Origin of the sequence: Streptomyces sp. V3I8 (assembly GCF_030817535.1) — a bacterium.
In the GTDB taxonomy this organism is placed as follows: domain Bacteria; phylum Actinomycetota; class Actinomycetes; order Streptomycetales; family Streptomycetaceae; genus Streptomyces.
Genome location: NZ_JAUSZL010000002.1, coordinates 3,548,698 through 3,662,099, shown reverse-complemented (window position 1 = coordinate 3,662,099; position 113,402 = coordinate 3,548,698). Strand labels below are relative to the sequence as shown.

Annotated in this window: 97 protein-coding genes, 2 tRNA genes, 4 pseudogenes and 1 riboswitch (2 of these 104 only partly in view); of the genes and pseudogenes, 64 read left to right on the top strand and 39 right to left on the bottom strand. The window is 71.9% G+C overall.

The features are described from left to right. The 10 genes from rsmI to QFZ75_RS15930 all read left to right on the top strand — a co-directional run. Positions 1-748, top strand: partial view of a 16S rRNA (cytidine(1402)-2'-O)-methyltransferase gene (rsmI, locus tag QFZ75_RS15975; protein WP_307537576.1) — the 3' portion only. 107 nt of this gene lie to the left of the window's left edge; 748 of the gene's 855 nt are visible here — the last part of the coding sequence; the start codon falls outside the window, past its left edge; the stop codon is at positions 746-748. A gap of 341 nt (positions 749-1,089) precedes the next feature. After that, positions 1,090-1,575 (top strand): hypothetical protein, encoded by a 486-nt coding sequence (locus QFZ75_RS15970; RefSeq protein WP_307537574.1) that lies wholly within the window; start codon positions 1,090-1,092, stop codon positions 1,573-1,575. A 110-nt stretch (positions 1,576-1,685) separates the two neighbouring features. After that, positions 1,686-2,555: a TatD family hydrolase gene (locus QFZ75_RS15965; RefSeq protein ID WP_307537572.1), complete on the top strand. Its 870-nt coding sequence runs from the start codon at positions 1,686-1,688 to the stop codon at positions 2,553-2,555. A 132-nt stretch (positions 2,556-2,687) separates the two neighbouring features. Beyond that, positions 2,688-4,124, top strand: coding sequence for a resuscitation-promoting factor (locus tag QFZ75_RS15960; protein ID WP_307537571.1), 1,437 nt, complete (start codon positions 2,688-2,690; stop codon positions 4,122-4,124). Between the two features lie 230 nt (positions 4,125-4,354). Continuing rightward, a complete protein-coding gene (gene rsmA, locus QFZ75_RS15955) occupies positions 4,355-5,215 on the top strand; it encodes a 16S rRNA (adenine(1518)-N(6)/adenine(1519)-N(6))-dimethyltransferase RsmA (RefSeq protein ID WP_307537569.1) in 861 nt (286 codons plus the stop codon). Beyond that, positions 5,212-6,141, top strand: a complete 930-nt coding sequence (locus QFZ75_RS15950) for a 4-(cytidine 5'-diphospho)-2-C-methyl-D-erythritol kinase (RefSeq protein WP_307537567.1) — start codon at positions 5,212-5,214, stop codon at positions 6,139-6,141. Before rsmA ends, QFZ75_RS15950 begins: the two co-directional genes overlap by 4 nt. Before the next feature lie 166 nt (positions 6,142-6,307). After that, positions 6,308-8,122, top strand: coding sequence for an ABC-F family ATP-binding cassette domain-containing protein (locus tag QFZ75_RS15945; protein WP_307537565.1), 1,815 nt, complete (start codon positions 6,308-6,310; stop codon positions 8,120-8,122). Between the two features lie 213 nt (positions 8,123-8,335). Continuing rightward, entirely contained in the window at positions 8,336-10,210 is a 1,875-nt protein-coding gene (locus tag QFZ75_RS15940; protein ID WP_307537564.1) for a PQQ-binding-like beta-propeller repeat protein, read from the top strand. Positions 10,211-10,349: 139 nt separating this feature from the next. Continuing rightward, positions 10,350-12,224, top strand: coding sequence for a PQQ-binding-like beta-propeller repeat protein (locus QFZ75_RS15935; RefSeq protein ID WP_307537563.1), 1,875 nt, complete (start codon positions 10,350-10,352; stop codon positions 12,222-12,224). A 282-nt stretch (positions 12,225-12,506) separates the two neighbouring features. Beyond that, complete coding sequence (locus QFZ75_RS15930) at positions 12,507-13,232, top strand: response regulator transcription factor (protein ID WP_307537562.1); 726 nt, start codon at positions 12,507-12,509, stop codon at positions 13,230-13,232. Between the two features lie 58 nt (positions 13,233-13,290). Here the strand turns inward: QFZ75_RS15930 and QFZ75_RS15925 are convergent, their stop codons facing one another. Both QFZ75_RS15925 and QFZ75_RS15920 read right to left on the bottom strand, forming a co-directional pair. Next, on the bottom strand, positions 13,291-13,644 hold the full coding sequence (locus QFZ75_RS15925; protein ID WP_307537560.1) for a hypothetical protein: 354 nt from the start codon (positions 13,642-13,644) through the stop codon (positions 13,291-13,293). A gap of 31 nt (positions 13,645-13,675) precedes the next feature. Beyond that, positions 13,676-15,379 carry a sodium:solute symporter family protein gene (locus tag QFZ75_RS15920; protein WP_307537559.1) on the bottom strand — a complete coding sequence of 568 codons (1,704 nt, stop codon included), beginning with the start codon at positions 15,377-15,379 and terminating at the stop codon, positions 13,676-13,678. A gap of 123 nt (positions 15,380-15,502) precedes the next feature. On the opposite strand from QFZ75_RS15920, the gene galT reads away from it, so the two are divergent. From galT to galK, 3 genes are read left to right on the top strand one after another with little or no spacing between them, the layout of a single operon-like run. Continuing rightward, positions 15,503-16,564 (top strand): galactose-1-phosphate uridylyltransferase, encoded by a 1,062-nt coding sequence (gene galT, locus QFZ75_RS15915; protein WP_307537557.1) that lies wholly within the window; start codon positions 15,503-15,505, stop codon positions 16,562-16,564. Continuing rightward, positions 16,561-17,547: a UDP-glucose 4-epimerase GalE gene (galE, locus tag QFZ75_RS15910; protein ID WP_307537556.1), complete on the top strand. Its 987-nt coding sequence runs from the start codon at positions 16,561-16,563 to the stop codon at positions 17,545-17,547. The genes galT and galE overlap by 4 nt, the downstream gene beginning before the upstream one ends. Continuing rightward, positions 17,547-18,710: a galactokinase gene (galK, locus tag QFZ75_RS15905; protein WP_307537555.1), complete on the top strand. Its 1,164-nt coding sequence runs from the start codon at positions 17,547-17,549 to the stop codon at positions 18,708-18,710. The genes galE and galK overlap by 1 nt, the downstream gene beginning before the upstream one ends. Before the next feature lie 153 nt (positions 18,711-18,863). Here the strand turns inward: galK and QFZ75_RS15900 are convergent, their stop codons facing one another. After that, a complete protein-coding gene (locus QFZ75_RS15900) occupies positions 18,864-19,436 on the bottom strand; it encodes a TetR/AcrR family transcriptional regulator (RefSeq protein WP_307537553.1) in 573 nt (190 codons plus the stop codon). A 164-nt stretch (positions 19,437-19,600) separates the two neighbouring features. Here QFZ75_RS15900 and QFZ75_RS15895 point away from each other — a divergent pair, with 164 nt between their 5' ends. Together QFZ75_RS15895 and QFZ75_RS15890 are read left to right on the top strand one after the other, a co-directional pair. Next, positions 19,601-20,338: an SDR family oxidoreductase gene (locus tag QFZ75_RS15895; RefSeq protein ID WP_307537551.1), complete on the top strand. Its 738-nt coding sequence runs from the start codon at positions 19,601-19,603 to the stop codon at positions 20,336-20,338. A 78-nt stretch (positions 20,339-20,416) separates the two neighbouring features. After that, the gene (locus QFZ75_RS15890; RefSeq protein ID WP_307537550.1) at positions 20,417-21,319 is read left to right on the top strand and encodes a GNAT family N-acetyltransferase; all 903 of its coding nucleotides are present in this window, start codon (positions 20,417-20,419) and stop codon (positions 21,317-21,319) included. 68 nt (positions 21,320-21,387) lie between these two features. On the opposite strand, the gene QFZ75_RS15885 is transcribed toward QFZ75_RS15890, so the two are convergent. Then, positions 21,388-21,843, bottom strand: coding sequence for an N-acetyltransferase (locus QFZ75_RS15885; RefSeq protein WP_307544523.1), 456 nt, complete (start codon positions 21,841-21,843; stop codon positions 21,388-21,390). A gap of 258 nt (positions 21,844-22,101) precedes the next feature. Here QFZ75_RS15885 and QFZ75_RS15880 point away from each other — a divergent pair, with 258 nt between their 5' ends. After that, a complete protein-coding gene (locus QFZ75_RS15880; RefSeq protein ID WP_307537548.1) occupies positions 22,102-22,869 on the top strand; it encodes a response regulator transcription factor in 768 nt (255 codons plus the stop codon). On the opposite strand, the gene QFZ75_RS15875 is transcribed toward QFZ75_RS15880, so the two are convergent. After that, the gene (locus QFZ75_RS15875; protein ID WP_307537546.1) at positions 22,828-23,325 is read right to left on the bottom strand and encodes a MarR family winged helix-turn-helix transcriptional regulator; all 498 of its coding nucleotides are present in this window, start codon (positions 23,323-23,325) and stop codon (positions 22,828-22,830) included. The two genes, QFZ75_RS15880 and QFZ75_RS15875, sit on opposite strands and share 42 nt — an antisense overlap. Before the next feature lie 131 nt (positions 23,326-23,456). Between QFZ75_RS15875 and QFZ75_RS15870 the strand changes: the two genes are divergently transcribed. Together QFZ75_RS15870 and QFZ75_RS15865 are read left to right on the top strand one after the other, a co-directional pair. Further along, positions 23,457-24,275 (top strand): trans-aconitate 2-methyltransferase, encoded by an 819-nt coding sequence (locus tag QFZ75_RS15870; RefSeq protein ID WP_307537544.1) that lies wholly within the window; start codon positions 23,457-23,459, stop codon positions 24,273-24,275. A 38-nt stretch (positions 24,276-24,313) separates the two neighbouring features. Beyond that, positions 24,314-24,550 (top strand): annotated as a pseudogene (locus QFZ75_RS15865) (glyoxalase); the annotation flags it as partial. 21 nt (positions 24,551-24,571) lie between these two features. Here QFZ75_RS15865 and QFZ75_RS15860 read toward each other — a convergent pair. Then, the gene (locus tag QFZ75_RS15860) at positions 24,572-25,102 is read right to left on the bottom strand and encodes a CGNR zinc finger domain-containing protein (RefSeq protein ID WP_307537543.1); all 531 of its coding nucleotides are present in this window, start codon (positions 25,100-25,102) and stop codon (positions 24,572-24,574) included. Positions 25,103-25,214: 112 nt separating this feature from the next. On the opposite strand from QFZ75_RS15860, the gene QFZ75_RS15855 reads away from it, so the two are divergent. Beyond that, the gene (locus QFZ75_RS15855; RefSeq protein ID WP_307537541.1) at positions 25,215-26,096 is read left to right on the top strand and encodes an alpha/beta fold hydrolase; all 882 of its coding nucleotides are present in this window, start codon (positions 25,215-25,217) and stop codon (positions 26,094-26,096) included. A 33-nt stretch (positions 26,097-26,129) separates the two neighbouring features. On the opposite strand, the gene QFZ75_RS15850 is transcribed toward QFZ75_RS15855, so the two are convergent. Together QFZ75_RS15850 and QFZ75_RS15845 are read right to left on the bottom strand one after the other, a co-directional pair. Next, on the bottom strand, positions 26,130-26,801 hold the full coding sequence (locus tag QFZ75_RS15850) for a TetR/AcrR family transcriptional regulator (RefSeq protein WP_307537539.1): 672 nt from the start codon (positions 26,799-26,801) through the stop codon (positions 26,130-26,132). Then, complete coding sequence (locus QFZ75_RS15845; protein WP_307537537.1) at positions 26,798-27,811, bottom strand: fatty acid desaturase; 1,014 nt, start codon at positions 27,809-27,811, stop codon at positions 26,798-26,800. The genes QFZ75_RS15850 and QFZ75_RS15845 overlap by 4 nt, the downstream gene beginning before the upstream one ends. A gap of 297 nt (positions 27,812-28,108) precedes the next feature. On the opposite strand from QFZ75_RS15845, the gene ppc reads away from it, so the two are divergent. Beyond that, a complete protein-coding gene (gene ppc / locus QFZ75_RS15840; RefSeq protein ID WP_307537535.1) occupies positions 28,109-30,841 on the top strand; it encodes a phosphoenolpyruvate carboxylase in 2,733 nt (910 codons plus the stop codon). Between the two features lie 64 nt (positions 30,842-30,905). Here the strand turns inward: ppc and QFZ75_RS15835 are convergent, their stop codons facing one another. The 7 genes from QFZ75_RS15835 to QFZ75_RS15805 form a co-directional block, all read right to left on the bottom strand. Beyond that, positions 30,906-31,403, bottom strand: coding sequence for a hypothetical protein (locus tag QFZ75_RS15835; RefSeq protein ID WP_307537534.1), 498 nt, complete (start codon positions 31,401-31,403; stop codon positions 30,906-30,908). Between the two features lie 75 nt (positions 31,404-31,478). Further along, on the bottom strand, positions 31,479-32,090 hold the full coding sequence (gene pth / locus QFZ75_RS15830; RefSeq protein ID WP_307537532.1) for an aminoacyl-tRNA hydrolase: 612 nt from the start codon (positions 32,088-32,090) through the stop codon (positions 31,479-31,481). 93 nt (positions 32,091-32,183) lie between these two features. Beyond that, the gene (locus QFZ75_RS15825) at positions 32,184-32,765 is read right to left on the bottom strand and encodes a 50S ribosomal protein L25/general stress protein Ctc (RefSeq protein ID WP_307537530.1); all 582 of its coding nucleotides are present in this window, start codon (positions 32,763-32,765) and stop codon (positions 32,184-32,186) included. 194 nt (positions 32,766-32,959) lie between these two features. After that, the gene (locus tag QFZ75_RS15820; protein WP_307537528.1) at positions 32,960-33,931 is read right to left on the bottom strand and encodes a ribose-phosphate diphosphokinase; all 972 of its coding nucleotides are present in this window, start codon (positions 33,929-33,931) and stop codon (positions 32,960-32,962) included. A gap of 141 nt (positions 33,932-34,072) precedes the next feature. Then, positions 34,073-35,557 (bottom strand): bifunctional UDP-N-acetylglucosamine diphosphorylase/glucosamine-1-phosphate N-acetyltransferase GlmU, encoded by a 1,485-nt coding sequence (gene glmU, locus QFZ75_RS15815; protein ID WP_307537526.1) that lies wholly within the window; start codon positions 35,555-35,557, stop codon positions 34,073-34,075. A 111-nt stretch (positions 35,558-35,668) separates the two neighbouring features. Further along, positions 35,669-35,739: transfer RNA gene (locus QFZ75_RS15810), tRNA-Gln, on the bottom strand. Positions 35,740-35,750: 11 nt separating this feature from the next. Continuing rightward, complete coding sequence (locus QFZ75_RS15805) at positions 35,751-36,626, bottom strand: helix-turn-helix domain-containing protein (RefSeq protein ID WP_307537523.1); 876 nt, start codon at positions 36,624-36,626, stop codon at positions 35,751-35,753. A 167-nt stretch (positions 36,627-36,793) separates the two neighbouring features. On the opposite strand from QFZ75_RS15805, the gene QFZ75_RS15800 reads away from it, so the two are divergent. Continuing rightward, positions 36,794-38,137 (top strand): sensor histidine kinase, encoded by a 1,344-nt coding sequence (locus QFZ75_RS15800; protein ID WP_307537522.1) that lies wholly within the window; start codon positions 36,794-36,796, stop codon positions 38,135-38,137. Positions 38,138-38,253: 116 nt separating this feature from the next. Here QFZ75_RS15800 and QFZ75_RS15795 read toward each other — a convergent pair whose 3' ends face one another. Together QFZ75_RS15795 and QFZ75_RS15790 are read right to left on the bottom strand one after the other, a co-directional pair. Then, positions 38,254-38,757, bottom strand: coding sequence for an SUKH-3 domain-containing protein (locus QFZ75_RS15795; protein ID WP_307537521.1), 504 nt, complete (start codon positions 38,755-38,757; stop codon positions 38,254-38,256). Positions 38,758-38,854: 97 nt separating this feature from the next. Then, positions 38,855-39,358: a YwqJ-related putative deaminase gene (locus QFZ75_RS15790; protein WP_307537519.1), complete on the bottom strand. Its 504-nt coding sequence runs from the start codon at positions 39,356-39,358 to the stop codon at positions 38,855-38,857. Between the two features lie 248 nt (positions 39,359-39,606). Here QFZ75_RS15790 and QFZ75_RS15785 point away from each other — a divergent pair, with 248 nt between their 5' ends. The 3 genes from QFZ75_RS15785 to QFZ75_RS15775 all read left to right on the top strand — a co-directional run bounded on the left by QFZ75_RS15785 (position 39,607) and on the right by QFZ75_RS15775 (position 44,484). After that, positions 39,607-40,602, top strand: a complete 996-nt coding sequence (locus tag QFZ75_RS15785; protein WP_307537516.1) for an SMI1/KNR4 family protein — start codon at positions 39,607-39,609, stop codon at positions 40,600-40,602. Between the two features lie 7 nt (positions 40,603-40,609). Beyond that, complete coding sequence (locus QFZ75_RS15780; protein ID WP_307537514.1) at positions 40,610-43,414, top strand: SUKH-4 family immunity protein; 2,805 nt, start codon at positions 40,610-40,612, stop codon at positions 43,412-43,414. 182 nt (positions 43,415-43,596) lie between these two features. Further along, positions 43,597-44,484, top strand: coding sequence for a DivIVA domain-containing protein (locus QFZ75_RS15775; protein ID WP_307537512.1), 888 nt, complete (start codon positions 43,597-43,599; stop codon positions 44,482-44,484). Here the strand turns inward: QFZ75_RS15775 and QFZ75_RS15770 are convergent. The 3 genes and pseudogenes from QFZ75_RS15770 to QFZ75_RS15760 all read right to left on the bottom strand — a co-directional run. Continuing rightward, positions 44,450-44,784 (bottom strand): annotated as a pseudogene (locus tag QFZ75_RS15770) (hypothetical protein); the annotation flags it as partial. The gene QFZ75_RS15775 and the pseudogene QFZ75_RS15770 overlap by 35 nt on opposite strands. Further along, positions 44,776-45,021, bottom strand: a pseudogene (locus tag QFZ75_RS15765) (DUF485 domain-containing protein); the annotation flags it as partial. The pseudogenes QFZ75_RS15765 and QFZ75_RS15770, both read right to left, overlap by 9 nt. A gap of 214 nt (positions 45,022-45,235) precedes the next feature. Continuing rightward, positions 45,236-46,804: an MFS transporter gene (locus QFZ75_RS15760; protein WP_373465881.1), complete on the bottom strand. Its 1,569-nt coding sequence runs from the start codon at positions 46,802-46,804 to the stop codon at positions 45,236-45,238. A 396-nt stretch (positions 46,805-47,200) separates the two neighbouring features. Here QFZ75_RS15760 and QFZ75_RS15755 point away from each other — a divergent pair, with 396 nt between their 5' ends. From QFZ75_RS15755 to QFZ75_RS15735, 5 genes are all read left to right on the top strand, one after another. Further along, positions 47,201-47,989, top strand: coding sequence for an ABC transporter ATP-binding protein (locus QFZ75_RS15755; protein WP_307537508.1), 789 nt, complete (start codon positions 47,201-47,203; stop codon positions 47,987-47,989). After that, complete coding sequence (locus QFZ75_RS15750; protein WP_307537506.1) at positions 47,986-50,559, top strand: ABC transporter permease; 2,574 nt, start codon at positions 47,986-47,988, stop codon at positions 50,557-50,559. The genes QFZ75_RS15755 and QFZ75_RS15750 overlap by 4 nt, the downstream gene beginning before the upstream one ends. Positions 50,560-50,860: 301 nt before the next feature. Next, positions 50,861-54,409 carry a transcription-repair coupling factor gene (mfd, locus tag QFZ75_RS15745; protein ID WP_307537504.1) on the top strand — a complete coding sequence of 1,183 codons (3,549 nt, stop codon included), beginning with the start codon at positions 50,861-50,863 and terminating at the stop codon, positions 54,407-54,409. A gap of 447 nt (positions 54,410-54,856) precedes the next feature. Continuing rightward, on the top strand, positions 54,857-55,573 hold the full coding sequence (locus tag QFZ75_RS15740) for an HNH endonuclease family protein (RefSeq protein ID WP_307544520.1): 717 nt from the start codon (positions 54,857-54,859) through the stop codon (positions 55,571-55,573). 58 nt (positions 55,574-55,631) lie between these two features. Further along, entirely contained in the window at positions 55,632-56,375 is a 744-nt protein-coding gene (locus QFZ75_RS15735) for an N-acetyltransferase (RefSeq protein WP_307537502.1), read from the top strand. Between the two features lie 24 nt (positions 56,376-56,399). Here the strand turns inward: QFZ75_RS15735 and QFZ75_RS15730 are convergent, their stop codons facing one another. Continuing rightward, positions 56,400-57,140, bottom strand: a complete 741-nt coding sequence (locus tag QFZ75_RS15730) for a hypothetical protein (protein ID WP_307544517.1) — start codon at positions 57,138-57,140, stop codon at positions 56,400-56,402. A gap of 195 nt (positions 57,141-57,335) precedes the next feature. On the opposite strand from QFZ75_RS15730, the gene QFZ75_RS15725 reads away from it, so the two are divergent. The 5 genes and pseudogenes from QFZ75_RS15725 (at position 57,336) to QFZ75_RS15705 (ending at position 63,477) form a co-directional block, all read left to right on the top strand. Next, the gene (locus QFZ75_RS15725; protein ID WP_307537501.1) at positions 57,336-59,402 is read left to right on the top strand and encodes an N-6 DNA methylase; all 2,067 of its coding nucleotides are present in this window, start codon (positions 57,336-57,338) and stop codon (positions 59,400-59,402) included. 143 nt (positions 59,403-59,545) lie between these two features. Next, the gene (locus QFZ75_RS15720) at positions 59,546-60,160 is read left to right on the top strand and encodes a hypothetical protein (RefSeq protein WP_307537500.1); all 615 of its coding nucleotides are present in this window, start codon (positions 59,546-59,548) and stop codon (positions 60,158-60,160) included. A 41-nt stretch (positions 60,161-60,201) separates the two neighbouring features. Further along, complete coding sequence (locus tag QFZ75_RS15715) at positions 60,202-61,683, top strand: serine/threonine-protein kinase (RefSeq protein ID WP_307544515.1); 1,482 nt, start codon at positions 60,202-60,204, stop codon at positions 61,681-61,683. A gap of 139 nt (positions 61,684-61,822) precedes the next feature. Beyond that, positions 61,823-62,471, top strand: a pseudogene (locus QFZ75_RS15710) (SurA N-terminal domain-containing protein). A gap of 7 nt (positions 62,472-62,478) precedes the next feature. Beyond that, complete coding sequence (locus QFZ75_RS15705; RefSeq protein WP_373465880.1) at positions 62,479-63,477, top strand: nucleoside triphosphate pyrophosphohydrolase; 999 nt, start codon at positions 62,479-62,481, stop codon at positions 63,475-63,477. Positions 63,478-63,567: 90 nt separating this feature from the next. Here QFZ75_RS15705 and QFZ75_RS15700 read toward each other — a convergent pair whose 3' ends face one another. Continuing rightward, the gene (locus QFZ75_RS15700; RefSeq protein ID WP_307537496.1) at positions 63,568-64,809 is read right to left on the bottom strand and encodes a globin domain-containing protein; all 1,242 of its coding nucleotides are present in this window, start codon (positions 64,807-64,809) and stop codon (positions 63,568-63,570) included. A 193-nt stretch (positions 64,810-65,002) separates the two neighbouring features. On the opposite strand from QFZ75_RS15700, the gene QFZ75_RS15695 reads away from it, so the two are divergent. The 9 genes from QFZ75_RS15695 (at position 65,003) to QFZ75_RS15655 (ending at position 76,000) form a co-directional block, all read left to right on the top strand. Then, a complete protein-coding gene (locus QFZ75_RS15695) occupies positions 65,003-66,289 on the top strand; it encodes a cytochrome P450 (protein ID WP_307537494.1) in 1,287 nt (428 codons plus the stop codon). A 208-nt stretch (positions 66,290-66,497) separates the two neighbouring features. Then, positions 66,498-67,418, top strand: coding sequence for a transglycosylase family protein (locus QFZ75_RS15690; protein WP_307537491.1), 921 nt, complete (start codon positions 66,498-66,500; stop codon positions 67,416-67,418). Positions 67,419-67,619: 201 nt separating this feature from the next. After that, positions 67,620-67,789: riboswitch (cyclic di-AMP (ydaO/yuaA leader) on the top strand. A gap of 4 nt (positions 67,790-67,793) precedes the next feature. Further along, entirely contained in the window at positions 67,794-68,519 is a 726-nt protein-coding gene (locus QFZ75_RS15685) for a transglycosylase family protein (RefSeq protein WP_307537488.1), read from the top strand. Between the two features lie 497 nt (positions 68,520-69,016). Further along, complete coding sequence (gene eno, locus QFZ75_RS15680; protein WP_307537486.1) at positions 69,017-70,303, top strand: phosphopyruvate hydratase; 1,287 nt, start codon at positions 69,017-69,019, stop codon at positions 70,301-70,303. A 118-nt stretch (positions 70,304-70,421) separates the two neighbouring features. Beyond that, entirely contained in the window at positions 70,422-70,898 is a 477-nt protein-coding gene (locus QFZ75_RS15675) for a septum formation initiator family protein (protein ID WP_307537484.1), read from the top strand. A 155-nt stretch (positions 70,899-71,053) separates the two neighbouring features. Further along, positions 71,054-71,572: a DUF501 domain-containing protein gene (locus QFZ75_RS15670; RefSeq protein ID WP_307537482.1), complete on the top strand. Its 519-nt coding sequence runs from the start codon at positions 71,054-71,056 to the stop codon at positions 71,570-71,572. Between the two features lie 85 nt (positions 71,573-71,657). Continuing rightward, entirely contained in the window at positions 71,658-72,599 is a 942-nt protein-coding gene (locus tag QFZ75_RS15665) for a Ppx/GppA phosphatase family protein (RefSeq protein WP_307537480.1), read from the top strand. 448 nt (positions 72,600-73,047) lie between these two features. Beyond that, positions 73,048-74,433: an NAD(P)/FAD-dependent oxidoreductase gene (locus QFZ75_RS15660; RefSeq protein WP_307537479.1), complete on the top strand. Its 1,386-nt coding sequence runs from the start codon at positions 73,048-73,050 to the stop codon at positions 74,431-74,433. A 268-nt stretch (positions 74,434-74,701) separates the two neighbouring features. Further along, positions 74,702-76,000 (top strand): cyclopropane-fatty-acyl-phospholipid synthase family protein, encoded by a 1,299-nt coding sequence (locus QFZ75_RS15655; RefSeq protein WP_307537477.1) that lies wholly within the window; start codon positions 74,702-74,704, stop codon positions 75,998-76,000. A 69-nt stretch (positions 76,001-76,069) separates the two neighbouring features. Here QFZ75_RS15655 and QFZ75_RS15650 read toward each other — a convergent pair whose 3' ends face one another. Both QFZ75_RS15650 and QFZ75_RS15645 read right to left on the bottom strand, forming a co-directional pair. Continuing rightward, on the bottom strand, positions 76,070-78,598 hold the full coding sequence (locus QFZ75_RS15650) for an ABC transporter permease (RefSeq protein ID WP_307537475.1): 2,529 nt from the start codon (positions 78,596-78,598) through the stop codon (positions 76,070-76,072). 236 nt (positions 78,599-78,834) lie between these two features. Beyond that, a complete protein-coding gene (locus tag QFZ75_RS15645) occupies positions 78,835-79,605 on the bottom strand; it encodes an ABC transporter ATP-binding protein (RefSeq protein WP_307537473.1) in 771 nt (256 codons plus the stop codon). 417 nt (positions 79,606-80,022) lie between these two features. Here QFZ75_RS15645 and QFZ75_RS15640 point away from each other — a divergent pair. The 3 genes from QFZ75_RS15640 (at position 80,023) to QFZ75_RS15630 (ending at position 82,563) form a co-directional block, all read left to right on the top strand. Next, a tRNA-Leu gene (locus QFZ75_RS15640) sits at positions 80,023-80,106 on the top strand. 168 nt (positions 80,107-80,274) lie between these two features. Beyond that, on the top strand, positions 80,275-81,450 hold the full coding sequence (locus tag QFZ75_RS15635; RefSeq protein WP_307537471.1) for a 4-hydroxybenzoate 3-monooxygenase: 1,176 nt from the start codon (positions 80,275-80,277) through the stop codon (positions 81,448-81,450). Positions 81,451-81,648: 198 nt separating this feature from the next. Next, positions 81,649-82,563, top strand: a complete 915-nt coding sequence (locus tag QFZ75_RS15630) for a Bax inhibitor-1/YccA family protein (protein WP_307537469.1) — start codon at positions 81,649-81,651, stop codon at positions 82,561-82,563. 119 nt (positions 82,564-82,682) lie between these two features. Here the strand turns inward: QFZ75_RS15630 and QFZ75_RS15625 are convergent, their stop codons facing one another. Further along, positions 82,683-82,913, bottom strand: a complete 231-nt coding sequence (locus QFZ75_RS15625) for a DUF4287 domain-containing protein (RefSeq protein WP_307537467.1) — start codon at positions 82,911-82,913, stop codon at positions 82,683-82,685. A 104-nt stretch (positions 82,914-83,017) separates the two neighbouring features. On the opposite strand from QFZ75_RS15625, the gene QFZ75_RS15620 reads away from it, so the two are divergent. After that, positions 83,018-83,329 (top strand): hypothetical protein, encoded by a 312-nt coding sequence (locus QFZ75_RS15620; protein ID WP_307537465.1) that lies wholly within the window; start codon positions 83,018-83,020, stop codon positions 83,327-83,329. Between the two features lie 27 nt (positions 83,330-83,356). Here QFZ75_RS15620 and QFZ75_RS15615 read toward each other — a convergent pair whose 3' ends face one another. The 3 genes from QFZ75_RS15615 to QFZ75_RS15605 all read right to left on the bottom strand — a co-directional run bounded on the left by QFZ75_RS15615 (position 83,357) and on the right by QFZ75_RS15605 (position 86,860). Next, a complete protein-coding gene (locus QFZ75_RS15615; RefSeq protein ID WP_307537463.1) occupies positions 83,357-84,145 on the bottom strand; it encodes a hypothetical protein in 789 nt (262 codons plus the stop codon). A gap of 284 nt (positions 84,146-84,429) precedes the next feature. Further along, positions 84,430-85,650 carry an acetyl-CoA C-acetyltransferase gene (locus QFZ75_RS15610; protein ID WP_307537461.1) on the bottom strand — a complete coding sequence of 407 codons (1,221 nt, stop codon included), beginning with the start codon at positions 85,648-85,650 and terminating at the stop codon, positions 84,430-84,432. Between the two features lie 196 nt (positions 85,651-85,846). Further along, a complete protein-coding gene (locus QFZ75_RS15605) occupies positions 85,847-86,860 on the bottom strand; it encodes an SGNH/GDSL hydrolase family protein (protein ID WP_307537460.1) in 1,014 nt (337 codons plus the stop codon). A gap of 147 nt (positions 86,861-87,007) precedes the next feature. Here QFZ75_RS15605 and QFZ75_RS15600 point away from each other — a divergent pair, with 147 nt between their 5' ends. Beyond that, positions 87,008-88,399 (top strand): cystathionine beta-synthase, encoded by a 1,392-nt coding sequence (locus QFZ75_RS15600; protein ID WP_307537459.1) that lies wholly within the window; start codon positions 87,008-87,010, stop codon positions 88,397-88,399. Positions 88,400-88,826: 427 nt separating this feature from the next. Here the strand turns inward: QFZ75_RS15600 and QFZ75_RS15595 are convergent, their stop codons facing one another. Continuing rightward, positions 88,827-89,252 carry a hypothetical protein gene (locus tag QFZ75_RS15595; RefSeq protein ID WP_307544513.1) on the bottom strand — a complete coding sequence of 142 codons (426 nt, stop codon included), beginning with the start codon at positions 89,250-89,252 and terminating at the stop codon, positions 88,827-88,829. A gap of 197 nt (positions 89,253-89,449) precedes the next feature. Here QFZ75_RS15595 and QFZ75_RS15590 point away from each other — a divergent pair, with 197 nt between their 5' ends. The 3 genes from QFZ75_RS15590 to QFZ75_RS15580 all read left to right on the top strand — a co-directional run bounded on the left by QFZ75_RS15590 (position 89,450) and on the right by QFZ75_RS15580 (position 92,635). After that, a complete protein-coding gene (locus QFZ75_RS15590) occupies positions 89,450-90,997 on the top strand; it encodes an aromatic amino acid ammonia-lyase (RefSeq protein ID WP_307537457.1) in 1,548 nt (515 codons plus the stop codon). Between the two features lie 44 nt (positions 90,998-91,041). Next, the gene (locus QFZ75_RS15585; protein WP_373466045.1) at positions 91,042-91,956 is read left to right on the top strand and encodes a MurR/RpiR family transcriptional regulator; all 915 of its coding nucleotides are present in this window, start codon (positions 91,042-91,044) and stop codon (positions 91,954-91,956) included. A 94-nt stretch (positions 91,957-92,050) separates the two neighbouring features. Then, positions 92,051-92,635, top strand: coding sequence for a hypothetical protein (locus QFZ75_RS15580; protein ID WP_307537453.1), 585 nt, complete (start codon positions 92,051-92,053; stop codon positions 92,633-92,635). A 30-nt stretch (positions 92,636-92,665) separates the two neighbouring features. On the opposite strand, the gene QFZ75_RS15575 is transcribed toward QFZ75_RS15580, so the two are convergent. The 5 genes from QFZ75_RS15575 to QFZ75_RS15555 form a co-directional block, all read right to left on the bottom strand. Then, positions 92,666-93,040, bottom strand: a complete 375-nt coding sequence (locus tag QFZ75_RS15575) for a hypothetical protein (RefSeq protein WP_307537451.1) — start codon at positions 93,038-93,040, stop codon at positions 92,666-92,668. Between the two features lie 35 nt (positions 93,041-93,075). After that, positions 93,076-93,558 (bottom strand): roadblock/LC7 domain-containing protein, encoded by a 483-nt coding sequence (locus QFZ75_RS15570; protein WP_307537449.1) that lies wholly within the window; start codon positions 93,556-93,558, stop codon positions 93,076-93,078. 38 nt (positions 93,559-93,596) lie between these two features. Beyond that, positions 93,597-94,394: a transcriptional regulator gene (locus QFZ75_RS15565; RefSeq protein ID WP_307544511.1), complete on the bottom strand. Its 798-nt coding sequence runs from the start codon at positions 94,392-94,394 to the stop codon at positions 93,597-93,599. Between the two features lie 101 nt (positions 94,395-94,495). Beyond that, positions 94,496-94,894, bottom strand: a complete 399-nt coding sequence (locus QFZ75_RS15560) for a hypothetical protein (protein ID WP_307537447.1) — start codon at positions 94,892-94,894, stop codon at positions 94,496-94,498. 200 nt (positions 94,895-95,094) lie between these two features. Next, positions 95,095-96,459, bottom strand: a complete 1,365-nt coding sequence (locus QFZ75_RS15555) for a diaminopimelate decarboxylase (RefSeq protein WP_307537445.1) — start codon at positions 96,457-96,459, stop codon at positions 95,095-95,097. A 151-nt stretch (positions 96,460-96,610) separates the two neighbouring features. Here QFZ75_RS15555 and hutU point away from each other — a divergent pair, with 151 nt between their 5' ends. The 4 genes from hutU to hutI all read left to right on the top strand — a co-directional run bounded on the left by hutU (position 96,611) and on the right by hutI (position 102,412). Beyond that, complete coding sequence (gene hutU / locus QFZ75_RS15550; protein WP_307537443.1) at positions 96,611-98,284, top strand: urocanate hydratase; 1,674 nt, start codon at positions 96,611-96,613, stop codon at positions 98,282-98,284. Between the two features lie 263 nt (positions 98,285-98,547). Beyond that, complete coding sequence (locus tag QFZ75_RS15545; RefSeq protein WP_307537441.1) at positions 98,548-99,765, top strand: allantoate amidohydrolase; 1,218 nt, start codon at positions 98,548-98,550, stop codon at positions 99,763-99,765. Then, a complete protein-coding gene (locus QFZ75_RS15540; RefSeq protein WP_307537439.1) occupies positions 99,762-101,123 on the top strand; it encodes a formimidoylglutamate deiminase in 1,362 nt (453 codons plus the stop codon). The genes QFZ75_RS15545 and QFZ75_RS15540 overlap by 4 nt, the downstream gene beginning before the upstream one ends. A gap of 65 nt (positions 101,124-101,188) precedes the next feature. Then, positions 101,189-102,412 (top strand): imidazolonepropionase, encoded by a 1,224-nt coding sequence (gene hutI, locus QFZ75_RS15535; RefSeq protein ID WP_307537437.1) that lies wholly within the window; start codon positions 101,189-101,191, stop codon positions 102,410-102,412. 42 nt (positions 102,413-102,454) lie between these two features. On the opposite strand, the gene QFZ75_RS15530 is transcribed toward hutI, so the two are convergent. Further along, positions 102,455-102,856, bottom strand: coding sequence for an Imm7 family immunity protein (locus tag QFZ75_RS15530; protein ID WP_307537435.1), 402 nt, complete (start codon positions 102,854-102,856; stop codon positions 102,455-102,457). A 130-nt stretch (positions 102,857-102,986) separates the two neighbouring features. On the opposite strand from QFZ75_RS15530, the gene QFZ75_RS15525 reads away from it, so the two are divergent. Then, a complete protein-coding gene (locus QFZ75_RS15525) occupies positions 102,987-103,367 on the top strand; it encodes an AQJ64_40280 family protein (RefSeq protein WP_307537433.1) in 381 nt (126 codons plus the stop codon). 149 nt (positions 103,368-103,516) lie between these two features. Then, complete coding sequence (locus QFZ75_RS15520) at positions 103,517-103,921, top strand: squamosa promoter-binding protein 15 (RefSeq protein WP_307537431.1); 405 nt, start codon at positions 103,517-103,519, stop codon at positions 103,919-103,921. Here QFZ75_RS15520 and QFZ75_RS15515 read toward each other — a convergent pair. Further along, positions 103,916-104,152, bottom strand: a complete 237-nt coding sequence (locus tag QFZ75_RS15515; protein WP_307537430.1) for a DUF397 domain-containing protein — start codon at positions 104,150-104,152, stop codon at positions 103,916-103,918. The two genes, QFZ75_RS15520 and QFZ75_RS15515, sit on opposite strands and share 6 nt — an antisense overlap. An 8-nt stretch (positions 104,153-104,160) precedes the next feature. Then, a complete protein-coding gene (locus QFZ75_RS15510) occupies positions 104,161-105,012 on the bottom strand; it encodes a helix-turn-helix transcriptional regulator (RefSeq protein ID WP_307537428.1) in 852 nt (283 codons plus the stop codon). A gap of 205 nt (positions 105,013-105,217) precedes the next feature. Here QFZ75_RS15510 and QFZ75_RS15505 point away from each other — a divergent pair, with 205 nt between their 5' ends. Both QFZ75_RS15505 and QFZ75_RS15500 read left to right on the top strand, forming a co-directional pair. After that, positions 105,218-105,649, top strand: coding sequence for an ATP-binding protein (locus QFZ75_RS15505; RefSeq protein ID WP_307537426.1), 432 nt, complete (start codon positions 105,218-105,220; stop codon positions 105,647-105,649). Between the two features lie 35 nt (positions 105,650-105,684). Then, positions 105,685-105,933: a hypothetical protein gene (locus QFZ75_RS15500; protein WP_307537424.1), complete on the top strand. Its 249-nt coding sequence runs from the start codon at positions 105,685-105,687 to the stop codon at positions 105,931-105,933. 86 nt (positions 105,934-106,019) lie between these two features. On the opposite strand, the gene QFZ75_RS15495 is transcribed toward QFZ75_RS15500, so the two are convergent. Continuing rightward, complete coding sequence (locus QFZ75_RS15495) at positions 106,020-106,934, bottom strand: RNA polymerase sigma factor SigF (protein ID WP_307537422.1); 915 nt, start codon at positions 106,932-106,934, stop codon at positions 106,020-106,022. A 238-nt stretch (positions 106,935-107,172) separates the two neighbouring features. Between QFZ75_RS15495 and QFZ75_RS15490 the strand changes: the two genes are divergently transcribed. The 4 genes from QFZ75_RS15490 to QFZ75_RS15475 all read left to right on the top strand — a co-directional run bounded on the left by QFZ75_RS15490 (position 107,173) and on the right by QFZ75_RS15475 (position 110,861). Beyond that, the gene (locus tag QFZ75_RS15490) at positions 107,173-107,652 is read left to right on the top strand and encodes an STAS domain-containing protein (protein ID WP_307537420.1); all 480 of its coding nucleotides are present in this window, start codon (positions 107,173-107,175) and stop codon (positions 107,650-107,652) included. 278 nt (positions 107,653-107,930) lie between these two features. Next, positions 107,931-108,434, top strand: coding sequence for an ATP-binding protein (locus tag QFZ75_RS15485; protein ID WP_307537418.1), 504 nt, complete (start codon positions 107,931-107,933; stop codon positions 108,432-108,434). 339 nt (positions 108,435-108,773) lie between these two features. After that, positions 108,774-109,463, top strand: a complete 690-nt coding sequence (locus QFZ75_RS15480; RefSeq protein WP_307537416.1) for an LPXTG cell wall anchor domain-containing protein — start codon at positions 108,774-108,776, stop codon at positions 109,461-109,463. A gap of 144 nt (positions 109,464-109,607) precedes the next feature. Beyond that, a complete protein-coding gene (locus QFZ75_RS15475) occupies positions 109,608-110,861 on the top strand; it encodes a hypothetical protein (RefSeq protein WP_307544509.1) in 1,254 nt (417 codons plus the stop codon). Between the two features lie 147 nt (positions 110,862-111,008). Here QFZ75_RS15475 and QFZ75_RS15470 read toward each other — a convergent pair whose 3' ends face one another. Beyond that, entirely contained in the window at positions 111,009-112,505 is a 1,497-nt protein-coding gene (locus tag QFZ75_RS15470; protein WP_307537414.1) for an oligopeptide:H+ symporter, read from the bottom strand. 537 nt (positions 112,506-113,042) lie between these two features. Between QFZ75_RS15470 and QFZ75_RS15465 the strand changes: the two genes are divergently transcribed. Continuing rightward, on the top strand, positions 113,043-113,402 hold the 5' portion of the coding sequence (locus tag QFZ75_RS15465; protein WP_307537412.1) for a response regulator transcription factor. The gene runs 318 nt beyond the window's last position; only the first 360 of its 678 coding nucleotides appear in the window; it begins with the start codon at positions 113,043-113,045; its stop codon lies beyond the right edge, outside the window.

The following is a 113,402-nucleotide window of genomic DNA, read 5'->3' as shown; positions in this document are numbered from 1 at the left end:
CACCCGGCGGCTGCGGCGGCTGACCCAGGGACTGGACGTGCAGCCCTCCGGAAGGGTCGTCTCGTACTTCGAGGGCAACGAGTCGGCGCGTACGCCCGAGCTGGTCGAGGCGCTGGCCGGCGGCGCGCGCGTGCTGCTCGTGACGGACGCCGGGATGCCGTCCGTGTCCGACCCCGGCTACCGGCTGGTCGCCGCCGCCGTGGAGCGGGGCATCAAGGTCACGGCCGTCCCGGGCCCGTCCGCCGTGCTCACCGCGCTCGCCCTGTCGGGGCTGCCCGTCGACCGGTTCTGCTTCGAGGGGTTCCTGCCGCGCAAGGCGGGCGAACGGCTGTCGAAGCTGCGGGAGGTCGCGGCCGAGCGGCGCACGCTCGTGTACTTCGAGGCCCCGCACCGGCTCGACGACACGCTCGCCGCGATGGCCGAGGTGTTCGGCGCCGGGCGGCGGGCCGCCGTCTGCCGCGAACTGACGAAGACGTACGAGGAGGTCAGGCGCGGGCCCCTCGGGGAGCTGGCGGTCTGGGCCGCCGAGGGCGTGCGCGGGGAGATCACCGTCGTCGTGGAGGGCGCCCCGGAGGTCACCGAGTCGCTCGGCGCCGACGAGCTGGTGCGCAGGGTGCGGGTGCGCGAGGAGGCGGGGGAGCGGCGCAAGGAGGCGATCGCCGCGGTCGCCGCCGACGCGGGACTGCCCAAGCGGGAGGTCTTCGACGCGGTCGTCGCGGCCAAGAACGCCACGCGCGCGGCCCCCTGAGCCGCCACCCGCGGCACTCCTGAGTCGCCATCCGCGCGGCCCTCGACCGAGGACCGGCAACCCGCGCAATCCCAGGGCGAACCCCCGGCACGCGCCCGGAATCCTTGGGCCGGCCCCCGGCACACACAGGGAGCGCATGCTTTCACAGGGGGGCGCATGGGCCCATGCGCGGGCAAAATACGCGCGTCCAAGGCAAAGCCGGGACCGGGTATCGGGGGCCGTCCGACAAGGAACGGCCAAGACGGTTCCAACACTCGACAGGTCCGGTGCGCTCGCGCCCGCGGAGGCGTCCACTGGAACAGGACGCACCCGTCCTCGTCCAGCGGACAAGAGGAGCTGGCATGAGTGAGATCACAGGGCAGAGCCGTCGGACCGGGCAGATCCCCGGCGGACCCGAACCCCGGACCGCGGCGGCCGACACGGTCCACGAGTCGTATTCCTTCGCCTGCATGCGCTGCGGGCACGGCTGGGAGCAGTCGTACGAGATCGAGCACCACTTCGACGCCGAGGGGACGCAGTTCGTGACGTACGTGGCCGACGGCCTGGTCGTGCCGTCGCCGCTGAGCCGGCCGAGCTGCGTGAACTGCGACGGCAACCTCCTGCGCATCATGCGCGCGGGCCAGGTGTCCTCGGCGCAGAACCCGATGCGCCGCACGCTGTCCGTACCGCCGATGAAACGCGCCGCGGCCATCGCGGCGCCGGACGCGGCGCCCGACGCGGCGCAGTCGCCCGAGACGGCCCTGCGGCCGGACGCGGCGCCCAGGGTTCACCACCACTGGCACCTGTCCGACCTGCTGCACCCGTTCCAGCACCGTAAGGCGGTGTGAGCCCCGGGGCCGGGCCCGCCCCGCCCCCGGGCCCCGCCCCGCCCCCGCCTCCGGACCCGCCTCCCCCGGGCCCGACCCGGCCCGCCCCGGCGCCTTCGTAGGATCGGGGTATGCCTTCCAACGCCGAAGCCCCGCCGCTGCCGGACCCCCTGAGGGTGCCGGTGGCCGACTCGCACACCCACCTGGACATGCAGACCGGCACGGTCGAGGAGGCCCTCGCCAAGGCCGCGTCGGTCGGCGTGACGACGGTCGTGCAGGTGGGCTGCGACCTGGCGGGCTCGCGCTGGGCCGCCGAGACGGCCGCCGCGCACGACGCCGTCCACGCGACCGTCGCCCTCCACCCGAACGAGGCCCCGCGCATCGTGCACGGGGACCCCGACAACTGGTCCCGGCAGGGGGCCCGGCAGGGCGGTGGCGACGGCGCGCTGGACGAGGCGCTGGCCGGGATCGACCGGCTCGCCGCGCTCGCGCAGGTCAAGGGCGTCGGTGAGACCGGGCTCGACACCTTCCGCACGGGCCCCGGCGGCAAGGAGGCGCAGGAGCGGTCCTTCCGCGCCCACATCGAGATCGCCAAACGGCACGGCAAGACGCTGGTCATCCACGACCGGGACGCCCACGCGGACGTGCTGCGCATCCTGAAGGAGGAGGGCGCGCCCGAGCGGACCGTCTTCCACTGCTACTCCGGGGACGCGGAGATGGCGGAGGTCTGCGCCCGTGCCGGCTACTACATGTCGTTCGCGGGCAACATGACCTTCAAGAACGCGCAGCCGTTGCGCGACGCCCTCGCCGTGGCGCCGCTCGAACTCGTCCTCGTCGAGACCGACGCGCCTTTCCTGACGCCGGTGCCGTACCGCGGACGGCCCAACGCCCCGTATCTCATTCCGGTCACGGTCCGGGCCATGGCCGCCGTGCGGGGCCTGGACGAGGACGCGCTGGCGACGGCGCTCTCGGCGAACACCGCCCGCGCGTTCGATTACTGACGCGTGACGGACAGCGCGCTCCCGGGGCCCGACCGGGGGTGCGTGGCGACACAGCGTGGCCGTGCCGCTTTGGAGAGTGACGGACGCTCCGCTAGGTTCTGCCCGTCCACCGGTCTCCTGGAGCGTGTCGTCGTGAGCAGTTCGCAGTACGAGACGTATGGGCAGTACGAGACGTATGGCCCGACCCACCCGTTCCCGGAGTCGTACGCGTACGCGTACGGCCCCCCGGACACGTACCTGCCCGCGTACGAGACTCCCTGCCTGCCCGCGTACGAAACCGCGTACGCGTACGAAACCGCGTACGAAACGACCTACGAGGCCTCGTACGAGTACGCCGACGCGCCCTGGACGTCCGACGCGGCGACGCTCCCGCGGCAGGCCGCGCCCTCCGCGCCCCCCGCGCCGACCGCCGAGATGCCGTCCCCCGGCGGGCGGGCCGAGACGCGACGGGCCGCGCGGCGGCGCAGGAGCGCGGAGCGGCCCGATGTGCGCAAATTGCTGCCGCAGGCGCTGGTCGTGGCGTTCCTCGCGGGCGGCACCACGGCGTTCGTCGCCGACGACAAGGCGGTCGAGCTGACCGTCGACGGCAAGCCGCGCACCCTGCACACCTTCGCGGACGACGTACGTGAACTGCTCGCCGACGAGGGGGTCCGGGTCGGCGCCCACGACGTGGTGGCCCCCGCTCCCGGTACCGCTCTGGCCAACGGCGAGGAGGTCGCCGTGCGGTACGGGCGGCCCGTGCGGCTCACCCTCGACGGGCGGCGCAGCACCGTGTGGACGACGGCGCGGACCGTGGCGGAGGCGCTGCGGGAGTTCGGGGTGCGGGCGCAGGGGGCGTACGTGTCGGTGCCGGTCGGCCGGTCCATCGGGCGGGCGGGGCTCGCGCTCGACGTCCGGACCGAGCGGGCCGTGACGGTCATGGCGGACGGACGGGCACGGACGGTCCGCACGAACGCGGCGACCGTCCGCGAGAGCCTGGCGGAGGCCGGGATCACCCTGCACGGGCAGGACACCACGTCCGTGCCGGCCGAGAGCTTCCCGCGCGACGGGCAGACGGTGACGGTCCTGCGCATCACCGGGACGAGGGAGGTCCGGGAGGAGTCGATCGCCTTCGAGGTGCGGCGGACGCCGGATCCCGAACTGTTCCGGGGCACCGAGGTCGTGGAGCAGGCCGGGCAGCCGGGGCTGCGGCGCGTCACGTACGCCCTGCGGACCGTCAACGGCGTCCGGCAGAAGCCGCGGCTGCTGCGGAGCGAGACGGTGCACGAGCCGCGTACGCAGGTGGTGAAGGTGGGCACGAAGCCGCTGCCGATGTCCGTGCAGGGGGCGGACCACCTGAACTGGCAGGGGCTCGCCCACTGCGAGTCAGGGGGGCGGCCGGGGGCGGTCGATCCTTCCGGGACGTACGGGGGGCTGTACCAGTTCGACACGCGGACGTGGCAGAGCCTCGGCGGGGCGGGGCGGCCGCAGGAGGCGTCCGCGGCGGAGCAGACGTTCCGGGCGAAGAAGCTGTATGTGCGGCGGGGGGCGAGTCCCTGGCCGCACTGCGGGAGCCGGCTCCAGGGGTAGGCCCCCTGCGGGGGCTTCGGCTTCGGCATCGGTTTCGGCATCGGCATCGGCTTCGGCTCCGGCTTCGGCCGCGAGTCCGGTGGGGGCCGGTCGCGCAGTTCCCCGCGCCCCTGAAGAGCGGGGCTGCGTCCCTGCCCCCTGCCCCCTGCGCCCCGAGGAGCGGGGCTGCGCCCCTGCCCCCCGCGCCCCCGAGGAGCGGGGCTGTGGCCGGTCACCCGTACCCTTGGGGCGTGACCAGCCCCGCCTCCGACGCCCTTCTGGGCCCCGCCGACATCCGCGAACTCGCGGCAGCCCTCGGCGTACGGCCCACCAAGCAGCGCGGTCAGAACTTCGTCATCGACGCCAACACCGTGCGGCGCATCGTCCGGACCGCAGGCGTCCGCCCCGAGGACGTGGTCGTCGAGGTCGGACCGGGCCTCGGGTCCCTGACCCTGGGCCTGCTGGAGGCGGCCGACCACGTCGTCGCCGTCGAGATCGACGACGCCCTCGCGGGCGCGCTGCCCGCGACGGTCGCCGCCCGGATGCCGGACCGCGCCGAGCGCTTCTCGCTCGTCCACGAGGACGCCATGCGGGTGACCGAACTGCCGGGCCCCGCCCCGACGGCCCTCGTCGCGAACCTCCCGTACAACGTCGCCGTCCCGGTGCTGCTGCACATGCTCGAGACCTTCCCCACCATCGAGCGCACGCTCGTCATGGTGCAGGCGGAGGTCGCCGACCGGCTCGCCGCGCCGCCCGGCTCGAAGGTCTACGGCGTGCCCTCCGTGAAGGCGAACTGGCACGCCGAGGTCAAGCGGGCCGGATCGATCGGCCGCAACGTCTTCTGGCCCGCGCCGAACGTGGACAGCGGCCTCGTCTCGCTGGTCCGCCGCGCGGAGCCGGTGCGTACGACCGCCTCCCAGCGCGAGGTGTTCGCGGTCGTGGACGCCGCCTTCGCGCAGCGCCGCAAGACCCTGCGGGCCGCGCTGGCCGGCTGGGCCGGTTCGGCGCCGGCCGCCGAGACCGCCCTGGTCGCCGCGGGCGTCTCGCCGCAGGCGCGCGGCGAGTCCCTGACGGTGGAGGAATTCGCACGGATCGCGGAGAACAAGCAGTGAGCGGGACGGCGGGCGGGACGGCCGGTGGGACCGCGGGCGTGACGGTACGGGTTCCCGCCAAGGTCAACGTCCAGCTGGCGGTGGGCGGTGCGCGGCCCGACGGGTTCCACGACCTCGCCAACGTGTTCCTCGCGGTCGGACTGTACGACGAGGTGACGGTGACCCCCGCCGACGCCCTCCGGGTGACGTGCGAGGGCCCCGACGCGGCCCAGGTTCCCCTGGACCGTACGAACCTGGCGGCCAGGGCCGTGGAGAAGCTCGCCGAGCGGTACGGGCGGGCCGCCGACGTGCACATCCACATCACCAAGGACATCCCCGTGGCCGGGGGCATGGCGGGCGGCTCCGCCGACGGGGCGGGCGCGCTGGTCGCCTGTGACGCGCTCTGGGGCACGGGTGCCCCGCGGGACGAACTCCTGGAGATCTGCGCCGAGCTGGGCAGCGACGTGCCGTTCAGCCTGGTGGGCGGGGCGGCGCTCGGGACCGGGCGGGGGGAGAAACTCCGGGTCCTGCCGGTCGGGGGGAGCTTCCACTGGGTGTTCGCCGTCGCCGACGGCGGGTTGTCGACGCCGGCGGTGTACGGGGAGTTCGACCGGCTCAACGCGGGGAAGCGGGTGCCGGAACCGGTGGCTTCGCCCGTGCTGCTCGACGCGTTGGCGTCGGGTGACGTCCCGGCGCTGGCCGCGGCGCTCTCCAACGACCTCCAGGCCGCCGCGTTGTCGTTGCGGCCCTCGCTCGCCGCGACGCTGGCCGCCGGGGCCGACGCCGGGGCACTGGCCCCGCTGGTCTCCGGGTCCGGGCCGACCACGGCGTTCCTCGTGCGGGACGCGGCGGCCGCCGTGCGGGTCGCCGACGCGCTGCTGGCGTCCGGGACCTGTCGCGCCGCGCGCGTGGCGGCCGGGCCGGTGCCCGGGGCTGTCGTGCTGTGACGGTCGTGTGCCGGGTGCGGGTGAGCGGGGGCCGGTCGCGCCGTTCGCCGCGCCCCTGAAAGATCACGGCCGTTCCCCCGCCTCCGGGTGCCCGGGCCGCCCGGAAGGATCATTCCTGCGGGCGGCTACCCTGGAAGGTCGATCGATCCCCCTTGTCAGGAGTGCGATGGCCGTCAATCTGGTCAATGTCGAGGCAGTCAGCAAGGTGTACGGAACCCGTGCGCTGCTCGACGGAGTCTCCCTCGGCGTGTCCGAAGGGGACCGGATCGGGGTGGTCGGCCGCAACGGTGACGGCAAGACCACACTGATCCGGATGCTCGCCAAGCTGGAGGAGGCCGACACCGGGCGCGTCACGCACTCCGGCGGGCTGCACGTCGGGGTGCTCACCCAGCACGACTCCCTCGACCCCGCGGCCACCGTCCGGCACGAGGTCATCCGGGACATGGCCGACCACGAGTGGGCCGGCAACGCCAAGGTCAGGGACGTACTGACGGGCCTGTTCGGCGGGCTCGACCTGCCCGGCTTCCCGCAGGGCCTCGACACGGTGATCGGGCCGCTGTCCGGCGGTGAGCGGCGGCGCATCGCGCTGGCCAAACTGCTCATCGAGGAGCAGGACCTGATCGTCCTCGACGAGCCCACCAACCACCTGGACGTGGAAGGCATCGCCTGGCTCGCCCGGCACCTGCGTGAGCGCCGCTCGGCCCTCGTCTGCGTCACCCACGACCGGTGGTTCCTCGACCAGGTCTGCACCCGCATGTGGGACGTGCAGAAGGGTGCCGTGTACGAGTACGAGGGCGGCTACACCGACTACGTCTTCGCGCGCGCCGAGCGGGAGCGCATCGCCGCGACCGAGGAGGTCAAGCGGCAGAACCTGGTCCGCAAGGAGCTGGCCTGGCTGCGCCGCGGCGCCCCCGCCCGTACGTCCAAGCCGCGGTTCCGCGTCGAGGCCGCCAACGAGCTGATCGCGGACGTGCCGCCGCCCCGGGACAGCAGCGAACTGATGAAGTTCGCCTCGTCCCGGCTCGGCAGGACCGTCTTCGACCTGGAGGACGTCACCGTGCAGGCCGGGCCGAAGGTGCTCCTCAAGCACCTGACCTGGCAGCTCGGGCCGGGCGACCGGATCGGTCTGGTCGGGGTGAACGGCGCCGGCAAGACCTCCCTCCTGCGGGCCATGGCGGAGGCCGCCCGCTCCGAGGGCGAGAAGCAGCCCGCCGCGGGCCGGGTCGTCACCGGCCGGACCGTCAAGCTCGCCTACCTCTCCCAGGAGGTCGCCGAACTCGACCCGGACCTGCGGGTGCTGCAGGCCGTCCAGGCGGTCCGCGACCGCGTCGACCTCGGCAAGGGCCGCGAGATGACCGCCGGCCAGCTCTGCGAGACCTTCGGCTTCAACAAGGAGAAGCAGTGGACGCCCGTCGGCGACCTCTCCGGCGGTGAGCGGCGGCGGCTGCAGATCCTGCGGCTCCTGATGGACGAGCCGAACGTCCTCTTCCTCGACGAGCCGACGAACGACCTCGACATCGAGACCCTCACGCAACTCGAGGACCTCCTCGACGGCTGGCCGGGCTCCATGATCGTGATCTCCCACGACCGGTTCTTCATCGAGCGGACCACCGACCGGGTGTTCGCGCTCCTCGGCGACGCGACCCTGCGGATGCTGCCGCGCGGCATCGACGAGTACCTGGAGCGGCGGCACGCGATGGAGGAGGCCGCCGCGGCCTCGGCTCCGTCCTCGGTGACCGAAAAGAGCGCCTCCTCCGCCGCCGGCTCCGCCAAGGACAGCCGCGTCGCGAAGAAGGAACTGCAGAAGATCGAACGGCAGCTGGACAAGCTCTCCGAGAAGGAGGGCAAGCTGCACACGCAGATCGCCGATAACGCCACGGACTTCGGAAAAGTGGCGAAACTGGACAGTGAGCTGCGTGAACTGGCCACCGAGCGCGAGGAGTTGGAAATGCGCTGGCTGGAGCTCGCCGACGACGCGTGAACGGCGCGTGAAGAGACGTAACGAGGGCATCACGGGCCGGTTCTCCCTTGGGAACAAGGAGAGATCCGGCCCGGTGTTCGAGCGCTCCCGGGTGATAGAAAGAGCCGTCTGGGAACAGTCTCAGGCCTTCCGGCCACCACGGTGAGTGCACCGCCCGCAGCGGTGCGTACTGCAGGGCATGGCTAAAAATCAGTGAAGAGGGGGGACGCGCTGATGACTCAGCCGCCCGAGGGACCGTCGCAGCAGGACGGGTCCGGAGCGCCGCAGGACAAGCCGCCGCAGCAGCAGGGCGGCTTCGGCCCTGCGCAGGACCCGCGCGGAGCCACGCCCCCGCCGCCCGCCCAGCCGCCGGCGGCCCCGCCGCCCCCGCACGGCGCACCGCAGACCCCGCCGCCCCCGCAGGGCGTTCCGGGCACCCCGCCGCCGCCCGCCCCCGGTTACGGCTACCCGCAGCAGCAGCCCGGTCCGTACGGGCAGCCGCAGCAGCCCGGTCCCTACGGTGGGCCGGGTCCGTACGCCCAGCAGCCGGGACCGTACGCCCAGCCCGGTCCGTACGGGCAGCAGCAGCCGGGCCCCTACGGGCCGCAGCCCGGATACGGGTATCCGACGCAGCCGCAGTTCCCGGGCGGCCCCGGCACCCCGCCGGGCGGTGGCCCGCGCGGCCCCTTCAGGAACAAGCCCCTGGTGATCACCGGTGCGGCGCTGGCCGCGGTGCTCGTCATCGTCGGCACCATGTGGGCCGTGTCCGGCGGTGACGACGGGGGCCAGAAGAAGCCCGTCGCCGACGGCAGTCAGGACCCCAGGCCCTCCGGTTCCGACGCCCCGGTCAACCCCGGTGACGGCGAGGGCGACGGCGACGCCGGCACCGACGACCTCAACGCGGGCCGCCAGGCGGGCGAGGCGAAGGTGCTCTGGTACAAGGAGGCGCCCGACGCGCCCGGTTCCGGCGCCGACGCCCCCGGTATGTGGATCACGGACGAGGTCGCCGTGAAGGCCGCCTACAAGCAGGTCCTCGCCTACGACGTCGAGGACGGGAAGGTCAGCTGGCCCGCGCTCACCTTCCCGCAGCCGATCTGCGCCGCGTCGCAGCAGAAGACGTCCGACGACAAGGTCTTCGTGGCGTACAAGGAAGGCGCCAAGAGCGGCGCCGAGTGCAACCAGATCGTCGAGATCGACCTCGCCACCGGCAAGAAGGGCTGGACGAAGGAGATCCCGAAGGGCGACCTGTTCGACAGCTCCCTCTCCCTGAGCCTGAACGTCGTCGGGGACACGCTGCTGGCCGGCCGTTCCATGTCCGGCGTCGGCTACGACACGGGCAGCGGCGACAAGCTCTTCGACGTGAAGAAGTACGGCGACTCCTGCTTCCCTTCGGCGTTCGCGGGCGGTGCCAAGCTGCTCTCCGTCTCGGGCTGCGGCGCAGGCGGCGACAACGAGCACGACGAGGTGCAGGAGCTCGACCCGGCGACCGGCAAGGCCCGGTGGACGAAGAAGATCCCCAAGGGCTGGCGCGTGGAGCGCGCGTACTCCGTCGACCCCGTCGTCCTCTACCTCACCAACGCGGACAAGAAGCAGTGGAACGTCACCACGCTGAAGAACGACGGCACGGCCCGTTCGCAGCTCGACGTCGACGAGTCGTTCGCGCCGGACTGCGGCTGGGCGATCCTCACGCGTGACCTGCTGGGCTGCGAGGGCGTGGCCGCCGACGCCAACACCCTCTACCTGCCGACCGAGGCGAAGAGCGGCGCCAACGAGGTCGTCGCCGTCAGCCTGGAGACCGGCAAGGAGAAGTGGCGTGTCAAGTCCCCGTCGGACACGTCGATGATGCCGCTCAAGATGGACGGCACGGACCTCGTCGCGTACGTGAAGCCCTCGTACGACTCGGGCGGCCGGGTCGTCTCGGTCCCGACCGCCGGCGGCTCGCACACGCCGAAGACGCTGCTGCGGAACCCGCAGGGCGCGGCGCAGGTGGAGAACGGTTTCTTCTCGAAGGCCGTCGACTACGTGGACGGGCGCTTCTACCTCTCCACCACCCGGCTGACCGGCAACGACCAGTCCAAGGAGAAGCTGATGCTGGCCTACGGCAAGTGACCCGGCCGGTCCGGCTCCCTACCGCTCCGGTCCGGCTCCTTCCCGCCGCGGCACCGGCCGGCGCCGCAGCCGGTCCCCGCGGCCGCCCCGCACACGTCCGTCCGACCTCCGTCCCCTTCGCACCCGAGGTACTCACGTCATGAGCCAGCCGCCGCCCCCGCCGCCCAACCAGCCGCCCCAGGGCGGCGGTTTCGGCCCGCCGCAGGACCCGCCGCCCGGCGGTTTCGGCCCGCCCACGCCGCCCGCCGGCCCGCCCGCCGGACCCCCGCAGCAGCCGCAGCCGCAGCAGCAGCCGGGCTACGGCTACCCGCAGGCCCCCCAGACCCCGCCCCCGGCCGGACAGCCCGCCGCGCCGCAGGGCCCCCCGCCGCAGGGCCCGCCGCAGCAGCCGTACGGGTACCCGCAGGCTCCCGGCGCCCCCCAGGGGGCCCCGCAGCCGCCGACCGTGCCCGGGTACGGCTATCCGGGCCAGCAGCCGCCGCAGGGCTACGGCTACCCGGGGCAGCAGGCTCCGTACGGCTATCCGCAGCCGCACACCATGCCGATGCAGCCGCAGGCCCCGCAGGGCGGGCGCAGGACGAACAGCCAGGTGGCGATCATCGTCGCGGCCGTGGCGGCCATCGCGCTGATCGTCGGCGCCGGCGTCCTGTACGCGAACTCCTCCGGCAAGGACGACGGCAAGGACACCTCCGCGGGCTCCGGCGGCACCGGGGGCAAGGACGGCAAGGACGGCGGAGGCGACGCCGGCACGGGCGGCGGCTCGGAGAAGGTGCCGTCCAGCACCAGCGCGAAGGTCCTCTTCCAGCTGCCCGCGCCCGAGGTCCCCAAGAAGGAGGTCTGGAGCGTGGAGGGCTCCTGGCTGACGGACGAGGTGTACGCGAAGGCGGGCGTCCGCAAGATCGTCGGGTACGACCCGGACACCGGCAAGAAGTCCTGGACCCTGCCGCTGAAGGGCCTGACCTGCGCCGGTTCGCCGGAGGTCACCAAGGACGGGGTCGCCGTGGTGGTCGCGGAGGAGGCCGCGCGCACCAAGGCCGACCCGTACCAGCAGTGCACCGAGGTCACCGCGTTCGACGTGAACACGGGCAAGGCGCTGTGGACGAAGTCGGTCGCCCCGGGCGGCGGTGAGAAGGCCGCCTTCAAGGAGGTCAGCATCACCGGCACCACGGTCGCGGCGGGCTCCGGCCTCGACGGCGGCGCGGCCTTCGACATCAGCGACGGCAAGGTCCTGTGGCAGCCGAAGGTCGGCACCTGCGAGGACGTCGGCTATGCGGGCGGCGAGCAGCTCGTCGCGGTCCGCAAGTGCGGCGACTACGGCAACGAGAAGTACGAGGTCCAGCTGCTCGACCCGAAGTCGGGCACCGTCAAGTGGAGCTACAAGCTCCCCTCGGGCATCGACAACGCCAAGGTCATCTCCACCAAGCCGGTCGTCTTCGGCGTGGACTCCGGGGAGATCACCGCGTCCGGCGCGACCGACGTCTTCTCGCTGGACGAGAGCGGCAAGCTGCGTACGAAGATCACGCTCGAGGACGGCAAGTACGAGCACGACTGCGGTGTGAACAAGGTCCACGACTGCGCGGCGATCGCGGTCGGCAACGACAAGCTGTACGTGCCCACCAAGCAGCACGAGGGCGCCGAGCAGTACAGCCGGGTCAACGAGATCGTGTCCTTCTCGCTGGCCTCGGGCAAGTCCACGAGCGACCGTGCCGACGCCGGCGACGGCTACGAGATCTGGCCGGTCCGGATGGACGGCACCAACATCATCGCGTACAAGAACGGCCCCTACGACAAGGGTTCGCAGGTCGTCTCCATCGACGGGGGGACCTTCAAGGAGACCAAGCTCCTGGAGACCCCGGCCACCGACCAGGTCCGCAGCGCGATCAGCGGGATGGTCCCCAAGTCGTCGGAGATGCTGTACGGCGCCGGCCGGCTCTTCATGGCCGAGGACCTGATCAGCGCGCCCTACTCGAAGGACGAGAAGGACTACACGGCGATCGGCTTCGGCGCCCGGTAGCCGAGGCCCGGGCGGTCCGCCCGGAACGGCCCGCCCCCGGGTGGTACGACGGTCAAACGTTCGTCCGTCGATCACGGCTCCGTCCCTGCTCAGGGGCGGAGCCGTTCCCATACCCCCCATCGCGCGCGAATGCGAGGAATTTCGGAGATCCGGGGCACTTCTCTCCGGTAGGGGGAGCGCAACGTCGAACAAGCGTGTAGCTTCCGGGGATGGAAAGCCGGGGGGCTCCTGTCCATGGGGTACCAGTGGTGATCCTGGGGGAGGGACTGGGGGTTGGGCTCGATGGGAGTGCGGCTCATGGTGGTCGACGACCACCGACTGCTCGCCGAGGCGCTGGCCTCGGCCCTGAAGCTGCGCGGACACCGCGTGCTGGCCGCGGCCGCGCCGGCCGCGGGGGCCGCGGAGCTGGTGATCACGAGGGCGCCGGAGGTGTGTCTGATCGGTACGGCCACGCCTGCCGAACCGGGCATCTTCGACCCGGTGGTGAAGATCAAGCGGGAGCGGCCGCAGGTCGCGGTGCTGGTCCTCGGGCCGGTGCCCAATCCGCGCGGGATCGCCGCCGCGTTCGCCGCCGGCGCCTCCGGTTACGTACGGCACGACGAGCGGATAGAGGGCGTCGAGCGGGCCATCATGAAGGCGCGCGCCGGGGAGGCCGCGGTCGCGCCGCAGCTGCTCCAGGGCGCTTTCAGCGAGCTCCTCAATCCGGCGGCGCAGCCCGACGACGAGGGGCAGCGGCTGCTCCAGATGCTGACACCGCGGGAGGTCGAGGTGCTGGTGCGGGTGGCCGACGGCGAGGACACCCGGCTCATCGCGGCCGGCATGGGCATAGCGCCGAGCACCGCCCGTACGCATGTGCAGCGGGTCCTGATGAAGCTGGGCGTGGGCTCCCGCCTGGAGGCCGCCGCGCTGGCGGCCCGCACGGGCCTGCTCGACCGGGCGGGCCCGGTGCCCCCGCACCCGGCGCCGGGTGCGGGGCAGGAGATCCGGGGCCTGTCCGACCGGCCCTAGGACCGGTCTGCCGGGACGCCCCGTCTCCCGGGCGCCCCGGTCGCCGGGCGCGCCCCGGCTATCCGGTGCGTCCCGGCTGTTCCGCCGGGTCGTCGGCCGGTGTCGGGGGTGCCACCGGGCGCAGCCACAGCCAGGCCAGGAAGAACAGGCCGAGGAGCAGCATGCTCAGGCCCGTCCAGAGGTTGATGTTGACGCCCTCCGCCTTGTCGATGTCGGCGTCGGACGCGGTGATCCCGGCGATCGTCACGATGATCCCGTAGACCACGAAGAGACCGCCGATGATGCGGCGGATGTCGAAGAGCCGGGCCGCGGTGGCCGACCTGCTCTGCAGTTCGGTGACCTCGCGGCGGACGTCGCGCTCGGAGTTCCCGGCGCGTTCGGGGTGCTCGGGGTGTTCGGGGGTGGTGGACATGGGTGGTCGGTCCTCCGGTCGTCGGACGTCGTCAGAAGGAGAAGGGGATGTAGCAGGCGGCGGCCAGGACGACGGCCCCCCACCCGAGCAGGGCCGGCCTGCGGTACCAGGCGTCGTCGCCCGCGCCGGCCGGCTCCTCCATGCCGGGCGAGCTGGTGCCGTACACCAGCCCCCGCAGCTCCGCCTCCGGCTTCGGCGCGGTGAACAGCGAGACGGCGACCATGACCACCGCGCCGGCCACGAACCCGGCGATCGCCGAGACGAAGTTGGCGCCCTGGTCGGAGGGGATGCCGATGACGCCCTGCTTGTAGAGGACGAAGTAGTTGACCATCGCGGCCGTTGTGCCGGCCAGCAGGCCCCAGAAGCCGGACTTCATGGACGCGCGCTTCCAGAACATGCCGACGATGAAGACGACGAACATCGGCACGTTGAAGAAGGAGAACAGCGTCTGGAGGTAGCTCATGATGTTCGAGAAGGAGGAGGCCAGGAACGCCGTGCCGATCGAGGCGAGCACGCCGACCGCCGTGATGAGACGGCCGAAGCGCACGTAGTACGCGTCCTCCTCGTCCCGCTTCACGTACTTTCCCCAGATGTCGTTGGTGAAGACGGTGTTGAAGGACGAGATGTTGGCCGCCATGCCCGCCATGAACGCCGCCAGCAGACCGGTCACCGCGATGCCGAGGACGCCGTTGGGGAGCAGGTCCTCCATCAGGTACGGGATCGCGTCGTTGTACTGCAGGTCGGAGCCGGACGTCCCGATCTTCGGTACGAGCACGGCCGCGACGAGCCCTGGGATCATCACCAGGAAGACGATGAAGATCTTCGGGAACGCGGCGATGAGCGGGGTGCGCTGGGCCGCCGAGAGGTTCTTCGCGGACAGGGCGCGCTGCACCTCGGCGAAGTTCGTCGTCCAGTAGCCGAACGAGAGCACGAAGCCGAGACCCAGGACGATGGTGAGCCAGTTGGCGCCCAGCGGGTTGTCGCTGCCGATGCCGGTGCCGCCCCACGCGGTGGTGAAGTCACCGCCGTGGCTCGCGGTCAGCGAGTCGGTCAGGCCGTCCCAGCCGCCGACCTTCTTCAGGCCCAGCACCGTGAGCGGGATGAGCGCGGCCAGGATGACGAAGAACTGCAGCACCTCGTTGTAGATCGCGGACGACAGGCCGCCGAGGGTGATGTAGCCGAGCACGAAGGCGCCCGCGACGACGATCGACACCCATTCCGGCCAGCCGAGCAGCGCCTCGACGACGATGGCGAGCGCGTAGAGGTTCACGCCGGCGATGAGGACCGCGGCGAAGGCGAACAGCACCGAGCTGAGCAGGTGCGCGCCCCTGTCGAAGCGCAGCAGCAGGAACTCGGGGACGGACCTGACCTTCGAACCGTAGTAGAAGGGCATCATCACCAGGCCCAGGAAGACCATGGCGGGGATGGCGCCGATCCAGTACCAGTGCACGGTGTAGACGCCGTACTGGGCGCTGTTGGCGGCCATGCCGAGGATCTCGGTGGCGCCGAGGTTGGCGGCGACGAAGGCGAGCCCCGTCACCCAGGCGGGCAGCGAGCGCCCGGAGAGGAAGAAGTCGAGGCTGGTTCTCACCGAGCGCCGGGCGGCGAAGCCGATGCCGAGCACGACGACGAAGTAGATCGCCAGGATCGTGTAGTCCAGCCAGTTCGTCGGGAGCCGCAGCTCCGCGGCCAGGTGTACGGGTGACGCGGAGGCGGCATATGTGGGGGTCTGCATACTGCACTCACTTCATCTTGGTGTTCTTTGTTTGGTTGTGATGCTGACGAACATGGGGATTTGTGGTTCGATGTGTTTGGTTCTGTTTATTGGTTTGATCGGGTTAGGGATGGGGAGTCCGGCGTGAAGAAGACCTCGACCCGGCTGGCCGACGGTCGTGAGCTCATCTACTACGACTCGCGCGACGACACGGTGCGCGACGCGGTGGACCGGCGTCCGCTCGACCGCACGGTCACCACTTCGGAGGTACGGCGTGACGCGCTGCTCGGTGACGCGGTGGCCGTCGCCTCGCACCGCCAGGGCCGCACGTACCACCCGCCGGCCGGTGAATGCCCGCTGTGCCCCTCCGAGGGCGACCGGCTCAGCGAGATCCCGGACTCCTCGTACGACGTCGCCGTGTTCGAGAACCGCTTCCCGTCGCTCGCCGGGGACTCCGGACGCTGCGAGGTCGTCTGCTTCACCTCGGACCACGACGCGTCCTTCGCCGACCTGACGGAGGAGCAGGCGGGCCTGGTCCTGGAGGCGTGGACCGACCGCACGGCCGAGCTGTCGCATCTCCCCTCCGTGGAGCAGGTCTTCTGTTTCGAGAACCGGGGCGCCGAGATCGGTGTGACGCTCGGACACCCGCACGGGCAGATCTACGCCTACCCCTTCACGACGCCTCGAACAGCCCTGATGCTCCGTTCGCTGGCGGCGCACAAGGAGGCCACCGGCGGGGAGAACCTCTTCGACGCCGTACTGGCGAAGGAGCTGGCCGGCGAGCGGGTCGTCCTGGAGACCGAGCACTGGGTGGCCTTCGTGCCGTACTCGGCGCACTGGCCGTACGAGGTGCACCTGTACCCGCGCCGCCGCGTGCCCGACCTGCTGGGTCTGGACGAGGGCGCGCGCACAGAGTTCCCCCAGGTCTATCTGGAACTGTTGAGGCGCTTCGACCGGATCTTCGGCGAGGGTGAACCCGCGACGCCGTACATCTCGGCCTGGCACCAGGCGCCGTTCGGCACGCTGGAGGAGTTCGACGGCGTGGTGCGCGAGGACTTCGCGCTCCACCTCGAGCTTTTCACCATCCGCCGTACGTCCGGCAAGCTGAAGTTCCTCGCGGGTTCCGAGTCCGGCATGAACGTGTTCATCAACGACGTGCCGCCGGAGACCGCGGCCCAGCGACTGCGAGAGGTAGCGAGTTCATGAGTGGGAAGTACCTGGTCACAGGCGGCGCGGGCTATGTGGGCAGCGTCGTCGCCCAGCACCTGCTGGAGGCCGGTCACGAGGTGACGGTCCTCGACAACCTCTCCACCGGCTTCCGCGAGGGCGTCCCGGCGGGGGCCGCCTTCGTCGAGGGCGACATCCGCGACGCGGCCAAGTGGCTCGACGCCTCGTACGACGCCGTACTGCACTTCGCCGCGTTCTCGCAGGTCGGCGAGTCGGTCGTGAAGCCCGAGAAGTACTGGGACAACAACGTCGGCGGCACGATGGCGCTGCTCGGCGCGATGCGCGATGCGGGCGTCCGCACACTGGTCTTCTCCTCCACCGCGGCGACGTACGGCGAGCCGGAGACGACCCCGATCACCGAGTCCGCGCCGACGCTCCCGACGAACCCGTACGGCGCCTCCAAGCTGGCCGTCGACCACATGATCACCGGTGAGGCGGCCGCGCACGGGCTGGCCGCCGTCTCGCTGCGCTACTTCAACGTGGCGGGCGCGTACGGCACCAGCGGCGAGCGGCACGACCCCGAGTCGCACCTCATCCCGCTCGTCCTGCAGGTCGCCCAGGGCCGCCGCGAGGCCGTCTCGGTCTACGGCGACGACTATCCGACGCCGGACGGCACCTGCGTCCGCGACTACATCCACGTGGCCGACCTCGCCGAGGCGCACCTGCTGGCGGTCGCCGCCGCGCGGCCCGGCGAGCACCTGATCTGCAACCTCGGCAACGGCAACGGCTTCTCGGTCCGCGAGGTCATCGAGACCGTCCGGCAGGTGACCGGGCACCCGATCCCCGAGGTCGCGGCCCCGCGCCGGGCCGGCGACCCGGCGGTCCTCGTCGCCTCGGCCGCCACGGCCCGCGAACGGCTCGGCTGGAACCCGTCCCGCGCGGACCTCGCGGGAATCGTCGCGGACGCGTGGGAGTTCGCGCAGAACGCCGCGCAGGACATCGCGAAGGCGGAGGGGAACTAGTGGGGGCGGAACAAGCGGCCGAGCAGGTCCGGGGCGGCTTCGAGCGGCTGTACGGGACGGCTCCCGAGGGGATCTGGGCGGCGCCCGGCCGGGTCAACCTGATCGGTGAGTACACCGACTTCAACGAGGGCTTCGTCATGCCGCTCGCACTGCCGCACACGGCGGTGGCGGCGGTCTCGCGGCGCGACGACGGCGTCCTGCGCCTGCACTCCGCCGACATCGAGGGCCCGGTCGTCGAGCTGCACGTCGACGGCCTCGCGCCGCTGACGAACACCAGCTGGGCGGCGTACCCCGCCGGGGTCGTCTGGGTCCTGCGCGAGGCCGGGCACGCCGTCACCGGCGCGGACATCCACCTCGCCTCGACGGTCCCGACGGGCGCCGGCCTGTCCTCCTCGGCGGCGCTGGAGGTGGTGACGGCGCTCGCCCTGAACGACCTGTACGAACTGGGCCTCACGGGGCCCGAGCTGGCCCGGATCGCCCAGCGCGCGGAGAACGACTTCGTGGGCGTGCCCTGCGGGGTCATGGACCAGACGGCGTCCGCCTGCTGCACCGAGGGCCACGCCCTCCACCTCGACTGCCGCGACCTGTCCGTCCGGCAGGTGCCCTTCGACCTGCCGGCCCAGGGGCTGCAGCTCCTCGTCGTCGACAGCCGGGTCAAGCACGCGCTGGGCGACGGGGCGTACGCGGAGCGGCGCGAGGGCTGCGAGGAGGGCGCCCGGCAGCTGGGCGTGCCCTTCCTGCGCGACCTCGCGTACGAGGATCTCGACGCCGACCTCGCCCGGCTCCCGGACGAGCGGGTGCGGCGGTACGTACGGCACGTGGTGTCGGACGACCATCGCGTCGAGCAGGTCATCGCGCTCCTCGACGCGGGCGACATCCGGGGGATCGGCCCCGTCCTGACGGACGGCCACGCCTCCCTCCGCGACGACCTGCGGATCTCCTGCCCGGAGCTGGACCTCGCCGTCGCCACGTCCGTCCGGGCGGGTGCGCTGGGCGCGCGGATGACGGGTGGCGGGTTCGGGGGCTCGGCCGTCGTCCTGGTCGAGGCCGCCGACGCCGACACGGTCACCAAGGCGGTGACCGAGGCGTTCGCGGCGGCCGGGTACACCGCGCCACGGGTGTTCCCGGCGGTGCCGTCGCAGGGCGCGCGCCGCCTGAGCTGACGCGCTTTCGCCTCACCGGGCCTCCCTCTCGCCGGGCCTCCCTCGCCGCTGGTCGGGGGAGGCCCGTGCCGTCTGCCCGGCGGACCCCGCACCGGCGGCTGCGTGACGGCCGTGGGCCGCGTCACCGCGCGCGGCGGGCCCCTGCGCGTGGCCTCAGGGGCGGACGGTGAGGCCGTCCAGGGTGAGGTCGAGCAGGCGTTCCGCCTGCTGCCGGTGTTCGGCGCCCGCCGAGGTCAGGGCGATGCCTTCGAGGGCGGCGCCGATGTCGGCGGGGCGGATGTCGGTACGGATCGTCCCGGCCGCCACGCACGCGTCCATGAGCGACGCGATGGCGGCCCAGATCATTTCCCGGCTGTGGCCGTAGGGGTTGCCTCCCGTCGCGGCGATGGCGCGCAGGGCGTCGATCATGCCGTACTTGGTGGTGACGTAGTCCAGGAAGAGGCGCGTCCACGCGCGCAGGGCCTCGTCCGGCGGCTTGCGTGCGAGCAGGGCGGGGGCGGCGTCGCAGAGCTGGGCCACCTCGTTGCGGTAGACCGCCTCGACCAGGACCTCCCGGGTGGGGAAGTTGCGGTACAGGGTCGCGCTGCCCACGCCCGCCTCCTTGGCGATGCGCTCCATCTGCGCGTCCAGCCCCTCCGTCGTGAACACGCGCGCGGCGGCCGTGAGGATCTTCTCCCTGTTGCGCCGTGCGTCGGCCCGCAGCGGGCGGTGCATCTCGTCTGTCATCGGTACCCGTCGTCCCCTCTCGAAAGCCGCTCGGAAGTCTCCCGGAGGTGTCTCGAATTGCCAAACGGGGCCGTCCCCACTTAGGCTCGAATAAATGGGGGCGCCTCCACTTAGACTGTAGGCCAATGCGCCGACCGGCGCACGCCCCCGGAAGGAAGCCGATCATGTCGAAGATCCAGGGCAAGGTCGTCGCGATCACCGGGGCCAGCAGCGGCATCGGCGAAGCGACCGCGGTCCACCTCGCCGAAAAGGGCGCCCGGCTCGTGCTCGGCGCCCGCAGGGAGGACCGGCTGAACGCGGTCGTGGACGCCATCACGGCCAAGGGCGGCACCGCCACCGGTGTCGTCGTCGATGTCAGGCACCGCGAGGACCTCCAGCGTCTGACGGACGCGGCCGTCGACCGGTACGGCCGGCTCGACGTCCTCGTCTCCAACGCGGGCACGATGGCCATCTCCCCGTTCGACGACCTGCGCCAGGACGACTGGGACGCCATGGTCTCCACCCACGTCACCGGCCTGCTCAACGGCATCGGGGCGGCCCTCCCGGTCTTCCGCCGGCAGCGTTCCGGCCAGTTCGTCAACGTCGCCTCCACCGCGGCCTACGTCGTCAAGAGCCCCCAGGCCGTCTACGCGGCCACCAAGACGGCGGTGAAGGTCCTCTCCGAGGGCCTGCGCCAGGAATCGGGACCCGACCTGCGCGTGACCCTCGTCTCGCCCGGCTTCACCGACACCGAGGGCGTGGGCAAGGGAGCCAGTCCCGAGGCCGCGGCCACGCTGGTCCGGCTGCGTGACGAGATCGCCATGCCGCCCTCCGCCGTCGCCTCCGCGATCGGCTACGCGATCGGACAGCCCGACGGCGTCGACATCAGCGAGATCGTCGTCCGGCCCACCGTGCAAGCCTGACCGGAGGTGGTCGCGGCAGGTGGCCGAAAGGCGCCGAGCACGTACTCCCCGGGCCGAGGGCGTCCGGGATCATGAAGCATGCTCCCCGATGACTGGCACCTCACCCAAGACGTCGACGACTTCCTCGCCCGGGCCGGGGACTTCCTGCGCTCGCGCCCCGCCCTGCACAACATGTCGCTGACGGACATCGAGAGACTGCGGATACGCGGGGCGGCCGAACCGGACGCCGAGGCCCCCGTCCTCGGCCGGCTGGGGCCGGAAGACGAAATCAGCGCGATCTTCTATCTCACTGCGCGCGGGCGCCTGGGCCTCACGCCCCTCCCCGCCGGGCGGACCGACGCCCTCGCCGCCCACCTGGCCGGTCTCGGGCATACGCCCTCCACCGTCATCGCGGACCACGACACCGCCGGCGCCTTCGCCCGGTCGTGGCAGCGGGCCACGGGCGCGGCGCCGGTGCCTTTCTGGCGCACGCATCTCTACCGGCTCGGCACGCTCACCCCACCGAGGCCGCTACCGGAGGGCCGGGGGCGCCGCACGGGCGGGCAGGACCGCGAACACGTCGTGCGCTGGTGCCGCGAGTTCTGCGTCGACGTCGGGGAGCAGGCCTCCATCGACCTGATCGACGCCGGTTCCTGGGACGAATCGCGTTTCGGTGACCGGCACTTCACGTTCTGGCAGACCCCGGACGGCACGCCCGTCTCGATGGCGGCCGCGACCTCGGTCATCGGCGGCGTGGTCCGGGTGGACCCCGTCTACACCCCGGCCGGTCTCCGGGGCCGCGGCTACGCGGGCGCCGTGACGGTCGAGACGAGCCGGACGGCGCTGGCGGCGGGCGCGACGGACGTCGTCCTGTTCACGGACCCGGACAACCCCACCAGCAACGCCCTCTACCAGCGCCTCGGGTACGTCCGCGTCGCCGACTTCGCCGGGTACCGGTTCTCCCCGGGCGCACCACGGGCCGGCCGGCCCTCCGGCCGGTGACACCCGGTCCTGCCCGCCGCCGGCGCGGCGGGCGAGCGGTCCCGGGCCCCGTCCCGTGACCGCGGGCCTCAGCCCAGGCGCTTCGTCAGCGTGTACTCCGTGATCCCCGGCGGGTAGCCCGGGATCACGCACACCACCTCGTAGCCCTGCTTGCGGTAGAAGTCGGGTGCCTGGAAGTCCCACGTCTCCAGGCGCGAGGCACGGCAGCCGCGGGACGACACGGCCAGGCGCTCCGCCCGGGACAGCAGACGCGAGCCCAGGCCCGCGCCGCGGTGGCGCTCGTCGACCCACAGGTAGGTGACGTGCAGCCAGGTCGCCCAGGTGTGCCCGACCAGGCCTCCCGCGACCTCGCCGCGCTCCGTCGACGCCCACACCTGCAGCGGAACCTCCCGTTCGTCAGGGGTTCCCCGCAGTGAACGCAGCACGGGTGAAGCCGCCGTGTTGGCCTCCCGCAGCCGGGACCGCAGGAATTGGCTGCGTTCCCTGTCGACTTCTGTCTCAATGCGAAACATACGGCTCACCATAAACGCGCTGGCCAATCAGTTCTGCAAATCACCTTCCGCTCCTGGCGCCCAGCCGTACTCTGATGAGCAGCACCGGTGGGGGCCGGTGCCGATCAGGGGGCGAGACAGTCGGGTACGACGCCCGAAGTGGGGGTAGCAGTTCCAGCACGGCGGCGGCCGTGCGGCTGCGGCACTCCGTTTCCCGGGCCGACGGAAGGCTCGGGATCACCTCGGGCGCCGTACCCGCGCCGGTCCGTCCCCCGACCAGTGGGGGTTGAAGTGGTTCGCATCCGTGTTCTGGTCGTCGACGACCACCGTATCTTCGCCGAGTCGCTCGCTGCCGCCCTGGCCGCCGAGCCCGACGTGGACGTCTCCGCGGCGGGCAGCGGTCCGGCCGCGCTGCGCTGCCTCGAACGGGCGATCGCGGAAGGCCGCAGATTCGACGTGCTGCTGGTCGACGCCGACCTCGGCGGCAACGTGCCGGGCGCCCGGCCGGCCGTACCCGTGCACGACAACAACGAAGAAGGCCTGGTCGACGGCATCTCGCTGGTGGCGGGCGTCCGTTCGGGCCAGCCCGCTGTCCGTATCGTCGTCCTCGCCGAGAAGGACGACTCGCGGCGTGCGGCCCTCGCCCTGCAGGCGGGCGCCTCGGGCTGGGTCGCCAAGGACTGCTCGCTGTCCCGGCTGCTGACCGTCATCCGCGGGGTGCTGCGGGACGAGACGCATCTGCCGCCGGCCCTGCTCACCGGCGTGCTGCGGGAGCTGACCGCGGCCCGCAAGCACCGCACCGAGAGCGAGCGGCTGGTGGAGTCGCTGACGCCGCGCGAGCGCGAGGTGCTGCGGTGCATGGTGGCCGGGCTGGGGCGCAAGGCCGTCGCCGAGCGGCTGTTCCTCTCCCCGCACACGGTCCGCACCCATATGCAGAACGTGCTGGGGAAGCTGGGCGTCCACTCGACCCTCGCGGCCGTGGCGCTCGCCCGCCGCGCCGGGGTCGGGCCGGTCGACCTAGCCGGGGATGTTGTCGAACGGGGCGGTCAACTGGCGTAGCAGCGCGGCCAGTTCACCGCGCTGGGCCCGGCTGAGCTCCGCGAGGATCGCCCGCTCCTGGTCGAGGAGCCCGGCGAGGGCCTGGTCCGCCCGGTCACGGCCCTCCTCGGTGAGGCGCACGAGTACGCCGCGGCGGTCGCTGGGGTCGGGGAGCCGCTCGACCAGGCCCTTCTTCGTGAGCCTGTCGATCCGGTTCGTCATCGTGCCCGAGGTGACGAGGGTCTGGGTGAGGAGCTGGCCGGGGGAGAGCTGGTACGGAGCCCCCGCGCGCCTCAGCGAGGTGAGCACGTCGAACTCCCAGGGCTCCAGGGCGTGCTCGGCGAACGCGATCCGGCGTGCCCGGTCCAGGTGCCGCGCGAGCCTGCTCACGCGGCTCAGCACCTCGAGCGGTTCCACGTCGAGGTCGGGGCGCTCCCGGCGCCATGCTGCGACCAGCCGATCGACCTCGTCCTCCATGGCGATCAGTGTAGTGGTTGTGTCGATGTGGAGTCTCTTGATATGGAGTATCTTGAGGTCAAGTATCTTGACTGCGAGATAACTGTGGTGTGAGGGTGGAGGCCAGCCCGCCCCGACGCCGAGGAGGCCCCATGTCCGCCGCCCCCACTCCCACCTGGGATCCGGATCAGTACCTGCGCCACGCGGAGCACCGCGCCCGCCCCTTCGCCGAGCTGCTCGACCGCGTCCCCGCGCTGCCCGGCGACCCGGCCCGCATCGCCGACCTGGGCTGCGGGCCCGGCAACGTCACCGGCCTGCTCGCCTCGCGCTGGCCGGCGGCGCACATCACGGGGTACGACAACTCCGCGGAGATGCTGGCCCGGACCGGGGAGCACGCGGGACCGACGGCGGGCGGGGGCCGCCTCGACTTCACCCACGCGGACCTCACGGACTGGGCGCCCCCGCAGACGTACGACCTGATCGTGTCGAACGCCGCGCTCCAGTGGGTGCCGGGACATCTGGAGGCGTTCGGCCCGTGGCTGGACGCGGTGGCTCCCGGCGGGACCTTCGCCTTCCAGGTGCCGGACAACATCGACGCGCCCCTGCACGCCCTGATGCGCGAACTGGCGGGCTCCGCACGGTGGAAGGGCCGGCTGGACGGGGTCCTGCGCCGTGCGGACTCGGTGCACGACCCGCTCGTCTACCTGGACCGGCTGGCGCGGCTCGGGTGCGCGACGGACGTCTGGGAGACGACGTACCTGCAGATCCTGCCGGGGGAGGACGCGGTTCTCGACTGGTCGAAGGGCACGGGGATGCGGCCCGTCCTCACGGCCCTGGCCGACGACCCGGAGGCCGCCGACGCCTTCACCGCCGAGTACCGCGACCTGCTCCGCGCCGCCTACCCGGCGGCCCCGTACGGCACGGTGCTCCCGTTCCGCCGCCTGTTCGCGGTGGCGCGGAAGGCGGCGTGACCGGACGCTCGTCGGCATCGGCCACGTGCGGCTCGCCGCGCGGAGGCTGCTGGTTCCGGGCGGGGGCGGTTCGCGTGCACCTCGGGGCCGAGGCGGACTTCCGGCCCGCGCGGAAGGCGCATCCGGGACCGCGGGTCACGGCCGTCGAGGCGGATGCGGCCCGGCCGGCCTCCCGTGGAGCGGCGGTCACCCGGGACGACCTGCTGCCGGGACACCGCCGCTTCTGCTGCGAGGACCCGGTGGGCAGCCGGCCGGAGTTCCTGGATCCGGTCTGACCGCGACGCCCGCCGGCCCGCTCACCCCGGCGGGATCTCCCGTGTCCGGGCCTGGTGGCGGCGGGCCTTCAGGCGGTTTCCGCAGGTTTTCATCGAGCACCAGCGCGCGGTGTTGGCCCGGCTGCGGTCCAGGAGGAAGAGGCGGCACTCGGGGTTCCCGCACGGCCGCAGGCGGCCGGGCAGGCGTTCCTTGACGTCCGCCCAGGCGAGCACCAGTTCCACGGCGAGCCTGCGCTCCGGCGGTACCCGCAGGTGCCACTCGATGCCCGACGCGCCGGGCCGCGGGACCTTGTGGACGTCCTCCAGGACCCGGCTTAGACGGGGCTCCGCCGACGAGCCCGGCGTGTCCGGCGTGTCCGGCGTGTCCGACTCCAGCGCCTGGAGCGCGTCCCGGGCCGTGCGCAGCCACCGGCGTTCGTCGTCGCCGCCGGTGCCCCCGTGCTCCCGCGCCCACGTGTCCATCTCGCGGTCGTCGCCCCACAGGTCCCGGCGTCGGCCGTCCGTGACCGGGGTGCTGTTCAGCGCCTGCATCAAGGCTTCGTCGTCCAGCACGGTCCTGCCCTCTCCGTCCGGCTAACTCCATCGAGACGTTTGACAGGTTACTCCATGGGCGGTCTACTGGACGCGCCGGAGTAACCGTCAAAAGGCATTGAAGGGGTTAGTCATGGTTGAGGTCCGCCATCGGTACGCGACCGTGCGGGGGCATCGCGTCTTCTACCGCGAGGCAGGGCCCCGTGAGGCGCCCGCGCTCGTCCTCCTGCACGGGTTCCCCACCAGCTCGCGCATGTTCCGCCATCTCATCCCGGCGCTGGCCGACCGGTTCCGGGTCATCGCCCCCGACCACCTCGGCTTCGGCAGCTCCGACGCCCCGCCCGTGGACGCGTTCACCTACACGTTCGACTCCCTGACCGACATCACGGAAGCGCTGCTGGACCGGCTCGGTGTCACCCGCTACGCCGTGTACGTCCAGGACTACGGCGCGCCCGTCGGGTGGCGACTGGCCCTGCGCACCCCGGACGCCGTCACCGCGGTGATCACGCAGAACGGCAACGCCTACGAGGAGGGCTTCGTACCGGAGTTCTGGAAGCCTGTGCGGGCGTACTGGGACGATCCGGGCCCGCGGACCGAACCCGCCGTCCGTGCCGCCCTCTCGCTCGACGCCATCCGCTGGCAGTACCTGCACGGGGTGGACCGGCCCGAGCTGGTCGACCCCGACACCTGGGCCGCCGACCACCGCGAGGTCGGCCGGCCGGGCAACGACCTCGTGCAACTGGCGCTCTTCCGCGACTACGCGAGCAATCCGCCGCTCTATCCCCGGCTGCACGCCCACTTCAGGGAGCGCCAACTCCCTCTTCTCGCGGTCTGGGGCGCGGGCGACGAGATCTTCGGCCCGGCCGGGGCGCGGGCCTTCGCCAGGGACCTGCCCGCCGCGGAGATCCATCTGATTCCGGGCGGCGGGCACTTTCTGCTGGAGAGCCACCTGGACACCGTGGCCGGGTACATCCGCGGATTCCTGACCGGCGCCGGGTCCGCGGACCCGGCCTGATCCAGGAGAAACGCCCTGGTGCCTGGTGCGGCACTAGCTCTTGCGGCGTCCTATCAGGCGCGGCTTCGCCTCCAGGCCGTCCAGGCCGTGCCAGGCCAGGTTGACCAGATGGGCCGCCACCTCCGCCTTCTTGGGGCGGCGGACGTCCAGCCACCACTGACCGGTGAGGGCGACCATGCCGACCAGGGCCTGGGCGTACAGCGGAGCGAGCTTCGAGTCGAAGCCGCGCCGCCGGAACTCACGGCCCAGGATGTCCTCCACCTGCGTGGCGATGTCCGAGATGAGGGACGCGAACGTGCCCGTCGACTGGGGGATCGGGGAGTCGCGGACCAGGATGCGGAAGCCGTCCGTGTACTCCTCGATGTAGTCGAGGAGGGCGAAGGCCGCCTGTTCGCAGAGCTCCCGGGGATGGCCGGCCGTGAGGGAGCTCGTCACCCCGTCCAGGAGGCGGCGCATCTCGCGGTCGACCACGACCGCGTAGAGACCCTCCTTGCCGCCGAAGTGCTCGTAGACGACCGGCTTGGAGACGCCGGCCTTCGCCGCGATCTCCTCCACCGACGTCGCCTCGAAGCCCTTCTGGGCGAAGAGGGTGCGGCCGATCTCCAGCAACTGGGCCCGCCGTTCCGCACCGGTCATCCGGGTGCGGCGGACGCGCCGCGGCTTTTCGTTGCTGGGTGCGCTGGAGTCGGCCACGCCGTCAATCATGCCGCCTCGGCGGTCTCCGCCTTGCGCCGGGAGCCCTTCCCGTCCGGGTTGCGGCGCGAATCGATACGCGAGCGTGACGGCCAGCGCACGTCGTACGCCCAGCCGAACCGCTCGAACCAGCGGATCAGCCGCGCCGAGGAGTCCACCTGGCCGCGCTCCACGCCGTGCCGCGCCGACGTCGGCTCCGCGTGGTGCAGGTTGTGCCACGACTCGCCGCAGGACAGCACGGCCAGCCACCACACGTTGCCCGAGCGGTCACGCGACTTGAAGGGCCGCTTGCCCACCGCGTGGCAGATCGAGTTGATCGACCAGGTCACGTGGTGCAGCAGCGCCACCCGTACGAGCGAACCCCAGAAGAACCCCGTGAACGCGCCCCACCAGGACATCGTCACCAGACCGCCGATCACCGCGGGCAGGGCGATGGACAGACCGGCCCACAGCAGGAACTGGCGGGAGATCGTGCGCAGCGCCCTGTCCTTGATCAGATCCGGCGCGTACTTCTCCTGCGGCGTCTGCTCCTCGTCGAACATCCACGCGATGTGCGCCCACCACAGGCCCTTCATCAGGGCCGGGACGGTCTCGCCGAAACGCCAGGGCGAGTGGGGGTCACCCTCGGCGTCGGAGAACTTGTGGTGCTTGCGGTGGTCCGCCACCCAGCGCACCAGCGGCCCCTCGACGGCCATGGAGCCGGCGATGGCGAGGGCGATCCGCAGCGGGCGCCTCGCCTTGAAGGAACCGTGCGTGAAGTAGCGGTGGAAGCCGATCGTGATCCCGTGGCAGCCCAGGAAGTAGAAGAACACCAGCAGACCGAGGTCCAGCCAGCTCACGCCCCAGCCCCAGGCCAGCGGGACCGCCGCGAGGACGGCCAGGAACGGGACGGTGATGAAGAGGAGGAGCGTGAGCTGCTCGACCGAGCGCTTGCGCTCACCGCCCAGCGTGGCGGAGGGGAGGGAGGGATCGTTGTCGCGCGCCTTCGAGGCGTCGTCGATCACGTCGGAACCTGTGGGCATGGGGCTTCCTCTGGGGGGTCGAGGAGAGTGAAGGTGGCCGGTAAGCACGCCTCTGGGTAGCCGGAAACAGCGCTTACGGTTGCGTAACCTACGGCGTCGTAAGTATGGCAGCGCGTTTCCCCGGGGCAAGAGCCCCAGAGACTGCGCGTCCCGATGGACACCTATCCTTGGTCTCGGTCGGACAGCGCGGTCCGCTCTGTTTCATCCCCGGATGCCCAGCCGCTGACGCGGCACGTGCCGCCTCGGGCTGACGGGTTCCCCTCCAGACGAGCTTCAACACTGCAAGGAGCCGCACCTGTGAGCAGTGCCGACGACCAGACCACGACAACCGGCAGTGAACTGCGCGCCGACATCCGCCGCCTCGGCGATCTGCTGGGCGAGACCCTCGTACGCCAGGAGGGTCCCGAGCTCCTCGAACTGGTCGAGAAGGTCCGCCGCCTCACCCGGGAGGACGGCGAGGCCGCCGCCGAGCTGCTGCGCGGCACCGAACTGGAGACCGCGGCCAAGCTGGTCCGCGCCTTCTCCACCTACTTCCACCTCGCCAACGTCACCGAGCAGGTGCACCGCGGCCGCGAGCTGCGCGCCCGGCGCGCCGCCGAGGGCGGCCTCCTCGCCCGTACGGCGGACCGGCTCAAGGACGCCGACCCCGAGCACCTGCGCACGACCGTGCAGCACCTCAACGTCCGTCCCGTCTTCACCGCGCACCCCACCGAGGCGGCCAGACGCTCGGTCCTCAACAAGCTGCGCCGCATCGCCGCCCTGCTGGAGACCCCGGTCATCGAGGCCGACCGGCGCCGCTACGACACCCGTCTGGCCGAGAACATCGACCTGGTCTGGCAGACGGACGAACTGCGCGTCGTGCGCCCCGAACCGGCCGACGAGGCCCGCAACGCCATCTACTACCTGGACGAGCTGCACGCCGGCGCCGTCGGCGACGTCCTGGAGGACCTCACCGCGGAACTGGAACGCGTCGGCGTCCAGCTCCCCGACGACACCCGCCCCCTCACCTTCGGCACCTGGATCGGCGGCGACCGCGACGGCAACCCGAACGTCACACCGCAGGTCACCTGGGACGTCCTGATCCTCCAGCACGAGCACGGCATCAACGACGCGCTCGAACTGATCGACGAACTGCGCGGCTTCCTCTCCAACTCCATCCGCTACACCGGAGCCACCGAGGAACTGCTCACCTCCCTCCAGGACGACCTGGAGCGGCTGCCCGAGATCAGCCCCCGCTACAAGCGCCTCAACGCCGAGGAGCCCTACCGCCTCAAGGCCACCTGCATCCGGCAGAAGCTGGAGAACACCAAGCAGCGCCTGGCCAGGAACACCCCGCACGAGGACGGCCGCGACTACCTCGGCACCGCCGAACTGCTGCAGGACCTCACCCTCATCCAGACCTCGCTGCGCGCGCACCGCGGCGCCCTGTTCGCCGACGGCCGCATGAACCGTACGATCCGCACGCTCGCCGCCTTCGGCCTGCAGCTCGCCACCATGGACGTACGCGAACACGCCGACGCCCACCACCACGCGCTCGGCCAGCTCTTCGACCGGCTCGGCGAGGAGTCCTGGCGCTACGAGGACATGCCGCGCGAGTACCGGCACAAGCTCCTCGCCAAGGAACTGCGCTCCCGTCGGCCCCTCGGCCCGACCCCCGCGCCGCTGGACGCCGACGGATCCAAGACCCTCGGCGTCTTCGAGACCGTCAAGAAGGCCCTCCAGGTCTTCGGACCCGAGGTCATCGAGTCGTACATCATCTCGATGTGCCAGGGTGCCGACGACGTGTTCGCCGCCGCCGTGCTGGCCCGCGAGGCCGGACTCCTCGACCTGCACGCCGGCTGGGCGAAGATCGGCATCGTGCCGCTCCTGGAGACGACCGACGAGCTCAAGGCCGCCGACACCATCCTCGAGGACATGCTGTCCGACCCGTCCTACCGGCGGCTCGTGGCCCTGCGCGGCGACGTGCAGGAAGTCATGCTCGGCTACTCCGACTCCTCCAAGTTCGGCGGCATCACCACCTCCCAGTGGGAGATCCACCGCGCCCAGCGCCGGCTGCGCGACGTCGCCCACCGCTACGGCGTACGCCTGCGGCTCTTCCACGGCCGCGGCGGCACCGTCGGCCGCGGCGGCGGCCCCTCGCACGACGCGATCCTCGCCCAGCCCTGGGGCACCCTGGAGGGCGAGATCAAGGTCACCGAACAGGGCGAGGTCATCTCCGACAAGTACCTCGTGCCGTCGCTGGCCCGCGAGAACCTCGAACTGACGGTCGCGGCCACCCTCCAGGCCTCCGCCCTGCACACCTCCCCGCGCCAGTCCGACGAGGCGCTCGCCCGCTGGGACGCCGCCATGGACGTCGTCTCCGAGGCCGCCCACAACGCCTACCGCAAGCTCGTCGAAGACCCCGACCTGCCGACGTACTTCCTCGCGTCGACCCCCGTGGACCAGCTCGCCGACCTGCACCTGGGCTCGCGGCCCTCCCGCCGTCCCGGCTCGGGCGTCTCGCTCGATGGCCTGCGCGCCATCCCCTGGGTGTTCGGCTGGACCCAGTCCCGGCAGATCGTGCCCGGCTGGTTCGGCGTCGGCGCCGGCCTCAAGGCACTGCGCGAGGCCGGCCTCGACAGCGTCCTGGACGAGATGCACGAACAGTGGCACTTCTTCCGCAACTTCATCTCCAACGTCGAGATGACCCTCGCCAAGACCGACCTCAGGATCGCCCGCCACTACGTCGAGACCCTCGTCCCCGAGGAGCTCCGGCACGTCTTCGCCGCCATCGAGGCCGAGCACGAGCTGACCGTACGGGAGGTGCTGCGCATCACCGGTGAGGCCGAACTCCTCGACGCCCACCCGGTGCTGAAGCAGACCTTCACCATCCGCGACGCCTACCTGGACCCGATCTCCTACCTCCAGGTGGCCCTCCTCAAGCGGCAGCGCGACGAGGCCGCGGCCGGCGCCGAGCCGGACCCGCTGCTGTCCCGCGCCCTGCTCCTGACCGTCAACGGCGTGGCGGCGGGCCTGCGCAACACCGGCTGAGCCGGCAGGACACCCCAGGACGAAGGGCGTCAGGGTCACCCTGACGCCCTTCGTGCGTCAGATGTCAGAGCGCCAGGAACGCGGCCGTCACCAGCGCCAGACCCGCGCCGCCCAGCGCCCAGCCCAGCCGGCTCCTGCCCAGGCCGCCCGCCACCACCACCGAGACGAGCATCAGCGCGCCGCCCAGCGGCACCCAGGCGTACAGCAGACCGCCGGCGCCCGCGCGGACCACCTCGTCGGTGCCGGGCTTCACCACGACCGTGTACGTGCGGCCCTTCTCCACGGCCACCTCGCTGTCGAGGACCACCCGGTCCCGCGCGGTGGAACCCGCCGACACGGGCCGGTACGGACCCGAGCAGCGGTCCTCGGCGCACCGGGTGACCGTCATCGTGCCGCGCTCACGGCCCTTGGTGAGCATCACGTGCTGGGCGGTCCCCCAGGAGGCCCAGACACCCGCGATCAGGATCAGCACCGCGACCGCGCCCATCACCGCGAACCGTCCGAACCGCAGCGCCGCGACCGCTCTCCGGCGGGAGGCACGGGCCTGGGCATGGGCGGGCATGGCGGCGATCCTTGGCCATGGCCGTGCGGTCGGTCAACTCCGGGACGGCCCACGCGGGGGACAAGTCCCGTGTTGTCAGGAGTTGTACGTCGACTGCGCGCGCTCAAGACCCTCGATGACCAGGCACTCCACCGCGTCCGCGGCCCGGTCCACGAAGTAGTCCAGCTCCTTGCGCTCCGCCGAACCGAAGTCCTTCAGGACGAAATCGGCGACCTGCATGCGCCCCGGCGGACGCCCGATCCCGAACCGCACCCGGTGGTAGTCCGGCCCCATCGCCTTCGTCATCGACTTCAGGCCGTTGTGCCCGTTGTCGCCGCCGCCCAGCTTCAGCCGCAGCACGCCGTGGTCGATGTCCAGCTCGTCGTGCACGGCCACGATGTTCGCCGTCGGCACCTTGTAGAAGTCCCGCAGCGCCGTCACCGGCCCGCCCGACAGGTTCATGTACGACATCGGCTTCGCCAGGATCACCCGGCGGTTCAGCGGCCCGGGCGGACCGATCCGCCCCTCGATCACCTGGGCCTGCGCCTTCCCGGCCCGCTTGAACCTGGCGCCCATCCGTCCGGCGAGGAGGTCGGCCACCATGAAGCCCACGTTGTGACGGTTCATGGCGTAGTCGGGGCCGGGATTGCCGAGCCCCACGATCAGCCAGGGGGCACCTGGTTCCGTGGTCACGTCCGTTACTCCCATCGGTCCTGGACCGGCTGGTTCGGTTCAGCGGATACACGCCGGCCGCCGCCCCCTGGGGAGCGGCGGCCGGCGAACAGCGGATCCCGGACGGGATCAGGCGTCGGAGTCGTCCGACGCGTCGTCCGAGGACTCCTCGGCCTGGGCGGCCAGGACCTGCAGCACGACCGCGTCCTCGTCGATCGCCAGCGTGGTGCCCTCGGGCAGCGGGATGTCCTTCGCGAGGATGGCCGCGCCGGCCTCCAGGCCCTCGATGGAGACGGTGACCGACTCGGGGATGTGCGTCGCCTCGGCCTCGACGGTCAGCGTGCTCAGCACGTGCTCCAGCAGGAAGGCGCCCGGGGCCAGGTCACCCTCGGTGTGCACGTAGACCTCGACGTTGACCTTCTCGCCGCTCTTCACGAGAAGCAGGTCGACGTGCTCCAGGAAGCCCTTGATCGCGTCACGCTGGACGGCCTTCGGGATGGCGAGCTGGGTCTTGCCCTCGATGTCCAGGGTCAGCAGGACGTTCGGGGTACGCAGGGCGAGCTGCAGCTCGTGGCCCGGCAGCGTGATGTGGACCGGGTCGCCACCGTGGCCGTACACGACGGCGGGGACCTTGCTGTCACGGCGGATGCGACGCGCGGCACCCTTGCCGAACTCGGTGCGGGTCTCGGCGGCGAGCTTGACCTCGGACATAGTCACTCCTCGTAGTACGGGAAAGCCTGGAAAGGCCAGGGAAGGAAGTCACCCGGCCGAACCATCGGCCTGCTACGAAGAGCGCGTCGATAACGGACCGCCGCACCCAAGAGTGCGGCCTCCCTCGCCGAGCAACTGTGACAGCTTACGCGGCGGGGAGGCCGTACAAGAAATTGATCTGTCCCGGTCCGCGCCTACTCGTCGAAGAGGCTCGTCACCGAGCCGTCCTCGAAGACCTCACGGACCGCGTTCGCGATCGTCGGCGCGATCGAGAGCACCGTGATCTTGTCCAGTTCCAGCTCGCCCGGGGTGGGCAGGGTGTCCGTGAAGACGAACTCGCTGACCTTCGAAGCCATCAGACGGTCCGCGGCCGGACCCGACAGGACCCCGTGCGTCGCCGTCACGATGACGTCCTCCGCACCGTGCGCGAACAGCGCGTCCGCCGCGGCGCAGATCGTGCCACCCGTGTCGATCATGTCGTCGACCAGGACACAGACCCGGCCCTCGACGTCACCCACGACCTCGTGCACGGTCACCTGGTTCGCGATGTCCTTGTCACGGCGCTTGTGCACGATCGCCAGCGGCGCGCCCAGACGGTCGCACCAGCGGTCGGCCACCCGCACCCGGCCGGCGTCCGGGGAGACGACCGTGAGCTTGGAGCGGTCCACCTTGTGGCCCACGTAGTCCGCGAGCAGCGGCAGCGCGAACAGGTGGTCCACCGGCCCGTCGAAGAAGCCCTGGATCTGGTCCGTGTGCAGATCCACCGTCAGCAGGCGGTCCGCACCGGCCGTCTTCAGCAGATCGGCCACCAGACGCGCCGAGATCGGTTCACGCCCGCGGTGCTTCTTGTCCTGGCGGGCGTAACCGTAGAACGGCATGATCACGGTGATGCTCCGGGCGGAAGCCCGCTTCAGAGCATCGATCATGATCAACTGCTCCATGATCCACTTGTTGATCGGAGCCGTGTGGCTCTGGATCAGGAAGCAGTCGGCGCCGCGGGCCGACTCCTCGTAGCGGACGTAGATCTCACCGTTGGCGAAGTCGAAGGCCTTCGTCGGGACGACCCCGACACCCAGCTGGTGGGCGACCTCCTCGGCAAGCTCGGGGTGGGCGCGGCCGGAGAAGAACATCATCTTCTTCTCGCCGGTCGTCTTGATCCCGGTCACAGCACTGTCTCCTCAGAGGTGTCTCAGCCGGATGTCGAGATGTGCTCTCAAGCGCGTTCTCGTGCCCTCGAGTGCGGTCTCGGCTGGGTGTGCGGATGTGCGTCTACCACGGTACGCCGAGTCCGACCCGACCTTTTCCGGTCAGCTTTCGCCGCCGGCCTCCCGGGACGACGCCTCCGCGGCCCTCGCGGCGGCGCTCCCCGGACGCTTGCGGGCCACCCAGCCCTCGATATTCCTTTGCTGGCCGCGGGCCACGGCCAGCGAACCGGGCGGCACGTCCTTCGTGATCACGGATCCGGCGGCGGTGTACGCGCCGTCCCCGATGGTGACAGGCGCCACAAACATGTTGTCCGAGCCCGTCTTGCAGTGCGACCCCACCGTCGTGTGGTGCTTGGCCTCACCGTCGTAGTTGACGAAGACGCTCGCGGCCCCGATGTTCGAGTACTCGCCGATCGTCGCGTCACCGACGTACGACAGGTGGGGAACCTTCGTGCCCTCGCCGATCGAGGCGTTCTTCGTCTCCACATACGTACCCACTTTGGCCTTCGGGCCGATGCGGGTACCGGGACGGAGATACGCGTAGGGGCCCACGCTCGCCCGGGGGCCGACCTCCGCGCCGTTCGCGACCGTGTTGTCGACCCGGGCGCCCGCACCCACCGTGGTGTCGTTCAGCCGGGTGTGCGGGCCCACCTCGGCGCCCTCGCCCAGGTGCGTGGCGCCCTGGAGCTGGGTGCCCGGGTGCACGACCGCGTCCCGCTCGAAGGTGACGGTGACGTCGACCCACGTCGAGGCCGGGTCGACGACGGTCACACCGGCCAGCATCGCGTCCCGCAGCAGGCGGTCGTTGAGGGTGCGGCGGGCCTCCGACAGCTGCACCCGGTTGTTGATGCCGGCGATCTCACGGTGGTCGTCCGCCACGGCGGCGCCGACCCGGTGCCCGGCCTCGCGGAGGATGCCGAGGACGTCCGTCAGGTACTCCTCGCCCTGGCTGTTGTCCGTGCGGACCTTGCCGAGCGCGTCCGCGAGGAGCTGCCCGTCGAACGCGAAGACACCGGAGTTGATCTCACGGATCGCGCGCTGGGACTCCGAGGCGTCCTTGTGCTCGACGATGGCCGTCACGGCGCCCGAGACACCGTCCCGCACGATCCGGCCGTACCCGGTGGCGTCCGGCACCTCGGCGGTCAGCACGGTGACCGCGTTGCCGTCGCCGGTGTGCGTCGAGGCGAGCTTGCGCAGGGTCGCGCCGGTGAGCAGGGGGGTGTCGCCGCAGACGACCACGACGGTGCCGTCGACGGCACCGCCCAGTTCCTCGAGGCCCATCCGCACCGCGTGCCCCGTGCCGTTCTGCTCGGCCTGCACGGCGGTCCGTACGTCCGGGGCGGTCTCCGCGAGGTGCGCGGTGACCTTCTCCCGGGCGTGGCCCACGACGACGACCAGGTTCTCGGGGGCCAACTCACCGGCGGCGGCGAGCACATGACCGACGAGGGAACGGCCGCAGAGGTCGTGCAGGACCTTGGGTGTGGCCGATTTCATACGGGTGCCCTCGCCCGCTGCGAGAACGACGACGGCTGCGGGTGGGGTCTCCCCTGCTCCGGAGCCGAGAGCTTGGGGAAGGTTGGCGCTCACGGATATGCCCTTCGGCTACTGGTGTCTGGGACATCCGCAGGATACCGGGGCGTTTCGGGGACGACATGGGAGCGGGCCCTGACAGTGCTGTCAGAGCCCACGTGAGGAGGGCTCCCGGGGAAGGAATCGAACCCTCATTCAACGGACCAAAACCGTTTGTCCTGCCATTAGACGACCCGGGATAAATTGCGCCTTATGTCCGATTATTTTGATCGGCCTTGCGCGCGGACAACACTATGCCGTACCAGGCGCCTTCGATGCGACGGTAGAGGTCTGCGCTCTGGTGGACCTTGATTACCAGGCAGCCACGATAGGTCGCATCGATGTTCTTGCGAACCGTCTTGGGGTTGTGCTTCTTGATGGTCGTCTTGTTGAACGCGCTGCTGTCGGCACCGACGAGGTCCGCCCAGTACCGTTCCGCGCCCGCCACGTCGGCCGTCTCGTGGATCATGACGCAGTACCGCACGCGATCACGCCCCACTCCGAGGAGGTCGAGCCAACGCAGGAAGAAGTCGATCATTCCCGGATCGCTGTTGACGAAGGTGACGAACTCCCGGCGAGCGTGGGGCTTGTCCTTGGTGCCCTCGGCCCAGTAGAGGCCGACGCCCACCAGGAACAGCTCGCGATCAGACATGGTGCCGATGTCGTCGGCGGCCGCGGCTTTGGCACGTTGGCGTTCCTCCTCACGCAGCCGCATCGTGGCCTCCCAGCCGCGCTTGGCGATCGCCGAAGCCTCTTCCCGGGTCCGCCTGGGCCGTTCCGGCTTCGGCAGGTCCCGTACCCACAGGGAGATCGAGCTCTTCGAGCAGCCCAGCTCGGCCTGGATGCGGTCGTACGTCCAGCCCTGGAGGCGGAGCTCCCTGACCCGTGCGCGGAGGTCGTCCTTCGCTCGTGGGCGCTTCGTCCACTCGGGGGGCGGCTCGCCCTCCAGGAGGCGGTTCAGGATGTCGTTGTTGTGGACCTGGAGCCGGTCGCGGATCTGGCGGCGGCTGAGGCCCTCGCGGCGCAGGGCCATGGCCCGCTCCCGAAGTCCCTCGAAGTCCGCGTACTTGCCCGGTGCATGTTCCATGGGCATACCGTCTGGGCGGAATGTGGCGTTCCGCGGTCGAACGGCGGGCGATTCATCAGTTCGAGGGACGGAGACGGGTTTCGCTTTTGTTCGGTTGCGAGAAGTGGTGTGAACCAGTCCGGGAAACTCACCGGAAACCGGGCGGGGGGCAATCGTAGGCTGGAGGCATGACCACGACGGGGGAAGACCACACCGCGACCCTGACCGGGCCGTGGTGGTGGGCGAGGTGGCGCAGTGCGGTGCTCGACGGAAGTCTTGCGCTGGTGTCGGCGGTGGAGTGCGCGGCGGAGGGGTTCCCGTTCGCGGACGCGGCCGGGCTGCCGGTGCCCGTGGGGATGCTGTTCGGGGCGGTCGCCGGGTCCGTGCTGGTGTTCCGGCGGCGGTGGCCGATCGCCGTCGTCCTGGTGTCGATCGCCATCACGCCCGCCCAGATGGGTTTCCTGATGGGGCTCGTCGGGCTGTACACGCTGGCGGCCTCGGAACTGCCCCGGCGGATCATCGGGGCGCTGGCCGGCATGTCGATGGTGGGGATGCTCATCGTCACCTACGTACGGGCGCACCAGGGGATGGTGCGGGGCGATGTGGCGCCGCTGGGGGACTGGTTCGTGCCCTTCGTGTCGATCACCACCTCGCTCGGGATGACGGCGCCCCCGGTGCTGCTCGGGCTCTACGTGGGTGCCCGGCGCCGGTTGATGGAGAGCCTGCGGGAGCGGGCCGACTCCCTGGAGCGGGAGCTGCAGCTGCTGGCGGAGCGCGCCGAGGAGCGGGCGGAGTGGGCGCGCAACGAGGAGCGGACCCGCATCGCCCGCGAGATGCACGACGTCGTCGCGCACCGGGTGAGCCTGATGGTGGTGCACGCCGCCGCGTTGCAGGCGGTGGCCCGCAAGGATCCCGAGAAGGCCGTGAAGAACGCCTCGCTGGTGGGGGACATGGGCCGCCAGGCCCTGACGGAGCTGCGCGAGATGCTGGGCGTGCTGCGCAGGAACGACGGGGCGGTGCCGGGTTCGGCGTACTCGTCCGCGCCGGTGCAGGCCGTGCCGCTGGCCGCCGTGGGGGCCGCGGCGGCGGCCGCCGCGGCCGCGTCCCGGGACGTCGAGGAGGAGTCGGGGGAGGGGCCCTGCCTCGACGACCTGGAGGAGCTGGTGGGGCAGTCCGCCGCCGCGGGGATGGTCGTCGACCTCTCCGTGGAGGGGAGGGCGCGGGGGTACGCGGCGATGGTGGAGCAGACCGCCTACCGGGTGGTGCAGGAGGCGCTGACCAACGTCCACAAGCACGCGGCGGGCGCGAAGACGCGGGTGCGGCTGGCCCATCGCGGGGCGGAGATCGCGATGCAGGTGGAGAACGGGCCGCCGCCCGAGCCGGGGGCCGCGTCCGACGCCCGGCTGCCCAGCGGGGGGAACGGTCTGGTGGGGATGAAGGAGCGGGTCGTCGGTCTCGGCGGGGTGTTCGTGTCCGGCCCGACGGACGCGGGCGGTTTCCGGGTGTCGGCGGTCATCCCGGCCGGGGGCTGAGCCGGGACCGGGCCGGCTGCGTCCGCGCGGCAGCGGTTGCGCCGTGACCGTACGGCGGGCGCGCGGCGGTTGCGTGGGTGCCGTGCGGTGGGCCCACCGTGGCTGTCGGTGTCGGTTCAGCCCGCTGTCAGGCGTACCGGTTCCCGGCCCGCGACGAGTGTGGTCAGGGCCTGGTCGATGTCGGTGCCGAGGTACCAGTCGCCGGTGTGGTCCAGCATGTAGACACGGCCCTGCGCGTCGATGGCCAGCAGGGCTCTGCTGTCGGTCTCCTCGCCGAGCGGGGCGACTTCGGTGTCCAGGGCCCTGCCGAGGTCGGCGAGGGTGCGGGCCATGTGCAGTCCGTGCAGGGGGTCCAGGTGCAGGGGTGAGGGGGCGATCTGCCGGCCGGACTCGATCGTCGTGACACGGAGTCCGCCGAACTCCGCCCATGCCTCCACCGCCGCCGGGAACACGGCATGGCGGTGCCCGCCCGCGGACTCGTGGCTGCGCAGGGCGTCCGCCCAGAACTCGGCCTGCCTTATGTCCCAGCGGCCCGGCCGCCAGCCGGCGGAGCGCAGCGCAGCGTCGACCGGCACGGAGAAGCGGGTGGTGGAGGTGGCGGCGGTGCGGTCGGTGTGCATCTGCCCTTCGCGATCGTTCCGAGCCGCCGCCGTGGTGTCCGGCGGCGGGCTTCTTCGAGTGACGCCGGTCGCGTCCTCGTGCGGCGGAAGGCCCCGGTCAGTCCTCCCGTGCGGTCGGGTCGACGACGCGTACGCCGAAGTGGGCGCTGAGCGCCGTGCAGGAGCGGCAGGGCGGCGCGAAGCTGCCGTGCAGCGGGTCGCCGTCCTCACGGATGCGGCGGGCGGTGAGTTTGGCCTGCTTGAGGGACTTGCGGGCCTCTCCGTTGGTCATCGGCTTGCGGGCGGCCCGCTTGGAGCGGGCGGCGTCGGCCGCGACGAGGTGGCGGGAGATGAGGATGGCCTCGGCGCAGCGGCCGGTGAACCGGTCGCGCTGCCCGCTCGTGAGGGTGTCCAGGAAGTCCTGCACGAGGGGGTGCAGCGGCGGTGGCTGGTCGCCGCGGCCCGCGGTGCCGGTGAGCGTGGCACCGCGTACGGAGAGGGCGGCGGCGATGGTGGGCAGTATGCCGTCGCGGCGGTGCAGGAGGACCGGGGCGGCGGGCAGCTCGGAGCTGCTCCAGCCGACCCGTGGATCTCCGGACGTACCCGTGTGCGTCGCGTTCATTGTCCTGTTCCTCCCCTTACCGCATCCCCCGGTGCTCCGACAGAGTGCCAAACTCCGTGGCCCGTGCGGAAGCTGGGGCGGTGCGACACGCGAGGTCTTCGTCTCACCGTCACGGCTCGATGACGGCAGGTCACGGAAGCGGAGGGTCCTTGGCCGGTGGGGGACAGGAGGCCCGGTGACCGGTGTCGCTCCACCGCATAGGCTGTCGGCATCCGCGATCCTTCAGAACGCCGCAGGGGGCAACCGCCATGACGACAGGTCGGCTCGGGCAACAGGCCGCGCCGCCGAACGCGGCCTACACCGGGCAGGTCGTGCACTTCCCGGATCCGGTCCGGGCGGCACGTCACCCGAGAGGGGTACGTGTCGACGACGCGGGTTACCCGGACTTCTCGTCGTATGCGCGCGCGGCCGCCGAGATCGCCGAGCCGCCCGAGGGGTTCGGGGTCGACGAGCTGCGGCTGACGGACTACGTGTCGGCGAACGCCGCCCTGGCGGCGTCCGGGCACGAGCTGTGGGACACCATCCCGGCCGTCGCGACCCCGCACGGCTGGACCTGGCACCACGTGCCGCGCACGCGCCGGCTGGAGCTGGTGCCGGTCGAGGTGAAGGCGCTGCTGCGGCACCACGGCGGGCTCGCCACCGCGGTCGTCGACCAGGACAAGCGGGGCACCCGGCCGTTGCAGGAGACCCGGCCCGCGCACTTCGGGCTGCCGAAGGCGGCGGTGGCGGTGACCGAGCAGCAGGTGCTGGGTGTCGAGGAGGACCTCGGGTACCGGCTGCCCGGGGCGTACCGTTCCTTCCTGAAGGCCGCGGGCGGGTGTGCGCCCGTCGGGGCGGCGCTGGACGCGGAGTTGGGGCTGCTGGTCGACCAGCCGTTCTTCACCGTGCGGGACGAGGCCGCCGTCAACGACCTCGTCTACGTCAACAAGTGCCTGCGCGACCATCTCACCAAGGACTACCTGGGAGTCGCCTTCGTGCAGGGCGGGCTGCTGGCGGTGAAGGTGAAGGGCGACCGGATCGGCTCGGTGTGGTTCTGTGCGTACGACGACGCCCGCGACCAGGACGCGTGGCCGCCCGCGGAGCGCGTACAGCGGCTGTTGCTGCCCTGTGGTGACGACTTCGACCAGTTCCTGTCCCGGCTCGCGGGCAATCCGCCCGAGCTGGAGACGGTGGCGAACCTGATGGTGGACGGCGGCTTCGCGCACGCCGTGCCGGTGTCCGCCGTGTCTTCGGTGGGGGAGTGAGCGTCCGATGGTGACCTTCGCGCAGGCGCAGGAGCGTGCGGAAGAATGGATCAACGGGGACGTCCCCGGTTACCAGCACCGTGAGGTGCGGATCCGGGAGTTCGATCTCGGGTTCGTGGTGTGGGCGGAGGACCGTGCGGACGGTCCGCGCTCCGACGGTGGTGCCCAGCGGCTCGTCGTCGCGCGCGACAGCGGGGAGGCCACGCTGTGGCCCCCGCTGCCGGTGGGCGAGGTGATCCGCCGGTACGAGGAGGAGTACGGGCTGTCGGCGCAGACGCCCGATCCGGCGCCGGCGCCGCCCGCCCGCGTCGACCTCAACCAGACGTCGTTCCTGCTGACTCCGCCGGAGTGGCTGCAGGAGGCGGCGGACCGGATGGGGATCCCGGACCACCGGGACCGCACGTCCGGCGGAGCCGCGGCCGGGGCCCGTGCCGGTTCTCCCGTCGAGGACGCGGTTCCTTCCACCGGAGCGGCTCCTTCGGCCGGCGCCGTCCCGCCGGCGGACGCCGTTCCGCCCGCCGACGCCGTTCCCGTGGCGGACGCGGCTCCCGCCGGGCCGGGCGGTGCGGGCGGTTCGCTGCCCGAGACGTTGCCGGGTCCCGGCGTCGGTTCGCCCGCGCCGTCCGGTGCGGGGGTGCCCGCCGCCCCGGGCGGGGGCACGGCGTGGCCCGCCGCCGGCGGGGCCGCCCTGCCCGCCGACGCGACCCCGTGGGCCGGTACCGACACCAACGCCGAGCCGGGGGAGGACCGTTCGGTGCCGTTGCCCGTGACGGTGTACGCGCCGCAGATTCGCGATGTCGGGGACGACGGGGCGCCGCCGCCCCCGCCGGAGACGACTCCCGAGGCCAGGACCAAGCTGATCTCGGGCGGCAGCGGGCTCCCGCGCACGGCGGTCGCGCCCGCGCTGGGCGAGCAGCGGCCGCCCGCCTTCCCGCAGGGCGCCGCCCCGCAGGGAGCGCCGGTGCCCGGCACACCGCCTCCGGGCACGCCCTCGTACGGCTATCCGCAGGGCGCGCCGCCGCAACAGCCGCCGCAGCCGCAGTCGCCCGTTCCCGGCGCGCCGCAGGGACCGCCCTCGCCGAGTGCGCCGGGCCGGCCGTTGCCGCCCGACGCCGGTGACATCGCGGACGCCGCGACCAGCAAGGCGCAGGGTCCGCCGCGTGGCGCCCGCGGTGCGGGCGCGCCCGGTACGCCGCCGCCCCCCGGGGCGCCCGGCACGCCGGGTGTGCGGCCGGACGGTCCGCCTCCGGTGTCCGGGCCCGGTGCGCCGGGCGCCCCGGCCGGCGGGTACGTGCCGACGCAACTCGTCTCGCAGCTCGGACCGGACGGACCGGAGGGCCCCGCGGACCCGGGTGCTCCGGCCCGGCCCGGCGAGCCCGCGGCCCCGCAGCCGCCGGGTGCCCCCGGAACTCCCGGTGCTCCCGGGGGTGCGCCCTCCGGTGGCGTCCACCACGCGGCGACCATGCTCGCCGGCCCCGCGGTCGGCGGTCCGGGTGCGCCCCAGCCTCCGGGTGCCCCGGGTGCTCCGGGCGGTCCCGGTGCCCCGGGTGCGCCCGGCCGGCCCGGCGGTCCCGCCGCCCCCGGCGGTACACCGTCCGGCGGGGTGCACCATGCCGCGACCATGCTGTCCGGTCCGCCGGTCGGTGGCCCGGGCACGGCTCCGCCGCCCCCGCCCGCTCCGGGTGCGCCCGGTATGCCGCCGCCCGCCCCGCACCTGCCCGGTCAGCCCTTCCCGGGCCAGCAGCCCTTCCCGGGGCAGCCGCCGATGCAGGGCCGGCCGATGCCGGGTCAGCCCCTGCCCGGGCAGCCCCCGGCCTACGGCTATCCGCAGCAGGACCGGCCCACGGTCGGCCCCGGCTACCAGGCGGTGCTGCGTTACCGCGCCCAGGACGGCAGCGAGCAGCAGCTGATCCGGCGGTCGGCGCCGGGCACCCCGCACCCGGAGTGGCAGATCCTGCACGAGCTGCGGGCGATGAACGTGCCGCCGCAGCAGGTGCTGGAGCTGCACACGGAGCTGGAGTCCTGCGAGCTGCCGGGCGCGTACTGCGCGCGGATGATCCGGGAGAGCTGGCCGCAGGCACGGATCACCAGCATCGCCTCGTACGGCACCGACCACGCGAGCCGTCAGCAGGGCATGGCGCAGCTGCTCGCCCACCAGGGTGAGCTGCACCAGGTCGCCGACGGCCCGGCGCGGCCCGCGCCCGTACGGGCGCCGTTGCCGCCGGTGCAGCCCGCGCCGCCGATCCCGCCGGAGGCCATCGGGCAGGAGCTGGCGGCGGCCTTCGGGCCGGGCCTGTTCCGGTTCGACCAGGCGGCGGTGTCCCGGCAGGGCGTACCGCCGATCGTGGCGCACACCCTGGTGGTGGCCGGACTGCCCGTCGACATGAACCCGTTCTTCTGGGCGCAGGCCCAGCCGGGCCGGCCGGTGCCGACGCTCGCCGAACTGGCGCAGGAGCGGGGCGTGCAGCCGGGTGCCGACGCGGGCTCGTACCTCGTGATGGGCAGCGACTTCGGCAAGGCGGTCTGTGTCCAGTACGGGACCGCGAACATCGTGGCCGTGCCCGTGGAGGCGGGGCCGGGCGGTGCTCCCGTGCCGCCGCAGTTCGTGAACACGGGGCTGCCGGAGTTCGCGCGCAGCCTCGCGCTGCTGGGCCGTATGTGGCGTCTTCGCTACGGCCTCAACCAGGAGCAGGCGGGGCGCTGGACCGTCGACTTCCAGGCGCAGCTGGCCGCGATCGACCCGGCGGCCCTCGGGTCGCCGGAGAGCTGGTGGTCGGTGCTGCTGGAGCAGATGTGGGACGGTCTGCTCTGACGGCGGGGCACCTCGGCGCGGTGTGACGAAGGGGGCCGGGCCCGGTCGACCGACCGGGCCCGGCCCTCTTCCGTGCCGTCCTCGGTGGGCGGCCGGGCGGGCGCGGACCGCAGGCCCTGGGGGCGGAATGCGCGGAGTGTCGCGTTATGAACACTTCCGTCTGATCCCTCAAGATGTGCGGCATGAGCAGCTCACCGGTGTCGTCCCGGGGATTCGAGGTCGTACGGGGCCGTGGTTACCGTCCCGAGCAGGTCGACGCGTACGTGGCGGCGCTCTCGGCCGGGCGGGACGCCGCCTGGGAACGGGCCGCCCGGCTGACCGTGCTGGCCAGGGAGATGGAGTCCGAGGCGCTGCGGCTGCGCGAGGTCGTGACGCAGCTCGCCCCGCAGACGTACGAGCTGCTCGGCGACCGGGCCCGGCGGCTCCTGGCGCTGGGCGAGGAGGAGGCCGCGGCGGTGCGCGGGAGCGCGCGGCAGGAGGCGGCCCTGGCCGTGGCCGAGGCCCGGGCAGCGGCGCAGCGGGTGTGCGAGGCGGCGCGGGCGGACGCCGACGAGGTGCGCGGCGAGGCCGAGGAGCTGGCCCGCCGCAGGCTGGCCGAGGCCCGGGCCGAGGCCGACGAGCTGCGGATCTCCGCGCGGCGCGCGGTGAAGGAGAGCCGCGCCGAGGCGCTGTCCGCGCTGCGGGAGACGCGGCGGCGCGGCGAGAACCTGGTCGCCGAGCAGGAGAAGGAGCATGCCGGGCGCCGGGAGCGGGCCGGGTGCGAGGCCGCCGAGCGGGAGGCCGCGCTCGACGCGCGCCACGAGGAGCTCGTCGCGCGCGCCGAGGAGGGGCTGGCCGGGGCGGCCCGCGCCCTGGCCGAGGCGCAGGAGTCGGCCCGCCGTCTCCAGGAGGACGCGGACGCCCGCGCCGCCGAGCTGCTCGCCGACGCCCGGGTCCAGGAGGAACGCACCGCCCGTGAGACGGAGCGCGTCCTGCGCGAGCACGGCGAGCGGTGGGACGAGGTGCAGGCCCACATGGACCACGTACGCAGCAGCCTCACGGCCCTGACGGGCCGGGCGGCGGCCGAATGACACCTGGCCGCCCGCACCCTCGGTGCCGCGTTCCTGCGGTGCCGTACTCCTTCGGTACCGTCTTCCTGCAGTTCCTGCGGACCGCTCCCGCGAGGATCCAGCCCCCACCGCCTCGTACTGCCTGCGCTGTTCCGCCACCTCCCGCGGGCCCGAGGCCACCGTGCCGAGCCGGCCCAGGGCGAAGCCCGGCGGGATGGAGGCGAGGCCGGTCGTGGTGAACGGGAACCAGGTGAAGTCGTGGTCCGGGAACGCGGAGACGGGGGACCCGGAGACCGGGTTCGTGCCGGTCATCAGGACGAGGAACGGTGTGAAGTAGCCGAGCGCCGTCAGGGTCGCCACCCGCCGCTGCCACCGGTACGCGGTGCGCAGGACACGCAGGTCGCTGTGCCGGCCGGATGCGGCGTGCTGGGGGCGGGGCGGTGGCTGGTGAGACGGGTGGGGCGACGGGCGGGGCGGTGGCTGGTGCGGTGGCCGGGGTCGGTGGTGCGGCGGGAACGGGTGTACGACGGGGACGTGTCGTAAGACATCCCGAGACATCCCGGTTCTCCTCGCGTGGCTCGGGCCCGGTGCGGACCGCAGGGAGCGGGGGTGAGCGAGCACGCACGCTGCTCATGAGTAGCCGAGCGGCGCGAGGGTTGCGGCGAACTGATCGGTCGGTATGCGCTTACTTCGCCGACCTCGGGTGTTACCCCCGATAACTTCCTTACGTCCGCCCCGTCCTTGTCGGCCGGCGGGCCCGGTCCGGCCGCCCTCAGTCCCCGGGGCCCTTCAGGACCGGGAAGCGGCGGGGCGCCACGAACAGCACGACCAGGAAGGCCACCGCGGCCGCGCAGGCCGCGCCGAGGTAGACCGAGTGCACGGCCTCCGCGACCGCGCGCCGTACGTGCTCGGCGGGCGCGCCCGACTCCAGGGACGCGGTCACCGAGTCCAGGTCGCCCGCGCCGCCCAGCCGGGAGGCGAGCACCCCGTTGGCGACCGCGCCGAACAGCGCGGCGCCGATCGTCTGGCCGCTCTGGCGGCAGAAGAGGACGGAGGCGGTGGCCGTGCCGCGCTCCGCCCAGCCGACGCTCGACTGGACGCCGATGAGCAGGGGCAGCTGGAAGAGCCCGAGCGCCCCGCCGAGGAGGAACATCAGGGCCGTGGGCTGCCAGGCCTCGCCCGGGTAGGGCAGGAAGGGGAAGGCGAACAGGACCAGCGTGGCCGTGCCGATGCCGAGCAGCGCCGTGTCGCGGAATCCGATGCGCCGGTAGACGTGCTGGCTGAGGGCCGCCGAGACGGGCCAGCTCAACGTCCATACGGAGAGCACGAATCCGGCGGCCACGGGGGTGAGGCCGAGCACCGACTGCGCGTACGTGGGCAGGAAGACCGTCGGGGCGACCATGAGCAGGCCCAGCGCGCCGAGCGCCAGGTTCACGGCGGCGATGGTGCGCCGGCGCCAGACCCAGCCGGGCATGATCGGTTCGGCCGCCCGGCGTTCGACGAACACCAGGAGGGCCGTCAGCCCGCATCCCGTGCAGAACAGTGCGATCGAGGGCGCCGACAGCCAGGGCCACGCGACCCCGCCCTGCACCAGGGCCGTCAGGAACACGCCGCCGCAGGCGAAGACGGTGAGCGCGCCCGCCCAGTCGATGCGGGGCGGGCGCGCGGGGGCGGCCCGCCCGGGTTCGTGCAGGTGGCGGATCAGGAGCCAGAGGGCGAGCGCGCCGAGCGGCAGGTTGATGAGGAAGATCCAGCGCCAGTCGGCGTACGCGGCGAGCATCCCGCCGAGTGCCGGGCCCGCGATCGCCGAGGTGGCCCACACCGAGGACAACCTGGCCTGGATCCGCGGGCGTTGCTCCAGCGGGTAGAGGTCGGCGGCCAGCGTCTGGACCGTGCCCTGCAGGGCACCGCCGCCGAGGCCCTGGACGATGCGGAACGCGATCAGCGCGGCCATGTTCCAGGCCAGCGCGCACAGCAGCGAGCCGAACAGGAAGAGGACGCAGCCAGCGATCAGCACCGGCTTGCGGCCGAAGGTGTCGGAGAGCTTGCCGTAGACGGGCAGCGTCACGGTCACGGCGAGCAGATAACCGGAGAACAGCCACGAGAAGACGGCGAAGCCGCCGAGGTCGCCGACGATCTGCGGGACGGCGGTCGACACGATCGTGGAGTCGAGCGCGGCCAGGGCCATGCACAGCATGAGGGCGGCGACGACGGCCCGGCGGTTGCGGGCCCCGGCCCGGGCCGCCGCGGGCCCGTCCTCCGTCACGACCGGTATTCCGGTGTCCCCCTGGCCCACAGGATTCCTTCCCCTCGCGTCCGTCCGCCGGGGCCACTCTCCCATTCGCGCCGCCCGCCGCGGGAGGGCGCACCCGTCCCTGAGACCGGCTCCGCCCGGAGGTGGACAACCCCTAGGGGTAGCTCGGTACTTCGGCTCGGGGAGGGGTCGTCCCGGCGGAGGACGAGACGGGACGCGGCCGTCCTTAACCTGGCTTTATGCCACTGGGGACGGCATCCCGCACCTTCGGGGGCGGCGGCCCATACCCACGGGGGTGGGGTTTACCCCCGCAGAAGACTGCGCCGGGCACCAGCGCGGGGGGCCGCCCCGCGCACCAGACTTGTCGCCGTAGGCACACGAGGACCGCACCACCCGAAGACCGCACCACACGGACACACCGCCGCGACGCGGACGACCGCACTTCGTCACTGGCCCGCCGGTGACCGACTTAGGAGACATACCGTGACATCGGCTGTAACCATTCCCAGGCACGGGGGCACTGGAGAGCGTACGGCCGTTGCCGCACGGGCGCGGCAGGTCGTCAAGGCCTACGGCTCCGGTGAGACCCGGGTCGTCGCCCTGGACCAGGTCGACGTGGACATCGCGCGGAGCCGCTTCACCGCGATCATGGGCCCCTCCGGGTCCGGCAAGTCCACGCTGATGCACTGCCTCGCCGGCCTCGACACCGTCTCCTCCGGGCAGATATTCCTGGACGAGACCGAGATCACCAAGCTCAAGGACAAGAAGCTCACGCAGCTGCGCCGGGACCGGATCGGCTTCATCTTCCAGGCGTTCAACCTGCTGCCGACGCTCAACGCCCTGGAGAACATCACGCTCCCGATGGACATCGCGGGGCGCAAGCCGGACAAGGGATGGCTGGCGCAGGTCGTCGAGACCGTCGGGCTCGCCTCCCGGCTGAAGCACCGGCCGAACCAGCTCTCCGGCGGCCAGCAGCAGCGCGTCGCCGTGGCCCGCGCCCTGGCCGCGCGACCCGAGATCATCTTCGGTGACGAGCCGACCGGGAACCTCGACTCCCGGGCCGGCGCCGAGGTCCTGGGCTTCCTGCGCCGCTCCGTCGACGAGCTCGGCCAGACCATCGTGATGGTGACGCACGACCCGGTCGCCGCCTCCTACGCGGACCGTGTGCTGTACCTGGCCGACGGCCGGATCGTCGACGAGATGCTCCGCCCCACGGCCGACGCAGTCCTCGACCGCATGAAGGACTTCGATGCCCGGGGACGTACGTCATGACCATCTTCAAGACCTCGATGCGCAACTTCTTCGCGCACAAGGGACGCATGGCCCTGTCGGCCGTCGCCGTCCTGCTGTCGGTCGCCTTCGTGTGCGGCACGCTCGTGTTCACCGACACGATGAACACGACCTTCGACAAGCTCTTCGCCACCGCCTCCTCCGACGTCACGGTCTCCCCGAAGGCGGCCTCGACCAACGACACCCCGCAGAACGGCAGGCCGGAGTCGCTGCCCGCCTCGCTCGTCGAACGCACACAGCAGGCGGACGGCGTCAAGTCGGCCGAGGGCGCGGTCATGTCGATGAACGTGACCGTCGTCAACAGCGAGAACGAGAACATGGGGACCAGCAACGGCGCCCCGACGATCGCCGGCAACTGGACGAAGAACGACCTGCGTTCGATGGAGATCACCTCCGGGCACGCCCCGCGCGGGCCCACCGAGGTGATGGTCGACGCCGACACCGCGGACAAGCACCACCTCACGATGGGCGACGAGCTGCGGACCATCGCCGTCACCGGTGACTTCAAGGCGAAGATCGTCGGCATCGCCACCTTCAAGGTGACCAACCCCGGTGCCGCCGTCGTCTACTACGACACCGCCACCGCGCAGCGCGAACTGCTCGGCTCCACCGACCGGTTCACCCAGATCAACGTCGTCGCCGCCACCGGTGTGACCCACGGCCAGCTCAAGCGGAACGTCTCCCAGGCCCTCACCGGCTCCGACGAGGCGCTCAAGGTCCAGACGCAGCAGGAGCTCTCCGACGAAGGCCAGGAAGGCATCGGCGAGTTCATGAACGTCATCAAGTACGCCATGCTCGGCTTCGCCGGGATCGCCTTCCTCGTCGGCATCTTCCTGATCATCAACACCTTCTCGATGCTGGTCGCCCAGCGCACCCGTGAGATCGGCCTGATGCGGGCGCTCGGATCGTCCCGCAAGCAGGTCAACCGGTCCGTGCTGGTCGAGGCCCTGCTGCTCGGCGTCGTCGGCTCGATCCTCGGAGTCGCCGCGGGCGTCGGCATCGCGGTCGGGCTGATGAAGCTCATGTCCTCCGCGGGCATGAACCTCTCCACGGCCGACCTGACCGTGAAGGCCACCACCCCCGTGATCGGCCTGCTCCTCGGCATCGTCGTCACCGTCCTCGCCGCCTACCTGCCGGCCCGCCGCGCGGGCAAGGTCTCCCCGATGGCCGCCCTGCGCGACGCCGGTACGCCGGCCGACGGCCACGCCGGCTGGATACGCGGCGTCATCGGCTTCCTCCTCACCGGGACCGGCGCGGCCGCCCTCTTCACGGCGGCCGGCGCGGACACGGCGAGCGACGGCTCGATGATGCTCGGCGTCGGCGTGGTGCTCTCCCTGATCGGCTTCGTCATCATCGGCCCGCTGCTCGCCGGCGGCGTGGTCCGCGTCCTCAGCGCGGTCCTGCTGCGTGGCTTCGGTCCCGTCGGGCGCCTCGCCGAACGCAACGCCCTGCGCAACCCGCGGCGTACCGGCGCCACCGGAGCGGCCCTGATGATCGGCCTCGCGCTGGTCGCCTGCCTCTCCGTGGTCGGCTCCTCGATGGTCGCCTCCGCGACGGAGGAGCTCGACAAGTCGGTCGGCACGGACTTCATCATCGAGGGCAACCAGCGGATCGTGCCGCAGGCCCAGAAGGCCGTCGAGGACACGCCGGGCCTGGAGCACGTCACCAGCTACAAGATGATCGACGCGAAGCTGACCTCGCCCGACGGGAAGACCGAGAACAGCGACGTCACGGCCGCCGACCCGACGTACGCCAGTGACCTGCGCCGCGAGACGGTCGCCGGTGACCTGTCGGCGGCGTACGGCAGGAACGCGATGTCGGTGGGCTCCGAATACGCCGAGAAGCACGGTGTCCGGGTCGGCGACACGATCACCGTCGCCTTCAAGGGCGGACGGACCGCGAAGCTGAAGGTCGCGGCCGTCACGAACGACGACGTGGCCATCGACAAGGGCTCGCGCTACCTGAGCATCACCACGATGGAGCAGTACGTCCCGGCCGACAGGATCCCGCCGAACGACATCATGTTCGCCACGGCGAAGGACGGCCAGGAGAAGACGGCGTACGCGGCCCTGAAGAAGTCCCTGGACGCGTACCCGCAGTACCAGGTCAGCGACCAGACCGACTACAAGCAGGAGCTCAAGGACCAGATCGGCCAGCTCCTGAACATGGTCTACGGCCTGCTGGCCCTCGCGATCATCGTGGCGGTCCTGGGCGTCGTGAACACCCTGGCCCTCTCCGTCGTCGAGCGGACCCGCGAGATCGGCCTGATGCGCGCCATCGGCCTCTCCCGCCGGCAGCTGCGCCGCATGATCCGCCTGGAGTCGGTCGTCATCGCCCTCTTCGGAGCACTGCTGGGCCTCGGCCTCGGCATGGGCTGGGGCGCCACCGCCCAGAAGCTCCTCGCCCTGGAGGGCCTGAAGGTCCTCGACATCCCCTGGGCGACGATCATCGCAGTCTTCATCGGCTCGGCCTTCGTGGGGCTGTTCGCGGCGCTGGTGCCGGCGTTCCGGGCGGGCCGGATGAACGTGCTGAACGCCATCGCGACGGAGTAGCCGCCGCCGGCCGTTCCGTCCGGTGCGGGCCGGTGCGGGTTGATCGCGCAGTTCCCCGCGCCCCTTTTGGGGGCGCGGGGAACTGCGCACCGGAGGTTCGGGGGCGCAGCCCCCGGGGAGGGGACGGGCAGGGGCGGCGGGGGCGGGAACAGGGTCGCTGTCCACAGGCGCGGGCGGGCCGGACCGGGGCGACGTACCCTGGACACCCCCGGCCCGTCAGACGTGTCGGGCGGCTCGCGTTGCCCACGACCCCCACCCGCCCCACCCGCACTCCTCACGATCCTCGGACGGAAGCCCTTCCATGAGCCTGCACGGTCTGCTCGACGCCGTCGTCAAGGACGCCGCCCTCACCGAAGCGGTGAAGGCCGCCGGCGACGGCAACCGCATGCACGTCGACCTGGTCGGCCCACCCGCCGCCAGGCCGTTCGCGGTCGCGGCCCTGGCCCGTGAGGCGGGACGCACGGTCCTGGCGGTCACGGCCACCGGCCGCGAGGCCGAGGACCTGGCGGCGGCCCTGCGCTCACTGCTGCCGGCCGACACGGTCGTGGAGTACCCGTCCTGGGAGACGCTGCCGCACGAACGGCTCTCCCCCCGCAGCGACACCGTCGGCCGCAGGCTCGCGGTCCTGCGCAGGCTCGCCCACCCCCGCCCCGACGACCCGGAGACCGGCCCGGTCTCCGTGGTGGTCGCACCCGTCCGTTCGGTCCTCCAGCCGCAGGTCAAGGGCCTCGGCGACCTGGAGCCCGTGGCCCTGCGGACCGGGCAGGGCGCCGACCTCGGCGCCGTCGTGGAAGCCCTCGCGGCCGCCGCGTACGCACGGGTCGAGCTGGTCGAGAAGCGCGGCGAGTTCGCCGTGCGCGGCGGGATCCTGGACGTCTTCCCGCCCACCGAGGAACACCCGCTGCGTGTGGAGTTCTGGGGCGACGACGTCGAGGAGATCCGCTACTTCAAGGTCGCCGACCAGCGCTCCCTGGAGGTCGCCGAGCACGGACTGTGGGCGCCGCCCTGCCGGGAACTGCTGCTCACGGACGACGTACGGGACAGGGCCGCCCGGCTCGCCGAGGAACACCCCGAGCTGGGCGAGCTGCTCGGCAAGATCGCCGAGGGCATCGCGGTCGAGGGCATGGAATCCCTCGCTCCGGTCCTCGTCGACGACATGGAGCTGCTCGTCGACGTACTGCCCAAGGGCTCCATGGCCCTGGTGTGCGACCCGGAGCGGGTGCGCACGCGCGCCTCCGACCTGGTGGCGACCTCGCAGGAGTTCCTCCAGGCGTCCTGGGCCGCGACGGCGGGCGGCGGCGAGGCCCCGATCGACGTCGACGCCGCGTCCCTGTGGTCCATCGCGGACGTCCGGGAGCGGGCCCGCGAGCTGGACATGATGTGGTGGTCGGTGTCGCAGTTCGCGGCCGACGAGACGTTCACGGACGACGGTGCGGGTGACGCGGACACGCTGAAGCTCGGGATGCACGCGCCCGAGACCTACCGGGGCGACACCGCGAAGGCCCTCGCCGACACCAAGGGCTGGCTCGCGGACGGCTGGCGCACGGTGTTCGTCACCGAGGCGCACGGCCCGGCGGCCCGTACCGTCGAGGTGCTCGGCGGCGAGGGCATCGCGGCCCGCCTGGAGTCGGAGCTCGACACGCTCGTCCCCTCGGTCGTGCAGGTGTCCTGCGGTTCGATCGACTACGGGTTCGTCGATCCCGCGCTGAGACTCGCCGTGCTGACCGAGACCGACCTGACCGGGCAGAAGGCCGCCGGCAAGGACGGCGCCCGGATGCCGGCCCGCCGCAGGAAGACCATCGACCCGCTGACGCTGGAGACGGGCGACTACATCGTCCACGAGCAGCACGGCGTCGGCCGCTACATCGAGATGGTCCAGCGGACCGTGCAGGGCGCCACCCGCGAGTACCTCGTCGTCGAGTACGCGCCTGCCAAGCGCGGCCAGCCCGGCGACCGCCTCTACATCCCCACGGACCAGCTGGAGCAGATCACCAAGTACGTCGGCGGCGAGGCCCCGACGATGCACCGCCTCGGCGGCGCCGACTGGACGAAGACCAAGGCGCGCGCCAAGAAGGCCGTCAAGGAGATCGCGGCGGACCTGATCAGGCTGTACTCGGCCCGGATGGCGGCCCCCGGGCACGCCTTCGGCGCCGACACGCCCTGGCAGCGCGAGCTGGAGGACGCGTTCCCGTACACCGAGACGCCCGACCAGCTCACCACCATCGCCGAGGTCAAGGACGACATGGAGAAGACGGTCCCGATGGACCGGCTGGTCTGCGGCGACGTCGGCTACGGCAAGACGGAGATCGCGGTCCGCGCGGCCTTCAAGGCGGTCCAGGACGGCAAGCAGGTCGCCGTCCTCGTCCCCACCACCCTGCTGGTGCAGCAGCACTTCGGGACGTTCAGCGAGCGCTACTCGCAGTTCCCCGTCAACGTACGGGCGCTGTCGCGCTTCCAGTCCGACACGGAGGCGAAAGCGACCCTGGAGGGCCTGCGGGAGGGCTCGGTGGACCTCGTCATCGGCACCCACCGCCTCTTCTCCGCGGAGACGAGGTTCAAGGACCTGGGGCTCGTCATCGTCGACGAGGAGCAGCGGTTCGGTGTCGAGCACAAGGAGCAGCTGAAGAAGCTGCGCGCGAACGTGGACGTCCTGACCATGTCCGCCACCCCGATCCCGCGCACGCTGGAGATGGCGGTGACGGGCATCCGCGAGATGTCGACGATCACCACCCCGCCGGAGGAGCGGCACCCGGTCCTGACCTTCGTCGGCCCGTACGAGGAGAAGCAGATCGGCGCCGCGGTGCGCAGGGAGCTGCTGCGCGAGGGCCAGGTCTTCTACATCCACAACCGGGTCGAGTCGATCGACCGGGCCGCGGCCCGGCTGCGCGAGATCGTGCCGGAGGCGCGCATCGCGACGGCCCACGGCCAGATGTCCGAACAGGCCCTCGAGCAGGTGGTCGTCGACTTCTGGGAGAAGAAGTTCGACGTCCTGGTCTCCACGACCATCGTGGAGTCGGGCATCGACATCGCGAACGCGAACACGCTGATCGTGGAGCGCGGCGACAACTTCGGCCTCTCGCAGCTGCACCAGCTGCGCGGCCGGGTGGGGCGTGGCCGCGAGCGCGGTTACGCGTACTTCCTCTACCCGCCGGAGAAGCCGCTCACGGAGACCGCGCACGAACGCCTGGCGACCATCGCCCAGCACACCGAGATGGGCGCGGGCATGTACGTGGCGATGAAGGACCTGGAGATCCGCGGCGCCGGGAACCTGCTGGGCGGCGAGCAGTCGGGGCACATCGCCGGAGTCGGCTTCGACCTGTACGTACGCATGGTGGGAGAGGCGGTGGCCGACTACCGCGCCCAGATGGACGGCGGGGTCGAGGAGGAGCCGCCGCTGGAGGTCAAGATCGAGCTGCCGGTCGACGCGCACGTCCCGCACGACTACGCGCCGGGCGAGCGGCTGCGCCTGCAGGCCTACCGGGCGATCGCCTCGGTCAACTCCGAGGAGGACATCAAGGCGGTACGCGAGGAGCTCGTCGACCGCTACGGGAAGCTGCCCGAGCCGGTGGAGAACCTGCTGCTGGTGGCGGGGCTGCGGATGCTCGCACGGGCGTGCGGGGTCGGCGAGGTCGTCCTCCAGGGCAACAACGTCCGGTTCGCGCGGGTGGAGCTGCGGGAGTCGCAGGAGCTGCGGCTGCAGAGGCTGTACCCGGGCACCGTGATCAAGCCGTCCGCGCACCAGGTGCTGGTGCCGCGCCCGAAGACGGCGAAGGTCGGCGGCAGGCCGCTGCTCGGCCGGGAGCTGCTGGGATGGACGGGGGAGTTCCTGACGTCGATCCTGGGATCCTAGGGCGTTTCTTTTGGACCGGCCCGGGTCCGCGGCGTCCGGCACGGAGCCTCGCGGCGTCGTCGCACGACCCGGGTACGCCCGGTACGCGGATCATGCTCCGCCGTGCGAGGCACCGCACCGGACACCGCGGCCCGATCCGACCTGATCCGACCTGATCCAAAAGAAACGCCCCAGGGCGGCTCGTCGACTTACCCGGGCGGGTTCCGGGTAGCCGGTGACCGGGTCGGGGCCGCTGCCTTCGGAGCGGCGCCGGGGACCGGGAGGGTGTGAGGGGGCGCGGCCGTGGGACGGGCCGTGCCTCCGCGAGCCCCCTGATCCCCGGGCCGGTACCGTCAGGTGCGGGTACGGCGGATGTAGCGGATACAGAGCGCGTACAGCAGAGGCAACAGGTGTGGGAAGGCCGCCCGGTGGGGGCCGGCCCGGGCCGGCAGGGAGGAGAGAGTGTCTGTGACGTTCTGGACCAGGACCGCCGGTGCAGCGGCCCTGCTGATCGCCGCGACCGGCTGCACGGTGGAGACGACCGGTGGCGCCGGGGCCGGGGAGACGACGGGCGCGGGCGGAGCGGCCCTCACCGCCGTCGACTCGCTGACCGTCAAGGGGCGGGCGCCCAGGACGGGGTACGACCGGGACGAGTTCGGCACGCCCTGGGCCGACACCGACTCGAACAGCTGCGACACCCGCGACGACATCCTCAAGCGGGACCTCAAGGAGGTGAAGTTCAGTGACGGCGGGTGCAGCGTGCGGTCGGGGAGGCTCGATCCCGATCCCTACACCGACACGGACGTCACCTTCGAACGCGGCGGCCGCAGCGAGGTCGACATCGACCATCTCGTCGCGCTGTCGGACGCCTGGCAGAAGGGCGCCCAGAAGTGGGACGCGAGCAAGCGGATAGCCCTGGCCAACGACCCGCTGAACCTCCTCGCGGTCGACGCCGGCCGCAACCGCAGCAAGGGTGACGGGGACACCGCGACCTGGCTCCCGCCCCACAAGGCCTACCGCTGCACGTACGTGGCGCGGCAGGTGGCCGTGAAGAAGAAGTACGAGCTGTGGGTCACCGCCGCCGAGAAGGCCGCCATGAAGAAGGTGCTGTCCACCTGCCCCGGGCAGAAGCTCCCCTCGGGCGGGACGTCGACGCGGGCGCCGAGCAGGTTCCACGCCGGCTGAGCGGGTTCCGGGCGAAATACGGTCGCCCGGGGCCCGCCCGGTGCCTACCGTGTCCGGCATGGTGCTGACGATCGCGAGCCTGGCCGAGCGTCCGGAGATGTCCGGGCGGGTGACGGGGATGGCCGACACCTGGCCCGAGTTCCTGCGCAACGACCTCGTGGGCAACGCGCACTACGGCCGGATCGCCAGGGAGCTGCCGGAGTACGTGCTGTTCGCCCAGGACGCGAGCGGCGAGGTGGTGGCGCACGCCTACAGCGTGCCGTTCGCCCTCGGGGACGAGAAGCCCGGCGCGCTGCCGCCGCGGGGCTGGGACGACATCCTGGTGTGGGCGTTCGGCGATCTGCGCGGGGGCGTCACGCCCGACACGGTGAGCGCCGTCTCGGTCGTGGTCGCCCCGCACGCCCAGGGCACCGGCCTGTCGGGGCGGATGCTCTCGGCGATGCGCGACAACGCCCGGAAACGGGGCTTCGGCGAGGTCGTCGCGCCGGTGCGGCCGAGCGCGAAGCATCTGGAGCCGCGCACGGCGATGGAGGAGTACGCGTTCCGGACGCGCGGCGACGGGCTGCCGCACGATCCGTGGCTGCGGGTGCACGTCCGGGCCGGCGGGCGCATCGAGGCGGTCGCCCCGGCGTCGATGACCGTCGCCGCGTCGCTCGGCGAGTGGCGGCGGTGGACGGGGCTGCCGTTCGACGAGGAGGGCCTGGTCGAGGTGGAGGGCGCGCTGGTGCCGGTGCACTGCGAGCCGGCCCGTGGGTACGCGGTGTACGTCGAGCCCAACGTGTGGGTGCGGCACGCGCTCTGACGGGGGCACACCCGCCGTCCGTCGTCAGCCGCCCATCGCGTCCAGGTCGATGACCTTGCCCCGGGGGACGTCGGCCGGGACCGGGGTGTCGAAGTCGCCGAAGCCGATCGTGCCCGGGTCGTCGGCCGACCTGCTGACGACCTTGAGCAGGTAGGGCTTGCCCTCGGTGGCGACGTACAGCGTGTACGTGTCCTTGCCGTCCTTCTCGTGCAGGACGATCGCCGGCGTGCCGTCGACCGTGGTCGTCCCGCCGCGGGTGGCGTCGGAGCTGACGTCCTTGAAGTCCGCGAGGACGGTGTCGAGGTCGCAGAAGCCCGCGATGTCCTCGGCGTCCGAGCCGGTCGCGGACATCTTGGTCCACTTGCCGGCCAGCATGGCCACCACCGCGTCGGTCTCCTCCTCGGACGAGTCCTCGTCCTGGGCCCGCAGGAACTTCTCGTCGTACCTCATGTAGAGGGTGTCGGCGGTCTTCCTGAGTTCGGCCTCGCCCTGGCCGTCGGCGTTCATGGTGCCGGCGCACCGGCCCTTCCTGTCGAGGGCCATGTTCAGGCCGACACGGCTGCCGTCGTCCTCGATGTCGCCCCTCATGCGCAGCGACGAGGCGTTCGAGGTGGCCTCCACGGCCCGGTCGGCTATCTCCCCGCCGGTCAGCCCGGCGAACGGGCCCTTCGGCCCGCTGTCCGCCTCGTCCCCACCGGGCAGGCAACCGGTGAGCGAAACGGTGGCGGCGGCGAGGCAAAGGGCGGCGAGTGCGGTACGGCGCATGACGGTTCCTTGGAGGTCGAGGTGGAGCACGGCCGCCTCGTCGCGGCGGCCGTTCATCCGATGGGTCAATCACAGCAGAGGCTGTGAACCGAGTCAACACGGTTCACGGAAACCCTTGTGTACACGGTCGTGAATGGGTAGATCTTGCGTACGCCGATATGCTCGGCGCCACACCAGACGAGGGGAGCCGGGCCGGTGCAGGAGAACGGGACAGAGGTCACCGCGGCCGGGATCGCCCGGCTGGCCGGGGTCGGCCGGGCCGCCGTCAGCAACTGGCGCCGCCGCCACGCCGACTTCCCCCGGCCCGTCGGCGGCACGGAGACCAGCCCTTCCTTCGCCCTCGCCGAGGTCGAGGCCTGGCTGCGCGCCCAGGGCAAACTGGCCGAGGTGCCCCTGCGCGAGCGGGTCTGGCAGCAGGTCGCCGGACACCCGCAGGGCCCCGTCACCGCCCTGGTCCACGTCGGCTGCGCCCTCCTGCTCCTCCACGACCGGCCGCCGGTCTGGCTGGAGCTGACCGCGGGATCCGACGAACGGCTCGCCGAGCTGCTGCCCGGACCCCTCGACCAGGTCCTCACCCCGCGCTTCGGAGTGATCCGCAAGCGGGCCGTCGCCACCCCGGACACCGCGCAACTGCGGCCTTCGGCACCCTTGTTGCGGGCCGCCGGCGACCTCGCCGCCGAGCTGGGCGCCCGCAAGGCGTACGAGTTCCTGCTCGGCCGGCACCTCGACGCCAACCCGCGCCAGTACACGCTCACACCGGCCGGTCTCGCCGGTCTCATGGCCGACCTCGCCGGACCCGCCGCGGCCGTCCTGGACCCGGCCTGCGGCACCGGCGCCCTGCTGCGCGCGGCGGCCGCCGCCCAGGACACCAGGGGCACCGGGGACCAGCACCTGTACGGCCAGGACAGCGCGCCGGAACTGGCCGCCCTGACGGCCCTGCGGCTCGCCCTGCACACCCGGGCCGCCGTGCGCACCGCCGCGGCCGACACCCTGCGCGAGGACGCGTACGGCAGCCTCAGGGCCGATGTCGTGCTGTGCCACCCCCCGTTCAACGAGCGCAACTGGGGGCATGACGAACTGGCCTACGACCCGCGCTGGGAGTACGGCTTCCCGGCCCGCACCGAGTCCGAACTGGCGTGGGTGCAGCACGCGCTGGCCCGGCTCAGGGAAGGCGGCGTCGCCGTCCTGCTGATGCCGCCCGCCGCCGCCTCCCGCCGCTCGGGCCGCCGCATCCGCGCCGACCTGCTGCGCCGCGGCGCCCTGCGCGCGGTGATCGCGCTGCCGCCCGGCGCCGCGGCCCCGCACAACCTCCCGCTGCACCTGTGGGTGCTGCGCAGGCCGGCCGTCACCGACCGGCCCGCGCAGCCCGAGGTGCTGCTCGCCGACACCGGCGCGTGCGCCGCGGACAGCCGCGGCGGACTCGACTGGCAGGCCGTGCGCACCGCCGTCCTCGACGCCTGGCGCCCCTTCGACCGCACCGGCACCGGGCCGGAGCAGCCGGGCGTCAGCCGCTCCGTGCCGGTCATCGAACTCCTCGACGACGACGTCGACCTGGCCCCGGCCCGCCATCTGCCGCCGCCCGCGGCCGGTGGCGCCGAGCGGCTCGGGGACGTGCGCGACCGCCTGGGCGAGACCCTCCGGCTGGCCGGCAGCCTCACCCCGCCGCCCGCCGACCCGCGCCCGCCCGCCCGCTGGCCGCTCACCACGATCGGCGAACTCGCCCGCGGGGGCGCGCTCCAGCTGCGTACGGGAGGAAGCGGCGGCCACGCGCGCGGGCCCGTGCTCACCGACCACGACGTCCTCGCCGGCACCGGACCCTCCGGAACGGCGCCCGCCGCACCGCCCGCCGAGGGCGAGGAGGAGCCGGTGCTCACCGAGCCCGGCGACGTCGTCGTGCCCGTGCTCGGCGGCGGCTCCGTCGCGCGCGTGGTCGACGGAGCGGGCGCGGGCGCCGCCCTCGGCCGCAACCTCGTCCTGCTGCGGCCCGACCCGGCCGCCCTCGACCCGTGGTTCCTCGCCGGGTTCCTGCGCGGCACCGCCGGCAACCGCCGGGCCAGCAGCTACGCGTCCACCGCGACCCGGCTCGACGTGCGCCGCCTGCGACTGCCCCGGCTGCCGCTGGACCAGCAGCGCACGTACGGCGAACGGTTCCGCGCGCTGGCCGACTTCGAGGAGGCGCTGCGACTCGCGGGCCACCTCGGCGACCAGCTGGTGCGGGGCATGTACGACGGCCTGACGGACGGCACGGTGGAGCCCGGCTGAGGCCCGTGGGGCGGTCGCGGTGACCAGCACGACAACGGTTCGGTACAACCCTGGACCGGTTGTCGTTGTCGGCCTATACGCTCGGACTCCGCATCCGTGCGTCCGTACCTCCGTCCGTCCCCACCAGGCCTCCAGGAGCAACCATGCAAGGCCACGGCCCGGCGCTGCCGGTGAAGCCGCCACCCCCGACCGGGCAGCTGGTCTTCCTGCGCGTGCTCTTCGTGGTCGTCTCCGTGTGCAGCTTCGGTCTCCTCGGCTGGATCATGATGCTGCGCCTGGCGCTCGTGACCCGCAGATCGCTCGACTGGGGCCTGCTGGTGGCCACCTTCGCGGCCCAGGTCCTCGGCTTCGTCCTGCTCGGCACCGAGCCCGGCGAGGAGATCCACACCCCGGGCGGCTGGACGGGCCTGATCCTGCTGCTGGGCTCGCTGGTGGCCTCGATCGCGTACTACCTGGCGACGGAGATCCGCCACTACCACCACCTGGGCTACGCGTACGCGGCGTACACGGCGCACCAGAGGCAGTCACCGGCCGCGCCGGCGTACGGCTACCCGCAGCCGCCCTACGCCGGCGCGGCCGGTCCGCACACGCCGGTGCCGCCGATGACCCCGATACCCCAGCCCCAGGCCCAGTTCCAGCCCCGGACGCCCACGCCGGTCCCGCCGCCGCAGCGCCCCGCGCCCGCCCGGATCGACCAGGTGCGCGCCGAGCTCGACGAGCTGAGCGACTACCTCCGCAAGCACGAGGACGGCCGGTGACCGTGGCGGCGTCGGGCCGGGTGATCGCCGACCGCTACGAACTGTCCACGCTCATCGGGCAGGGCGGCATGGGCCAGGTGTGGACGGCGTACGACCAGCGCCTGGACCGGCGCGTGGCGGTGAAACTGCTGCGCCCCGACAAGGTCGCGGGCCAGGAGGCCGACGAGCTGCGCCGCCGCTTCGTGCGCGAGTGCCGCGTCACCGCCCAGGTCGACCACCCCGGCCTGGTCACGGTCCACGACGCGGGCAGCGAGGGCGAGGAGCTGTTCCTCGTCATGCAGTACGTCGACGGGGCCGACCTCTCCGACCACCTCGCCGAGCACGACCCGTACCCCTGGCAGTGGGCCGTCTCGGTCGCCGCGCAGCTGTGCGCCGTGCTCTCCGCGGTGCACGCCGTGCCGATCGTCCACCGCGACCTCAAACCGCGGAACGTGATGATCAAGCAGGACGGCACGGTCACCGTCCTCGACCTCGGCGTCGCGTCGGTGATGGACACCGACACCACCCGCCTCACGCACACCGGCTCACCCATCGGATCGCCCGCCTACATGGCGCCCGAGCAGGCGATGGGCGGCGCGGTCGGCCCGTACACCGACCTGTACGCGCTCGGCGTGCTGCTGCACGAACTCCTCAGCGGGGACGTGCCGTTCTCGGGCTCCACCGCCCTCGGCGTGCTGCACCGCCACCTCTACGAGCCGCCCCTGCCGGTGCGCCGGCTGCGCCCGGAGGTGCCCGAGGCGCTGGAGGCCCTCGTCCTGCGGCTGCTCTCCAAGGACCCGCAGCACCGCCCCGACTCCGCGCAGGAGACGTACGAGCACCTGCTGCCGCTGCTCCCCGCGCGCGGGATCCCGTCCGGCGGACCGCTCGACCCCACCCGCCCCTTCCTGCGCCCGCACGCCCCCTGGCCGGACCGCGCCCGCACCCCCGCGGCGCAGCCGCAGGCCGCGCCCGCCGTCGAGCGGCCGGACGTCGCGGGAGCCGTCGACGAGGTCAAGCGGCTCCTCGGCGAGGGCCGCATCACCCAGGCCGTCGACATCCTCGGCCAGATCCTGCCGGCCGCCGCCGCCCAGCACGGCGAGCACTCGCCGGTCGTGCGCACCCTGCGCAAGCAGTACGCGGCCACGCTGATGGACGACGGCCAGTACCGCCGCGCCCTGCCCGAACTGCGCCGCCTCGCCGACGAGCGGGCCACCGAGGCCGGCCAGGCCGACCCGCAGTCCCTGCGCTTCCGCTACGAGGCCGCCCAGTGCCTCGAACAGCTCGGCGAACCGGCCGCCGCGCTCGCCGAGTACCGGGCGCTGCTGCCGTACTACGAGAACCAGTACGTCGCGCAGGACGCCGAACTCTCCTTCGAGGTACGCCGCCGCATCGGGCACCTGCTCCTGGCCCTCGGCGACCGGGCCGCCGCCCACGACATGCTGGCCCGGCTCCGGTACGACGTCGAACGGCTGCGGGGCCCCGGGCATCCGCTCGTCGGGGACATCGGCCGGACACTCCAGTGGCTGGGCCAGGTCCGCGGCTGAACCGCGCACCTGTGGGACGGTGCCCGAAGTCCTGCCGAATCGTTGGGTCGAATGGGTGGCCGAGAGCCGGTCGCCTGCCTAACATCGATCATCGCAAGACTTTGTGCACCGTCGCACAATCTCCTACAGGAGGTCCTCCTTGCACCGCCGCCGTCGCACCGTGCTCCTCCTCTCCGCCGCGCTCCTCACCGCGGCCCCCCTCCTCACCGCCTGCGGGAACGACGCGCACCCCGGTGCCGCGGCGGTCGTCGGCGACGACCGCATCACGGTCTCCCAGCTGGAGAACCGGGTGAACGAGGTACGGACCGCGCAGCGCGCCGCCACCACGGGCGAGGCGCAGTACGAGCAGGCCATCGCCAAGTCCGGCGGCCTCACCCGCGACACCCTGCACAGCATGGTCCTCGACCGCGTGCTGCACCGGGCCGCCCGGGACGCGGGGCGTGAGCGTCACCCGCAAGGAGGTCCAGGAGGCCCGCACCGGCCTGGAACAGCAGGCCGGCGGCGCCAAGGCCCTGGAGGTGACCTGGCTCCAGCAGTACGGGGTGCCGCCCGAGCGGCTCGAGGACAACCTCCGCATCCAGATCGAGGCCCAGAAGCTCGCCACCGCGCTCGGCACGGACACCAGCCGGCCGGAATTCTGGAAGGCCCTGTCCGAGGCGTCCGGGAAGCTCGGCGTGGACCTCAACCCCCGGTACGGCACCTGGGACGTCGAGAAGAGCAGCCGCGTCGACGCCAAGCTGCCCTGGGTACGTGAGGTCACGGCGGCCGGGAGCAAGCAGACGGCGTGACGGTGGCGTGGGTTACGTTCAGGGGGTGAACGCATCCAGCCCCGGGCGCATCGTCCTGCTCACCACCAGCCACCGTGTCGCACCCGGACTCCTGTCCTGGCCCGCCTGGCAGGCGCTGCACGGCGCCGACCGCGTCCTGTGCGCGGACGGCGCCCACCCCCAGCTGCCGTACCTGCGCGAGGCCGGCGTCCGGGTCGACGAGGCGGCGCCCGACGCGCAGGAGCTGGTCGACGCCTGCGCCGGCGGACGGACCGTGACCGTCGTCGCCACCGGTGAGGGCGAACCGCGCCTGACCGACGGCCTGGCCCGGCTGGCCGGCACCGGACGCGTCCCGATGCCCGACCTGGAACTGCTCCCCGCCTCCTACGACCTGCCCGGCGCCCGCCTCCTCGACCTCGTCCAGGTCATGGACCGCATCCGCGCCGAGTGCCCCTGGTCGTCCCAGCAGACCCACAAGGGCCTCGCCAAGTACGGCATCGAGGAGGCGTACGAACTCGTCGAGGCCATCGAGGAGGGCGACCGCGACGGACTGCGCGAGGAGCTCGGCGACGTCCTGCTCCAGGTCGTCTTCCACTCCCGGATCGCCGAGGAGGGCGACCCGCAGGACGGGTCGGAGCCCTTCTCCGTCGACGACGTGGCGGCCGGCATCGTCACCAAGCTGATCCACCGCCATCCGCACGTGTTCGGCGACGAGAGCGCCGCCACCCCGGAGGAGGTCAAGGAGCACTGGCTGCGGACCAAGGCCGAGGAGAAGCGGCGCACGTCCGTCACGGAGGGCGTCCCGCTCGGCCAGCCCGGTCTCGCGCTCGCCGCCAAACTGGCGTCCCGCGCGCGTACGGCGGGACTCGACGCGCCCCTGCCCCGGGGCGAGGGCGTCGGCTACGAACTGCTGGCGCTGGCCGTACGGGCCGAGGCGGACGGCGTGGACCCGGAGGCGGCGCTGCGGGCCGCCGCGCGGGCCTACCGGGACGCGATACGCGCGAGCGAGGGCGACCCGGCGCCCTGAAAGGGGCGCGGGGAACCGCGCGGCCGACCACGCCGCACCCGCGGACGACCCACCGGATCCGGCGGAACGTCGGTTACCGTCCCCGCCGCCTCAGTTCCCGGCCCCGGCCCCGCAGCCCCCGTCCCGGCCCGACGGCCCGTGCCAGCGTGGCCGGGGCCGCTGGAGCAGCCACTCGCCGGGCCCCAGCGAGGAGGCCGGCTCCTGGCCCGCGGCCGGGAGCTCGTCGCGGAACACCCGGGCCGGGTCGGCGCCGAGGCCGGGGAGCGCCGCGGAGATCTCCTGGACCAGGCCGGGCGGGCCGGCCAGGTAGACGTCGTGGCGCGCCCAGTTGGCGCGGTTGCCCAGAGCCGTCAGCAGCCGTTCGGTGGCCTGCAGCTTCGGGCGGCCCGGCGCGGGCGTGATCACGGTGACGTCCAGCCACGGCAGCCGGGTGCGCAGCTTCGCGAGCGCGGCCCGGTCGTAGAGGTAGGCGGTGTCGCGGGCCACGACGAACAGCCGGGCCTCGTCGTACGGGCCGGGTTCGCCCGCCAGGTGCTCCAGGAGTGCCTTCACCGGTGCCCAGCCGGTGCCGGCGGCGATGAACGTGGGAGGCCGCTCCACCGGCGTGCGCAGCGTCAGCCGACCGCTCGCCGCGGCGATCCGCAGGACGTCGCCCGGGCGGGCGCGCCGGACGAGTTCCGGGGACAGCGCCCCGTCCTCGACGAGACTGACGTGCAGGTCGAGGGTGTGGTCGCAGCGGGGCGCGTTGCCGACGGAGTAGGGGCGCCAGACACCGGGGAGACGAGGGCTGCCGACGCTCACGTACTGGCCCGGCAGGTGGGGCAGGGCCCGGTGCGGACGGAGCGTCAGGACGGCGAGGTCGCCGCCGTGCGCGGTGCGGCCGACGACCTCGGCGTCCCACCAGGACGGCTCCCCCTGGCTCTCCGCCTCCCCCGCGGCGCCCAGCATGGCGTTCGCGATCACCCTGTACGCCTCGTCCCAGGCCTTCTCCACCTCGTCGGTCCAGGCCGATCCCGACACGGCGGCGAACGCGGCGATCAGGCTGGTTCCCACGGCCGTGTAGTGCTCCGGCTTCGCCAGGTACTTCCTGTGCTCCCGTCCCAGGTCCCGCAGGTACTCGTCGAGTCCCGGGCCCTCCAGGCGGGCGATGACGAGGGCCAGAGCGGTGAACAGGCGGTCCCGCTGGCGTTCCTTGTCCCCGGGGGAGTCCAGGGGGAACAGGGCGCGGACATCGGGGTGGTGCCAGAAGAGGTGCGAGTAGAAGTACTTGAGCGCGAACTCGGCCCGCCTTTCGACGACCGCGAAACTGGTCCGGAGTATCTCGGGGTCCACAGGCGCGAATGTAGGTACGCGCAGCGCCACGCGGTCAAGGGGTGGCCGATTCCCGGACAGCCTAGGACCAAGCGTTCTTACCAGGAGAAAACGCCTGCGGCCCGGGCGGGGGTCCGCCGGCCGCCGGACGTCCCGCGGCGCTGCGGAAGGGCTCCGGGCGGGGGCCGGGCGCCCCTCCCGATACCGTCGAGGAGTGACCGAAACGCCTGCACAGCCGCCCGCGGGGCAGTCCGCCCCGGAACTCTTCAGCTGGGAGTTCGCCACCGATCCCTACCCGGCGTACGCCTGGCTGCGCGAACACGCTCCCGTGCATCGGACGACGTTGCCCAGCGGGGTCGAGGCGTGGCTGGTCACCCGTTACGCGGATGCCAGACAGGCCCTCGCCGACGGCAGGCTCAGCAAGGACCCCGCCCATCACGACGGCTCCGCGCACGCGAAGGGCAGGACCGGCATTCCGGGGGAGCGGAAGGCCGAGCTGATGACGCACCTGCTCAACATCGACCCGCCGGACCACACCCGGCTGCGGCGGCTCGTCAGCAAGGCGTTCACCCCGCGCCGGGTGGCCGAGTTCGCGCCACGGGTACAGGAACTGACGGACCGGCTCATCGAGGGGTTCATGGAGAAGGGGGAGGCCGACCTCATCCACGACTTCGCCTTCCCGCTCCCCATCCACGCCATCTGCGACCTGCTCGGCGTCCCGCGCGAGGACCAGGACGACTTCCGCGACTGGGCCGGGATGATGATCCGGCACGGGGGAGGGCCGCGGGGCGGTGTCGCCCGGTCGGTCAAGAAGATGCGCGGCTACCTCGCCGAGCTCATCCACCGCAAGCGCGAGGAGCTCACGGACGAGCCGGCCCCGGGCGAGGACCTCATCTCCGGTCTCATCCGGGCCTCCGACCACGGCGAGCACCTCACCGAGAACGAGGCCGCCGCGATGGCCTTCATCCTCCTGTTCGCCGGTTTCGAGACGACCGTGAACCTCATCGGCAACGGCACCTACGCCCTGCTCACCCACCCCGGACAGCGGCAGCGGCTGCAGGACTCCCTCGCCGCCGGCCGGACGGACCTCCTGGAGACCGGCCTGGAGGAACTGCTCCGCTACGACGGCCCCGTGGAGATGGCCACCTGGCGGTACGCCACCGCACCGCTCGTCGTCGGCGGGCAGGACATCGCCGTGGGCGACCCCGTGCTCGTCGTGCTCGCGGCGGCCGACCGCGACCCCGCCCGGTTCGAGGACCCCGACGCCCTCGACCTCTCCCGGCGTGACAACCAGCACCTCGGTTACGGACACGGCATCCACTACTGCCTCGGCGCGCCCCTCGCCCGGCTGGAGGGCCGGGCCGCGCTCACCACGCTCCTGACCCGCCTGCCCGACCTCCGACTCGCGGGTGATTGCGCGGATTTGCGGTGGCGCGGAGGGCTCATCATGCGTGGGTTGCGCACGCTTCCGGTGGAGTTCACCCCGGTCGCGAAGTCCTGACGGCCCTAGCACCGAAGCCGGTGAAAGGTGAGACTCCGTCAACTCTGTGATCTTCACGTTATCTGCGCTGCACCGACTTGTGACAAGAGTTCGAGTGCGGCTACGTTCACCCATCAATGCGGCACGTCTCACGCGCCGCAGCAGCCACGAGCGCAGCCTTCCGCTGTGTCCTGTGCGTACTCCTTGCTGTCACGCGAAAGGCAATCGCATGCTTACCGGGAACGGCCGCCATCGTCGCCCCCGCCAGGCTCCGGCACTCCTCGTCGCCGCGGGCGTGGCCGGATCGGCCATCGCGATCCCCCTGCTCGGCGCGAGCGGCGCGAGCGCCGCCAGCGGCACGACCTGGGACGCGGTCGCCGAATGCGAGAGCGGCGGCTCGTGGAGCGCCGACACCGGCAACGGGTCCTACGGCGGGCTCCAGATGACCCAGGAGACATGGGAGGAGTTCGGCGGTCTCGACTACGCGCCGAGCGCCGACCAGGCCAGCCGTTCGCAGCAGATAGCCGTCGCCGAGAAGATCCTCGCCGACCAGGGGACGACCGCCTGGGCGACCTGCGGTCTCGTCGCCGGCCTGACGCAGGACTCCGACAGCGCCGTGGTCGACACGGGCGTCGCCGAGGGCGGGGTCACCCCGTCGCCCGGCGTGGACGGGACCGAGGGCAGGGACAGCGCGACGCCCGACCCGTCCACCGGCGACACCGCCACGGACGCGGGGGAATCGGACGACGCCGCCGCGGACGACGCGACGGACACCTCGGACGACACGAAGAAGAGCGGCGATTCGGGCAAGTCGGCCCAGAAGGGCGACTCTTCGGCCGAAGAGGACGCGGACGCCCCCGGCCGCCACCGCGGCGGCGTCGCGGACGAGGTCGACACCGCGTCCCGCGCGGACGACTACTCCGCCCGGCACGCCTCGCGCAGCGACAGCGACTCGCGCGTCCTGGCCGACGAGGGCTCGTACGTGATCCGCACCGGGGACAGTCTCTCGGGCATCGTCGACTCCTTCGAGCTCGACGGCGGATGGGAAGCGCTGTACGACGCCAACAAGGACGCCATCGGCGCCGACCCGGACTTCATCATCCCCGGTCAGAGCATCTCCATCGACGACCGGGCCGCCGCGAGCAAGTAGTGACCAAGCCGCCGAATCGGGCGAAAACAAGCGGTAGTTCGCGCTGAATGTCCGATTTGATGAAAGTGAGACATGGATCTCAACACCCCTGATCGTCTTTGAAATTCGGCGCCGTCCGTGTCTACGGTCGTGACCGCTCGCCACTGGTGGGCCCCGACGGTCGCACGCCGAATCCTGCCAACGGCCGTACGGGAACAGTCGTCGCGTAAAGCGCCGTAGGCAGGAGCGGGGGACCCAGGTAAGTGCCGGACCCGGTCGTCACGACCGGGCACGGCTTGGGGTTAAGCCGCGTGACAGCAGTGTCACGCGGCCGGGCAACTCACTCGGCCCGAACCCGACAGCTCACCTCGCAGGCGTCGGTGAGGGGATCACTTCATGCTGCTTTCGAACAAGGGCAAGCACCGTCGTCCGTCCAAGGCCGCCCGCATCGCCACGCTGGCCGGTGTCACCACCGCCGCCGTCGCCGTCCCGCTGATGGGCGCCACGGGAGCCTCCGCCGCCACCACCTCCGAGTGGGACACCGTCGCCGCGTGCGAGTCCGGCGGCAACTGGTCGATCAACACCGGCAACGGCTACTACGGCGGCCTGCAGTTCTCGGCCTCCACCTGGGCCGCGTACGGCGGCAGTTCGTACGCCTCCACCGCCGACAAGGCATCCAAGGCGCAGCAGATAGCCGTCGCCGAGAAGGTCCTGGCGAGCCAGGGCAAGGGTGCCTGGCCGAGCTGCGGCGTGGGCCTGTCCGGCGCCTCCACCGGCAACACCGCTCCCGCCGGCTCCGGTTCCTCGAACTCGGGCGGCTCCGGCGGCTCCGGCGACTCCGGCCAGAGCGCCTCGAAGCCCCAGCAGAAGACGCAGCCCGCCGAGCAGCGTGCCTCGCGTGCGCAGGAGCGGCCGGCCGCGCAGAAGACCGTCGAGACCCCGACCGGCAAGAAGGTCAAGAAGGGTGACGGCGAGTACAAGGTCGTCAAGGGCGACACCCTGAGCGAGATCGCCGACGCGAAGAACGTCAAGGGCGGCTGGCAGAAGCTGTTCAAGCTGAACGACGACATCGTCGACGACGCCGACTTCATCTTCCCGGGCCAGCAGCTGCACCTCAGCTGACCCCGCCGGTCGCGTCACCGCTCCGGTGACCTCCTTCGGTGGGCCGGACATCGCGTCCCGGCCGGGGCCCTGGCCGCTCAGCCCCGACCGGACGTCCGGCCCACAACCGAATCGCGACTGAACCACAGCGCTCTCACATCCGTGTCCTCCATCGTGGGGTCCGTGAGGGCCACCCCCCCGGTCCTCCGCGGGCTCCCCGCTCCGGTGCGTTTTCCCCCGTGCGCACCGGAGCGGGGCTTTTTTCCGCCGCCCCCTCTTTGGCGCCCCCCTCTTTGTCACCCTCCTCCTTGCCTCCCCCGCGTTCCGCTCGCCTCCCCGGCCCGCTCACCCCCTCGCTTTGTTCCGTTCGGAAACAATTTCCTCTCGGTTCCGTCCACGAGACGGTCGGGGGCCCGTCGGGGCCCGGCAGCCGGTTAGGCTCATCCCGCGGGGCCACCACGGCCTGCGCCCAACCGGGCCTCCGGCCCGGCGCAGCTTGCGTCACATCCCAGAAGGAGATGCTCGTGCCGTCCATCGACGTCGTCGTAGCCCGGGAAATCCTGGACTCCCGAGGCAACCCCACGGTCGAGGTCGAGGTCGGCCTCGACGACGGCAGCACGGGTCGTGCCGCCGTTCCGTCCGGCGCCTCCACCGGTGCCTTCGAAGCCGTCGAGCTCCGTGACGGGGACCCCAACCGCTACCTCGGCAAGGGTGTCGAGAAGGCCGTCCTCGCCGTCATCGAGCAGATCGGCCCGGAGCTCGTCGGCTACGACGCCACCGAGCAGCGCCTCATCGACCAGGCGATGATCGACCTGGACGCCACCGACAACAAGGGCTCGCTCGGCGCCAACGCCATCCTCGGCGTCTCCCTCGCCGTCGCCCACGCCGCCTCCGAGACCAGCGACCTGCCGCTCTTCCGCTACCTCGGCGGACCGAACGCGCACCTGCTGCCCGTCCCGATGATGAACATCCTGAACGGCGGGTCGCACGCCGACTCGAACGTCGACATCCAGGAGTTCATGATCGCCCCGATCGGCGCGGAGTCCTTCTCCGAGGCCGTGCGCTGGGGCGCCGAGGTCTACCACACCCTCAAGAAGGTGCTGAAGACCAAGGGCCTGTCCACCGGCCTCGGCGACGAGGGCGGCTTCGCCCCGAACCTCGGCTCCAACCGCGAGGCCCTCGACCTCATCCTCGAGGCCATCAAGCAGGCCGGCTACATCCCCGGTGAGCAGGTCGCCCTCGCGCTGGACGTCGCCGCGTCCGAGTTCTACAAGGACGGCAAGTACGAGTTCGAGGGCAAGTCCCGCTCGGCCGCCGAGATGACCGAGTACTACGAGGAGCTCGTCTCCGCGTACCCGCTGGTCTCCATCGAGGACCCGCTGTACGAGGACGACTGGGCTGGCTGGAAGGTCATCACCGAGAAGCTGGGCGACAAGGTCCAGATCGTCGGCGACGACCTCTTCGTCACCAACCCCGAGCGCCTGGCCCGCGGCATCGAGGAGGGCTCCGCCAACGCCCTGCTCGTCAAGGTCAACCAGATCGGCTCGCTGACCGAGACGCTGGACGCCGTCGAGATGGCCCAGCGCAACGGCTTCAAGTGCATGATGTCGCACCGCTCCGGCGAGACCGAGGACGTCACCATCGCCGACCTCGCGGTCGCCGTGAACTGCGGTCAGATCAAGACCGGCGCCCCGGCCCGCTCGGACCGCGTCGCCAAGTACAACCAGCTGCTGCGCATCGAGGAGATCCTCGACGACGCCGCGGTGTACGCGGGCCGCTCGGCCTTCCCCCGCTTCAAGGGCTGAGCCGAGGGCCGGCTCCGAGCCGTGCGGTGAGGAGCGACAGCCCCGTCGTACGTACGTCCCCGTACCCGGTCCCGTACCGTGTGCGGGGACGTACGCACGTATCGGGGAGGCGGGACAGATGGCTGTGAAGGACCGTGACCGGTTCTCCACCGCGACCAGGCTGCGGGCGCTCGGTGAGCAGACCGCCGCCCGCGTCTACCGCTCCCAGACCAAACGCCAGGCGCGGCGGTCGCGGCTGACCGGCCGGGCGGCGCTCCTCGCGCTCGTCCTGTGCACGCTCGTGGTGGCGCTCGCCTACCCCATGAGGCAGTACGTCTCGCAGCGCGCGGAGGTCGCCGATGTGCGGCGGGAGCGCGAACAGGCCCGCGAGCGGGTCGAGGAGCTGCGCGACCTGAAGGCGCGGTGGCAGGACGACGCGTACGCCGAGCAGCGGATACGGGAACGGCTGCACTACGTGATGCCGGGCGAGACCGGTTACGTCGTCGTCGACCCCGACGCGGCCAGGAAGACACGTACGGACCGGACGGCGGCCGACCGGGCCTGGTACGACAACGTCTTCGACGGCGTGGACAAGGCCGACGCCGCCGGCCGCTGAACAGACCGGCCGCCGAACGGACCGGTCGCTGCAGAGACCGGCCGCCGAACAGACCGACTGCCGAACAGACTGACTGTTGAACCGACCGCCGCTCGTCCCGCGACCCACCGCGACCGACCGACCGGCGACCGACCAGAAAGACACAGACCCAAGGCATGCAGACGCCCCCGCCGCCCACTCCGCGCACCGAGCCCACCGACACGGACGTCGAGGCGTTCAAGCAGCAGCTCGGGCGGCCGCCGCGCGGACTGCGCGCGATCGCGCACCGCTGTCCGTGCGGACAGCCGGACGTCGTCGAGACGGCCCCCCGGCTGCCCGACGGTACGCCGTTCCCGACGACGTACTACCTGACGTGCCCGCGCGCGGCCTCCGCCATCGGCACGCTGGAGGCGAACGGCGTCATGAAGGAGATGACGGACCGTCTCGCCACCGACCCCGAGCTGGCCGCGGCGTACCGGGCCGCGCACGAGGACTACATCGCGCGCCGTGACTCCATCGAGGTGCTGGAGGGATTCCCAAGCGCGGGCGGGATGCCGGACCGGGTGAAGTGCCTGCACGTCCTGGTGGCCCACTCGCTGGCCGCGGGCCCCGGGGTGAACCCCCTCGGCGACGAGGCGATCGCCATGCTGCCGGAGTGGTGGCGCAAGGGCGCGTGCGTGCTGCCGCCCGCGTGACGGGGGAAGCCCGCGCGGTCCGGGCCGGCACCCCGGCGAACAAGCACAGCAGCACGACAGCACAACAGCACAGGAGACCACTGTCATGACTCGCGTCGCCGCCGTCGACTGCGGTACCAACTCCATCCGCCTGCTCGTCGCCGACGTGGACCCCGGGACCGGTGAACTCGTCGAGCTCGACCGCCGCATGACGATCGTCCGCCTGGGACAGGGCGTCGACCGCACGGGGCGCCTCGCCCCCGAGGCCCTGGACCGCACCTTCGCGGCCTGCCGCGAGTACGCCGGGGTGGTCGAGGAGCACGGCGCGGAGCGCGTCCGCTTCGTCGCGACCTCCGCCTCCCGCGACGCCGAGAACCGGGACGAGTTCGTCCGGGGCGTCCTCGACATCCTGGGCGTGGAGCCCGAGGTCGTCTCCGGCGGCCAGGAGGCCGAGTTCTCGTTCGCGGGCGCCACCAGGGAACTGACGGGCCGTGACGACCTGGCCAGGCCCTATCTGGTGGTGGACATCGGCGGCGGTTCCACCGAGTTCGTCGTCGGCGACGACCACGTGCGGGGTGCCCGCTCGGTGGACATCGGCTGCGTACGGATGACGGAACGCCACCTCGTACGGGACGGCGTGGTCACCGACCCGCCGACCGAGGAGCAGATCGCGGCGATCCGCGCCGACATCGAGGCGGCCCTCGACCTCGTCGAGGGGTCCGTGCCGCTGCGCGAGGCCCGCACGCTCGTCGGGCTCGCCGGCTCCGTCACCACCGTCTCGGCGATCGCCCAGGACCTCCAGGAGTACGACCCCGAGGCCATCCACCACTCCCGGGTCGGCCTCGACCGGGTCCGCGAGATCACCGCACGGCTGCTCACCTCCACGCACGCCGAGCGCTCGGCCATCCCCTCGATGCACCCGGGACGTGTGGACGTGATCGGGGCCGGCGCCCTCGTGCTCCTCGCGATCATGGAGCGGACCGGCGCCCGGGAGGTCGTGGTGAGCGAGCACGACATCCTCGACGGCATCGCGTGGTCGATGGCCTGAGGCGGGCCCCGGTCCCTCACCCGTCGGCAGCCTCTACTGAGCAGGTCGGACGACGTCTGAGCGTCCTCGAAGGGCTTCCGGGGACCCGGAGAACGACCTTGCCGGAAGTCCGCCGGAAAACTTCGTGAAGTTCTTCACAAGAGAATCGGCCCTGTTGGCGGAGGAATTCGGTCCTCCAGGCCCTTTCGGGGTCCCGGAGGGGGGCCGGGCACCGCGAAGGGAGTGTTTCGCGAGTGCTGCGGTCACGTGAAACGGGGGACTGGTACAGGGGCCGTGAAAGGCCGGAGCGGCAGCTCACGCGGCATTGACAACAGGTCGCGGGGCACGCCGGTTCCCCCGTCGGACCATGATCTGGATCACGTGAGCGGCGCAGTGTAGCAGAGGGTGCGTAGGAGCTTGTGAAGGGGCGCACGAGCGACCCCCCTGGGGCGGGTGGATACTCGATGGCATGAGCACCACGGAGCGTCCCAGGATCCTCGTAGTAGGCGGTGGGTACGTAGGCCTGTACGCAGCTCGGCGCATCCTCAAGAAGATGCGCTACGGCGAGGCGACCGTCACGGTCGTCGACCCCCGGTCGTACATGACCTACCAGCCCTTCCTCCCCGAAGCCGCCGCCGGCAGCATTTCGCCGCGGCACGTCGTCGTCCCGCTGCGGCGCGTGCTGCCCAAGGCGGAAGTCCTCACCGGCCGGGTCACCACCATCGACCAGGACCGCAAGGTCGCCACGATCGCCCCCCTCGTGGGCGAGGCGTACGAGCTGCCCTTCGACTACCTCGTCATCGCGATGGGCGCGGTCTCGCGCACCTTCCCGATCCCCGGCCTCGCCGAGCAGGGCATCGGCATGAAGGGCATCGAGGAGGCCATCGGCCTGCGCAACCACGTGCTCGAGCAGCTCGACAAGGCCGACTCCACGACCGACGAGGACGTCCGCCGCAAGGCGTTGACCTTCGTCTTCGTGGGCGGTGGCTTCGCCGGTGCGGAGACCATCGGTGAGGTCGAGGACATGGCCCGGGACGCCGCGAAGTACTACACCAACGTCTCCCGCGAGGACATGCGCTTCATCCTCGTCGACGCCGCGGACAAGATCCTGCCCGAGGTCGGCCCCAAGCTCGGCCAGTACGGCAAGGAGCACCTCGAGGGCCGCGGGGTCGAGGTCTACCTCTCCACCTCGATGGACTCCTGCGTCGACGGCCACGTGGTCCTGAAGAACGGCCTGGAGGTCGACTCCAGCACCATCGTGTGGACAGCCGGCGTCAAGCCGAACCCGGTGCTCTCCCGCTTCGGCCTGCCGCTCGGTCCGCGTGGTCACGTGGACACCGCCACCACCCTCCAGGTGCAGGGCACGGACTACGTCTGGGCCGCCGGCGACAACGCCCAGGTGCCTGACCTCGTCGGCCGCAAGGCCGGCAACGAGAACGCCTGGTGCCCGCCGAACGCCCAGCACGCGCTGCGGCAGGCGAGGGTCCTCGGCGACAACGTGATCTCCGGTATGCGGGGCTTCCCGCAGAAGGAGTACAGCCACGCCAACAAGGGTGCGGTCGCCGGGCTCGGGCTGCACAAGGGCGTCGCGTTCATCGTCATGGGCAAGATGAAGATCAAGCTCAAGGGGCGGCTGGCCTGGTACATGCACCGTGGCTACCACGGGCTCGCCATGCCGACGTGGAACCGGAAGATCCGGGTGTTCGCCGACTGGACGCTCGCGGTGTTCCTGAAGCGTGAGGTCGTCTCGCTCGGGGCGATCGAGACTCCGCGCGAGGAGTTCTACGAGGCCGCGAAGCCGGCGCCGGCTCCGGCCGCCGTCGCGAAGACGGAGGAGAAGGCCAAGGCCTCCTGACCTCCGGTCACCGTCCCACCAGCATCGCCCGAAGGGGCCTCCCGCCATCCGTGGTGCGGGAGGCCCCTTCGGCGTTCTCCCGCCCTGGTCCCCCTCCCCGTCCCCCTCCTCGTCCCGGTCCCGGACGGGCAGGTGTGGCGGGACGAGAAACATGGTCGATGCATGTATTTTGCTCAGAGATGACGGTCCGGCGGGACTGCGCTCCGCCCCCGTCGGTGTTTACGTGGTGTCGGAGTTTGTGGGATTCCTCGTCACGGAGGTGTGCGTCATGCAGGACGCGGCGCTTCGGCTCAAGGCGCTGATGGAACAGCTGCTCGGAGCCCCGGTCCCGGTACGGATTCGTGCCTGGGACGGTTCGGAGGCAGGACCGCCGGGCACCCCGGTGGTCGTCGTACGCAACCGCCGGGCCCTGCGCCGACTCCTGTGGAAACCGGGGGAGCTGGGCCTCGCGAGAGCCTGGGTCTCCGGCGACCTGACGGTTGACGGCGACCTGTACGCGGTACTGGACGCGGTCGCCGAGCTGGTGTGGGAGCGCGGCGAGGACGCCAGGACCCTCGGCCAGGCCCTGCGCGACCCCCAGGTACGGGCCGCCGTACGCGGGCTCGTACGGCTGGCGGGTGCCCCGCTGCCGCCCGCCCCGCCGCAGGAGGAGGTACGCAGACACTCCCGGCTGTCCCACCCGCACACCAGGCGCAGCGACCGCCGGGCGATCAGTCACCACTACGACGTGGGCAACGACTTCTACGAACTCGTCCTCGGCCCGTCCATGGTCTACTCGTGCGCCTACTGGGACGCCCCGGACGGCACCCTGGAGGACGCCCAGCGCGACAAGCTCTCCCTCGTCGCCCGCAAACTGGACCTGAAGCCCGGTATGCGACTGCTCGACGTCGGGTGCGGCTGGGGTTCCATGGCCATCCACGCCGCCCGCGAACACGGCGTGAGCGTCGTCGGTGTGACGCTGTCGCAGGAGCAGGCCGCGTACGCCCGCAAGCGCGTCGCCGAGGAGGGGCTCACCGACCGGATCGAGATCCGTGTCCAGGACTACCGCGACGTCACCGACGGACCGTACGACGCGATCTCCTCCATCGGCATGGCCGAACACGTCGGCAGCGAACGCTACCTGGAGTACGCCAAGGACCTGTTCGCCCTGCTGAAGCCCGGCGGGCGGCTCCTGAACCACCAGATCGGGCGGCGGCCCTGGCGCGACGAGGCGGCGTACGAGATCAACGGGTTCATCGACGCGTACGTCTTCCCGGACGGGGAGCTCGCGCCGGTCGGCGAGACCGTGACCCAGCTGGAGGGCGCCGGGTTCGAGGTGCGCGACGTCGAGTCGATCCGCGAGCACTACGCGCTGACCCTGCGCCGCTGGGTGGCCAACCTGGAGGCGCGCTGGCCGGACGCCGTCCGCCTCACCGGCCCCGGCCGGGCCCGCGTCTGGCGCCTCTACATGGCCGCCTCGGCGCTCGCCTTCGAACGCAACCGCATCGGCGTCAACCAGGTGCTGGCGGTACGGACGCCCGGCTCGGGCGCCTCGGGCATGCCGCTGCGGGCCCGTACCTGGAACTGACCGGACGACGAGGGGCCCCGTTCCTGACGGAACGGGGCCCCTCCGGTCGGCTGCGGCCGTGTGCGGCCGCTACTCGGATTTGATCGCCGACAGCATGTTCAGGCGGGCCGCCCGCCGGGCCGGCCAGAGGGCCGCCAGGACGCCGACCACGGCCGCCAGGAGCAGGAAGACGGCCATCCGGTCGTAGGGCAGCACCAGCTCGTACGTCGGCATCTTGCCGGCCACGAGCTCACCGGCGGCCCAGCCGAAGAACACGCCCAGACCCACGCCGAGCACACCGCCGAAGAGCGAGATGACCAGGGACTCCAGGCGGACCATCCGCTTGATCCCCTTGCGGTCCAGGCCGATCGCGCGGAGCATCCCGATCTCCTGCGACCGCTCGAAGACGGACATGGCGAGGGTGTTGATGACGCCCAGGACGGCGACGATGACGGCCATCGCCAGCAGGCCGTAGAGCATGTTCAGCATCAGGGTGAACATCTGCGCGATCTCGTTGGAGACGTCCTGCTTGTCCTGGACCCTGACGGCCGGGTTGTCGCCGAGCGCCTTCTCCAGGCTGTCCTTGGTCGCGTCGGACGGACCGCCGGCGGTCTTCACCATGACCTGCATGTCGCGCGGGTCCGTCTGGTGCGGGGCGAGGGTCGCGGTGTCGAGCATGATGCCGCTGATCATCTCGTTGCCCTCGTACACACCGGCGACCGTCAGCCGCTGCTTCTCGTCGTCCTCGTACGAGACCGAGAACGTCGAGCCGGCCTTCCAGCCGTGGTCCTTCGCGGTCTCGTCGTCCACGACCACCTGGGCGCCGCCGACCTCGAACGTACCGCTGTCGATCTTCAGGTCGGTCAGGTCGCCGATCGTGGAGCCGTTCACCCCGGTGACGTACTCGGTCTCGCCCTCGATGCGCGCGGGCGCGTCGCGCAGGGGGCTGGTGGCGGTGACGCCGTCGGTCCCGCCGAGCTTCTTCCCGACGTCGGGCGACAGGGAGTTGAAGTTCGCCATGGAGACCACGTAGTCGGCCTTCAGGGCGGACGTGGCCATCTCGTCGATCGACTTCTGCAGGCTGCCCGCCATCACCGTCATGCCGGTGATGAGGGTCAGACCGATCATCAGGGCGGAGGCGGTGGCCGCGGTGCGGCGCGGGTTGCGTACGGAGTTCTGCCGGGCGAGCTTGCCCGAGACGCCGAAGACGCGCAGGACCGGGGCGGCGCTCGCGATCAGCGGGCGGGAGAGGAGGGGCGTGAGGATGAAGACGCCGATGATCAGCAGGACCGCGCCGAAGCCCATCGGGACCTGGCCGTCCGTGCCGTCCATCGTCGTGGCGGCCAGGACCACGGCGACACCCGCCGCCGCGAAGAGGGCGCCGAGTGTGTTGCGCAGCACCAGCGACTTGGTGGTCGCCGCGGCGTGCACGCTGCTCATCGCCGCGACCGGGGGGATCCTGGCGGCGCGGCGGCCCGGCAGCCAGGCGGCCAGCATCGTGATGAGGATGCCGACGGCGAACGACGTGACGACCGTGCCGGGGGTGACGACCAGGGGGCCGTCGGGCACGGCGGCGTCCAGGGTCCCCATGAGGGCGCGCAGGCCCGCGCCGATGCCGATGCCCGCGAGCAGGCCCGTGACGGCGGCGACCGCGCCGACCAGGAAGGCCTCCAGCAGCACCGAGCGGGTGACCTGCTTGCGGGAGGCGCCGACCGCGCGCAGCAGCGCCAGTTCCTTGGTGCGCTGGGCGACCAGCATGGTGAAGGTGTTCGCGATGATGAACGTGCCGACGAACAGGGCGATGCCGGCGAAGACCAGCAGACCGGTCTTGAGGCCGCTCATCGACGCCTCGATCTGGACGGCCTGCTGGTCGGCGAGTTCCTGGCCGGTCGTCGTGGACACGATGTCCTTCGGCAGGATCTTGTCGAGGTTCGCCTGCAGCGCGGTCTGGCTGGTGCCCGGGGCCGCCTTCACGTCGATCTCGTCGTACGTGCCGGTCTTGTGGAAGAGCCGCTGCGCGGTGGCCGTGTCGAAGAGGGCGAGGCTGCCGCCGGCGGCGACGTTGCCGTCGTCCGTGGTGAAGACGGCGGTGACGGTGGGGGTGAGGACCGGGCCGTCGACCGAGAGCCGTATCCTGTCGCCGACCTCGTAGCCGGCGCGCTTCGCCGTCTCGGCGTCGATCGCGACCTGGTTCTTCCCGACGGGGCGCTTGCCGCTGCTGAGCGGGTAGCGGGGGTCCTTGTCGCCCCAGTAGTTGCCGCCCTGCGACTGGAAGCCGCCGCCGATCAGTTTGCCGTCCTTGCCGGCGATCGCGGTGAAGCCGCTGACGACGCCGATGGCGTTCCCGGCGCCCGGGGCCCCCGCGGCCTTCTCCAGCAGCGGTCCGGTCAGTTCCGGTTCCTTGGCGAGCTTGTCGCCCTTGTCCTCGGTGTACTCCGGCTGGACGGCGACGTCGACCTGGTCGAAGCCCTTCGCCGAACTCTTCTGGTAGGCGTCCGAAATGGTGTTGGTGAAGACCAGGGTGCCGGAGACGAACGCCACGCCCAGCATCACGGCGAGCACGGTCATCAAGAGCCTGGCCTTGTGCGCGAGCACGTTGCGCAGGGCGGTACGGAGCATGTCTTCTCAGTCCAGGTGGGTGGCGATGGGTGGCGATGGGTGGGGTACGACATCGGCTGCCGGCCGGTGGGGGCGGGCCGCGCAGTTCCCCGCGCCCCTGAAGGGCGAAAGCCGGGGCGCAGCCCCGCTTTCGAGGGGCGCGGGGAACTGCGCGATCGGCCCCCACCGGCCCGCAGACCGGGAGCCGCGCCCGGGCCAGGGGCAGCGCCCGGGCCGGGCGAGCGGGTAAGCGCGCCCTAGCTGGTGCGGCCCTTCGCGTCGAACCGCTTCATGCGGTCCAGCACCGCGTCGGCCGTGGGCGCGTGCACCTCGTCCACCACCCGCCCGTCGGCGAGGAAGACCACCCGGTCCGCGTACGCCGCCGCGACCGGGTCGTGGGTCACCATGACCACGGTCTGCCCCAGCTCCCGCACGGAGTTGCGCAGGAACCCCAGCACCTCCGCCCCCGACCGCGAGTCCAGGTTCCCGGTGGGCTCGTCGCCGAAGATGATGTCCGGGCGGGACGCCAGCGCCCGCGCCACGGCGACCCGCTGCTGCTGCCCTCCGGAGAGCTGCGAGGGCCGGTGCGAGAGCCGGTCGGCGAGGCCCACCATCGCGATCACCGTCTCCAGCCACTGCTTGTCCGGTTTGCGGCCCGCGATGTCCATCGGGAGGGTGATGTTCTCCAGGGCGGTCAGCGTCGGCAGCAGGTTGAACGCCTGGAAGATGAAGCCGATCTTGTCCCGGCGCAACTTGGTGAGCTGCTTGTCCTTGAGGGACCCGAGCTCGGTCTCACCGATACGGACCGAGCCGGAGGAGAAGCTGTCCAGCCCCGCGACGCAGTGCATCAGCGTGGACTTGCCGGACCCCGACGGTCCCATGATCGCGGTGAACTCGGCCTGCCGGAAGTCGACGGAGACCTGGTCCAGAGCGACCACCTGGGTCTCCCCCTGGCCGTAGACCTTCGAGAGTTCCGTGGCACGGGCGGCCACCGCGGTGGTCCGTTCGGCGAGGGGAGTGGTGGTCACGGAAGGGTGCTCCTTGTCGGTACGACGACGAGTGGACGACTGCTTCCATCGTCGGCGCCGGACCGCGCCGTGTAGTCACCCGCTGTTCCGGTTCCGGGGGCAGACTCGAGTCGCACCACACGGCTCCCTGTCATACCTGGGGATGACCCCGGCCCCCGAGAGCGGAGCCCTGGAGGCGCCGCGGGACGGAATCGGCGACGGTTCGTCAGATTCCACCCGTTCGGGCGGTGAAATCACGTCATTCCCCGGGGGCCGCCCGGCGCTCCTCAAAAGGCATGTGGCATGTGCGGATGGCGCATACCGTGGGCTGATGCACCCTCAGACTCCAATAAAATAAGACAACATCGGGTCGCCCCACCGAAGTTCGGGGGACCGCTCCCGATAGGCTCGGAGCACTCGAAGCGGAGCCCATGGCCTGCCCGGATGGTGGAATGCAGACACGGCGAGCTTAAACCTCGCTGCCCTTCACAGGGCGTACCGGTTCAAGTCCGGTTCCGGGCACCTCCGACACTTCCTTCCTTCCCGGCGTATCCCCGCGTATGCCGGTTAAGGGTGCACCCTTCATTGAATACTTGACCACGTGACCGTTGACAGCGGGTCCCGTGCGTCGGAGACTCGCGTGGGTGACCTGGTGAATAAAACTTCACCACACGAACAGAGGGCGTGTCGATGCGTACCACCGTCGGGATCATCGGAGCAGGACCGGCCGGTCTGCTGCTGGCGAGGCTGCTGCACAACGCGGGGATCGACTCCGTCGTGCTGGAGAGCCGTGACCGGACGTACGTGGAGCAGCGCCAGCGCGCCGGGATCCTGGAGCAGGGGACCGTGGACGTCCTGCGCGCGGCCGGCGCCGGTGAGCGCATGGACCGGGAGGGGCTGCGCCACGACGGCATCGAACTGCGGTTCGCGCGCAGGCGCCACCGGGTCGACTTCCCCGCCCTCACCGGCGGCCGGTCGGTGATGGTCTACGCCCAGACCGAGGTGTGCAAGGACCTCATCGCGCTGCAGCTCAAGGAGGGCGGACCGCTGCTCTTCGGGGCGGAGGCGCTGGCCGTCGAGGGGGCCGGCACCGACAGCCCCCGGGTGCGCTTTCGCCGCGACGGGCGCGAGGAGGTGCTGGAGTGCGCGTACGTCGTCGGGTGCGACGGCTCCTACGGGGTGGCCCGCCGTGCGATCCCCGGGGAGCTCACCCGGGTCTACGAGCGGACGTACCCCTTCGGGTGGCTGGGGATCCTCGCCGACGTGCCGCCGTCGCACGACGAGCTCGTCTACGCCCGGCACGAGCGCGGCTTCGCCCTGCTGTCCATGCGCTCGCCCGCTGTCTCACGGCTCTACCTGCAGGTGCCGGCGGGCACGGACGCCGGGACGTGGAGCGACGGGGAGATCTGGGACGAGCTGGAGCGCCGGTTCGAGACGGCCGACGACTGGCGGCTGGAACGGGGCGCCGTCACCGCCAAGTCCGTCACGCCCATGCGCAGCCACGTGCACGAGCCGATGCGGCACGGACGGCTCTTCCTGGCCGGGGACGCTGCCCACATCGTGCCGCCGACGGGCGCCAAGGGGCTGAACCTCGCGGTCGGGGACGTGGTGACCTTCGCGCGGGCGCTGGCGCACCGGACCGCGACCGGCTCCGACGCGCTGCTCGACGCCTACTCGCAGACCTGCCTGCGCCGTGTCTGGCAGGCCGAGCGGTTCTCGTACGAGATGACCACCATGCTGCACCGCGCGCCGGACGCGACGCCCTTCGAGGACCGGATCCAGCTGGCCCGGCTCGAACGGCTCGCCGGCTCGCGCGCCGCCGAACAGGACCTCGCCGAGGGGTACACGGGCTTCGCCCTGGAGTGAACCCCTGGAGTGAAAGAGCACCGCCCGGGGAACCGGACGGGTACGTACCGGCGTTCTACCGGTGCGGGGAATGCCGGGGTGAGACCCGGTGTTCCCGGTCACAAGAGGGGAAAGATCCTCCCCAGGCACTAGATGCATTCTTTTGCCTACCCATTACTCTTGAGCCAAGGCCGCGCAAGGTGGCCATGGAGGAGTGAAATGAGGAGCAGCAACCCGGTCTTCTCGCGACGGGGGTTCAGCCGCGACAACGGCTACGCGGGCTTCAACGCGGCGCCGCAGGCCGGGGGCCCCGCTGTCGGAACGCAGGGGAACCCTTACGCACAGGGTGCCCCGGGCGCCCCGCAGAGCGGTACCCCGTACGCGCAGAATCCTTACGCCCAGAACCCGTACGCCCAGCAGGACCTGCAGCACGGCGCACCGCCGCAGGCCCCGCCCGCCGCCGGCCGCATGACGATGGACGACGTCGTCACCCGGACGGCCATGACCCTCGGCACCGTCACCGTCGGTGCCGTTCTCGCCTGGGTCCTGCTGCCCGTCTCGTCGAGCAGCTACGGCCTGGCCATCGGCTCGGCGCTCATCGCGATGGTCTTCGCGCTGGTCCAGGCCTTCAAGCGCAAGGCCTCGCCCGCGCTGATCCTGGCGTACGCCGCCTTCGAGGGCGTCTTCCTCGGCGTGATCAGCGAGATGTTCAACAGCAGGTGGTCCGGCGCGCCCTTCCAGGCCGTGCTCGGCACGCTGGCCGTCTCCGGCGCCACCCTGCTCGTCTACCGGGCGGGCTGGATCCGCGTCACCGCGCGGTACGCGCGCATCGGTATGGCCATCGCGATCGCCTTCGTGCTGGTCATGGCGGTCAACCTGCTGCTGGTCGTCTTCGGTGTCGCCGACGACGGCGGACTGCGCAGCATGGGCCCGCTCGGCGCGATCGTCGGCATCCTGGCGATCGTCCTGGGTGCCTTCTTCCTGACGCTGGACTTCAAGCAGATCGAGGACGGCATCGCCTACGGCGCGCCGCGCGACGAGTCCTGGCTGGCCGCGTTCGGCCTGACCATGAGCCTCGTCTGGATCTACCTGGAGATGCTGCGGCTGGTCGCCATCTTCAGCGGCAACGACTAGCGCTCCGCCGCGGGCAGGGGCACGAGGCCCGGCAACCGCTTGTGAGGAAGGGCCCCGCGAACCACGGTTCGCGGGGCCCTTCCTTCTTTTTTCCGGTGCCGAAGCGGAGCGGGGCGCGCTCAGCGCAGATTGCGCGCCGCCCTCCTCAGGTCGTACTCGTGGATGATGGCTTTCGCGTGGCCGTACGCGAGGTCGTGCTCGGCACGGAGCCAGCTGACCTTCTCCTCGAAGCGATGGAGAGCGGGGCCTTCGTCGACGGTGCGCAGCCAGTCGGAGATCTCACGACCGGTGCAGTGGGGGATGCGGGCGAGCAGATTGCGATGGGTCTCCGCGGAGAAGAGTTGGGACATCGGCGCCTCCGGACGCAAAGGGGATGTAAGCCGGTCCTTCACGCCACCGTGCCTGAGCGTCCGGTCGTTGGCAACAGGCCCGTTGCTGCGCGTAGTCTCGCGAGGTGCTTGATACGACGCCGCTGACCCGTGCCGTTGACCACTTCGCCGACCGGCTGCGGGCCGCGCCGCAGAGCCGGCTGCAACGGGGGGCGGCGGCCGAGGCGCTGGCTCTGGCCAGGGAGTTGGCACTGCGTGCCCAGCGGATCGAGGACCCCGGGCAGGTCCCGCGGGAGATGCCGGACGCGGGCATGTTCGCGTCGGCGGACCAGATCACGGTGGCCGTCCACGACCTGGCGCTCGTACTGAGGAACGAGGCGGAACTGGCGGAGGCGCTGGTGCTCGTGGAGGAGGCGCAGCGGAGGGCGGGCGTCTGACCGTGCGTGGACGGACGCCGGGCGGGCCTACAGCGAGGCTATGACCCTGTCCGCCAGGACGTAGACGCTCTCCTGGCCGCATTCGAAGGTCAGGGCGTACGCGCCCGAGACGCCCGAGCCGCCGAGCAGGACGGGCGGGCGGCCGGCGCGCAGGGACGCGGCGAGGCGTTCCGCGGTCTCGCGGTGGCCCGGGGTCATGCACAGGGTGGTGCCGTCGGCGAAGACGTAGACGTCCAGGGTGCCGAGGGGGCCGGGGCGGACGTCCGTCAACTCCGTGCGCGAGTCGGCCAGTTCCTCCAGGCAGGCCACCGTGCGTTCGTGGTCGTTCACCATCGGGGACTGGACCGGGACGAAGTCCGGGTGCGAGGGGTGGCGCCGGCGGGCCGCGGCCAGTTCCGGGGAGTCCCCGGCGAACTCGTCGGCGTCGGCGGGCGGCTCGGTCACCGGCTCCAGGTGCTCGAGACCGGCGAAGTCCGACTGGCGCGGCAGGAACAGCTCGCTGTCGGGCAGGCCGAGCAGGGTCGGTGCGTCGCCGGCGTCGCGTGCCTCCTGGGCGGCCCAGAACGCGCGCGCCTCGGCCAGCTCACGCTCCCGCTCCTCGGCGAGGGCCTCGGCGACGGCGACGCGTATCTCGTCGGTGTCCGCGGCCGTGCGGGCCGCCGGTACGAGGCCGCGCGCGGCGGCGCGGCCCTCGGTGAGCTCGGCGTGCAGGGCCGCCACCTGCCGGCGCAGCGCCAGCAGGGTGCGCAGAACGGCGACGCCCACGGCTGTGGTGGTGGCTGTGGCGAGCAGCAGAGCGAGGAACGTGGTGCTCACTGACGTACTCCCGGTTCAAAGTCGACCCCCGACTTCCTACATCAGCTTGAAGGGCGGACTAACCCGGTGTCAGTGCGTAACGTCACGAAAGGGACAGGACTTTAGCCCTGACGTTCATCTGTTCGGTGGCCCTGACCTGCGTGGATACCTTCACGAAAGGGCGTAGGTCACATTCTGGGGGAGATTCGGTCGCGGAACGGCCCGGAGCCCCGGTCGGTACGGGACTCCGGGCCGCGTCGTTCACCCTGCGTTCGGCTCCGGTCACGGGGAGCGCGTTCCGGGGTCTAGCTCAGGCGCTCCAGGACCATCGCCATGCCCTGGCCGCCGCCCACGCACATCGTCTCCAGGCCGAACTGCTTGTCGTGGAACTGGAGGGAATTGATGAGCGTGCCGGTGATGCGGGCGCCGGTCATGCCGAAGGGGTGGCCGACCGCGATGGCGCCGCCGTTCACGTTCAGCTTCTCCAGCGGGATCCCGAGGTCGCGGTAGGAGGGGATCACCTGGGCGGCGAACGCCTCGTTGATCTCGAAGAGGTCGATGTCGGCGACGCTCAGGCCGGCGCGGGAGAGCGCCTGCTTCGACGCCTCCACCGGGCCGAGGCCCATGATCTCGGGGGAGAGCCCGGTGACGCCGGTCGAGACGATCCGGGCCAGCGGGGTCAGGCCGAGCTCGCGGGCCTTCGTGTCGGACATGATCACCAGGGCGGCGGCGCCGTCGTTCAGGGGGCAGCAGTTGCCGGCCGTGACCATGCCGTCGGGGCGGAAGACGGGCTTGAGGCCCTGGACGCCGTCCAGGGTGACGCCGGCGCGCGGACCGTCGTCCTTGCCGACGACCGTGCCGTCCGGCGTCGTCACCGGGGTGATCTCGCGCTCCCAGAAGCCGTTCTTGATGGCCTCCTCGGCGAGGTTCTGCGAGCGGACGCCGAACTCGTCCATGTCCTGGCGGGTGACGCCCTTGATGCGGGCGAGGTTCTCCGCGGTCTGGCCCATCGCGATGTACGCGTCCGGGACGAGGCCGTCCTCGCGCGGGTCGTGCCAGGACGCGCCCTCGCTCGCGGCGACCTCCGCGGTGCGGGCCTGCGCCTGGGCGAAGAACGGGTTGCGGGTGTCCGGAAGGCTGTCGGAGCTGCCCTTGGCGAAGCGCGAGACCATCTCCACGCCCGCCGAGATGAAGACGTCGCCCTCGCCGGCCTTGATGGCGTGCAGGGCCATGCGGGTCGTCTGGAGCGAGGAGGAACAGTAGCGGGTGATCGTGCAGCCGGGGAGGTGGTCCATCCCCATCTGCACGGCGACGATGCGTCCGAGGTTGTTGCCTTGCTCGCCGCCGGGGAGGCCGCAGCCGAGCATCAGGTCCTCGATGTCCTTCGGATCGAGCTCCGGGACCTTGGCGAGGGCCGCCTGGATGATGGTGGCGGTGAGGTCGTCGGGGCGCAGGTCCTTGAGGGAGCCCTTGCCTGCGCGGCCGATGGGGGAGCGGGCGGTCGAGACGATCACGGCTTCGGGCATCTACGGCTCCATTGGCGTCGCGGGGTGGGCGGACCTGCTTGGGAAGCTACCCGTAGGTAGTGGCGAGGTCACGGGTGCGGCCGTGTGACACGGACCGCACTTTCCAAGCGCTTGCTTTGTGCTTCGCGCGGCGGGGGTCCGGGGGCGGAGCCCCCGAGGCGGTGACGGTCAGGCGGTGACGGTCAGGCGGTGACGGTCAGGCGGACGTCGGCGCCGGGTCCGTCGCCGGGACGCGCCGGCGCCGGCGCCGCTTAAGGAGGGCCCACGGTCCCCGCGGCCCCGTGGGCATCGCCGCCGCCACCTCCGTGCCCGGCTCCGCCGCCGCCTCCACGGCGGCCCGCGCCACCGGCAGGAACCCCTCCCGGCGGGAGACGTCCGGCCGGTCCTCCTCCGGCCACAGCCCCAGCGCCGCGCACACCGTCGGCAGCACGGCCATCGCCGCGGTCGCGTACCCCTCCGCCGAGGGGTGGTAGCTGTCGGGCCCGAACAGCTCCCGCGGATTCGCCGCGAACTCGGGCCCCAGCAGGTCGCCGAGCGACACCGTCCGCCCGCCCTGCTCGACCGTACCGATCGTCTGCGCGGCCGCCAGCTGCCGCGAGGCCCGCTTCGCGATCCACCGCAACGGCTGCTGGACCGGCTCGATGCTGCCCAGGTCGGGACAGGTGCCGACGACCACCTCGGCACCGGCGGTACGCAGTCTGCGTACCGCCGCCGACAGATGCCGGACCGACCGCGTCGCCGGCATCCGGTGCGTCACGTCGTTCGCGCCGACCATGATCACGCACACCTCGGGCACCCCGTCGGGATCCGAGAGCGCCAGCACGACCTGGCGGTCCAGGTCGTCCGACTGGGCGCCGGGCAGCGCCACGTTCCGCAGCCGCACCGGCCGCTCGGCCACCGCCGCGAGCCCGGACGCGAGCAGCGCCCCCGGTGTCTGGCGGGCCCGGTGCACGCCCTGCCCGGCCGCCGTCGAGTCACCCAGCATCGTCAGGCGCAACGGTTCCTCGGGACCGGCGTACGCGTACCCGTACAGGCCGTCCGCGCTCGGGGGATGGGGACTGCGCCCATGACCCACCTGCCGCTTCGCCAGCTGTACCTCGGCCAGCACCACTCCGACCGTCGCGGCGCCCAGCAGTCCGATACCACCGCCGCCGTACGCCGCGCCCGCGGCGATCCGCCGTGCCACCCTCGCCCTCGACAAGCTCGTCATGCGAAGCCGCCACCTCCTTGTAGCCGTACACCACTTCCTTGCCCCGTACAGACGGTCGGCCAATCTCAACGCGGTGTGAACGCCCAGTAGGGGGCTTAGGGTGACGGAACCATCCCGACCATTCCTTTTGCAGCTCCGGAGACAACGGTGCAATTCCACGACTCGATGATCAGTCTCGTCGGCAACACCCCGCTGGTGAGGCTCAACAGCGTGACCGCCGGCATCCAGGCGACCGTCCTCGCGAAGGTCGAGTACTTCAACCCCGGCGGCTCCGTGAAGGACCGCATCGCCCTGCGCATGATCGAGGCCGCCGAGAAGAGCGGCGCCCTTCGGCCGGGCGGCACGATCGTCGAGCCGACCAGCGGCAACACGGGTGTGGGTCTTGCCATCGTGGCCCAGACGAAGGGCTACAAGTGCATCTTCGTGTGCCCCGACAAGGTGAGCACCGACAAGATCAACGTGCTGCGCGCGTACGGCGCCGAGGTCGTCGTCTGCCCGACGGCGGTCGACCCCGAGCACCCCGACTCGTACTACAACGTCTCCGACCGGCTGGTGCGCGAGACGCCCGGGGCCTGGAAGCCCGACCAGTACTCCAACCCCGACAATCCCGCCTCGCACTATCACTCCACCGGCCCTGAACTGTGGGAGCAGACGGAGGGGCGGATCACCCACTTCGTCACCGGCGTGGGGACCGGCGGCACCATCTCCGGGACCGGGCGGTACCTGAAGGACGCCAGCGAGGGCCGGGTCCAGGTCGTCGGTGCCGACCCCGAGGGGTCCGTCTACTCCGGCGGCTCCGGGCGCCCGTACCTCGTCGAGGGCGTCGGTGAGGACTTCTGGCCGACCGCGTACGACCGGACGGTCGCGGACGAGATCGTCGCGGTCTCCGACAAGGACTCCTTCCAGATGACCCGGCGCCTGGCCAAGGAGGAGGGCCTGCTCGTCGGCGGCTCCTGCGGGATGGCCGTCGTGGCCGCGCTGCGGGTCGCCGAACGGCTCGGCCCGGACGACGTGGTGGTCGTCCTCCTCCCCGACAGCGGTCGCGGCTACCTCAGCAAGATCTTCAACGACGAGTGGATGGCCGACTACGGCTTCCTGGAGGACGAGGGCCCCAGCGCCCGCGTCGCCGACGTCCTCAGCGACAAGGTGCACGGGGCCATCCCGTCCCTCGTCCACATGCACCCCGACGAGACCGTCGGCGAGGCGATCGAGGTGCTGCGCGAGTACGGCGTCTCGCAGATGCCCATCGTGAAGCCGGGCGCCGGCCACCCGGACGTGATGGCCGCCGAGGTGGTGGGCTCCGTGGTCGAGCGGGAACTGCTCGACGCGCTGTTCACCCAGCGGGCCTCGCTCACCGACCCGCTGGAGAAGCACATGTCGGCGCCGCTGCCGCAGGTCGGCTCCGGTGAGCCGCTGGGCGACCTGATGACCGTGCTCGGCGGCGCCGACGCGGCGATGGTCCTCGTCGAGGGCAGGCCGACCGGGGTCGTCAGCCGGCAGGACCTGCTGTCCTTCCTGGCCAAGGGCGGACGGCAGTAGGACGTCCGGTGCACCGCGCGCACCGGGAACGAACGTCCGGTGCGCGCGGTCACGGCGGAACTTCGTGGAAGTGGTACGAGCGCGTCACGTCCACGCAGCACACGCTTAACACGCGTCCGGCACATTGGTGGATGTCGGCAAGGGCGGGAGCGGCTCCCCGCCCCGGCCGGCACCCAAACGGCGCCAAGGACCTCCGGAGCGGCTCCCGGACCTCCATGGACGCCACGGATGCGGAGCCCGGCCCTGACCCGGCCCGCGTCCCTCGCGGGGACCGCCGTCGTCCCGCCCCCCGGCAACGGGGGTGCGGCGGTCCCCGCGCAAGCTTCCCCGAAGGGCCCGGTACCGGATCGGTACCGGGCCCTTCGGTGCGCTCACGGTGCAGGGCTCACGGGCCGAAGCCCACGGATCCGTGCTCACCGGCCCGTGCTCACCAGTCCGAGTCGGGGTCCGACTTCTTCCGGCGGCGGCCGAAGAGGTTCGGCGAGAAGCGCGCGGCCTGGACCACGTTGACCCCGACGATGCCCGCCCAGGCGACCAGGAGGCCGGGCAGCTCCGCGACACCGCCGCCGATCGCGGACAGGGGGACCGCGAGGACGAGGGAGACGATCCCGAACCCGAAGCGTTCACCCCAGGAGTCCGAGGACCCCTTCGGGGAACGCGCGTCACGGGCCGCCACCATCTGCTGTTCCGCGAGCTGGCGGCGCACCTGGCGGTCGACCGCGCCGTCCATGCGCTGCTCGACCTTCTCCAGGAACGAGTCGACCAGGGCGGACTCGTACTCCTCGCCCAGTTCCCTGCGGATGTGCAGGGTGGCGTCGAGTTCCTTCTTGAGTTCGGCGTCGCGGGCTTCCATACCGGTCATGGGCTCAACGGTAGGCAGCCGCACCGCGCTTGGCACGGGGGATAGCCCCCCTGTCCACGCTGGGCCGTTCCCCACCCGGCGGCGCGCGGACGCGTACGCGCGGAGCTGATCCCTTGCCCGGCTGCATATTGTCATGCAGAGTTCTCCCTGACTGAATAGCTGCCGAGACCGAGAGGAGTTCCCGCTCTATGTCATCTCGGTACGCGGAGTCGTCCCGGTACGCGGAGGCGCCGGGTGCGGTGACGACCGGACTCGTGGTGCTGGACGGCTACAGCACGGGCGTCGCCGACGTCGTACGCCTCGCCGAGGGGACCGCCCGGCCCGTTCCCGGCACCGAGGCGATGAAGCGGGTCGAGGAGTCCTGGGACGCCGCCCGGCAGATCGCCGCCACCGGCCGGGTGTACGGGCGCTCCACCGGGGTCGGCGCCAACCGCAACGAGGACGTGCCCACCGAGGCGGCGGCCGAGCACGGTCTGCGCCTGCTGCGCAGCCACGCGGGGGCCATCGGGCAGGAGCTGCCCGCCCGCGAGGTGCGGGCGATGCTCGCCGTACGGGCCAACCAGCTCCTCGCGGGCGGGGCGGGCCTGCGCCCCAGCGTCGTCACGGCGCTGTGCGAGGCGCTGGAGACGGGGGCGCACCCCGTCGTGAACGAGTTCGGCTCGGTGGGCACCGGCGACATCGCGGCCCTGGCCCAGGTGGGGCTGGCCCTGGCGGGCGAGCACCCGTGGCGGGACGCGGCGGGCCGCCCGGCGGGCGTGCGGGCGCCCGAGCCGCAGCCGCTCGACAACAACGACGCCCTCGCGCTCATCAGCAGCAACGCCCTCACCCTCGGCCAGTCGGCGCTCGCGCTCCACGAACTGCGCGGGCTCATCGGGGCCACGCAGGTCGTCGCCGCGCTGTCCCTCGTCGCGGTCGACGGCTCCCACGAGGCGTACGCGGCGCCCGTGCACGCCGCCCGGCCGCACCGCGGGTCGAGCGAGGTGGCCCGGCGGATGCGGGAGCTGATCGGCGCGGCCGACCACCCGACCCCGCCGCTCGGCCGCATCCAGGACCCGTACGGCTTCCGGTGCCTGCCGCAGATCCACGGCCCCGCCCACGACGCGGCCGACGCCCTGGAGGGGGTCCTCACCGTCGAGATCAACGCGGCCGCCGAGAACCCGCTGATCTGCGCCGCCGACATGGCCGCCTACCACCACGGCGGCTTCTACCAGGCCCAACTGGCGCTCGCCCTGGACCACTTCCGGCTCTCCCTCACCCAGGTGGCCCGGCTGTCGACCTCCCGTCTGTCCACCCTCAACGAACCCGCCTACACCCGGCTGCGCCCCTTCCTCGCCGACCACGAGCCCGCCTCCTCCGGCGTGATGATCCTGGAGTACGCCGCCGGGGCCGCCCTCGGTGACCTGCGGGCCTTCTCCGCGCCCGCCTCGCTCGGCCATGCCGTCCTCTCCCGGGGCGTCGAGGAGCAGGCGAGTTTCGCCTCGCTCGCCGCTCGTCAGACCCTGCGCGCGTGCGACGCGTACCGTCTCGTGGTCGGCTGCGAACTCGTCGCCGCCGTACGGGCCCTGCGCCAGCGCGGGCTGCGTCCCGATCCGGAACTGCCGGTCGGCGGGGCGCTGGAGATCGCCGAGTCGGTGCTCGACGCGGACGCGGCCGACCGGCCGCTCACGGACGACGTGACGGCGGCGGCCGCACTGCTCGACCGGTTCACGGACATCTGGAGGGGGAGCGCGGCATGAGCGGGGACGGGAGCACGGGCGTGAATGTGGGCATGGACACGGACATGGAGACGGGCGCGGACGACACGGTGGGCACGGGCGGCGAAAGTGCGGACAGCGGGAGCACGCGGGGCGGCGCGGGTGTGGGCGGGGGACCCGCCGGGCGGCTGCAGTCGCTCTTCGAGGGGCACCGGCTGACCCCCACCCAGCGGCGCATCGCCCACAGCATGGTCCGCCGGGCCGCCGACGTGCCGTTCCTGTCGAGCGTGGAGCTCGCCGAACTGGCCGGTGTCAGCCAGCCCTCCGTCACCCGCTTCGCCGTCGCCCTCGGCTTCGACGGCTACCCCGCGCTGCGCAGGCACCTGCGCGAGGTCGCCCCGGCCGAACCCGCCGCGGACACCGGCTCGTACAACGAGTACCAGCAGGCCGTCGAGGCCGAGATCGAGAATCTCCGCCACCTCGCCGCCGTGCTGGCGGACCCGCGCCCCGTCGAGCGGGCGGGCCGACTCCTGGCCGCCTCGCGCCCTCTGCCGGTGCTCGGGCTGCGGGCGGCGGCGTCCCAGGCGTACGGCTTCGCGTACTTCGCCGCCAAGGTCCATCCGGACGTACGGCTGCTGCACGAGGGCGGCACCATGGTGCACGACCGGATCGACGCGGCGGTGCGCGCCGGGGCGAGCACGCTGCTGTGCTTCGCGCTGCCGCGCCACCCGCGGGAGGTCGTGGACACCCTCGCGTACGCCAAGGAGGCCGGGCTGACCGTCGTCACCGTCGCGGACTCGGCGTTCGCCCCGGTCGCCAAGGTGTCCGACCTGCTGCTGCCCGCCGCCGTCGGGACGGGCCTCGCCTTCGACACGGCCTGCGCGCCGATGCTGCTGGGGCGCGTCCTGCTGGAGGCGATGTGCGACGGGCTGCCCGACGCCCAGGCGCGCCTGGAGGAGTTCGACGCGCGGGCCGCGGCGCGGGGGCTGTTCGTGGAGTAGCGGCGTCCGGAGATCTTCGGCGCTCTCTCAGACTCGTCTCACCTTCGGCCGCTAATCTGCCGTCGGTTACAGGCGTCTGGTGAGGAGGCGGATCGTGGCGCGCGGAGGGCAGGGACTGGCTCGGGTGGCCGTCGTCGTACGGGCCGGAGCGGCACCGCTGGGATGGCTCGGGGTCGTCGCGGCGGGCGTGGGCGTACTGGTGCCCGGGATCACGGGGCGGCGGATCGGGGTGCTGGCGGGTGCCGCGCTCTTCCTGATCACGGCGGTGGCCGTCCTGCTGACCCGGCGCGGGCGGTACAGGGCACTCGCCCGGGGCGCCGCCCGCGCGAGCAAGCACGACGTGCTCCAGGACCGGGCCGTGTCCGTACGCAACTGGCGCCGCGGGCACCGGTGGTGGGCGCTGCTGGCCTTCGCCGCGGCACTCGGGTCGGCCTTCGCCGTGCCGGCCGCCGGCGGGATGCTGCTCGCCGGCGCCGGGGTGGGGCTCCGTCTCAAGGCGGCCTGGATCGGCCGGCTGGAGCGTTCCGCCGAGTCGCTCCTGTGGGTCCGGGTCGACTGGCTCGGGCGGGGCGCGGGTGTTCCGGCGGGCAAGCGGGTCAAGGGCTACCGTGCCACCGGGATCGCCGCGGGTGACGCCGCGCCCGGTGGGGCGCGGCGCCGGGGCGGGGTCCTGGTCTGATCCCTCTCGGACCACTCCCCGCCGGACCCGTCAGACCTCCAGGTCGCTCTCGATCCGCTTCAGCTGGTGGCGGGCCATGGCCAGGTTGGAGCGTTTGGCGTCGAGCACCAGGTAGAGGAAGAGCCCGTTGCCGCCGCGGCCCTTGAGCAGCCGGATCAGGTGGTACTGGTCGGACAGGGTGATGAGGATGTCCTCGATCTCGCCCTTGAGGCCCAGATGCTCCATGGTGCGGATCTTGGCGCGGACGACGTCGGTGTTGCCCGCCGCGGCGACCGTGAGGTCGAAGCCCTTGCTGCCGCCGATCGTGCCCAGCGCCATGCCGGTGGTGTAGTCGACGAGAGCGGCGCCGGTCGCACCCTCGATGGAGGCCAGAGCCTCTTTCAGTGCGGTTTCGGTGTTGGCCATGGTCGTGCCTGTCCTTTCGGTGCGATGAACCGTGCTCAGTGGCTTTCGCCGGTCGGTTCGGTGATGGTGCGCGCGGTGCGCGCGGTTCTGGTCCGGGGCGCGGCGGGCTTCAGGGCGGGCCGCGCCGCCGGGGCCGGCCGGTCCTCGACGGCCGCCTCGACGAGTTCGCCGATCCGGGTGCCGGCGCGGCGCCCCTCGAGGTGCAGCCGGCCGACGTTCGCGCGGTCGCCGGCCAGCAGGGTCAGGACGGCGGAGGGTCCCGCCGCGTAGGTCGCCAGGTAGCCGTGCTCGCCGCGCAGCAGCAGCTCACGGAAGTCGCCCCGGTCGGTCGCGTCCGCCATGCGCAGGGCGACCCCCAGCGCGGCGGCGGTGAGCGCGGCCAGCCCCTCCGGCTCCACGCCCGGAGTGTCCTGGGCCAGCACCAGACCGTCGACGCTGGCCGCGAGCGCACCGGTGAGCTGGGGGACCCGGGCCCGCAGCCGGTGCAGTTCGTCGCGCACTTCTGCCTCGGCCGCCATCAGTTGTCTCCTCTCGGCACGCTGTCGGAGCGCGCGGATCACAGGGCCTCCAGTGCGTCTCTGAGCCGGCGCAGCAGGGCCACGTCGGGTTCCGCCGACGCCTGCGCGGCCCGCGCCGCCTGCGCGCTGGCGGTGGAGACGAGCGCGGTGGAGACGGGGGACGCGGCGGGTACGGCGGTCTCCGGTGCCCTTACCTCGACCGTCCGCGCGCGCGTCGTCACGATTCCGGCGGCCGCCAGCCGGCGGACGTCGACCAGGGTGTGGAATCCCGGACGGCCCAGGACCAGCGAGATGTCCGCCGCGGTCCGGACCCCGTCCACCTGGTCGAGGACCGTGCGCTGACGCGGCGGGAGGACCGCGTCGACGGCACGGCCGGTACGGACGAGCTCCGCGGTGTCCGAGTCGGCGTCCGGCCAGATGCGGTGCAGCAGCGCGCGGCGCCGCAGCGTCTCGCGCTCCACCGCGTCCACGCTCACCGGGCGTACCGGACCGATCCAGTGCGCGACCCCGTACCGGAAGCGCGCCGGGCCGCTGCTCGTACCGAGCGTGAAGAACGCCGCGTCGTACAGCGCCCCCAGATGGCACAGCTCCAGGGCGCCCGCGGCCAGCTGCCCGCTGTCCACCAGGAACCGGCCGACCCGGTGCTCGGGCCCCGCCTGCGAGACCGCCTCCCACCAGCCCTCGGAACCCAGCGCCCCACGGCTGGTGAGCAGGACGTCGAGTCCCGGTGTCGCGGGACTCTCGGCGTGCACCACCTGGCCCTCGACCAGGTACAGCACTCCGCGTTCCCGCGTCAGGACGCCGGTGGCGTGCTCCTCCGCGAGACGGCCGAGCATGGGGCTGAGCGCGGGCGGCGCCGCGGCCCGCAGGCCCTCGCGGTCCAGGGGACCGTGGTCGGATCTGCTCAGTTCCGGCAGGGGGGTCGCCTCCATCGTGGTCACCCCACCACCAGCCGTTCCGCCATCTCGCCCAGGCGTATGCGGGCCAGTGCGAGATTGCCGTCGGAACGTCCCAGCCACAGATGCAGGAACACACTGCTGTCGAAGGTCGTCCGGACGAAACGCAGGACGTGGTAGCTGTCCCTGTTGCTGATGATCAGGTCTTCCACCGGCGGCTGCCCGCCGGACCAGTCGGCTCCTTCCCCGGGCGCGAAGGCCTTGTGCTCGGCGGCGAGCCGGGCGAGTTCCGCCGCCTCGGCCGCGGTGGCCTCGTGGTCCCCGTTCGGTGAGTCCCCGACCGTGCCCAGAGCCAGTCCGCTGGTCCAGTCGACCACCGAGGCACCCCGGGCTCCGGGGAGTCTCATGGCCTCCAGCAGGCACTCGTCGATTCCGGGCACGGTGCTTCCCTCCCGTCCGTCGGTGGTTCAGCTGAGTGACGCCGAAGCTACGCAACGTGTGCGCGACGAGTGAGAGATAGGGCATTTTCCTGTGGAACATGCCGCTTGCCGGCTAGTGTGGGTCGATTGCCCAGTCGATAATCAGACCTTCCGGCTTTTTCGGGTAGGGGTGCGTCGATGTTCCGGTCGGCGCGCAGACCTCAGAACGCGCCGGTCAGCGCCTCCACGTGCGCCCCTCCCGACTCCGCCACAATCTCGGCGGGCGTCTGCTCCGTGCGGACCACCGCGAACCGCACGCCGCCCGACCCGTCCGGACCGAAACCGTGGATGCCGGGCCGCGCCAGCGAGTTGTAGCCGTAGTGATGGGCGAAGTAGTACGCCCCGGTGTCCAGCGCGGCCGCGTAGTCGCCCTGTTCGAGCCGTGGCATCGACCGGCCCTCCGCCAGCAGGTCGCCCGCGAAGCAGGCGGGCCCCGCCACGTCCTGCACCACGTCGGGCCCCGCCTTCGGCCGCCCCTCGGCGTCGTACGCAGCCACCCTGAGCGGCCACGACTGCGGCGCGTACACCGTGCGGGCCGCCACCTGCACCCCGGCGTGCGTCACCGCGACGGCCCGCCCGCCCGCCGACTTGGCGTACTCGACCCGCGCCAGCACGACCCCGTGCTTGGCGAGCAGCGACCGCCCGAACTCCGTGACCAGTCCGTACCGCCCGTCGAAGAGCCCCGGCACGGTCGACGCCAGGAGCCGCGCGTACTGCTCGTACGTGGGCGTGTGGGCGTCCGAACCGAAGTTCACCGGCAGCCCGCCGCCGATGTCGAGCGTGTCGATCTGCCGCCGCCCGGCCCGCCCGTTGATCTCCTCCGCGAGCCCGTACGCCTCGGCCACCCCACGTGCCATCAGCTCCAGCGGCACCCCCTGCGAACCGGAGTGCGTGTGCAGCCGGGTCAGCCACGGCCGGTCCAGGTACGCCCGCACGACCCACTCGCGCGCCCCCTCGTCCCGCAGCGCGACCCCGAACTTCGAGGTGGCCGTCGCCGTGGACAGCGCCCCGATCGAACCTCCGCCGACCTGCGGGTTCACCCTCATCCCCACGGGCGAGCGGGTCGGCGCCGAACCCACCAACGCGTCCAGGCGCGCCAGTTCCTGGGGGTTGTCCGCGTTGAGCGCGATGCCCAGCGCCAGGGCTTCCCGCAGTTCGGAGAGGGTCTTCGCGGGTGAGTCGAGGACCGTACGGGCCGGCGGCACCCCGGCCGCGCGGGCGAGGGCCAGCTCGCCCGGGCTCGCGACCTCCATGCCGATGCCCTCGCGGTGCAGCAGGCGCAGCACCGGCACGAGCGGGGTCGCCTTCACCGCGAACGCGTGCAGTACGGGGGTGCCCGGTGCGCTCACCGCGTCGAAGGCGGCCCGCAGGGCCGCCGCGGAGGCGCGGATGCCGGTGGTGTCGAGGAGCGCGACGAGGGGGGTGCCGGGGCCGACCAGTCCCTGCTCGACGGCCGCGCGAACGGCCTGGTCCCGCCGCGCGGCCCCTGCCGTGTCCGTGTCCCCGTCGGGTCGGTCGTCCGCCATGTCCCGGTCCCGGGCATCTGTGTCGTATGCAGCCATGCATCCAGCCAAACACCCGTGCGGTGCCCGTGCTGGCCCCGGGGGGTATTGACTAGCTCTATTCAGAAGCTCAGGATGTGAATATCCACTGTGCCGCTTCGCCAGGAGGCAGACCATGTCAGGACCACGCCCCGTCCGAGCACCGCGAGGTACCGAACTGAGCGCCCTGGGATGGCAGCAGGAGGCCGCCCTGCGGATGCTGCAGAACAACCTCGACCCCGAGGTCGCCGAGCATCCCGACCAGCTCGTCGTCTACGGCGGCACCGGCAAGGCGGCCCGCGACTGGCGCTCCTTCGACGCCATGGTCCGTACGCTGCGGACCCTGAAGCAGGACGAGACGATGCTCGTCCAGTCCGGCCGGCCGGTCGGCGTCATGCAGACCCACGAGTGGGCGCCACGTGTCCTCATCGCCAACTCCAACCTGGTCGGCGACTGGGCGAACTGGGAGGAGTTCCGCCGCCTGGAGGCCCTCGGCCTCACCATGTACGGGCAGATGACCGCCGGCTCATGGATCTACATCGGCACCCAGGGCATCCTCCAGGGCACCTACGAGACCTTCTCCGCCGTCGCCGCGAAGAAGTTCGGCGGGACGCTCGCCGGGACCATCACCCTGACGGCCGGACTCGGCGGCATGGGCGGCGCCCAGCCGCTCGCCGTGACCATGAACGACGGCGTCGCGATCTGTGTCGACGTCGACCCGCGCGCCATCGAGCGCCGTATCGAGCACCGGTACCTGGACGTGCGCGCCGACTCCCTGGAGCACGCCCTCCAGCTCGCCGTCGAGGCCCGCGACGCGCGCCGCCCGCTCTCCATCGGCCTGCTCGGCAACGCCGCCGACCTGCTGCCCCGGATGCTCGCCGAGGGCGCCCCGGTCGACATCGTGACCGACCAGACCTCGGCCCACGACCCGCTGGCCTACCTGCCCTCCGGCGTCGACCTCGACGACATGGCCGCGTACGCCGCCAAGGACCCGGCCGGCTTCACCACCCGGGCCCGCGAGTCCATGGCCCGGCACGTGGAGGCCATGGTGGGCTTCATGGACGCCGGCGCCGAGGTCTTCGACTACGGCAACTCCATCCGGGGCGAGGCGCAACTCGCCGGGTACGAGCGCGCCTTCGCCTTCCCCGGTTTCGTGCCCGCCTACATCCGGCCGCTGTTCTCCGAGGGCAGGGGTCCCTTCCGCTGGGCCGCCCTGTCCGGTGAGGCGTCCGACATCCACAAGACCGACAAGGCGATCCTCGACCTCTTCCCGGAGAACGAGTCCGTCCAGAACGCGTCCCTCCATCGCTGGATCAAGCTGGCCGGCGAGCGCGTCCACTTCCAGGGGCTGCCCGCGCGGATCTGCTGGCTCGGCTACGGGGAGCGCGACAGGGCGGGCGAGCGCTTCAACGACATGGTCGCCTCGGGCGAGCTGGCGGCCCCGCTGGCCATCGGTCGCGACCACCTCGACTGCGGCTCCGTCGCCTCCCCGTACCGTGAGACCGAGGCCATGCTCGACGGTTCGGACGCGATCGCCGACTGGCCGCTGCTGAACGCGATGGTGAACGTGGCCTCCGGCGCGTCCTGGGTGTCCATCCACCACGGCGGCGGTGTGGGCATGGGGCGCTCCCTCCACGCGGGACAGGTGACGGTGGCCGACGGCACGCGGCTCGCCGGGGAGAAGATCCGGCGCGTGCTGACGAACGACCCGGGGATGGGCGTCATCCGGCATGTCGACGCCGGGTACGACATCGCGGAGTCGGTCGCCGACGAGCGGGGCGTGCGCATTCCCATGCGGGAGGGCGAGTGAGCGCGCCGTCGCCCGACGGGGGCGCCGCCCCCGGGCCCGGCCAGGGGCTCCGCCCCCGGACCCCGGACTTCCGGACCTCCGACCCCCGGACCTCCGACCCCCGGACCTCCGACCCCCGGACCTCCGACCCCCGGACCTCCGACCCCCGGACCCCCGATGGGTCTGGACGGCCTCGTCCTCGGACGCCGGACGGGCCGGCCGGGGCCGGCCTCGGCCCCGGCTCGGACGACCGGCCGCATTCCAGGCCTCCCTCCTTTCTGGAGATGTGGCGGCAGCTGGAGCCCGTCGGGCGGCACGCCGGATCCGGGGGCTACCGCCGGTTCGCCTGGACCGGGGCCGACACCGACTGCCGGGAGTGGTTCCGGGAACAGGCCCAGGCGCGCGGGCTCGCCCTGGAGGTGGACCGGAACGGGAACCAGTGGGCCTGGCTCGGCGACCCCTCGGCGGGGGACGCCGTCGTCACCGGGTCCCACCTCGACTCGGTGCCCGACGGCGGAGCCTTCGACGGCCCCCTCGGCGTGGTGTCCTCCTTCGCCGCGCTGGACGAACTGCGCGGCCGGGGAGCGCGGTTCACCAGGCCCCTCGCCGTCGTGAACTTCGGCGACGAGGAGGGCGCCCGCTTCGGGCTGGCCTGCGTGGGCTCACGGCTCACCGCCGGGGAACTCACCGTCGAGCAGGCACACCGGCTCACCGACGCCGACGGGATCACCCTCCCGCGGGCGATGGAGGCCGCCGGACACGACCCGGACGCCATCGGCGCGGACCCCGAACGCCTGGCCCGTATCGGCGCGTTCGTCGAGCTGCACGTCGAGCAGGGCCGCGCCCTCGACCTGAGCGGCGACCGGGTCGGCGTCGCAGGCGCCATCTGGCCGCACGGGCGGTGGCGGTTCGACTTCCGGGGCGAGGCCAACCACGCGGGCACCACCCGCCTCGTGGACCGCCGCGACCCCATGCTGTCGTACGCGGAGACCGTGCTCGCGGCCCGCCGCGAGGCACGCCTCGCGGGCGCGGTGGCGACCTTCGGCAAGATCTCGGTCGAGCCGAACGGCGTCAACGCCATCCCCTCCCTCGTACGCGGCTGGCTCGACTCCCGTGCCGCGGACCAGGCGACCCTCGACACGGTCGTCCACGGCATCGAGAAGGCCGCCCACGAGTACGCCGACGCCCACGGCATCCACCTCGACGTCGTCCGCGAGTCCTTCACCCCCGTCGTCGAGTTCGAGCACGCCCTGCGGGACGAGATCACCCGCCTGCTGGGGAAGGAGGGCGGGGGGAGGGACGCGCACCTGGCGGTTCCCGTCCTGGGGACCGGCGCGGGACACGACGCCGGGATCCTCTCCGGTTCGATCCCGACCGCCATGCTGTTCGTACGCAACCCCACGGGCGTCTCGCACTCGCCGGCCGAACACGCGGACGAGGACGACTGCGTGGCCGGGGTGACCGCACTCGCCGACGTACTGGAAGGGCTGGCCTGCACGTGAGCGTCCGAGGCACGACGTACTGGCTGGAGCACGCCTGGCTCGACTCCTACGTGGAGCCGGGCGTCACCCTCGACGTGGGAGGGGACGGACGCATCACCGCCGTCCGCACGGGCGCCGAAAAGCCGCCGACCGGCGCGGAGGTCCTGCGCGGCCTGACCCTCCCCGGCCTCGCCAACACCCACAGCCACGCCTTCCACCGGGCCCTGCGCGGCACCGTCCAGGTCGGCTCCGGCACCTTCTGGACCTGGCGCGAGATCATGTACTCCGTCGCGGACCGGCTGACCCCGGACACCTACCACGCCCTCGCCCGCGCGGTGTACGCCGAGATGGCCCTGGCGGGCATCACGGCCGTCGGCGAGTTCCACTACGTGCACCACGCGCCCGGCGGCACCCCGTACGCCGACCCGAACGCCATGGGCGAGGCGCTCGTCGAGGCCGCCGCGGAGGCGGGCATCCGCATCACGCTCCTCGACACCGTCTACCTCGCCGCCGGCCTGCTCGACGAGCGCCGGGGACAGGCCCCGAACCGGCACCAGCTCCGCTTCTCCGACGGCACCGCGGAAGCCTGGGCGACACGCTGTTCAGTTCTCAAGGACCGGGACCACGCGAGGATCGGGGCCGCCGTCCACTCCGTACGGGCCGTGCCCGCCGGGCAGCTGGCGACGGTGGCGCGGTGGGCCGAGGAGCGGCGGGCCCCGCTCCACGTGCACCTGTCCGAGCAGACGGCGGAGAACGACGCCTGCCTGGCCGCCCACGGCCGCACGCCCGCCCGGCTGCTCGCCGACCACGGCGTGCTCGGCCCGCGCACCACGGCCGTGCACGCCACCCACCTCACCGACCAGGACATCGCGCTGCTCGGCCGCTCCGGGACCGGCACCTGCATGTGCCCGACCACCGAGCGCGACCTCGCCGACGGCATCGGACCGGCCGTCGCGCTCCAGAAGGCGGGCTCCCCGCTGTCCCTCGGCTCCGACAGCCACGCCGTCGTCGACCTGCTCGAAGAGGCGCGCGCGATGGAGCTGAACGAGCGCCTGCGCAGCCGCACCCGGGGCCACTGGACCGCGGCCGCGCTCCTGCGGGCCGCCTCCGCGGACGGTCACGCGGCCCTCGGCTGGACCGACGCGGGCACGCTCGAAGCGGGCGCGCTCGCCGACTTCACGACGATCGCGCTCGACTCGGTCAGGACAGCCGGGACCCTGCCGCGGCTGGGCGCCGAGACGGCCGTATTCGCCGCGACAGCGGCGGACGTGCGCCACACGGTCGTGGGCGGCCGGCACGTCGTACGCGACGGGGCGCACGCCCTCGTCCCGGACGTGCCCCGCGCCCTCGCGGACGCCGTCGAGACCCTGCGCGCCTGAGCCGCGCCCCGGCTCCGGCCCCCGCCCCTGTCGTGCCGACCGCCCCGATCACCCTCAAGGACGCCATGAGCAGCCCGACCGACACCACCGGCACCAGTACGACCCTCATCACCAACATCGCCAGTCTGGTCACCAACGATCCCTCCTCCGGTGACGGATCCGCTCTCGGTCTGATCCAGGACGCGGCCGTCGTCATCGACGGCGACCGCATCGCGTGGACCGGTGATTCAAGAGAAGCACCCGCCACTGACAATCGGGTCGACGCCGGTGGACGCGCGGTGATCCCCGGCTTCGTCGACTCCCACTCGCACCTCGTCTTCGCGGGCGACCGCACGCAGGAGTTCAACGCCCGCATGTCCGGCCGCGCCTACAGCGCGGGCGGCATCCGCACGACCGTCGCCGCCACCCGCGCCGCGACGGACCGGGAGCTGGAGCGCACCCTCACCCGTCACCTCGACGAGGCGCTGCGCCAGGGCACGACCACGTTCGAGACGAAGTCCGGCTACGGGCTGACGGTCCAGGACGAGGCACGGGCCCTGCGCATCGCGTCCGCCCACACCGACGAGGTCACCTACCTCGGCGCGCACATCGTCCCCCCGGACCACGCGGACGACCCGGCCGGGTACGTCGCGCTCGTCACCGGCGAGATGCTCGACGCCTGCGCCCCGTACGCCCGTTGGATCGACGTGTTCTGCGAGAAGGGCGCCTTCGACGGGGACCAGGCCCGCGCGATCCTCACGGCGGGCAGGGCCAAGGGCCTGCACCCGCGCATCCACGCCAACCAGCTCTCGTACGGCCCCGGAGTGCAGCTCGCGGTGGAACTGGACGCGGCCAGCGCCGACCACTGCACCCACCTGACCGATGCCGACGTAGACGCCCTCGCGAACGGCGGCACGGTGGCCACGCTGCTGCCCGGCGCCGAGTTCTCCACCCGCGCGAAGTGGCCCGACGCCCGCCGGCTGCTCGACGCGGGCGCCACGGTCGCCCTCTCGACGGACTGCAATCCGGGCTCGTCCTTCACGTCCTCCGTCCCGTTCTGCATCGCGCTGGCGGTACGGGACATGGGGATGACCCCGGACGAGGCGGTGTGGTCCGCCACGGCGGGCGGGGCCGCGGCCCTGCGGCGCGACGACATCGGCCGCCTGGTCCCGGGCGCCCGGGCCGACCTCCTCGTACTCGACGCCCCGAGCCACGTGCACCTGGCGTACCGGCCGGGGGTGCCGCTGGTGTCAGCGGTGTGGCGCGAGGGCGCCGAGGTCTCCGGACGACGGACCGACGCCGGATCATGAGTGATCCGGCTCCGGCTCCGGGCGTGATCCGCCCGAGATGCCTCAGCCGGCGGACGGATCTTCCACCGTCGGGATGCAGGGGGACAGCAGCGCCTCCGTGTGCTGCGTGACCGCGCCCCGAACGAGCCTGAGCACGCGTACCTCGTTCTCGTGGTCCGGGTCCTCGTCGTCGAGAACGTGGAGAAGCCCGTAGGAACCAGGAGCGACCACGGCCACATGCTCGAACAGTTGGGCAACGTCGGGCGACGACCGGTGATTCGAACAGCCGCCGAGGTGGATGAACGGCTCACCGTTCATCCACCTGAGGTCGAGCAGGTAAGGGCTGTCCATCCGGGCGATGAGAAGCCGCAGATCATCCACGATCCGCCGTAGACGGGTCTCACCGTCACCGTCATCAGCGGATGCGGTTTCCCTGACCGTGATCCAGCCGTGGTACTCGAACATCCCGTGAGCGTAGTGAAACGACCTGTTTCCCGCTCAGGCAACCTGCACAAGCGCTGGGCGGTCCTACCGGATGTGCCGGCGCAAGGGCAGGAGGTGGCTGTCCGAGCGCTCGGGTGAGGAGGGGAACGGGATGGCGGATCTGAACAGCCAGGTGATCTGGGTCGACGTACGCGAGAGGCTGCCGGCGGACGGTGTACCGGTGGCAGCGGCGATCACGGGCCGGTATCCGGCCGGCAGCGCCGGGTCCGGTACGGCTTCAGGAGAGGCGTTCTGGCTGGTGAGGCCGATGTACTTCACGACGCTGCACTTCGGCGAGGACGGGACGGAACACAAGGACTGCTTCGTCGACTCCGACGGGGTCGTCCGCCCGCCCCACGGTCTGGCCGGCGACGAGACCGTGACCCACTGGGCCGAGCTGCCCACCCTGCCGGACAGGACGACGCACCTCGTTCTCGGGAAAGACGTGCAGCCGGCGCTCCAGAACGCGTGGAGCGCTCGCCCTGCTAGCTGATCCACAGTCTGCTTCGGGCACCGGACAGGAGAACTCCTGAGGAGGCATCTGCCTCGACGAGGTGGACCGCGGAGCGTCTCGGCCGCTGATGGGGTCTGCGAGGGTAAAAGTCAGGCAGAGACGCCGGATGTTGCAGTACAACGATCGCCATGAGCTGGGTGGCGAACGTGATGATGTCGGTTGACGTTGCCGACGGTACGAATGTCGAGGCGCTGAGCGAGTGGCTGCGGACAGCCGCCCCTCGTCGTGCTCAACCGGAGGTCCAGGGGGTCGGCTTCTTGAAGCCGCTCACCAGTCCTGAGACCAACCAATGGGGCGGCTGGAAGCACCCTGAGTGCGAGGTGTGGGCGGGTGCTTTGAACCATGCCGACCTCGATGCCCTCAAGCGGCGAGTGTTCGAGACGCCGTGGCGTGAGCCGAACCTGGTGCAGCTCCTGGTGATGGATCAGGAGGAAGGGTTCTTCCGTATGTGGATGATCCGGCACGACGAGCTGCGGCAGTTTGCACCACCGCGGCCGGACGAGGAGGACGAGGGCTTTTATCTGGGCTCATGAGCTGAGCCGTGGCGTCACGTCGATCTCCACCAGGACCTGTTGTCCGAACCCGCCTGCCTTCACGCTGCGTATGAGGTGGGCCATGGGGGCGGCCACGGTGGTGAGTTCGGTGTCGGGGGCTTCGCTCTCGCGGAGGCGGAGGGTCCCGGGAGAGCTGGCGATCTCGACGCAGGTGTTGCCTTCGCCGCCGTCGGAGAAAGTGGACTTCTGCCAGTGCAGGGATCGGCTCATGGCGCGCCTCACAGTTCCTTTGTCAGGTGGTGGATGAAGTCGCGTGACGCCGAGGGTTCCATGGACGCCTTCTCCACCTTACGGAAGAGTGTTCGGAGCTGTTCCAGCTGTGCTGCGGCGTCGATGAACATGGTTCCGCCGGGAGTGTCCTTGAGCCCGGTGTCCAGTTGGGCCAGCGGGCCGCCCAAGTACAGCATCGAGGCTCCCGCTCCGGCGAAGTCGTCCTGATCGGTCGGGACGACACGTACGGTGGCGTGCCCTTGCTCGATCTCGGCCAGGATGTGGCGGAGTTGAGCGGCAGAAGCCTTGCGGTCGGCCACACGGATCCGTAGCGCGAACTCGTGGATGATCGTCTCGTACGGGGGTGGGCTGTCGCCCTCGATGACCGCGTGCCGTTTCATCCGGTGCTCCACCCGGGGCGCCAGCTCGCTCTCCGGCAGTTCCGGACGCATGTAGCCGAAGATCGCCCGAGCGTAGTCCGGTGTCTGCAGCAGTCCGGGAACATGCGTGATGACGACCTCCCGCAGGAACGTCGCGTGGTGTTCCGCCTCGGCCACATCGAGGTTCACCTGGGGCAGGACTCCGCGGTACTCGTCCCACCAACCGCGTGTGCGCTCGCCCGCCATGGTCGTGAGTGCCTCGATGAGTGCTTCGTCCGTGCAGGCGTAATGCGCCGCCAGGCGTCGGATGCGCTCCGCGCTGACGCCTGCGATGCCCGCTTCCATCTGACTCATCTGCGTCGAGGTGGAGTTGAGGAACGCCGCGACGTCGCGTGCCTTCAGGCCCGCAGCCTCGCGCAGCCTGCGCAGTTCGGTCCCCAGACGCGCCTGGCGCGCCGTGGGATGACTCCTCGGTGGCATATGCCCTCCCATTCCCGACAGCTCCGCGGATGAGCCACGTACGAGTGGCAGGTTACGCAGCCTGTTGCAGCGGCATTAATTAATGCCCTACCGTCGGTCACGCAACGTACACGGTGCGGAAGCGCACCGCTCCGTCCTGCCGTGGCGGCTACGGCCCTGCCACCGCCCGTGCGACCCGTCCATCACCCCACCCCGGAGCTGACGCATGCCCGAGAACGAGCTCGAACCACTCGAATCGCTCGAACCCTGGGAGTACTCCATCTGCATCCCCAACGATCTCCGCGCCGTCACCGTCTGCCGTCGCACCCTCCGCCTGATCCTCACCCTGCACGGGCTGATCCGGCTCGCCGACACCGCCGAACTCCTCGCGGCGGAACTCGTCGCCAACGCCGTACTGCACACCAAGGGCCCCGCGAGCCTCCGCGTCCACTGGGCGGTGGGGGTCCTGCAGATCGGGGCGTGGGACGCGGACCCCGAGCCGCCCGAGCCGCCCGGAGGGCCAACGGGTCCGGTGGATGCCGAGAGCGGACGGGGGCTCCACCTGGTCCGTGCCTGCTCCGACGCCTGGGGCTGGCAGCCGCTGTTCAGGCTCGGCAACCGCGGCAAGTACGTGTGGTGCGACCTGGCCGCCGCGTAACTCGTTGATCATGTCGGAGTTGACGGAGGGACCTGATGACGGCGATCCAGTACTTCTGGCGGCACCCGCTTGCCGAGCAGGTGCGCGAAGAGGGCCGTGAAGAGGGCCGGGCTCAGGAGAGGGCGGAGAGCGTTCTGCGTAATCTTCGGTGGCGCCGGATCGACGTGCCGGACGCCGTCCGTGAGCGCGTTCTCTCCTCCACCGACATGGACGAACTCGGCGTCTGGCTGGAGCGCTCCTACCAGGTCGACCACGCCGAAGAGCTGTTCGTCGAAGGGGCCTGAGGGGCAGCGGGCTGCCACGCGCGTGGGGCCGAACCGGACGTCCGGTTCGGCCCCGTGTGCGCCGTGTGCAACCGCCTGCGGAGGCGTTACTCCTCGAGGGTCAGGCCCTTGCGCAGGCGCACCAGCGTCCGCGACAGCAGTCGCGACACGTGCATCTGCGAGATGCCGAGCTCCTCGCCGATCTCCGACTGGGTCATGTTGGCGACGAAGCGCAGCGACAGGATCTGCCGGTCGCGCTGCGGGAGCCGGGCGATCATCGGCTTCAGCGACTCGATGTACTCGATGCCCTCGAGCCCGTGGTCCTCGTAGCCGATGCGGTCCGCCAGCGCGCCCTCGGAGTCGTCCTCCTCGGGCTGGGCGTCCAGTGAACTGGCCGTGTAGGCGTTGGACGCCGCCATGCCCTCGACGACCTCGTCGTTCGACAGCCCCAGACGCTCCGCCAGCTCTCCCACCGTCGGAGCGCGGTCCAGTTGCTGTGCGAGTTCGTCGCCCGCCTTGGCCAGGTCGAGGCGGAGTTCCTGCAGCCTGCGCGGCACGCGCACGGACCATGACGTGTCACGGAAGAAGCGCTTGACCTCGCCGACGATGGTCGGCATCGCGAAGGTCGGGAACTCGACGCCGCGGCTGAGCTCGAAGCGGTCGATCGCCTTGATCAGACCGATGGTGCCGACCTGGATGATGTCCTCCATCGGCTCGCTGCGGGAGCGGAACCGGGAGGCGGCGAACTTCACCAGGGCGAGGTTCAGTTCGACCAGTGTGTTGCGGACGTACGAGTATTCGGACGTCCCTTCCTCCAGCGACTCCAGCCGCTCGAAGAGGGTCTTGGACAGGGCCCGCGCATCCACCGGTCCCACCTCGGCGAAGGGGGGGATCTCCGGAAGTCCGGCCAGGCCGGCGTTCCCGTCGGCGGACGTGCCTTCTTCCAGTCGTTCCGGGGGGCGTGTCGACGTCGCCTTCTGGGTATGCGATTCGTCGAGCCGGGGTGACATGATGTCCTCCATCGTTCTCGGCATATGGCTGCCGATGCCAATACGTGCACTGCGGTGTGCGGCGCCTCCAAGCCGGCCGTGTCGAAAACTGTCACTACTAGCCCTACCCGCTTTCGTGACTTCATCGCAAGTGACTTTTGTGGTGAAATGTCCGATTCTTGGCGGTTGTTCGGGTGTCGGAGTGTGCAGAGAAGGCGTAGGGTTCGAGGGCGTCAATCAACAACCACAACGGTCGGAAGAGAGAGACGGCATGGACCGCGGGACGGTCGGCAGCGCACAGTCGGGCCGGCTTCTGGTCGAGGTGCGAGAAGAGGGCACTAGTGCCGTCATCACCCCGGCGGGTGAGTTGGATCACCACACGGCAGATCTTCTGCGCGAACCGGTCGAGGACTGCCTCGACCGCGGGTTCGCGCGCTTGGTCGTGGATTGCTCACGACTGGAGTTCTGCGACTCCACGGGCTTGAACGTACTGCTCGGTGCCCGTCTGCGGGCCGAGGAGGCGGGCGGCGGGGTCCACCTGGCGGGCATGCTGCCGGTGGTGGCCCGGGTCTTCGAGATCACCGGGGCCGAAGCCGTCTTCACCGTGCACGACACGCTCGAGGCGGCTCTGGCCGGCAGCGGAGCCGGTGGCTCCGGAGCGGACGGGGCCGGGGTGGACGGGGCCGGAGCCGCGAAGTCCGGGGACGGTGCGTCCGGGCCCGGTGGGCCCGCGGCCGATCGCGGTGAATAGGCGCCCCGAGGGGCCGTTCTGCGGCAGAGTTATGTCTCGGTTGCCTCTATGTGATCAACGCGTTATCAGAGTCACATCATCCGTACCGAATAAGTGGGTGTTCTGACGGTTCGGTCGGGCAGGAGACATCCTGAATATGTCAACAGACCGAACGGCGACCGCGCGGCAGTCCCGGACCACTCCCTGACCCCGAGTGTCCGAAGCTGTTACGGCGTGCTGAGTGTGCTGGGACCCAAGTCTTGAATCATGAACTGGTGAATCGGTGAGGTGAAGCGCTGATGAGCACCACCCGGCCTTACTCGCCGGGCGACCGCGGCCCGGAACCGGGTGACGGCGGCGCTTCCGGGACCTCTCCGGGCGGTACGCCGGCCGGGCGTCGGGACCGCCGGCTGAACTTCGAAGGGCAGAGCGGGGTCGTTCCCCTCGCCCGCGACTTCGCCCGCCAGGCACTGTACGAGTGGGGCTGGCTCCCCGCGGACACCGCCGACCAGCGGGCCGCGGCCGAGGACGTCCTGCTGGTCGTCTCCGAGCTCGTCACCAACGCCTGTCTGCACGCGGAGGGACCGGACGAGCTCTGGATCTCCTGCGACAAGAAGGTGCTGCGGATCGAGGTCTCCGACCGGGGTGCGGGACAGCCCGCGCCGCGCACCCCGCACCGGGCCGGGCGGCCCGGCGGTCACGGCATGTTCATCGTGCAGCGGCTGTGTCTGGACTGGGGTGTGATCCGTACGGCCGGAGTCGCCGGGAAGACGGTCTGGGCGGAGCTCGGGGCGTCGGCGTAACGCTCCGCCGTGGATCGGCGTCGGCGGCGGTGGTGTTCGCTTGCCGCTTGTTCGTGCGTGGGCCCGGTGGGGCCCGGTGGGGGCTGGTCGCGCAGTTTCCCGCGCCCCTTCGAGGCGCTCGTCGTGCGGTGCTCGCTTGCGCTTCGGGGCGCCTGTCGTGCGGTGGGTGGTTGTCCTCCGGGGCGCTCGTCGTTTGTTCGCGCGCGTTGGATCCCTGCGATCCGGCGCGCGTTTTGTCTTCCCTCGGTGAGGTGTCGGGCGTACCTTGACGGCCGATCTGATGTTCCGTCAGGAACCGTGTCGGGACGGTGTCAGGAACGCCTGCGGGAATGAGGGACCGTGTCATACCGGACGTACCAGAAACGAACCGCCGCGCTCGCGTCCGCCGCGGCCCTGGCCGGCTCGGCGGTGCTGATGGCCGCCCCCGCAGCCCGGGCCGACGTGGTGGACGTCAACTACCAGTGCAAGACGCCGATCGGTGACAAGTCCGCCGTCTCGCCCATCGACATCAGGAGTGTCAAGGACGGCAGCGGCTACCGGCTCACGATGACCTTCGAGAAGGGCGTCTCCTCCAGCCCCGTCGAACTGGGCAAGGGGGCGATGAACCCGAGCGCCGTCATCAGGCTCGGCGGCGCCGACAGCGGCACCGTACCGGTCAAGGGTCCGGCCAACCCGGAGGCGATACCCGCCAACACCCCCATCAAGATCACCGATCTGACCGGGACGTACACCCCGAAGAAGACCGGCAAGGTCACCTTCACCGCGGGCGTGCTGACCATCGGGGCGCTCGGCACGACCACCACGTGCACGCCCTCCAACAGCCCGGGACCCTCACTGACCCTGGACGTCACGGCATCCGGCGGCGGCACCACGGGCTCCTCCCAGGACGCCGCGGCGGGCGACGGCGAACTGCCGCGGACCGGTCCCGAGGACTCCGCGATCGCCCTCGGCACGTTCGGCGGCACCGTACTGCTGGCGGGCGCGGCGGGCGTGCTGTGGCTGACCCGGCGGAACCAGGCCCGCGGCTGAGCCGATCCGCCCTGCCCCGGGGGCGGCCCCGGCCGGCGGGGGCCGCCGACAGCCGCGTACGGAAGTCGAGTCGACGGGAGCGGTGACGTGAACGGTGGCGGACGCGGCACGGCCGCAGGAGTGCGGATTCCCGCCGTGCCGGCGATGCTCTCGCTCGCCCTGGCAGGCCTGTCCTTTCTGCTCGGCCTGTCCTGCCTGTCCGGTCTGTACGTCCTGGCCGCGGGGACCGCCTCCGCGGCGGAGAATCCGCAGGTGGAGCTGTCCAGGTCGCAGGCGGGGACGGGCGGTTCGATCACGGTGCGCGGCAGCGGATGGCGGGCGGACGCCCTGCTGACGATCCTCGTCTGCGGTCGGTCCTCCACCGACCGGGGGGTGATCGGCGGCACCGACTCCTGCGCCAACGCCGACGGGCGGGCCGCCACCACCGATGCCCGGGGCCGGTTCAGCAGGAGGCTGCCGGTCACCGAACCGCCGCAACCGTGCCCCTGCGTGGTGCACGTCGCGACGGTCACCGGGGCGAAGGCCGCCGCCGACGCGCCGTTCCTGGTCGCGGGCCACGAGGTCGAGCCGCTGCCCAAGCAGGACAGCGCCGAGCGGCTGTCCGTACTCGGCGACACGCGGCTCGACGGGTCGAGCGGCCTGCTCACCTGGTTCGGTGCGCCGCCGTCCCGCGATCTCGTCCTCACCGTCGGCAACGTGGGCACTGTCGCCGTGAAGAACCCGGTCTTCCAGGTGGGCACCTCGCACGGCGTGTTCGCCCCGCAGTGGGAGGAACACCGGTGGCGCGGCACCATCGGTCCCGGCAAGAAGGCCCGCGTCACCCTGCCGGTGGAGCTGACGGCCGGGGCGCACGGTGACTACACGGTCTCCCTGAAGTCCGGCGGCAAGGTGCTCGCCGAACAGCCGTGGGGCGTGGGGCGGCCCTGGGGCGTGACCTTCTTCTGGGTCCTGGTCTGCGTCGTCGTGCCGGCCGCGGTGTTCCGGGCCGGGATGGCGGTGGTGGACCGGATGCGGCCGAACGGGCCCCCCGTACGGTCCCGTTCCGGGCGGGACGGGCGGGACGGGCGGGTAGGACGGACGGAACGGGTGGGGCGTCCTGGTCGTGGTGCGCACGGTGTTCGCCGTGGTCGGGTGCGGCTGCCTGACGGTGTGGCGCGGATGTTCGACGGCGTGGTGCGGACGCGGCGGCCTGGTTCTTCGCCGGCTGCCTCCGCCGCCGAGTCCGGTGGCGCCGCGTCCGCCGGCGCCGGGGCCGGGTCTCGTGCGTCCGGTCGTACGGGTTCGGTGTTGCCGTGGTTCACGCCGGACACCGATCCGGGGGGTGGTGAGGGTGAACGGCCTTCCGGACGGCCGCACGAGAACACGTCGACGGGGGCCGTCGGGAAGGGCGACGCGTGAGCGGCGTGGTGTGACGTGATGTGACGTGGGAAACCGCGCGCCCGTTGTGGCCGGCCGCGCAGTTCCCCGCGCCCCTAAAAGACTGCGCCGTTCCCCGCGCCCCTGAAGGGCGAAGGACTGCGCCGTTCCGCGCGCCCCTTGGTGGTTCTAGTTGACGTTGCCCATCAGGGACTTGACCTTGTTTCGGTACATGTGGACCGCCAGGCCCGCGATCAGGGCCAGGGTGGCTTCCAGGGCGACGATTCCCTTGCCGTTCAGGTCCACGCCCGCGATGGAGAGCAGACCCGTCGTGGCGTCGCCCGCGGTCACGGCGAGGAACCAGACGCCCATCATCTGGGAGGCGTACTTCGCGGGGGCCATCTTCGTGGTGACGGAGAGGCCCACCGGGGAGATCGTCAGCTCGCCGACGGTCTGCACGAAGTAGATGGCGACCAGCCACATCGCGGCGGCCTTCCGGCCGTCCCCGGCGATCGTCAGCGGGGCCAGGAAGAGGAAGAACGAGGCGCCGACCAGGACCAGGCCCGACGCGAACTTCACGATCGTGCTCGGCTCCCGGCCGGCCCGGTTCAGCGCCAGCCACGCCCAGGCGAAGACCGGGGCGAGCGCCATGATCATGACCGGGTTGACCGACTGGTACCAGGAGACCGGGAAGTCCCAGCCGAAGACGCTGTTCTCGGCCGACGACTCGGCGAAGATCGACAGCGTGGAGCCGCCCTGGTCGTAGATCATCCAGAAGACGGCCGCGGCGACGAAGAACCAGATGTACGCGGACATCTTCGACTGCTCGACCCGGTCGAGGGACTTGTCGCGCTTGATCCGGGCGATGACCCAGACCGGGATGATCAGGCCGATGAGCGTGAGCGGGACCAGGATCCAGTTGAGCGTGTAGTGGCCGGAGAAGCCGACGACGCCGTAGAAGACCACGGCCACGGCCAGCCACAGCAGGCCCTTGCGCAGGGTCGAGGCCTTCTCCTCGGCGGACAGTGGCGTCGGGACGACGTCGGAGCGCGCGTCGAGGTGACGGTGGCCGATCAGGAACTGCGCCAGCCCCAGCGCCATGCCGAGCGCGGCGAGCGCGAAGCCGAGGTGCCAGTTGACGTTCTCGCCGATGGTGCCGATGACCAGCGGGGCGGCGAAGGCGCCCACGTTGATGCCGATGTAGAAGACGGTGAAACCGCCGTCGCGGCGCGGGTCGTCCGGGCCCTGGTAGAGGTGGCCGACCATCGTCGAGATGTTGGCCTTCAGCAGACCCGAGCCGATCGCCACGAGGCCGAGGCCCGCGAAGAAGGTGCCGGACGAGGGGAGCGCCAGCGTCAGGTGGCCGAGCATGATGACCAGTCCCGCGACGGCGACGGTCCTGCGGGGGCCGAGCACGCGGTCCGCGAACCAGCCGCCGGGCAGGGCGAGCAGGTACACGAGCGACAGGTAGACCGAGTAGATCGCGGTCGCGGTGGTCGCGCTCATGTCCAGGCCGCCGGGTGCGACCAGGTAGAGCGGGAGCAGTGCCCGCATGCCGTAGTAGGAGAACCTCTCCCACATCTCGGTCATGAAGAGGGTGGCCAGTCCGCGGGGGTGGCCGAAGAAGGTCTTCTCGGAACCGGGGGTGCCCGGTGCGACCGAGTCCTTCGTCAGGCTGGACGCCATGGTCGTTCCTTGCTGGTCGGGGCGCGGTGCGGTGCGATTCCCCTGTTCGGGCCGGGATGCGGGCCCGGGGGAGGAGTGCGCGCCCGGTGGGGGAGGCGGCCGGCACCGGCGGGAGGGCCGTCCCGCCCCACGCCCACGGGGAGTTCCGCTCCGGTTCCGGAGCGGTGGACGACGACCACCGGGATCCACGCCCGTCGCGCGTCCTCGCGCTCGGGGCCCGGCCACAGGTCATTCCTTTCGAGGCTGGTAGACACCAGCCCGCACACAAAAGAGACCTTCAGCGTGAAGTACCCGCCAAAGGTCCCTGTGTGGTGCTACAGGCGTCTGGTCACCATAAGGCCATGCTCCATGTCAAGGACGCATATGGCATGACTTGAGAGATGGATCACAGGTTCGGATGGGGCTGCGCGTCCGAATCGAAGGCCGTTAGTGGATCTTCATCACCAATCGCAAGGGCGTGTGTCCCGTGCCGCCCGTGCGGGCCACGGATGTCGATCACCCTCCCTGCGCCGGTCCGCAGCGGACTACCATCAGTTCATGACCCGAGTACTGCTCGCCGAGGACGACGCGTCCATCTCTGAACCCCTGGCTCGCGCCCTGCGCCGTGAGGGGTACGAGGTCGAGGTGCGCGAGGACGGACCCACCGCGCTCGACGCCGGCATCCAGGGCGGTATAGATCTGGTCGTGCTCGACCTCGGGCTGCCCGGCATGGACGGCCTGGAGGTGGCCCGGCGGCTGCGCGCCGAGGGCCAGACCGTGCCGATCCTCATCCTGACCGCGCGCGCCGACGAGGTGGACACCGTCGTCGGTCTGGACGCGGGCGCCGACGACTACGTCACCAAGCCGTTCCGGCTCGCCGAGCTGCTGGCCCGGGTCCGGGCCCTGCTCCGGCGCGGC

Excerpts from the sequence above, each read along its gene's own strand:
- QFZ75_RS15970 (WP_307537574.1), top strand. The coding sequence starts at position 1,090 with ATGAGTGAGATCACAGGGCAGAGCCGTCGGACCGGGCAGATCCCCGGC.
- QFZ75_RS15965 (WP_307537572.1), top strand. The coding sequence starts at position 1,686 with ATGCCTTCCAACGCCGAAGCCCCGCCGCTGCCGGACCCCCTGAGGGTG.
- QFZ75_RS15945 (WP_307537565.1), top strand. The coding sequence starts at position 6,308 with ATGGCCGTCAATCTGGTCAATGTCGAGGCAGTCAGCAAGGTGTACGGA.
- QFZ75_RS15940 (WP_307537564.1), top strand. The coding sequence starts at position 8,336 with ATGACTCAGCCGCCCGAGGGACCGTCGCAGCAGGACGGGTCCGGAGCG.
- QFZ75_RS15935 (WP_307537563.1), top strand. The coding sequence starts at position 10,350 with ATGAGCCAGCCGCCGCCCCCGCCGCCCAACCAGCCGCCCCAGGGCGGC.
- QFZ75_RS15930 (WP_307537562.1), top strand. The coding sequence starts at position 12,507 with ATGGGAGTGCGGCTCATGGTGGTCGACGACCACCGACTGCTCGCCGAG.
- QFZ75_RS15925 (WP_307537560.1), bottom strand. The coding sequence starts at position 13,644 with ATGTCCACCACCCCCGAACACCCCGAGCACCCCGAACGCGCCGGGAAC.
- QFZ75_RS15920 (WP_307537559.1), bottom strand. The coding sequence starts at position 15,379 with ATGCAGACCCCCACATATGCCGCCTCCGCGTCACCCGTACACCTGGCC.
- galE (WP_307537556.1), top strand. The coding sequence starts at position 16,561 with ATGAGTGGGAAGTACCTGGTCACAGGCGGCGCGGGCTATGTGGGCAGC.
- QFZ75_RS15900 (WP_307537553.1), bottom strand. The coding sequence starts at position 19,436 with ATGACAGACGAGATGCACCGCCCGCTGCGGGCCGACGCACGGCGCAAC.
- QFZ75_RS15895 (WP_307537551.1), top strand. The coding sequence starts at position 19,601 with ATGTCGAAGATCCAGGGCAAGGTCGTCGCGATCACCGGGGCCAGCAGC.
- QFZ75_RS15890 (WP_307537550.1), top strand. The coding sequence starts at position 20,417 with ATGCTCCCCGATGACTGGCACCTCACCCAAGACGTCGACGACTTCCTC.
- QFZ75_RS15885 (WP_307544523.1), bottom strand. The coding sequence starts at position 21,843 with ATGGTGAGCCGTATGTTTCGCATTGAGACAGAAGTCGACAGGGAACGC.
- QFZ75_RS15875 (WP_307537546.1), bottom strand. The coding sequence starts at position 23,325 with ATGGAGGACGAGGTCGATCGGCTGGTCGCAGCATGGCGCCGGGAGCGC.
- QFZ75_RS15870 (WP_307537544.1), top strand. The coding sequence starts at position 23,457 with ATGTCCGCCGCCCCCACTCCCACCTGGGATCCGGATCAGTACCTGCGC.
- QFZ75_RS15855 (WP_307537541.1), top strand. The coding sequence starts at position 25,215 with ATGGTTGAGGTCCGCCATCGGTACGCGACCGTGCGGGGGCATCGCGTC.
- QFZ75_RS15850 (WP_307537539.1), bottom strand. The coding sequence starts at position 26,801 with ATGATTGACGGCGTGGCCGACTCCAGCGCACCCAGCAACGAAAAGCCG.
- QFZ75_RS15845 (WP_307537537.1), bottom strand. The coding sequence starts at position 27,811 with ATGCCCACAGGTTCCGACGTGATCGACGACGCCTCGAAGGCGCGCGAC.
- QFZ75_RS15835 (WP_307537534.1), bottom strand. The coding sequence starts at position 31,403 with ATGCCCGCCCATGCCCAGGCCCGTGCCTCCCGCCGGAGAGCGGTCGCG.
- pth (WP_307537532.1), bottom strand. The coding sequence starts at position 32,090 with ATGGGAGTAACGGACGTGACCACGGAACCAGGTGCCCCCTGGCTGATC.
- QFZ75_RS15825 (WP_307537530.1), bottom strand. The coding sequence starts at position 32,765 with ATGTCCGAGGTCAAGCTCGCCGCCGAGACCCGCACCGAGTTCGGCAAG.
- QFZ75_RS15805 (WP_307537523.1), bottom strand. The coding sequence starts at position 36,626 with ATGGAACATGCACCGGGCAAGTACGCGGACTTCGAGGGACTTCGGGAG.
- QFZ75_RS15800 (WP_307537522.1), top strand. The coding sequence starts at position 36,794 with ATGACCACGACGGGGGAAGACCACACCGCGACCCTGACCGGGCCGTGG.
- QFZ75_RS15795 (WP_307537521.1), bottom strand. The coding sequence starts at position 38,757 with ATGCACACCGACCGCACCGCCGCCACCTCCACCACCCGCTTCTCCGTG.
- QFZ75_RS15790 (WP_307537519.1), bottom strand. The coding sequence starts at position 39,358 with ATGAACGCGACGCACACGGGTACGTCCGGAGATCCACGGGTCGGCTGG.
- QFZ75_RS15785 (WP_307537516.1), top strand. The coding sequence starts at position 39,607 with ATGACGACAGGTCGGCTCGGGCAACAGGCCGCGCCGCCGAACGCGGCC.
- QFZ75_RS15780 (WP_307537514.1), top strand. The coding sequence starts at position 40,610 with ATGGTGACCTTCGCGCAGGCGCAGGAGCGTGCGGAAGAATGGATCAAC.
- QFZ75_RS15775 (WP_307537512.1), top strand. The coding sequence starts at position 43,597 with ATGAGCAGCTCACCGGTGTCGTCCCGGGGATTCGAGGTCGTACGGGGC.
- QFZ75_RS15760 (WP_373465881.1), bottom strand. The coding sequence starts at position 46,804 with ATGGGAGAGTGGCCCCGGCGGACGGACGCGAGGGGAAGGAATCCTGTG.
- QFZ75_RS15750 (WP_307537506.1), top strand. The coding sequence starts at position 47,986 with ATGACCATCTTCAAGACCTCGATGCGCAACTTCTTCGCGCACAAGGGA.
- mfd (WP_307537504.1), top strand. The coding sequence starts at position 50,861 with ATGAGCCTGCACGGTCTGCTCGACGCCGTCGTCAAGGACGCCGCCCTC.
- QFZ75_RS15735 (WP_307537502.1), top strand. The coding sequence starts at position 55,632 with ATGGTGCTGACGATCGCGAGCCTGGCCGAGCGTCCGGAGATGTCCGGG.
- QFZ75_RS15730 (WP_307544517.1), bottom strand. The coding sequence starts at position 57,140 with ATGCGCCGTACCGCACTCGCCGCCCTTTGCCTCGCCGCCGCCACCGTT.
- QFZ75_RS15720 (WP_307537500.1), top strand. The coding sequence starts at position 59,546 with ATGCAAGGCCACGGCCCGGCGCTGCCGGTGAAGCCGCCACCCCCGACC.
- QFZ75_RS15690 (WP_307537491.1), top strand. The coding sequence starts at position 66,498 with ATGCTTACCGGGAACGGCCGCCATCGTCGCCCCCGCCAGGCTCCGGCA.
- QFZ75_RS15685 (WP_307537488.1), top strand. The coding sequence starts at position 67,794 with ATGCTGCTTTCGAACAAGGGCAAGCACCGTCGTCCGTCCAAGGCCGCC.
- eno (WP_307537486.1), top strand. The coding sequence starts at position 69,017 with ATGCTCGTGCCGTCCATCGACGTCGTCGTAGCCCGGGAAATCCTGGAC.
- QFZ75_RS15675 (WP_307537484.1), top strand. The coding sequence starts at position 70,422 with ATGGCTGTGAAGGACCGTGACCGGTTCTCCACCGCGACCAGGCTGCGG.
- QFZ75_RS15670 (WP_307537482.1), top strand. The coding sequence starts at position 71,054 with ATGCAGACGCCCCCGCCGCCCACTCCGCGCACCGAGCCCACCGACACG.
- QFZ75_RS15665 (WP_307537480.1), top strand. The coding sequence starts at position 71,658 with ATGACTCGCGTCGCCGCCGTCGACTGCGGTACCAACTCCATCCGCCTG.
- QFZ75_RS15660 (WP_307537479.1), top strand. The coding sequence starts at position 73,048 with ATGAGCACCACGGAGCGTCCCAGGATCCTCGTAGTAGGCGGTGGGTAC.
- QFZ75_RS15655 (WP_307537477.1), top strand. The coding sequence starts at position 74,702 with ATGCAGGACGCGGCGCTTCGGCTCAAGGCGCTGATGGAACAGCTGCTC.
- QFZ75_RS15650 (WP_307537475.1), bottom strand. The coding sequence starts at position 78,598 with ATGCTCCGTACCGCCCTGCGCAACGTGCTCGCGCACAAGGCCAGGCTC.
- QFZ75_RS15635 (WP_307537471.1), top strand. The coding sequence starts at position 80,275 with ATGCGTACCACCGTCGGGATCATCGGAGCAGGACCGGCCGGTCTGCTG.
- QFZ75_RS15630 (WP_307537469.1), top strand. The coding sequence starts at position 81,649 with ATGAGGAGCAGCAACCCGGTCTTCTCGCGACGGGGGTTCAGCCGCGAC.
- QFZ75_RS15625 (WP_307537467.1), bottom strand. The coding sequence starts at position 82,913 with ATGTCCCAACTCTTCTCCGCGGAGACCCATCGCAATCTGCTCGCCCGC.
- QFZ75_RS15610 (WP_307537461.1), bottom strand. The coding sequence starts at position 85,650 with ATGCCCGAAGCCGTGATCGTCTCGACCGCCCGCTCCCCCATCGGCCGC.
- QFZ75_RS15605 (WP_307537460.1), bottom strand. The coding sequence starts at position 86,860 with ATGACGAGCTTGTCGAGGGCGAGGGTGGCACGGCGGATCGCCGCGGGC.
- QFZ75_RS15595 (WP_307544513.1), bottom strand. The coding sequence starts at position 89,252 with ATGGAAGCCCGCGACGCCGAACTCAAGAAGGAACTCGACGCCACCCTG.
- QFZ75_RS15590 (WP_307537457.1), top strand. The coding sequence starts at position 89,450 with ATGTCATCTCGGTACGCGGAGTCGTCCCGGTACGCGGAGGCGCCGGGT.
- QFZ75_RS15585 (WP_373466045.1), top strand. The coding sequence starts at position 91,042 with ATGGAGACGGGCGCGGACGACACGGTGGGCACGGGCGGCGAAAGTGCG.
- QFZ75_RS15575 (WP_307537451.1), bottom strand. The coding sequence starts at position 93,040 with ATGGCCAACACCGAAACCGCACTGAAAGAGGCTCTGGCCTCCATCGAG.
- QFZ75_RS15570 (WP_307537449.1), bottom strand. The coding sequence starts at position 93,558 with ATGGCGGCCGAGGCAGAAGTGCGCGACGAACTGCACCGGCTGCGGGCC.
- QFZ75_RS15565 (WP_307544511.1), bottom strand. The coding sequence starts at position 94,394 with ATGCTCGGCCGTCTCGCGGAGGAGCACGCCACCGGCGTCCTGACGCGG.
- QFZ75_RS15555 (WP_307537445.1), bottom strand. The coding sequence starts at position 96,459 with ATGGCGGACGACCGACCCGACGGGGACACGGACACGGCAGGGGCCGCG.
- hutU (WP_307537443.1), top strand. The coding sequence starts at position 96,611 with ATGTCAGGACCACGCCCCGTCCGAGCACCGCGAGGTACCGAACTGAGC.
- QFZ75_RS15545 (WP_307537441.1), top strand. The coding sequence starts at position 98,548 with ATGTGGCGGCAGCTGGAGCCCGTCGGGCGGCACGCCGGATCCGGGGGC.
- hutI (WP_307537437.1), top strand. The coding sequence starts at position 101,189 with ATGAGCAGCCCGACCGACACCACCGGCACCAGTACGACCCTCATCACC.
- QFZ75_RS15530 (WP_307537435.1), bottom strand. The coding sequence starts at position 102,856 with ATGTTCGAGTACCACGGCTGGATCACGGTCAGGGAAACCGCATCCGCT.
- QFZ75_RS15525 (WP_307537433.1), top strand. The coding sequence starts at position 102,987 with ATGGCGGATCTGAACAGCCAGGTGATCTGGGTCGACGTACGCGAGAGG.
- QFZ75_RS15520 (WP_307537431.1), top strand. The coding sequence starts at position 103,517 with ATGAGCTGGGTGGCGAACGTGATGATGTCGGTTGACGTTGCCGACGGT.
- QFZ75_RS15515 (WP_307537430.1), bottom strand. The coding sequence starts at position 104,152 with ATGAGCCGATCCCTGCACTGGCAGAAGTCCACTTTCTCCGACGGCGGC.
- QFZ75_RS15510 (WP_307537428.1), bottom strand. The coding sequence starts at position 105,012 with ATGCCACCGAGGAGTCATCCCACGGCGCGCCAGGCGCGTCTGGGGACC.
- QFZ75_RS15505 (WP_307537426.1), top strand. The coding sequence starts at position 105,218 with ATGCCCGAGAACGAGCTCGAACCACTCGAATCGCTCGAACCCTGGGAG.
- QFZ75_RS15500 (WP_307537424.1), top strand. The coding sequence starts at position 105,685 with ATGACGGCGATCCAGTACTTCTGGCGGCACCCGCTTGCCGAGCAGGTG.
- QFZ75_RS15495 (WP_307537422.1), bottom strand. The coding sequence starts at position 106,934 with ATGGAGGACATCATGTCACCCCGGCTCGACGAATCGCATACCCAGAAG.
- QFZ75_RS15490 (WP_307537420.1), top strand. The coding sequence starts at position 107,173 with ATGGACCGCGGGACGGTCGGCAGCGCACAGTCGGGCCGGCTTCTGGTC.
- QFZ75_RS15485 (WP_307537418.1), top strand. The coding sequence starts at position 107,931 with ATGAGCACCACCCGGCCTTACTCGCCGGGCGACCGCGGCCCGGAACCG.
- QFZ75_RS15475 (WP_307544509.1), top strand. The coding sequence starts at position 109,608 with ATGCTCTCGCTCGCCCTGGCAGGCCTGTCCTTTCTGCTCGGCCTGTCC.
- QFZ75_RS15470 (WP_307537414.1), bottom strand. The coding sequence starts at position 112,505 with ATGGCGTCCAGCCTGACGAAGGACTCGGTCGCACCGGGCACCCCCGGT.